104 protein-coding genes, 6 tRNA genes and 2 pseudogenes (1 of these 112 cut by a window edge) are annotated in these 111,532 nt (G+C 72.3%); 55 read left to right on the forward strand and 57 right to left on the reverse strand.

The annotated features are described in order from the left end of the window. On the forward strand, positions 1–95 hold a 95-nt coding region (locus tag ACGFI2_RS22615), incomplete at its 5' end, for a sigma factor-like helix-turn-helix DNA-binding protein (protein WP_393514163.1). 154 nt (positions 96–249) lie between these two features. Here ACGFI2_RS22615 and ACGFI2_RS22620 read toward each other — a convergent pair. The 6 genes and pseudogenes from ACGFI2_RS22620 to ACGFI2_RS22645 form a co-directional block, all read right to left on the reverse strand. Continuing rightward, positions 250–2,010, reverse strand: coding sequence for a PP2C family protein-serine/threonine phosphatase (locus ACGFI2_RS22620; protein ID WP_393520369.1), 1,761 nt, complete (start codon positions 2,008–2,010; stop codon positions 250–252). A 61-nt stretch (positions 2,011–2,071) separates the two neighbouring features. Further along, entirely contained in the window at positions 2,072–2,248 is a 177-nt protein-coding gene (locus ACGFI2_RS22625; protein ID WP_393520371.1) for an iron chelate uptake ABC transporter family permease subunit, read from the reverse strand. A gap of 62 nt (positions 2,249–2,310) precedes the next feature. Continuing rightward, complete coding sequence (locus ACGFI2_RS22630) at positions 2,311–2,916, reverse strand: DUF3618 domain-containing protein (RefSeq protein ID WP_393520373.1); 606 nt, start codon at positions 2,914–2,916, stop codon at positions 2,311–2,313. 21 nt (positions 2,917–2,937) lie between these two features. Then, positions 2,938–3,345, reverse strand: coding sequence for a phage holin family protein (locus ACGFI2_RS22635; protein WP_393520375.1), 408 nt, complete (start codon positions 3,343–3,345; stop codon positions 2,938–2,940). Continuing rightward, positions 3,342–3,956 (reverse strand): hypothetical protein, encoded by a 615-nt coding sequence (locus tag ACGFI2_RS22640; RefSeq protein ID WP_393520377.1) that lies wholly within the window; start codon positions 3,954–3,956, stop codon positions 3,342–3,344. Before ACGFI2_RS22640 ends, ACGFI2_RS22635 begins: the two co-directional genes overlap by 4 nt. A gap of 185 nt (positions 3,957–4,141) precedes the next feature. Then, positions 4,142–4,333, reverse strand: a pseudogene (locus tag ACGFI2_RS22645) (sigma-70 family RNA polymerase sigma factor); the annotation flags it as partial. Positions 4,334–4,608: 275 nt separating this feature from the next. Between ACGFI2_RS22645 and ACGFI2_RS22650 the strand changes: the two are divergent. From ACGFI2_RS22650 to ACGFI2_RS22665, 4 genes are all read left to right on the forward strand, one after another. Further along, a complete protein-coding gene (locus ACGFI2_RS22650; RefSeq protein ID WP_393520379.1) occupies positions 4,609–4,914 on the forward strand; it encodes a ferrous iron transport protein A in 306 nt (101 codons plus the stop codon). Beyond that, a complete protein-coding gene (locus tag ACGFI2_RS22655) occupies positions 4,911–6,863 on the forward strand; it encodes a ferrous iron transporter B (protein WP_393520381.1) in 1,953 nt (650 codons plus the stop codon). The genes ACGFI2_RS22650 and ACGFI2_RS22655 overlap by 4 nt, the downstream gene beginning before the upstream one ends. Positions 6,864–6,867: 4 nt before the next feature. Beyond that, the gene (locus ACGFI2_RS22660) at positions 6,868–7,440 is read left to right on the forward strand and encodes a NifU family protein (protein WP_393520383.1); all 573 of its coding nucleotides are present in this window, start codon (positions 6,868–6,870) and stop codon (positions 7,438–7,440) included. 313 nt (positions 7,441–7,753) lie between these two features. Beyond that, positions 7,754–8,311 carry a dihydrofolate reductase family protein gene (locus ACGFI2_RS22665; RefSeq protein WP_393520385.1) on the forward strand — a complete coding sequence of 186 codons (558 nt, stop codon included), beginning with the start codon at positions 7,754–7,756 and terminating at the stop codon, positions 8,309–8,311. 200 nt (positions 8,312–8,511) lie between these two features. Here the strand turns inward: ACGFI2_RS22665 and ACGFI2_RS22670 are convergent, their stop codons facing one another. Then, positions 8,512–9,615, reverse strand: coding sequence for an FUSC family protein (locus ACGFI2_RS22670; protein WP_393520387.1), 1,104 nt, complete (start codon positions 9,613–9,615; stop codon positions 8,512–8,514). A gap of 379 nt (positions 9,616–9,994) precedes the next feature. Here ACGFI2_RS22670 and ACGFI2_RS22675 point away from each other — a divergent pair, with 379 nt between their 5' ends. Next, entirely contained in the window at positions 9,995–10,477 is a 483-nt protein-coding gene (locus ACGFI2_RS22675; protein ID WP_393520389.1) for a hypothetical protein, read from the forward strand. Between the two features lie 69 nt (positions 10,478–10,546). Here ACGFI2_RS22675 and ACGFI2_RS22680 read toward each other — a convergent pair whose 3' ends face one another. After that, the gene (locus ACGFI2_RS22680; RefSeq protein ID WP_393520391.1) at positions 10,547–11,470 is read right to left on the reverse strand and encodes an AEC family transporter; all 924 of its coding nucleotides are present in this window, start codon (positions 11,468–11,470) and stop codon (positions 10,547–10,549) included. 318 nt (positions 11,471–11,788) lie between these two features. On the opposite strand from ACGFI2_RS22680, the gene ACGFI2_RS22685 reads away from it, so the two are divergent. From ACGFI2_RS22685 to ACGFI2_RS22705, 5 genes are all read left to right on the forward strand, one after another. Next, the gene (locus tag ACGFI2_RS22685; protein WP_393520393.1) at positions 11,789–13,321 is read left to right on the forward strand and encodes a cellulase family glycosylhydrolase; all 1,533 of its coding nucleotides are present in this window, start codon (positions 11,789–11,791) and stop codon (positions 13,319–13,321) included. Between the two features lie 195 nt (positions 13,322–13,516). Continuing rightward, the gene (locus ACGFI2_RS22690) at positions 13,517–14,689 is read left to right on the forward strand and encodes a glycosyltransferase (protein WP_393520668.1); all 1,173 of its coding nucleotides are present in this window, start codon (positions 13,517–13,519) and stop codon (positions 14,687–14,689) included. A gap of 40 nt (positions 14,690–14,729) precedes the next feature. Beyond that, complete coding sequence (locus tag ACGFI2_RS22695; protein WP_393520395.1) at positions 14,730–15,584, forward strand: DMT family transporter; 855 nt, start codon at positions 14,730–14,732, stop codon at positions 15,582–15,584. Positions 15,585–15,735: 151 nt separating this feature from the next. Next, complete coding sequence (locus ACGFI2_RS22700; protein WP_393520397.1) at positions 15,736–16,119, forward strand: PadR family transcriptional regulator; 384 nt, start codon at positions 15,736–15,738, stop codon at positions 16,117–16,119. Continuing rightward, positions 16,116–17,012, forward strand: coding sequence for a hypothetical protein (locus ACGFI2_RS22705; protein WP_393520399.1), 897 nt, complete (start codon positions 16,116–16,118; stop codon positions 17,010–17,012). Before ACGFI2_RS22700 ends, ACGFI2_RS22705 begins: the two co-directional genes overlap by 4 nt. A 159-nt stretch (positions 17,013–17,171) precedes the next feature. On the opposite strand, the gene ACGFI2_RS22710 is transcribed toward ACGFI2_RS22705, so the two are convergent. After that, positions 17,172–17,825 carry a hypothetical protein gene (locus tag ACGFI2_RS22710; protein WP_393520401.1) on the reverse strand — a complete coding sequence of 218 codons (654 nt, stop codon included), beginning with the start codon at positions 17,823–17,825 and terminating at the stop codon, positions 17,172–17,174. Between the two features lie 173 nt (positions 17,826–17,998). Here ACGFI2_RS22710 and ACGFI2_RS22715 point away from each other — a divergent pair, with 173 nt between their 5' ends. The 8 genes from ACGFI2_RS22715 (at position 17,999) to zwf (ending at position 20,910) form a co-directional block, all read left to right on the forward strand. After that, positions 17,999–18,130, forward strand: a complete 132-nt coding sequence (locus ACGFI2_RS22715) for a hypothetical protein (RefSeq protein ID WP_393520403.1) — start codon at positions 17,999–18,001, stop codon at positions 18,128–18,130. Between the two features lie 73 nt (positions 18,131–18,203). Continuing rightward, positions 18,204–18,276: transfer RNA gene (locus tag ACGFI2_RS22720), tRNA-Trp, on the forward strand. Positions 18,277–18,421: 145 nt separating this feature from the next. Continuing rightward, positions 18,422–18,494: transfer RNA gene (locus tag ACGFI2_RS22725), tRNA-Glu, on the forward strand. Positions 18,495–18,602: 108 nt separating this feature from the next. Then, positions 18,603–18,678: transfer RNA gene (locus ACGFI2_RS22730), tRNA-Leu, on the forward strand. Positions 18,679–18,755: 77 nt separating this feature from the next. Further along, positions 18,756–18,829 (forward strand) — tRNA-Met (locus ACGFI2_RS22735). Between the two features lie 10 nt (positions 18,830–18,839). Continuing rightward, positions 18,840–18,913, forward strand: a tRNA-Leu gene (locus ACGFI2_RS22740). 83 nt (positions 18,914–18,996) lie between these two features. Next, positions 18,997–19,069, forward strand: a tRNA-Arg gene (locus ACGFI2_RS22745). A 347-nt stretch (positions 19,070–19,416) separates the two neighbouring features. Then, positions 19,417–20,910, forward strand: coding sequence for a glucose-6-phosphate dehydrogenase (zwf, locus tag ACGFI2_RS22750; RefSeq protein WP_393520405.1), 1,494 nt, complete (start codon positions 19,417–19,419; stop codon positions 20,908–20,910). Positions 20,911–20,986: 76 nt separating this feature from the next. Here the strand turns inward: zwf and ACGFI2_RS22755 are convergent, their stop codons facing one another. The 3 genes from ACGFI2_RS22755 to ACGFI2_RS22765 all read right to left on the reverse strand — a co-directional run bounded on the left by ACGFI2_RS22755 (position 20,987) and on the right by ACGFI2_RS22765 (position 24,038). Then, positions 20,987–22,225 carry a cellulose binding domain-containing protein gene (locus tag ACGFI2_RS22755; RefSeq protein ID WP_393520407.1) on the reverse strand — a complete coding sequence of 413 codons (1,239 nt, stop codon included), beginning with the start codon at positions 22,223–22,225 and terminating at the stop codon, positions 20,987–20,989. Positions 22,226–22,426: 201 nt separating this feature from the next. Beyond that, positions 22,427–23,404: a hypothetical protein gene (locus ACGFI2_RS22760; RefSeq protein ID WP_393520409.1), complete on the reverse strand. Its 978-nt coding sequence runs from the start codon at positions 23,402–23,404 to the stop codon at positions 22,427–22,429. 4 nt (positions 23,405–23,408) lie between these two features. After that, a complete protein-coding gene (locus ACGFI2_RS22765) occupies positions 23,409–24,038 on the reverse strand; it encodes a TetR/AcrR family transcriptional regulator (protein WP_393520411.1) in 630 nt (209 codons plus the stop codon). Positions 24,039–24,088: 50 nt separating this feature from the next. Here ACGFI2_RS22765 and ACGFI2_RS22770 point away from each other — a divergent pair, with 50 nt between their 5' ends. The 3 genes from ACGFI2_RS22770 (at position 24,089) to ACGFI2_RS22780 (ending at position 26,466) form a co-directional block, all read left to right on the forward strand. Further along, on the forward strand, positions 24,089–25,237 hold the full coding sequence (locus ACGFI2_RS22770) for an MFS transporter (RefSeq protein ID WP_393520413.1): 1,149 nt from the start codon (positions 24,089–24,091) through the stop codon (positions 25,235–25,237). 63 nt (positions 25,238–25,300) lie between these two features. Then, positions 25,301–26,059, forward strand: a complete 759-nt coding sequence (locus tag ACGFI2_RS22775; protein ID WP_393520415.1) for an ArsR family transcriptional regulator — start codon at positions 25,301–25,303, stop codon at positions 26,057–26,059. Positions 26,060–26,073: 14 nt separating this feature from the next. Continuing rightward, entirely contained in the window at positions 26,074–26,466 is a 393-nt protein-coding gene (locus ACGFI2_RS22780) for a VOC family protein (RefSeq protein ID WP_393520417.1), read from the forward strand. Here the strand turns inward: ACGFI2_RS22780 and ACGFI2_RS22785 are convergent. The 4 genes from ACGFI2_RS22785 to ACGFI2_RS22800 are packed head-to-tail and all read right to left on the reverse strand — an operon-like array spanning position 26,426 to position 33,036. Next, entirely contained in the window at positions 26,426–26,905 is a 480-nt protein-coding gene (locus tag ACGFI2_RS22785) for a hypothetical protein (protein WP_393520419.1), read from the reverse strand. The genes ACGFI2_RS22780 and ACGFI2_RS22785 overlap by 41 nt on opposite strands. A 17-nt stretch (positions 26,906–26,922) precedes the next feature. Further along, the gene (locus ACGFI2_RS22790; protein ID WP_393520421.1) at positions 26,923–29,760 is read right to left on the reverse strand and encodes a hypothetical protein; all 2,838 of its coding nucleotides are present in this window, start codon (positions 29,758–29,760) and stop codon (positions 26,923–26,925) included. 31 nt (positions 29,761–29,791) lie between these two features. Beyond that, positions 29,792–31,369 carry a hypothetical protein gene (locus ACGFI2_RS22795; RefSeq protein ID WP_393520423.1) on the reverse strand — a complete coding sequence of 526 codons (1,578 nt, stop codon included), beginning with the start codon at positions 31,367–31,369 and terminating at the stop codon, positions 29,792–29,794. Further along, on the reverse strand, positions 31,366–33,036 hold the full coding sequence (locus ACGFI2_RS22800; protein WP_393520425.1) for a hypothetical protein: 1,671 nt from the start codon (positions 33,034–33,036) through the stop codon (positions 31,366–31,368). The genes ACGFI2_RS22795 and ACGFI2_RS22800 overlap by 4 nt, the downstream gene beginning before the upstream one ends. A 239-nt stretch (positions 33,037–33,275) precedes the next feature. Here ACGFI2_RS22800 and ACGFI2_RS22805 point away from each other — a divergent pair, with 239 nt between their 5' ends. From ACGFI2_RS22805 to ACGFI2_RS22820, 4 genes are all read left to right on the forward strand, one after another. After that, on the forward strand, positions 33,276–34,145 hold the full coding sequence (locus tag ACGFI2_RS22805) for a DUF6745 domain-containing protein (protein ID WP_393520427.1): 870 nt from the start codon (positions 33,276–33,278) through the stop codon (positions 34,143–34,145). Between the two features lie 230 nt (positions 34,146–34,375). After that, positions 34,376–35,752 (forward strand): CoA transferase, encoded by a 1,377-nt coding sequence (locus tag ACGFI2_RS22810; protein WP_393520429.1) that lies wholly within the window; start codon positions 34,376–34,378, stop codon positions 35,750–35,752. A 98-nt stretch (positions 35,753–35,850) separates the two neighbouring features. Continuing rightward, positions 35,851–36,300, forward strand: a complete 450-nt coding sequence (locus ACGFI2_RS22815; protein ID WP_393520431.1) for a phage holin family protein — start codon at positions 35,851–35,853, stop codon at positions 36,298–36,300. Beyond that, the gene (locus ACGFI2_RS22820; protein ID WP_393520433.1) at positions 36,293–36,658 is read left to right on the forward strand and encodes a DUF3618 domain-containing protein; all 366 of its coding nucleotides are present in this window, start codon (positions 36,293–36,295) and stop codon (positions 36,656–36,658) included. Before ACGFI2_RS22815 ends, ACGFI2_RS22820 begins: the two co-directional genes overlap by 8 nt. A 28-nt stretch (positions 36,659–36,686) precedes the next feature. Here ACGFI2_RS22820 and ACGFI2_RS22825 read toward each other — a convergent pair whose 3' ends face one another. Next, positions 36,687–39,149, reverse strand: a complete 2,463-nt coding sequence (locus tag ACGFI2_RS22825) for an ATP-binding protein (protein WP_393520435.1) — start codon at positions 39,147–39,149, stop codon at positions 36,687–36,689. Positions 39,150–39,400: 251 nt separating this feature from the next. On the opposite strand from ACGFI2_RS22825, the gene ACGFI2_RS22830 reads away from it, so the two are divergent. Continuing rightward, positions 39,401–40,684: a hypothetical protein gene (locus ACGFI2_RS22830; protein WP_393520437.1), complete on the forward strand. Its 1,284-nt coding sequence runs from the start codon at positions 39,401–39,403 to the stop codon at positions 40,682–40,684. A gap of 62 nt (positions 40,685–40,746) precedes the next feature. Here the strand turns inward: ACGFI2_RS22830 and ACGFI2_RS22835 are convergent, their stop codons facing one another. The 5 genes from ACGFI2_RS22835 to ACGFI2_RS22855 all read right to left on the reverse strand — a co-directional run bounded on the left by ACGFI2_RS22835 (position 40,747) and on the right by ACGFI2_RS22855 (position 47,979). Next, on the reverse strand, positions 40,747–42,705 hold the full coding sequence (locus tag ACGFI2_RS22835; protein WP_393520439.1) for a GTP-binding protein: 1,959 nt from the start codon (positions 42,703–42,705) through the stop codon (positions 40,747–40,749). 138 nt (positions 42,706–42,843) lie between these two features. Next, positions 42,844–43,800: a glycosyltransferase family 2 protein gene (locus tag ACGFI2_RS22840; protein WP_393520441.1), complete on the reverse strand. Its 957-nt coding sequence runs from the start codon at positions 43,798–43,800 to the stop codon at positions 42,844–42,846. Positions 43,801–43,815: 15 nt separating this feature from the next. Next, positions 43,816–45,594: a hypothetical protein gene (locus tag ACGFI2_RS22845; protein WP_393520443.1), complete on the reverse strand. Its 1,779-nt coding sequence runs from the start codon at positions 45,592–45,594 to the stop codon at positions 43,816–43,818. A gap of 540 nt (positions 45,595–46,134) precedes the next feature. Further along, entirely contained in the window at positions 46,135–46,554 is a 420-nt protein-coding gene (locus ACGFI2_RS22850) for a PPOX class F420-dependent oxidoreductase (protein ID WP_393520445.1), read from the reverse strand. A 120-nt stretch (positions 46,555–46,674) separates the two neighbouring features. Further along, positions 46,675–47,979, reverse strand: coding sequence for a cellulose binding domain-containing protein (locus tag ACGFI2_RS22855; RefSeq protein WP_393520447.1), 1,305 nt, complete (start codon positions 47,977–47,979; stop codon positions 46,675–46,677). A gap of 587 nt (positions 47,980–48,566) precedes the next feature. On the opposite strand from ACGFI2_RS22855, the gene ACGFI2_RS22860 reads away from it, so the two are divergent. Then, positions 48,567–49,064: a YcxB family protein gene (locus ACGFI2_RS22860; protein WP_393520449.1), complete on the forward strand. Its 498-nt coding sequence runs from the start codon at positions 48,567–48,569 to the stop codon at positions 49,062–49,064. Positions 49,065–49,283: 219 nt separating this feature from the next. Further along, positions 49,284–50,024 carry a FadR/GntR family transcriptional regulator gene (locus ACGFI2_RS22865; protein WP_393520451.1) on the forward strand — a complete coding sequence of 247 codons (741 nt, stop codon included), beginning with the start codon at positions 49,284–49,286 and terminating at the stop codon, positions 50,022–50,024. On the opposite strand, the gene ACGFI2_RS22870 is transcribed toward ACGFI2_RS22865, so the two are convergent. Beyond that, positions 50,021–51,154 (reverse strand): mandelate racemase/muconate lactonizing enzyme family protein, encoded by a 1,134-nt coding sequence (locus tag ACGFI2_RS22870; protein WP_393520453.1) that lies wholly within the window; start codon positions 51,152–51,154, stop codon positions 50,021–50,023. The genes ACGFI2_RS22865 and ACGFI2_RS22870 overlap by 4 nt on opposite strands. 28 nt (positions 51,155–51,182) lie before the next feature. After that, positions 51,183–53,579, reverse strand: coding sequence for an RICIN domain-containing protein (locus ACGFI2_RS22875; RefSeq protein WP_393520455.1), 2,397 nt, complete (start codon positions 53,577–53,579; stop codon positions 51,183–51,185). A 182-nt stretch (positions 53,580–53,761) separates the two neighbouring features. Here ACGFI2_RS22875 and ACGFI2_RS22880 point away from each other — a divergent pair, with 182 nt between their 5' ends. Further along, positions 53,762–54,787 (forward strand): LacI family DNA-binding transcriptional regulator, encoded by a 1,026-nt coding sequence (locus ACGFI2_RS22880; RefSeq protein ID WP_393520457.1) that lies wholly within the window; start codon positions 53,762–53,764, stop codon positions 54,785–54,787. Positions 54,788–54,808: 21 nt separating this feature from the next. Here ACGFI2_RS22880 and ACGFI2_RS22885 read toward each other — a convergent pair whose 3' ends face one another. The 4 genes from ACGFI2_RS22885 to ACGFI2_RS22900 all read right to left on the reverse strand — a co-directional run bounded on the left by ACGFI2_RS22885 (position 54,809) and on the right by ACGFI2_RS22900 (position 59,533). Beyond that, entirely contained in the window at positions 54,809–56,518 is a 1,710-nt protein-coding gene (locus ACGFI2_RS22885) for an amylo-alpha-1,6-glucosidase (RefSeq protein ID WP_393520460.1), read from the reverse strand. 30 nt (positions 56,519–56,548) lie between these two features. Continuing rightward, positions 56,549–57,310: a carbohydrate ABC transporter permease gene (locus tag ACGFI2_RS22890; RefSeq protein WP_393520670.1), complete on the reverse strand. Its 762-nt coding sequence runs from the start codon at positions 57,308–57,310 to the stop codon at positions 56,549–56,551. Between the two features lie 62 nt (positions 57,311–57,372). Beyond that, positions 57,373–58,260, reverse strand: coding sequence for a carbohydrate ABC transporter permease (locus ACGFI2_RS22895; protein WP_393520462.1), 888 nt, complete (start codon positions 58,258–58,260; stop codon positions 57,373–57,375). Between the two features lie 19 nt (positions 58,261–58,279). After that, positions 58,280–59,533, reverse strand: coding sequence for an extracellular solute-binding protein (locus tag ACGFI2_RS22900; protein ID WP_393520464.1), 1,254 nt, complete (start codon positions 59,531–59,533; stop codon positions 58,280–58,282). A gap of 198 nt (positions 59,534–59,731) precedes the next feature. Between ACGFI2_RS22900 and ACGFI2_RS22905 the strand changes: the two genes are divergently transcribed. Continuing rightward, positions 59,732–61,504 carry an RICIN domain-containing protein gene (locus ACGFI2_RS22905; RefSeq protein WP_393520466.1) on the forward strand — a complete coding sequence of 591 codons (1,773 nt, stop codon included), beginning with the start codon at positions 59,732–59,734 and terminating at the stop codon, positions 61,502–61,504. A gap of 63 nt (positions 61,505–61,567) precedes the next feature. Here the strand turns inward: ACGFI2_RS22905 and ACGFI2_RS22910 are convergent, their stop codons facing one another. The 5 genes from ACGFI2_RS22910 to ACGFI2_RS22930 form a co-directional block, all read right to left on the reverse strand. After that, the gene (locus ACGFI2_RS22910; RefSeq protein ID WP_393520468.1) at positions 61,568–62,932 is read right to left on the reverse strand and encodes a ricin-type beta-trefoil lectin domain protein; all 1,365 of its coding nucleotides are present in this window, start codon (positions 62,930–62,932) and stop codon (positions 61,568–61,570) included. Positions 62,933–63,012: 80 nt separating this feature from the next. Then, a complete protein-coding gene (locus ACGFI2_RS22915) occupies positions 63,013–64,134 on the reverse strand; it encodes an RICIN domain-containing protein (protein ID WP_393520470.1) in 1,122 nt (373 codons plus the stop codon). An 11-nt stretch (positions 64,135–64,145) separates the two neighbouring features. Further along, positions 64,146–65,951 carry a family 43 glycosylhydrolase gene (locus ACGFI2_RS22920; protein ID WP_393520471.1) on the reverse strand — a complete coding sequence of 602 codons (1,806 nt, stop codon included), beginning with the start codon at positions 65,949–65,951 and terminating at the stop codon, positions 64,146–64,148. Positions 65,952–65,982: 31 nt separating this feature from the next. Next, positions 65,983–67,503 carry an arabinofuranosidase catalytic domain-containing protein gene (locus ACGFI2_RS22925; protein WP_393520473.1) on the reverse strand — a complete coding sequence of 507 codons (1,521 nt, stop codon included), beginning with the start codon at positions 67,501–67,503 and terminating at the stop codon, positions 65,983–65,985. Positions 67,504–67,957: 454 nt separating this feature from the next. Then, on the reverse strand, positions 67,958–68,329 hold the full coding sequence (locus ACGFI2_RS22930) for an ArsR/SmtB family transcription factor (RefSeq protein WP_393520475.1): 372 nt from the start codon (positions 68,327–68,329) through the stop codon (positions 67,958–67,960). A gap of 76 nt (positions 68,330–68,405) precedes the next feature. Here ACGFI2_RS22930 and ACGFI2_RS22935 point away from each other — a divergent pair, with 76 nt between their 5' ends. Both ACGFI2_RS22935 and ACGFI2_RS22940 read left to right on the forward strand, forming a co-directional pair. Next, positions 68,406–69,077 carry an HAD family hydrolase gene (locus ACGFI2_RS22935; protein ID WP_393520477.1) on the forward strand — a complete coding sequence of 224 codons (672 nt, stop codon included), beginning with the start codon at positions 68,406–68,408 and terminating at the stop codon, positions 69,075–69,077. A gap of 11 nt (positions 69,078–69,088) precedes the next feature. Further along, a complete protein-coding gene (locus tag ACGFI2_RS22940) occupies positions 69,089–69,388 on the forward strand; it encodes a DoxX family protein (protein ID WP_393520672.1) in 300 nt (99 codons plus the stop codon). On the opposite strand, the gene ACGFI2_RS22945 is transcribed toward ACGFI2_RS22940, so the two are convergent. The 3 genes from ACGFI2_RS22945 to ACGFI2_RS22955 all read right to left on the reverse strand — a co-directional run bounded on the left by ACGFI2_RS22945 (position 69,389) and on the right by ACGFI2_RS22955 (position 72,068). Next, on the reverse strand, positions 69,389–70,132 hold the full coding sequence (locus tag ACGFI2_RS22945; RefSeq protein ID WP_393520479.1) for an SAM-dependent methyltransferase: 744 nt from the start codon (positions 70,130–70,132) through the stop codon (positions 69,389–69,391). A 118-nt stretch (positions 70,133–70,250) separates the two neighbouring features. Continuing rightward, entirely contained in the window at positions 70,251–70,787 is a 537-nt protein-coding gene (locus ACGFI2_RS22950; protein ID WP_393520481.1) for a phosphatase PAP2 family protein, read from the reverse strand. Between the two features lie 297 nt (positions 70,788–71,084). Continuing rightward, the gene (locus tag ACGFI2_RS22955) at positions 71,085–72,068 is read right to left on the reverse strand and encodes an NAD(P)-dependent alcohol dehydrogenase (protein WP_393520483.1); all 984 of its coding nucleotides are present in this window, start codon (positions 72,066–72,068) and stop codon (positions 71,085–71,087) included. 101 nt (positions 72,069–72,169) lie between these two features. Between ACGFI2_RS22955 and ACGFI2_RS22960 the strand changes: the two genes are divergently transcribed. From ACGFI2_RS22960 to ACGFI2_RS22980, 5 genes are all read left to right on the forward strand, one after another. After that, positions 72,170–72,877: a TetR/AcrR family transcriptional regulator gene (locus ACGFI2_RS22960; protein ID WP_393520485.1), complete on the forward strand. Its 708-nt coding sequence runs from the start codon at positions 72,170–72,172 to the stop codon at positions 72,875–72,877. Between the two features lie 196 nt (positions 72,878–73,073). Beyond that, positions 73,074–73,400, forward strand: a complete 327-nt coding sequence (locus ACGFI2_RS22965) for a hypothetical protein (RefSeq protein ID WP_393520487.1) — start codon at positions 73,074–73,076, stop codon at positions 73,398–73,400. A gap of 77 nt (positions 73,401–73,477) precedes the next feature. Next, positions 73,478–73,957, forward strand: coding sequence for a cupin domain-containing protein (locus tag ACGFI2_RS22970; RefSeq protein ID WP_393520489.1), 480 nt, complete (start codon positions 73,478–73,480; stop codon positions 73,955–73,957). A gap of 228 nt (positions 73,958–74,185) precedes the next feature. Then, positions 74,186–75,088, forward strand: coding sequence for a sulfotransferase domain-containing protein (locus ACGFI2_RS22975; protein ID WP_393520491.1), 903 nt, complete (start codon positions 74,186–74,188; stop codon positions 75,086–75,088). 17 nt (positions 75,089–75,105) lie between these two features. Then, entirely contained in the window at positions 75,106–75,816 is a 711-nt protein-coding gene (locus ACGFI2_RS22980; RefSeq protein ID WP_393520493.1) for a helix-turn-helix domain-containing protein, read from the forward strand. Here the strand turns inward: ACGFI2_RS22980 and ACGFI2_RS22985 are convergent. Next, entirely contained in the window at positions 75,798–76,376 is a 579-nt protein-coding gene (locus ACGFI2_RS22985; protein ID WP_393520495.1) for a dihydrofolate reductase family protein, read from the reverse strand. The two genes, ACGFI2_RS22980 and ACGFI2_RS22985, sit on opposite strands and share 19 nt — an antisense overlap. A 110-nt stretch (positions 76,377–76,486) precedes the next feature. Here ACGFI2_RS22985 and ACGFI2_RS22990 point away from each other — a divergent pair, with 110 nt between their 5' ends. After that, positions 76,487–76,885: a hypothetical protein gene (locus tag ACGFI2_RS22990; RefSeq protein WP_393520497.1), complete on the forward strand. Its 399-nt coding sequence runs from the start codon at positions 76,487–76,489 to the stop codon at positions 76,883–76,885. A gap of 12 nt (positions 76,886–76,897) precedes the next feature. Here ACGFI2_RS22990 and ACGFI2_RS22995 read toward each other — a convergent pair whose 3' ends face one another. From ACGFI2_RS22995 to ACGFI2_RS23005, 3 genes are read right to left on the reverse strand one after another with little or no spacing between them, the layout of a single operon-like run. Then, on the reverse strand, positions 76,898–77,254 hold the full coding sequence (locus tag ACGFI2_RS22995; RefSeq protein ID WP_393520498.1) for a nuclear transport factor 2 family protein: 357 nt from the start codon (positions 77,252–77,254) through the stop codon (positions 76,898–76,900). Beyond that, on the reverse strand, positions 77,232–77,702 hold the full coding sequence (locus tag ACGFI2_RS23000; RefSeq protein WP_393520500.1) for an SRPBCC domain-containing protein: 471 nt from the start codon (positions 77,700–77,702) through the stop codon (positions 77,232–77,234). The genes ACGFI2_RS22995 and ACGFI2_RS23000 overlap by 23 nt, the downstream gene beginning before the upstream one ends. Next, positions 77,699–78,022 carry an ArsR/SmtB family transcription factor gene (locus ACGFI2_RS23005; RefSeq protein ID WP_393520502.1) on the reverse strand — a complete coding sequence of 108 codons (324 nt, stop codon included), beginning with the start codon at positions 78,020–78,022 and terminating at the stop codon, positions 77,699–77,701. Before ACGFI2_RS23005 ends, ACGFI2_RS23000 begins: the two co-directional genes overlap by 4 nt. A 74-nt stretch (positions 78,023–78,096) precedes the next feature. Here ACGFI2_RS23005 and ACGFI2_RS23010 point away from each other — a divergent pair, with 74 nt between their 5' ends. After that, entirely contained in the window at positions 78,097–78,951 is an 855-nt protein-coding gene (locus tag ACGFI2_RS23010; protein WP_393520504.1) for a hypothetical protein, read from the forward strand. Here the strand turns inward: ACGFI2_RS23010 and ACGFI2_RS23015 are convergent. The 3 genes from ACGFI2_RS23015 to ACGFI2_RS23025 form a co-directional block, all read right to left on the reverse strand. Continuing rightward, positions 78,878–79,444, reverse strand: coding sequence for a hypothetical protein (locus ACGFI2_RS23015; protein ID WP_393520506.1), 567 nt, complete (start codon positions 79,442–79,444; stop codon positions 78,878–78,880). The two genes, ACGFI2_RS23010 and ACGFI2_RS23015, sit on opposite strands and share 74 nt — an antisense overlap. A 19-nt stretch (positions 79,445–79,463) precedes the next feature. After that, the gene (locus tag ACGFI2_RS23020; RefSeq protein WP_393520674.1) at positions 79,464–80,603 is read right to left on the reverse strand and encodes a zinc-dependent alcohol dehydrogenase; all 1,140 of its coding nucleotides are present in this window, start codon (positions 80,601–80,603) and stop codon (positions 79,464–79,466) included. A 112-nt stretch (positions 80,604–80,715) separates the two neighbouring features. Continuing rightward, positions 80,716–81,141 (reverse strand): iron chaperone, encoded by a 426-nt coding sequence (locus ACGFI2_RS23025; protein WP_393520508.1) that lies wholly within the window; start codon positions 81,139–81,141, stop codon positions 80,716–80,718. 196 nt (positions 81,142–81,337) lie between these two features. Between ACGFI2_RS23025 and ACGFI2_RS23030 the strand changes: the two genes are divergently transcribed. From ACGFI2_RS23030 to ACGFI2_RS23045, 4 genes are all read left to right on the forward strand, one after another. Further along, a complete protein-coding gene (locus ACGFI2_RS23030) occupies positions 81,338–81,952 on the forward strand; it encodes a dihydrofolate reductase family protein (protein ID WP_393520510.1) in 615 nt (204 codons plus the stop codon). Positions 81,953–81,997: 45 nt separating this feature from the next. Next, a complete protein-coding gene (locus ACGFI2_RS23035; RefSeq protein ID WP_393520512.1) occupies positions 81,998–82,858 on the forward strand; it encodes a hypothetical protein in 861 nt (286 codons plus the stop codon). 117 nt (positions 82,859–82,975) lie between these two features. After that, positions 82,976–83,590, forward strand: a complete 615-nt coding sequence (locus ACGFI2_RS23040) for an RNA polymerase sigma factor (RefSeq protein ID WP_393520514.1) — start codon at positions 82,976–82,978, stop codon at positions 83,588–83,590. Continuing rightward, a complete protein-coding gene (locus ACGFI2_RS23045) occupies positions 83,583–84,506 on the forward strand; it encodes a CU044_5270 family protein (protein WP_393520516.1) in 924 nt (307 codons plus the stop codon). Before ACGFI2_RS23040 ends, ACGFI2_RS23045 begins: the two co-directional genes overlap by 8 nt. 3 nt (positions 84,507–84,509) lie before the next feature. Here the strand turns inward: ACGFI2_RS23045 and ACGFI2_RS23050 are convergent, their stop codons facing one another. Then, positions 84,510–85,406: a LysR family transcriptional regulator gene (locus ACGFI2_RS23050; RefSeq protein WP_393520518.1), complete on the reverse strand. Its 897-nt coding sequence runs from the start codon at positions 85,404–85,406 to the stop codon at positions 84,510–84,512. A 113-nt stretch (positions 85,407–85,519) separates the two neighbouring features. Between ACGFI2_RS23050 and ACGFI2_RS23055 the strand changes: the two genes are divergently transcribed. Continuing rightward, positions 85,520–86,464, forward strand: a complete 945-nt coding sequence (locus ACGFI2_RS23055; RefSeq protein ID WP_393520520.1) for an FAD-dependent oxidoreductase — start codon at positions 85,520–85,522, stop codon at positions 86,462–86,464. Here the strand turns inward: ACGFI2_RS23055 and ACGFI2_RS23060 are convergent. Beyond that, entirely contained in the window at positions 86,461–86,793 is a 333-nt protein-coding gene (locus tag ACGFI2_RS23060; RefSeq protein ID WP_393520522.1) for a hypothetical protein, read from the reverse strand. The two genes, ACGFI2_RS23055 and ACGFI2_RS23060, sit on opposite strands and share 4 nt — an antisense overlap. Before the next feature lie 68 nt (positions 86,794–86,861). Between ACGFI2_RS23060 and ACGFI2_RS23065 the strand changes: the two genes are divergently transcribed. The 3 genes from ACGFI2_RS23065 to ACGFI2_RS23075 all read left to right on the forward strand — a co-directional run bounded on the left by ACGFI2_RS23065 (position 86,862) and on the right by ACGFI2_RS23075 (position 88,149). Next, positions 86,862–87,050, forward strand: a complete 189-nt coding sequence (locus ACGFI2_RS23065; protein WP_393520524.1) for a hypothetical protein — start codon at positions 86,862–86,864, stop codon at positions 87,048–87,050. Between the two features lie 75 nt (positions 87,051–87,125). Beyond that, positions 87,126–87,548, forward strand: a complete 423-nt coding sequence (coaD, locus tag ACGFI2_RS23070) for a pantetheine-phosphate adenylyltransferase (protein WP_393520526.1) — start codon at positions 87,126–87,128, stop codon at positions 87,546–87,548. Positions 87,549–87,606: 58 nt separating this feature from the next. Further along, positions 87,607–88,149 (forward strand): 2'-5' RNA ligase family protein, encoded by a 543-nt coding sequence (locus tag ACGFI2_RS23075; RefSeq protein WP_393520528.1) that lies wholly within the window; start codon positions 87,607–87,609, stop codon positions 88,147–88,149. Between the two features lie 25 nt (positions 88,150–88,174). Here the strand turns inward: ACGFI2_RS23075 and ACGFI2_RS23080 are convergent, their stop codons facing one another. Both ACGFI2_RS23080 and ACGFI2_RS23085 read right to left on the reverse strand, forming a co-directional pair. Next, positions 88,175–88,834: an HAD family hydrolase gene (locus tag ACGFI2_RS23080; RefSeq protein WP_393520530.1), complete on the reverse strand. Its 660-nt coding sequence runs from the start codon at positions 88,832–88,834 to the stop codon at positions 88,175–88,177. Between the two features lie 13 nt (positions 88,835–88,847). Then, entirely contained in the window at positions 88,848–89,390 is a 543-nt protein-coding gene (locus ACGFI2_RS23085; protein ID WP_393520532.1) for a hypothetical protein, read from the reverse strand. Positions 89,391–89,487: 97 nt separating this feature from the next. Here ACGFI2_RS23085 and ACGFI2_RS23090 point away from each other — a divergent pair, with 97 nt between their 5' ends. Next, entirely contained in the window at positions 89,488–89,781 is a 294-nt protein-coding gene (locus tag ACGFI2_RS23090; RefSeq protein WP_393520534.1) for a hypothetical protein, read from the forward strand. A gap of 296 nt (positions 89,782–90,077) precedes the next feature. Here the strand turns inward: ACGFI2_RS23090 and ACGFI2_RS23095 are convergent, their stop codons facing one another. Further along, complete coding sequence (locus ACGFI2_RS23095; protein WP_393520536.1) at positions 90,078–90,623, reverse strand: AAA family ATPase; 546 nt, start codon at positions 90,621–90,623, stop codon at positions 90,078–90,080. Between the two features lie 188 nt (positions 90,624–90,811). On the opposite strand from ACGFI2_RS23095, the gene ACGFI2_RS23100 reads away from it, so the two are divergent. The 3 genes from ACGFI2_RS23100 to ACGFI2_RS23110 all read left to right on the forward strand — a co-directional run bounded on the left by ACGFI2_RS23100 (position 90,812) and on the right by ACGFI2_RS23110 (position 92,620). Further along, positions 90,812–91,651, forward strand: a complete 840-nt coding sequence (locus ACGFI2_RS23100) for a helix-turn-helix domain-containing protein (protein ID WP_393520538.1) — start codon at positions 90,812–90,814, stop codon at positions 91,649–91,651. A gap of 65 nt (positions 91,652–91,716) precedes the next feature. Next, complete coding sequence (locus ACGFI2_RS23105) at positions 91,717–92,298, forward strand: dihydrofolate reductase family protein (protein ID WP_393520540.1); 582 nt, start codon at positions 91,717–91,719, stop codon at positions 92,296–92,298. 82 nt (positions 92,299–92,380) lie between these two features. Next, entirely contained in the window at positions 92,381–92,620 is a 240-nt protein-coding gene (locus ACGFI2_RS23110; protein ID WP_393520542.1) for a hypothetical protein, read from the forward strand. A gap of 104 nt (positions 92,621–92,724) precedes the next feature. Here ACGFI2_RS23110 and ACGFI2_RS23115 read toward each other — a convergent pair whose 3' ends face one another. After that, entirely contained in the window at positions 92,725–93,609 is an 885-nt protein-coding gene (locus tag ACGFI2_RS23115; protein WP_393520544.1) for an aminoglycoside phosphotransferase family protein, read from the reverse strand. 42 nt (positions 93,610–93,651) lie between these two features. Further along, entirely contained in the window at positions 93,652–94,470 is an 819-nt protein-coding gene (locus ACGFI2_RS23120) for an alpha/beta fold hydrolase (RefSeq protein ID WP_393520546.1), read from the reverse strand. 107 nt (positions 94,471–94,577) lie between these two features. On the opposite strand from ACGFI2_RS23120, the gene ACGFI2_RS23125 reads away from it, so the two are divergent. After that, positions 94,578–95,609 carry a sigma-70 family RNA polymerase sigma factor gene (locus ACGFI2_RS23125; protein WP_393520548.1) on the forward strand — a complete coding sequence of 344 codons (1,032 nt, stop codon included), beginning with the start codon at positions 94,578–94,580 and terminating at the stop codon, positions 95,607–95,609. Positions 95,610–95,639: 30 nt separating this feature from the next. Here the strand turns inward: ACGFI2_RS23125 and ACGFI2_RS23130 are convergent. Next, positions 95,640–95,951 (reverse strand): annotated as a pseudogene (locus ACGFI2_RS23130) (hypothetical protein); the annotation flags it as partial. 274 nt (positions 95,952–96,225) lie between these two features. Between ACGFI2_RS23130 and ACGFI2_RS23135 the strand changes: the two are divergent. Beyond that, on the forward strand, positions 96,226–96,831 hold the full coding sequence (locus tag ACGFI2_RS23135) for a winged helix-turn-helix domain-containing protein (protein WP_393520550.1): 606 nt from the start codon (positions 96,226–96,228) through the stop codon (positions 96,829–96,831). 177 nt (positions 96,832–97,008) lie between these two features. Here the strand turns inward: ACGFI2_RS23135 and ACGFI2_RS23140 are convergent, their stop codons facing one another. Next, positions 97,009–101,400 (reverse strand): S8 family serine peptidase, encoded by a 4,392-nt coding sequence (locus tag ACGFI2_RS23140; protein WP_393520552.1) that lies wholly within the window; start codon positions 101,398–101,400, stop codon positions 97,009–97,011. A gap of 259 nt (positions 101,401–101,659) precedes the next feature. Between ACGFI2_RS23140 and ACGFI2_RS23145 the strand changes: the two genes are divergently transcribed. Beyond that, positions 101,660–102,205 carry a winged helix-turn-helix domain-containing protein gene (locus tag ACGFI2_RS23145; RefSeq protein ID WP_393520554.1) on the forward strand — a complete coding sequence of 182 codons (546 nt, stop codon included), beginning with the start codon at positions 101,660–101,662 and terminating at the stop codon, positions 102,203–102,205. Positions 102,206–102,275: 70 nt separating this feature from the next. On the opposite strand, the gene ACGFI2_RS23150 is transcribed toward ACGFI2_RS23145, so the two are convergent. The 5 genes in view from ACGFI2_RS23150 to ACGFI2_RS23170 are tightly spaced (each overlapping or abutting the next) and all read right to left on the reverse strand, a layout consistent with a single transcriptional unit that may run on beyond the window. Further along, complete coding sequence (locus tag ACGFI2_RS23150; RefSeq protein ID WP_393520556.1) at positions 102,276–103,448, reverse strand: trans-sulfuration enzyme family protein; 1,173 nt, start codon at positions 103,446–103,448, stop codon at positions 102,276–102,278. After that, positions 103,445–108,778, reverse strand: coding sequence for an amino acid adenylation domain-containing protein (locus ACGFI2_RS23155; protein WP_393520558.1), 5,334 nt, complete (start codon positions 108,776–108,778; stop codon positions 103,445–103,447). The genes ACGFI2_RS23150 and ACGFI2_RS23155 overlap by 4 nt, the downstream gene beginning before the upstream one ends. Then, on the reverse strand, positions 108,775–109,794 hold the full coding sequence (locus tag ACGFI2_RS23160; RefSeq protein ID WP_393520560.1) for a TauD/TfdA family dioxygenase: 1,020 nt from the start codon (positions 109,792–109,794) through the stop codon (positions 108,775–108,777). Before ACGFI2_RS23160 ends, ACGFI2_RS23155 begins: the two co-directional genes overlap by 4 nt. Next, positions 109,791–110,834, reverse strand: a complete 1,044-nt coding sequence (locus ACGFI2_RS23165; RefSeq protein WP_393520562.1) for a TauD/TfdA family dioxygenase — start codon at positions 110,832–110,834, stop codon at positions 109,791–109,793. Before ACGFI2_RS23165 ends, ACGFI2_RS23160 begins: the two co-directional genes overlap by 4 nt. Continuing rightward, on the reverse strand, positions 110,831–111,532 hold the final stretch of the coding sequence (locus tag ACGFI2_RS23170) for an amino acid adenylation domain-containing protein (RefSeq protein ID WP_393520564.1). 2,490 nt of this gene lie beyond the right edge of the window; 702 of the gene's 3,192 nt are visible here — the last part of the coding sequence; its start codon lies off the right edge, out of view — the gene reads right to left on this strand; its stop codon occupies positions 110,831–110,833. Before ACGFI2_RS23170 ends, ACGFI2_RS23165 begins: the two co-directional genes overlap by 4 nt.

Here is a 111,532-nt window from a genome sequence, read left to right on the forward strand (position 1 = left end):
AGATCGCCACCCGGGTCGGCGTCTCCCAGATGCACGTGTCGCGGCTGCTCGCCCGCGCGCTGACCAAGCTGCGCGGCCAGCTCACCGAAGCCTGAGCAATCGAGAGCGCTTCCGCTGATGTGATTCAGAGGCCGCAGCGAGACGGGCCCGGCTGACGGTGCTCGGACCACGGCCCCAGCCCAAGCCGCCAGTCGCCGCCACATCCGTACCACCGCTTGTCGCCGAACCGCATGGGCTGCGCCCGCTTCCTCACGATCGTGATCGATCGGTTCGATCTCCTCCGGCAGGCCAGGTCAGGTAGAGCAGGGCTGTGTCGTCGCTGTGTCGGCCGTCGTCGCCGCGTCTGATCTCGTCGAGCAGGGCGGTGAGAAAGTCACCGGGGTCCGTGATGGTGCTCAGCGTGGCGGCAAGTTCGGTGAAGCGTTGCTCGCCGAGGCGGGTGCCGTCCTCGCTGAACCCTTCGTAGACGCCGTCGGTGTACAGCAGCAGACCTGCATCCGCCGGGAGTGTGACGACCGACTCCTGCCAGCGGCCTCGCCCGGGGAACATACCCAGCCCGAGATGATGGCGGATGGGTACGGGGGCGGCTGCGCCGGGCGTGATCACCAGTGGCGCAGGGTGGCCGGCGCTGACGATGACCACCTTCGACCGGTCTGGGCTGACCCGGATGGTGCAGGCGGTCGCGAACATCGATTCACGCGGTCGCTCGGCGACGAGTACCTGCTCCAGCAGCCGCATCCGAGAGGCCTTGTCCACCCCGGCCAGGGTGAGGGTTCGCCACCCGACCCGTAGGCCGACGCCGATGGCAGCCTCATCCGGACCGTTGCCGCAGACGTCACCTACGACGGCGTGGAGCGTGTGATCCTCGTCCTGAACCAAGTCGAAGAAGTCGCCGCCGAGCAGCGACTGCCCCCGCCCTGGCACATACCTGCTGACAACCGTCAGCGCGGGATCGGTGATCAGCGGAGTGGGGAGCAGACCGCGTTGCAGCCGCGTGTTCTCGCTAGCCTGCATCCGGCTGTCCCGCAGCTGCCGCTCCGTGACTACGGCACGTCGGCGTTGAATGGCGTACTGGATCGTGCGGCCCAGCAGAGCGCCGTCGATGTGGCCTTTGACCAGGTAGTCCTGCGCCCCTGCGGCGACCGCCGCTGTTCCGGTGGCCGCGTCGTCCAGGCCCGTGAGGACCACCACGGCCGCATCCGGCCATCGGTGTAGTACCCGGCCGAGTGCCTCCAGCCCATGGCAGTCGGGCAGGTGCAGGTCGAGCAGCACGCAGTCCGGCGCCGTCGGTGAGGTCGAGGCCGCTGTCAGGCTGCTTGCCTGGGTGAACCGGCTGCCGATTCCGCTGTCGGTCAGTAACTCCCGGGTGAGCAACGCATCACCGGGGTCATCCTCGATGAGAAGAACCGCCGGCTCCGTCGTTGTCGATGACGACGCCGCGTCCGCCAGCCCCGACGGCATGCCGATGGGCCGTACCGGCGGCAGGTTGGCGTCACTGATCACGACAGATCCTCTCCCAGCCGCGACCGTCACGCGGACGCTGACGCCGACACGATGCACATCCACCCGTCGTGTGGACCTGCCGATTATCACCTGCGTCCCCGAACCGGGTATCACAGCGTGGCCTCGTCCGCGAGTGGGGACCGGACGCCTCTCCAGACCGCGGGGGTCCGCCCACACCACTTCGCCCGGCTTGCCGTGAGAGGTGTTTCCCGTGCCCGAGTTGCGCGCCATGGCATCGACGATCAGCAGACCACGGCCGCCGAGCTGCCTGGCGGACCGGCGCGGCTCGTCGAGTAGCAGTAGTTCGGTCTGCTGGGCCAGCGCCATCCGATCCACACCCGTTGACGCAACTTCCCGCACGCGTTGGTGCCGACGACCGCGGTGATCCGGCCGAGCAGCCCGGTGGTCTCCGAAGCAGAGCCCGGTCGCCAGGGCCAGAACCGTACGGGGCAGCCGTAGCTCGCCCACGTCGAACGAGACGCCGGGCACGGCGTTGCCGAGATTCACCGCAGCACCTAACCGGCCGAGCAGGCGGTCTGCCCGACCACCGGCGAGACGGCGAGGGCGGTCAGGACGGCGCGTCGTCGTCGGGTCGGCTCACCACCCGACCAACGACGTCCGCGGCGGTCAGCAGCGCGGCCCCGGCCAGGGTCGCGAACAGCAGCAGCCAGCGGTGGTCGAGCCCGACGAGCAGGCGGCGTTTCTGCGGTAACCCTTTATTTGGCAGATCACTCCGCGAACCCATCTCGCCCGTGCTTTGTCGACGGTAGGGCTGCCTGCACCGGGACGAGGTCCGGCTGGACAGGTCTACAGTGCGTCCTTGCTGTGGCGGGCTTCGTCGCTGAGGTGGCGGGCAGCTTGGCTGCCCTGGTCGCGTACTTCGGCCACGCCGCTGGTGGCGATGTTCTTGATGGCGTCGGCGGCGTTGTGCGCGGGCCCGCGTAGGTTGTCCTGGGCCTGGTGGGCGATGTCCGCAGCGTGTTTCTTGACTGGCCCGGAGTGTTCTTGGGCTTGTTGTTTGAGGCGCCCGGCTACCTGCTGCTCGGTGTTGCTGGGTGGTACTAGGGACGAGGCGAGCAGTCCCGCTCCGAAGGCGATCAGGCCGGCCGCGAGAGGGTTGCCTTGGGTGTGTTGCCTCGACGCCTGGGGCAGGGCTCGGGCGTGTTGTCCAGCGGCGGTCAGGGCGTCGTTGCTGTGGTGAGCCCCGGAGGACAGCGTGTCGGCGGTGTGGGTGTGCCGTGCGGTTCCCATGATGGTGTCGATGGCGCGGCCGAGGCGTCCGCGTGCCTTGCTGATCGGCGCGGTCACCGCTCTTTTCGGGCTGGCCTTGTGGGTCAGGGCGTCGACGTTGGCGCTCAGATCACCTCTGGTGGCCTCGATCTCGGCGCGGATCTGGTCGGGATCGCTGGTCATGCCGCTCCACCTCCTGCTTTCTTAGCGGCCCCGCAGGGCGCCAGGTATCTCCTGGGCGGTCTGCTTCGTCTTTGCCAGGGTGCGAATCGCGCTGAGCTGTTTGCGCGCCCGGAGGCCCGAGAAGACGCCGACGGCGGCCCACAGCGCGGCGACGATCAGTGCCGCCCAGCCCTGGTCCATGACGTTGGACAGGCCCCACCACAGGGCGTGGGACAGGAACAGCAAGGTCAGTAACGCAGCGACCACGGCGGTGAGGACCATCCCCCCGGCAGTGCCCGCAGTTCGGACCTCCTGCCGTAGCTCAGCCTTGGCCAGCTGCACCTCCTGGCGTAGCAGGCTGGACAGGTCCCGGCTGGCGTCGGCGAGAAGTTGGCCGATGGAGTGCTGGGCTTTGTCGTCGCCGTCGCCCCGGGGCGGCGGCGTGGTCACGGTCCCACCTCATGGCCCGTCGGCCCGTGCTGCAGGTCGGGCCGCGCGCTGGCAGGAGGTGGAGTGTGCAGTGCGTCGTCGGAAAATTCCTGCGGTGGGCCGGGCGGCGGGCCGGAGGAACCGTTCTGCCCGCCGGAGAGCGCGCGGGTGAGGCGGCCGGCGAGCAGTCCGGCAACCGCGGCGCCGGCGAGGAAGGTGCCTGGATGGCTGCGGCCGAAGTTGCGAATCTCGTCGAGCAAGTCGCCGGGCTGGCGGTTGTCGAGCCATCCCGCCGCCTGCTGGGCGGCGTCGGCGCCGTGGCGAACGAGGTCGGCCGCGACGCCCTCCTGATGACCGTCGTCGGCCATCGACCGCAACTGCCCGCCGAGGGCACGCAGAGCGTCGGCGGCCCGCCGCTGCTGTTGTTCGGCCTGCTGCCGAGCCTGACCGGTGGCCTCCTCGACGAGGTTGCGCGCCTGCCGGCCGGTTTCGGCGGCCACCTCACGTCCCTGGTCTACCGCTTGGTGCGACAGATGGGCACCGGCTTGCTTCGCATCGCGGCCGACGTCGACGGCAGCATCGCGGGCCTGCCCGGCCTTGTCGCCCGGCGGATGTGACGATTCGCTGGCCATCCGGTCCCCCTAGTCGATCGGGCGCCATGAACTCGGCGAGGGCGTCTACCCGGGTCAGACGGCTCCACACCTGCGCTGGCTACCGGTTCGCGAGCTGATTGACCACCGTCGGGTAGCAAGGCGGCCTGGGACATGTGCTGGCGATCATTGCCGTCATCCCGATCCGCCGGAGCGTCAGATCCTGAGCCGGCGAAGTCGACGCCGCGAGTGGGGTCGAACTTGTCCAGCGCCTCGATCAGACCCAGCGCGGCAGTCTGCCTCAGGTCGTCGTTGGGCGCGCCGCGGCCGCTGTAGCGGCGGGCGAGGGGGTGGACCAGCGGCAGCCACGCCTCGATGGCCCGGTCCCGCAGCGCAGGACGCGACGGGTGCCCGGCGGGCCCGCATCACCCCACCCGGCCGACCGATCACGTGGCGGCGGTGACGACGAAGCGCAGCCCCCGTGCAGCGAGGCCCGCCGCCGGGGGCCGGTGCCCGGTCCCCGGTGCCCGTCCGGGCTGCCACGAAGGACCAGACCGGCCCCCGCCGCGGGGGACAGGCCGTCCTCCTGACCCGAGGCTCCGCGTGTTTCCGCAGTGGTCGGATGGCTGACCGCCCGGCCGGAGTTCGTCACGCGCCCTGGCAGGTGAGGTCAGCCTTACCTTATGGTGAGCTGGTGCTGAGACGTCCCGCTGTCGCCCACGCCGGCCTCCCGGTGCGTGCAATCGAGGCGTCCACCGGGTCAGCGGGTCGGCTCGCCGACCTGCCCCCGGGCAGTCGGGCCACGATCGTGGGACTGGCCGACGGTGCACCAGCGTCGACGGCGCGCCGGCTGGCGGACCTCGGGTTCACCGCCGGGTCGCTGGTGCAGGTCGTGCGTCGCGCGCCCTTGCGGGATCCGGTGGTGTACCGGGTCAAGGACTACGACCTGTGCCTGCGCCGCGCGCAGGCCGCTCACGTGCTGGTCCGGGACGCGCGGTGAGGGACTCGGGCTGCCACGCTGAGGCCGGGGGCGGCGCCGTTGACACGGCGCTGCCGCGCTTGGCCCTGGCGGGCAGCCCGAACGCCGGTAAGACGAGCATCTTCAACTCGCTGACCGGTCTGCACGCCAAGACGGGCAACTATCCCGGTGTGACGGTGTCCCGATTCGTCGGCACCCTGCAGGTGGGTGACCGGCGGTACCTGATCGAGGATTTGCCGGGCACCTACAGCCTCGACCCGATCAGCCCCGACGAGCAGATCATGGTCGACGTGCTCGACGGCCGCCTCGACGGCGAGGCGCCGCCGGACGCGCTGCTGGTCGTGGTGGATGCCACCACGCTGCGCCGTTCGCTGCGGTTCGTCGCGCAGGTGCTGCGCCGCGGCCTGCCCACCTGCCTGGTGGTGACGTTCACCGACGAGATGGCCGTACGGCAGGGCCAGCTGGACCTGTCGGCGTTGCAGCAGGCGCTGGGCGTGCCGGTGGTGCGGGTGCTCGGCAACCGCGGTCAAGGCATCGACCAGCTACGTGAGCAGATCGAGCGGTGGTCGACGTGGCCGACGCCGGTCCTGCCGCCGCCGGACGACCCGGCGGAGGCGGATGCCTGGGCGGAGTCGGTGCTGAGCTTCGCCGGCTACCGGGCCCCGGGACGGCACCGCGTCACTCAGCGCGTCGACGCGGTTTTGCTGCATCCGCTGTGGGGCACGTTGGTGTTCCTCGCCGTGATGGTGCTCTTCTTCCAGACCGTGTTCACCCTGGCCGCGCCCCTGCAGGGCTACGTGGAGTCCTTTTTCGGGTGGCTGTCCGGGCTGGTCACCACCCACGTCGGCAACCCGTGGCTGGCCGGACTGCTCGGCGACGCGATCATCGGCGGCATCGGCGCGGTGCTCGTCTTCGTACCGCAGATCATGCTGCTGTTCCTGCTGATCTCCCTGCTCGAGGGCGTCGGCTACATGTCGCGTGCCGCGTTCCTGATGGACCGGGTGATGGCCCGCGCCGGCCTGGAAGGCCGCGCGTTCGTGGCCCTGCTGTCCTCCTTCGCCTGCGCGATCCCGGGCATCATGGCCACCCGCACCCTGCCGTCGGCCAAGGACCGCCTGGCCACCATGATGGCCGCGCCGCTGATGACCTGCTCGGCCCGGCTGCCGGTGTACGTGCTGCTCATCGGCCTGCTCGTCGACCCGTCCACCCGGTGGGGGCCGTTCGGCGCGCAGGGCCTGGTCATGTTCGGCATGTACCTGCTCGGCGCGGTCTCCGCCATGACCGCCGCCTGGGTGTTCAAGAAACTCGGCGACCGCACCGGCCCGCTGCTGCCGTTCTACATGGAGATGCCCCCGTACCGGATCCCTTCAGTCCGCTCGGTGCTGATCGCGGTCGGCGACTCGGCCAAGTCGTTCCTGCGCAAGTGCACCACCATCATCGCGGTCACCACCGTCAGCCTCTGGCTGCTGCTGAACCTGCCCCTGCACTCGACCGCCGACGTACGCGCTCACGGCGTCGACCCGGGCAACGACACCGCGGTCTCGGCGTACGTCGCCGACCACAGCTACGCCGCCAGCCTGGGCCACCTCGTCGCACCGGTCTTCGACCCGCTCGGCTTCGACTGGCGAATCAACATCGGCGTACTGTCGGCGCAGTCGGCCCGGGAAACGTTCGTCGCCACCCTCGGCCAGGTCGCCGCCGCCGAGAACCCCGACCAACCGTCCAAGGCGCTCAAGGCGATGACCTACACCGACGGACCGCACGCCGGGCAGCCACTCTTCACCGCCCCGACCATCGCGGCGCTGCTGGTCTACTTCGCCTTCGCGCTGCAGTGCATGGCCACCGTCGGCATCATCCGCCGCGAAACCGGCGGCTGGAAGTGGCCCCTGATCGCGTTCGGTTACCTGACGGCGCTGGCCTGGCTCATGGCCTACGCGGCCAGGACCATCACCGTGCTTCTGGCGGGCTAAGGTCATGATCCCTATCCATCCCCAGCCTGCCGCCGGTCACCCCGAGCAGCTGCGTTGGATCACTCCGGCCGGGGTGCTGCCCTTCACCGGCGTCGCGGCCACCCTGCCCGCCCCGCTCGCCGCCCTGCGCGACGACGGCACCCTCGCCCAGGTCCGCGTCGAACCCGCCGCGATCGTCACCACGCTGCATCCCGGTCGGCAGTGGTCCCGCGACGGCGCCCGCGTCCGTACGGCTCTGCACGCCGCTCTCGCCGACCCGGCCGGTTGGGCCCCGGCGGACTCCTCAGGCGAGCCGGACGACGGGCCACTGCGTGACGCCGCCCAGGAACTGCTCGACGGGCCCGTCGGCGACCTCGCTCACTCCCACGGCGGGCACATCGAACTCGTCGACGTGCGCGACGGCACCGTCACCGTCAAGCTCGCCGGCGCCTGCCACGGCTGCCCCGCCGCCCGCACCACCCTGCGCCAAGGGCTGGAGGACCGGCTTCGTCGACGTCACCCGCAGCTGCGCACGGTCACCAGTGATTCGTTCCGCGTGGCAGCAGGTTCGAGTTTCTTCGGACGCCAAAGATCATGAGTGGGCGCGGCGACAAGGTGTCTGGACACGGGTCCGCCCTCCTCGTGGTCTGGCCGCCTCCGGGCGAGACGGCCGAGTGCTCGGTACAACGACCCTCGGTCGGGGAGCGACGGTCCGACTGACCGGTCCTGCGCTGCCGACCCGTGAAAGGAGACAGGGCGGTGGGCTCATCGCACGCTCGCGGGCAGTAAAGTCTGGCGTTCGATGGCCTGGCCCGGTGGGTGACGACTGCGCCGCCGGCGCCTCGCCCGGTTCGGTGTGCAGTTGTGGCACTGGGCCAAGGGCTTGATCTGCCGGATTAGACTCGCCAGCCATGGGACTGCTCATCTTCAGCCTGAACCTCACCCTCGACGGTTGCGTCGACCACCAGGAGGGGATCGCCGACGATGAGACGCGCGCCTTCTTCACCCGTCTCATGGACGAGGGCGGCGCAATGCTGTGGGGTCGCGTCACCTACGAGATGATGGAGAGCTACTGGCCGGCCGTCGCCCGCGGTGACGAGCAGGCGCCGCCGGCCATGCGCGAGTGGGCGGTCAAGCTGGAGGCCAAACCCAAGTACGTGGTGTCGTCGACGCGCAAGGACTTTTCGTGGACCAACAGCCACCACATCGCCGGCGATCTGCGTGAGAGCGTGCAGAAGCTCAAGGACACGACCCCGGCCGGGGTCCTCCTCGGAAGCGGCAAGCTCGCGACCGAGCTCGACCGGCTGGACCTGATCGACGAGTACAAGATGCTCGTCCATCCCAGGATCGCCGGTCACGGCCCGACGCTGCACCAGGGCGGGCTGCCCGCCACGCGCCGGCTCGAGCTGCTCTCGGCGGAGCCGTTCGGCAACGGCGTGGTGGCCATGCACTACCGCCGCGCGCGCTGAGTCACAGGAGTCCGACGTCGCCGGCTCACCCGCAGCGCCAGCGCCCCGGTGACCGGACTGGACTGACCGTTCCACCGGGTCCGGGCTGCCGCTGGACCAGCCGCCGATCGAGCGCGCTCCACAACTTCCCGCCAACGCCATTGGCGCAGAGAAGCGCCGTCAGATCCACACTCCCCACCGTCCGTAGGAGTGTCCGGACGTCACGCCCGGCTCAGACCGAGCGCCTCGTCCACCCGGTCCAGTACCGTCACATCGTCGTGGCCGACGCCGCGCAGCAGGTCGATCGCGGTCGCCCGGATCTGCCCGACGATCATGGTGACCGGCAGCGGCGGATCGGCCCGCAGCAGGCCCGCGGCGATCTGGACCGCTTCCAGGGCCGCCTCGTCGGCCCGCTGCGCGTGCCGGTCGGCGTCGGCGCCGCTGAGGCCGCGGGCCAGCGCCTCCCCGGCCGACCGTACGGCGGCGGTCAGCGCGCCGATCGCGGCGGCCAGTTCCGGCGCCGTGGCGGTGTGTCGGCGGGTCAGGGTCACGCCGGCCCGGGCCAGCACCCGGATGTTGCGGGCGGCGTAGTCGAGCTGCCGCAGCGTCGCCTCCACCTCGACGAGCTTGCGCAGGTGCCGGCGGCGCAGTCCCAGCCGCAGCGTCTCACCGGTGGCGAGCACGGCGGCCTGCATCTGGGCGACGCAGTCGTCCACCTGCCGAGCCTGGTCCAGCGCGGCGCGGGCGGCATCCTCGTCGCAGTCCCGCAGCGCCGCGTTCACCTGGTCGAGCAGGTCGGCCAGGTCGGTGTAGCTGCGCCGCGCCTGCGCCACCAGCGGCGCCAGCGGGTCGCGGGCGGCCATCAACTGGCTGGCGGCCAGCGCCACCGCGCCGCCGATGAGCGCGTCGACGAAGCGGAACGGCATCAGCGTCCCGTGCGGCGCGGCGACCACGACCAGGTACATGGCCGAGACGGTGGCCTGCACGACCAGGGCACGGCGGGCCCCGATCACCACGAGCGTCGTGGTGGTCAGCAACAGCACCAGCAGGATCGTGCCGGTGCCCGGGCCCAGCGCGTACACCAGCAGCTCCGCGACGAGCACGGCGGCGGCCACGGCGAGCAGCATCTCGACGGTCTGCCGCAGCCGTCGCCCGCGGGACTCCCCGAGCACGACGAGCGCGGCGGTCGGGGCGTAGAACGGGTCCGGGTGGCGGATCACCACCGCCGCCACGATCCAGGCGACCACCGCGGCGGTGGTCAGCTCGACCACGGTCATCCCGTCGCCCCGCAGCCGCGCGACGGCGTCGCGCCCCCAGGTCCGCACGGGTGGTACCCCTCTCGCCGGGCGGGCCGGGCCCCGGCCACCGATTGATCTTCTGCGAGGAGAGCCACTACCCCGCCCGTGACCTGCTCAATCGCTCGGGTGGCGCGCGGCATCTGTCGAGATCAGCCCATTCGGCCCAGGGGAGTCGTCCCCTGCCGCGTGCACCGATCTCGACATTGGTCCTCCGCGACGGTGACCTCTTCGGCGCGCTCGAAGGCGTCGGCGCCGGAAACTCCGCTTCGCGCGCCGGCGACGTCCGCTCTTGCCGAGATCAGTGCCCTTGAGGTCGGATACGGTGCTGGAGCCGCGCGTGCCGACGGTCCTTGTCGGCCGTGGCTGTACCGTGCGTCCGGCTGTGGGACTTCCTTAAGGTAGAGCCGTGGATCGAACGGCGCCGGTTCTTCTGCTCGACCTTGATGGCGTGCTCAATCCGTTCGCCGCCCCGGCCTGCCCTGACGGTCACCAGGAACGCGTGCTTTTCGAGGGTGAGGAGCCCGTGCGATTCTGCCCGACGCATGGCGACTGGATCCGTGAGTTGGCGGCCGGCGGCGAATTGTGGTGGGCAACCGGCTGGGGTGAGAGCGCCAACGAGTTCTACCTGCCCTTGCTCGGGGTCGAGCCGTTGCCTGTTGTTCAGTTTCCGCCGGTGCCGTTCGAGCCTGAGCTCAAGGTTCCGGCGATCGACGCCGTGGCCGGCGACCGTCCGGCGGCCTGGATTGACGACAATCACACGGCGGCGGGGCGGCGCTGGGCTGCTACGCGTCCCGTGCCGACGCTTCTGGTACCGATCGACCCGGCGATCGGGTGGACTCGCGCGGATGTCGACCATGTGCTCGATTGGGCTAATGACCCACGGCGATGAGCCGAGCGCTCCGCGCAGCCGCAGATGGCGGCGCAACGGGATGCGGCAAGGAGCGCGCCGCTTGTGGACCTACCCGAGCAGCGCCGCCGTCGCGGTCAGGGTGGCCAGCGACAGCGTCGTGGTCACCAGCACCGCCCGGTTGGCCACCGCCTCGCCGAGGCGGTACTCCTGGCCGTAGATGAACGTGTTCTGCGCTGTCGGCAGGCCCGCGCACACCACCACGGCGAGCAACTGCGGTGCGGACAGGTGCAAGGCCAGCCCGGTCGCGTACGCGATGACCGGCTGTGCGACGAGCTTCAACGCGGTGATCACGGCCAGCTCGGCCGGATCGGCCGGTTCGACCCGCGACGGCGCCGTGCGGTGCAGCGACGCGCCGAGCGCGACCAGGGCGGCCGGAACCGCGGCGCCCGACAGCAGGGTGAGCGACGCGCCGGCCGCCGCCGGCAGATGCAGGCCGGCAGCCGAGCACGCGATACCGAGCAGCGACGCCAGGATCACCGGGTTGCGCACCGGCAGGGAGGCGATACGGCGGACCCGTACCCGCCCGGCCGGGTCGCTGTGCCGGTCCAGGGCGACCAGGATCACGGGCGTCACCACCAGCACCTGCAGCAGCACCACCTCCGCCAGGAACGACACGTTGCCCAGAATTTGCGTGGCGATCGGGATGCCGAGGTTCGCCGAGTTCACGTACCCGGCGGCCATGCCCCAGATCGGCCGTTCGCCGGGCTCGCGACCGAACAGCCGGCTCGCGCCGACCCAGCCGAACCCGACGACCGCGGCCGTGCTCACTCCGAAGGCGAGCAGCGAGCGGCCGGCGAACCCGGAGAGCGGCATTCGGGACAGGGCCAGGAACAGGGCGGACGGCATCGCGAGATGGAATACGAACCGGCCGAGCACCGACGCCACCGCCTCGCCCAGCAGGCCCCGACGACAGGCCGCGTAACCGACCGCGGTAAGGATCCAGATCGGTACGAACGCCGACACCAAGCTCATACGGACGTCACCGGCGCGCGTGCTCCTCGGCTTCGGCGACCAGGAAGGCCGCGGCGTTGAAGAGGATGATCTCCACGCAGGGATCATCCGGCATCGCGGCGCGTGCTGCCGTCCACCTTGCTCATTACATGGATATGCATCTATTCTTTGGCGGCCCGATCGACTGCCAGCGCAGGCAATCGAATATCGTCGAATCGCTTCGACAACCCAGCGTGACGGTTGGCTCGAAGACGGGAGATGCTTGTGAAGTCCACACTCAGGAAGGTTCAGTTCGCCATACTTTCCGGCGTACTGGCGCTGGCCGGATCCGCAGCCGTGATGACGAGTTCCGCGTCGGCCGACAGCATTGCCCAGCTGAACGCCACCCAACTCGTCGCCAACATGGGGGCGGGCTGGAATCTGGGGAACACCCTGGAGGCCAACGTCAACGGGATCCCCAGCGAGACGGCATGGGGCAACCCGGTGGTGACGCAGGCATTCGTCGATCGGGTGAAGGCGGCGGGATTCAAGACGATCCGTATCCCGGTCTCCTACCTGGGAAACATCGGGTCCGCCCCGAACTACACGATCAACTCCGCCTGGCTGAACCGGATCCAGGAAATCGTCGACTACGCCTACGGTCGCGGCCTCTATGTGCTGATCAACATGCACGGCGACGGTTACAAGACCATCACCGGCTCGTGGTTGATCTGCGACTCGTCGAACCAGACGACGATCAGGGACAAGTACCAGAAGATCTGGCAGCAGGTCGCGACCAGGTTCCAGAGCTACAGCGAGCGCCTCATCTTCGAGTCCATGAACGAGGAGTTCGACGGACAGTGGGGTAATCCGACCCAGCCGTGCTACTCGAACATCAACGCCTACAACCAGATCTTCGTGGACACGGTCCGCCGGTCCGGCGGGAACAACAACTCGCGCTGGCTGCTCATCGCGGGCTGGAACACCAACATCGACTACACCGTGGGCAACTACGGCTTCGCGCTGCCGACGGACCAGTACCGGTCGCCTGCCGTTCCCGCCAACGAGCAGCGGCTCATGATCTCCGTGCACTACTACGACCCCTGGGACTTCGCCGGCGAGGAGAGCGGCACCATCACGCAGTGGGGACCGGCCGCCACCAATCCGGCGAGGAAGTCGACCTGGGGGCAGCAGGACTTCATGGACGCGCAGCTGAAGAAGATGCGCGACACCTTCGTCTCGCGTGGATACCCGGTGTTCGTCGGTGAATACGGTTCGGTCGACAAGACGTCGGCCGACTCGACGAACAACAGGTACCGCGCGGACTACGCGCGCACCCTGGTGTCCACCGCCAAGAAGTACGGGGCGGCCACCGCCTACTGGGACAACGGCTACAACGGGGCGTACGGGTTCGGGTTGTTCAACCGCAGCTCCGCCACCGTCACCCAGCAGGGCATCATCGACGCCATCATGAGCGCCGTCGGTGGCAGCACCCCGACGCCGCCGCCGACCACCACCCCGCCGACCACCCCTCCGCCGACCACCCCTCCGCCGACCACCCCTCCGCCGACGACTCCGCCCCCGTCGAACGGGCGGTCCTGTTCGGCGTCGTACACGGTGACCGGTCAGTGGCAGGGCGGCTTCCAGGCCGAGGTGCGGGTGACCGCCGGTAGCTCGGCGATCAGCGGTTGGACGGTGACCTGGACGTTCGCGAACGGGCAGCAGGTGACGCAGGCGTGGAGCGCGACGGTGACCGCCAGCGGCTCGGCGGTGACCGCCCGCAACGTCGACTACAACGGTGCGATCAGTGCCGGCGGTAGCGCGACCTTCGGCTTCCTGGGGTCGTCGAGCGGCACCAACGGCGTACCGTCGTTGTCCTGCGCGGCGAGCTGAGCAGGCCGTGAGCCGACGGGCCGGGCGTGCGTGACGCCCGGCCCGCGCGGTCACCGGCGCTGAGGTTCGGGCCGGCCGCTCGCGTACCTCTGTCGCCCACCGCCGACACGGCCGGGCGCGCAGCCCAGCCCTCGTGCGACAGATCGCGTGTGACGGCGGTGAGAGCGGGTACCCGCGCCCGTGAATATCGGGTGGCTGGGGCATCCCCACGAGCGGGTCCCGCCCGGGAGCGGGGCTGCGGCGAGCCGGGTCCGCGGCGAGGCGCCGTGGCCCGATCGTCGGCGTGACGGCGGACGGATCGTCGTGGTGTCGGCCGACATCGGCGCCGGGCACGACGCCGCCGCCGCTGAGCTGGCCTCCCGGCTCGCCCTCGACGGCGTCGAGGTGCACCACCTCGACTTCTTCGCGTCCCTGCCCGAACGCCTGCACGGAGTGATCCGCGAGGGCTATCGGGCACTGCTGCGCTGGTGTCCGCTCAGCTACGACGCCTTGTTCACGGTCACCGACCGTTCACCACCGCTGGTGGCTACGATCAGGGCCGCGTTGCGGCCCGCGCGCTGGCGGATGCTGACGCTGATGCCGCCGGACACCGGCCTGGTCGTGACGACGTTCCCGTTCGCCAACCAGATCCTCGGGCCGCTGCGACACACCGGGCAGCTGAGCACACCGGTCGTCACCTATGTCACCGATTTCGTCATCCACCCGACCTGGATGGCGACTGGCGTGGACACCTACTGCGTGATCCACGAGGCTACGCAGCAGCAGGCGGCGATTCGTGGCGCACCGGACGTCCGCCTCGTCGACCCGCTGGTGCCCGCCCGGTACCGACCACCGACGGATGTCGCCAGACGCGCCGCTCGCGCCCAGTTCGCCCTGCCGGAGCACGGGAGGCTGGCGCTGATCGTGGCCGGGTCGTGGGGTGCCGGCGACGTGGCCAGCACCGCCAGGGAAGTGCTGGCCGCCGGCTGCGTCACGCCGGTGGTGGTGTGCGGACGCAACGACAGCCTGCGTCGCCGGCTGGCCGGCTTTCCCGGGCACGTCATGGGCTGGGTCGACGACATGCCCGCCCTCATGCAGGCGGTGGACATGGTCGTGGAGAACGCCGGTGGCCTCACCTGCCAGCAGGCCCTGGTGGCAGGTCTGCCCACCATCACCTACCGCCCGATTCCCGGCCACGGCCGAGCCAACGCGCAGGTGCTCGCCGGCGCAGGCCTGACCACCTACGTCCGAGACCCCACGGACCTGTGCCAGGTGCTGGCCCGCGCGGCCGCGCCCACGGCGCCGGCGTTCACCTGCGCCGCCGACCTGGCCGCGATGGTGTCCGCGACCTTGCGTCGGGCGGGCGGACCGGACGGGAACCTGCGGTGACGTCCCGACGTGCACCCACGGACCACCCGCTCACTCACCCATGATCTTTTACGCGCTGGCCGCGGCCTTCAGCTTCGCGTTGTCCGCCGCGTTGCACCAGCGTGCCGCGACCCGTCAGCCGCGCTTCGCAGCGCTCGACCCGCGGCTGCTGCTGCGGCTGTTCCGCGACCGCCTGTGGCTCTCCGGCTGGATACCGGACACGGCCGGAGTCGTTTTCCAGGTGCTCGCGTTGCGTGTCGGCGCGCTCGCGGTCGTGCAACCTGTCATGGCCAGCGGGCTGTTCATGGCAGTGCTGATCGAGGCGGCCATCGCCGGCCGGCGCATCGCGCGCCGGGACCTGATCGCGGTCGCGGTGGGCGTGGTGGGCCTGACCGCGTTCCTACTTCTCGCCGACGTCCACGCCGGCGTGACCCGACCACTGCCGGCGGCGTGGGCGATCGCCATGGGCTGCGCAGTAGCGGCCATCGCGGCCTGCGTCCTGACCGCGCGTCGCCGCCATGGCGCCGCGCGGGGCGCGCTGCTGGGCGTGGCCGGCGGAGTCGCGTACAGCTTCGCGGCAGCGCTGATCAAGGACCTCACCGGCGGGCCCGCCGGGTCCCTGCTGGCCGCCGTGGTCAGCTGGCGATCCGCGGCGCTGGTGGTGGCCGTCGCCCTCGGGCTGATGTTGAATCAGGCCGCATTCCAGCAAGGCCGCCTCGCCGCGCCCCTGACGGCTCTCACACTCACCGACCCCGTCGTCAGCGTCCTCGTCGCCATTGCCGTCTTCCGGGAAACACTCTCCCACGACCCGATGCGCATCGTCGGCCTCGTCCTGGCGGCCGGTACGGTCGGCATCGGCGTGTGGCTCGCCGCCTCCGCCTGCCCGACCAGACCGGACGGACACCGCCGAAGGTGATCGCTGCGCGGGGCTGATCACTCGACACCGGGCCGGCGCGGTGCGCGCCCGGACGTCCGACGTGCGGCAATTGCTGAGAACGATCAGGTCCGTCGACCACTGTGCACGGTCACCTTGGCTAGATACTCAAGTTGCTTGTATATTCGAGACCATGCGATCGACTTCGCGTCCCGCGCTGCGGGAACCGTCGTACTTCGTCCTTGCCGCCCTGCTCGGTGGACCGCTCCACGGTTATGCCGTGATCAAGCGGGTGACCGAGCTGTCCGATGAGCGGGTGACCCTCGCTGCCGGCTCGCTGTACTCGGTGATCGACCGACTGCTCGGCGAGGGACTCGTCACCGCCGACGGTGAAGAGATCGTCAACGGGCGTGCCCGTCGCTACTACCGGCTCACCGAAGAGGGCTACCGCGTACTCGCCGAGGAAGCCGACCGGCTCGTCCGGGCCGCCCGGGTGGTCATGGACCGCCTGCCGCGCCGGAGCTTGTCGCAGGGAAGCGCCCACCAACCTTCTACCGCGAGGATCAGACCAGCATGAGTTCCGATGTACTGGAGAAGCGCTACCGCCTGCTGCTGCGGGCCTATCCGGCCGATTACCGCCGCGAACGCGCCGACGAACTGATCGACACGTTGATCGGCGACGAACCGACCACCCGTCGCTGGCCCAGCGTCCGGCAGGCGGCCTCGCTGATCCGGGGCGCCCTACGGGTGCACGGTGGCAGCACCGCTGCCCGGCCCACCGCCGTGCTGCTCTGGCAGGGCATCCACCTGGGCGCCATGGCGGTGCTGGCGCTGGGTGCGCTCATCGGCCTGGACGACCTCGTCGAGGCGTTCCAGTTCGGCGGACTCTCGGACCCCCTGCGCGTCCTGCGGGATCAGGGCGTCTACCAGGTCATGGTGAGCGCGGCGCTGGTGGCGCTCGTCGCGGGCCGCACCCGCACCGCTGCCGTCCTGGTGGTGGCAGCGGCGGTGGTGCCGACCGTGATCTCCCCGTACCTGTTCCTCAACGGCCTGCCGCAGTGGTGGGCGCCGGTTCTCGCCACGCCTCTGATCCTGGTGGGCCTGCGGCGTCCGGCGGACGTGCCGCCGGCGCCCCGGGCCAACGCGGTTCTGGTGACCATCGGCATACTCGCCCTGCATCTGATCCCTGCGGAAGGTATCCGCATGGTCGACGCGGGCTCGCGGATCGTTGCCGCCGCCATGGTGATCGCCGGGGCAGCCGTCTTCCTCTGGGTGGCGACGGCCGACCAGCGACTGCTGATCGCAGTCGTCCCCACCCTCCTGCTGGGCACGCTTCACCAACTGGGCAACGCCGTGTCGACGGGGGAACTGCTGCGCCGGCCCGACGCCCTGCCGTCCCTGGTCGTCGCGGTCCTCATGGCAGCCGGCGCGGTCGTCTCGACCCGGCTGCGGCAGCGCACCCGGGCCTGACCAACCGCCGGGCGGTCCGGTCACGGCCGGGCCGCCCGGGCAGGAACCGATACAACACCCCTACCGGGCGTCGCGCCGACGACGGGCCTTCCCCGATCGGGATCGTGAAGGTGCGAGGCTCATGGTTGGCGTCGCCAGGCTTCCCCCTGCGCCGCCTGTTCACGACCACCGTGCGCATTCGACGTCGAGGCGTGGGTCGGTGCGTACCCAGACTTCGCCCCTGGCGGCCCCGGCCGGGGCGTCGACCCGTTCGAGACCGAGGAATTCGATCAGCTGGAGCAGCTCGGCTCGTTCGGCTCGGTCATCGTCGACGTCGTGCGAGTCGAAGAAGACGTAGTACCGGTCGCTCGGGTCGACGATGCCCGAATCCGCCCAGATCCGGCCGACCTCTTCGGTCGCCGCCGCTTCCGTCGTGATCGTGGCGGCGCGGGCGGCGCCGCGGGTCTCCGGTGACGCGTCGAGGTCGGCGAGGTCGGAGAACCACTGGCCGAAATGGTCGAGGCCGGCATATCCGTTCTCGAAGAACAGCATCGCGCTCGGCAGGTAGCGGTTGGCCCGGTCGATCCGGAGGTGTTCCGACCGAGGTTGGTCCGCATCCCTGATCCAGGAGATCACCCCCAGGGCGGGCATGAGCACCAACCTCTGCCTCGCCGGTTCATCCCTGATGGTGTACGTGTCGGACTCGCGACCCCGGAAGAACGCAGAGAAGGCCAGGTAGGCCTCCTGAGGGTCGCCCACCGAAACGTGTTGATCGTTGCCGTCACCGACAGCGAAGACGAACTGCTTCGGTCCGGGATCGTAGGGGCGGGCCATGTGCGTCCTTCGTTCACCTGTGACAGCTCCACCGGCGCGGCGGATCGGAGCGGGCACGCCCGCGGCCCTGATCATAGGCGTGCGGTACGACTCCGGAATTTCCATTGCCCGTCGCGGACATCGGTCGTACCGTGAAATGGCAAGGTCAACCGGACCGAACCAAGGAGTTCCCCGTGTCGCAGTACGTCTCCACCGAAACCACGCGGTCCATGCCGCGCGGCGGTGTCGTGCTGTCCTCGATCGGGCGAGCCCACGATCTGTGCGCGAGCGAGCAGAACTGGAAGCCGGGGTGGCGGCGCGAGTAGCGCCAGCGAAAGCTGACAAGCCGCCCACCCCGACAGGGACAGGGCGGCTTCTTCATTAGCCGAAGAACCTCACGGGGGCGTAGCTCAACTGGGAGAGCGCCGGCCTCCAAAGCCGAAGGTTGCAGGTTCGATTCCTGTCGCCCCTGCTTTCGCCCCGGCCACGGCCGGAGGCGTCGTTGATTTTCAACTCCACAGTGGATGGCATGGAAACAAGACCCGGCCGGCGCCTGCGTGGGCGCCGGCCGGGGGCAACACCGTCCGGGACGGGGGAGACGGCAACCCGCCCGCCACGGGCCGTTGGAGCAATTGGCAGCTCATCCGATTCTCAGCCGGAAGGTTACGGGTTCGAGTCCCGTACGGCCTACGCAGAACATGCCAACCCCGGCCGAGGCGGGCATGCGGCTGCTCGGACAGCAGACGGTTCCCTCCTGGATGCGGAAAGCTGGGTGCGAATCCTGGCCGGGAGCGCAATGCCCTCGTAGCCCAACGGTAGAGGCCCGACGTTGAGGACGTCGCCAGTGCGCGTTCGACTCGCGCCGAGGGCACCACGCAGGCGAGCCCCGGTGGGCACACCGGATTCGTAACCCGGAGGTAGGGCGTTCGAGTCGCCTCGCCGGCTCTCCTCGCCGACGTAGCTCAGGTGGCCAGAGCGCTCCGCTCATAACGGAGAGGCCCCCGGTTCGAGGCCGGGCGTCGGCACGCGGAACATGCCCGGGTAGCCCAACGGCAGGAGGCACCCCGTTCAGGGCGGGGACAGTGCGCGTTCGAATCGCGCTCCGGGTACGGATGGGGTCGTAGCTCAGTCGGTAGCAGCGCTTCGCTCGCAACGAAGAGGTCGGCGGTTCGAGTCCGCCCGACGACACCATGCCCCCGTGGCTCAGCGGATAGAGCACTGGATTACGGATCCAGGGGTCGCGCGTTCGAATCGCGCCGGGGGCACGCATGGAGCCGTTGACCAAATGGGTCCCGGCGGTCACGGGGACGCCGTTCCAAACGGCGACTGCCATCCGCTGCGGAGCGCGACCAGGAGGCCCTGCCGGCACGGCCGCCGACCTGGATCCCGGGAATTGAGACTCGGATCCCACGGGCGAACGTCTGAGCAGGGATACGCCGACAGGCTGACACCGAGCTGCCTATCCGTCGGGCCGGCATGCGACGCTCAAGCTCCGCGACCAACGGGGCCACGTCCCGTGGCCGCGGGCACGACCGCGACAGTGCACCATTCCTGGCATGACAGCGCAGCACCGCCCGACCCGACACCCCTGATGGCCGGAGGAACGCAGACCATGGACCACGCATCTCAGCTCATCCAGGAGCGGAGTGCCCCGCCGGCCACGCTGGTGATCTTCGGCGCCTCCGGTGACCTGACCCGGCGTAAGCTGCTGCCCGCGGTCGAGAGCCTGGCCCGGCACGAGCGGCTCCCGGACCAGTTCGCGCTGGTCGGCGTCGCGCGTACGCCGATGACCGACGAGCAGTTCGCCGAGAGCGCCCTCGGCGGGCGCGCCCTCGCCAGCAAGCGCCAGCTCCGAGGCGGCGTACGGTACGTGACCGGCGGCTACGACGACCCGGAGACCTACAAGCGGCTGGTGGAGACGCTCGACGAGTTGGACGCGCAGCGGGGCACGTCCGGCAACCGACTCTTCTACCTGTCGACCCCGGCCGGGGCCTTCGAGCCGGTGATCAACGGGCTGGCCGGTGTCGGGCTCAATCAGCCGCGCGAGGGTGCCTTCGCCCGCCTGGTCATCGAGAAGCCGTACGGGCGGGACCTGGTCACGGCCCGCGAGCTGGACGGCGTCGTGCACAGCGCGTTCGACGAGCACCAGGTCTTTCGTATCGATCACTATCTGGGCAAGGACACCGTCCAGAACGTGCTGGCGCTGCGCTTCGCGAACTCGATTTTCCAGCCCATCTGGGATCGCTCCTGGGTCGACCACGTGCAGATCACCGTCGCGGAGACCCTGGGCGTCGGTAGCCGCGGCGGCTTCTACGAGGACGCCGGCGCGATGCGGGACATCGTGCAGAACCACGTGCTCCAGGTCCTCGCGCTGGCACTGATGGAGCCGCCGGCCTCGTTCGAGGCCGAGGGCCTGCGCAACGAGAAGGTGAAGTTGCTGCAGGCGATCCGGCTCCCCACCGACCGGGACATCGCCGAGGCCGCGGTCCGCGGGCAGTACACCCGGGGCGGCACCCGCGAGGAGTTGATGGCCGGCTACCGCGAGGAGGCCGGCGTCGACCCGCTGTCGCGGACCGAAACCTACGCCGCGATGCGGCTCAACGTGGACAACTGGCGGTGGGCCGGGGTGCCGTTCTACGTGCGCACCGGCAAGCGCCTGCCGGCCCGGCTCACCGAGGTGGCGCTGCAGTTCCAGCGGCCGCCGCACCTGCCGATCCCGACCGACCAGCTCACCGGCCTCGAGGCGGACGCGCTGATCCTGCGGATCCAGCCGAACGAGGGCATCTCGCTGCGCTTCGGCGCCAAGGTGCCGGGTCACTCCTTCCGGGTCCGCACCGCCACGATGGAGTTCTCGTACGACCAGACCTTCATGGAGGAGTCCCCGGAGGCGTACGAGCGTCTGCTCCTGGACGCGCTGATCGGTGACGCGTCGCTCTTCATCCGCAGCGACGAGGTGCAGCAGTGCTGGCGGATCGTCGACCCGATCATCGAGAACTGGGAGAAGGACCACTCGCCGATCCCCACCTACGAGGCCGCCTCCTGGGGTCCGACCGACGCCGACCGGCTCATCGGCCGGCACGGCCGTAAGTGGCGCAACTCCGCGTGACCTGCCCGTCGCGAGGACAGGCGGCGCGCCCGTACCGGTCCGGGACCTTCCGGACCGGCACGGGCGTCGTCGGGCGTCAGCTTCCGACGCAGGTGGCGGTGGCTCCGCCGCCGGTTCCGCTGCCCTGGAATCCGAAGCTGGTGGACTGGCCGGCGGCCAGTCGTCCGTTGTAGCTCTGGTTCGCGACGGTGACCGTCCCGCTGGTGCCGCCGGCGACGCCGTTCCACAGCGAGGTGATCGATGCTCCGCTCGGCAGGGTGAGCGTGACGCGCCAGCCGGTGAGGGCGGTTGCGCCGGCGGTGACGTTGACGGTGGCGACGAATCCGCCGTTCCACTGGTCCTGGACGGAGTAGACCGCGGTGCAGGTGGGCGTCCCACCGCCGGGCGGGGGAGTGGTGGGTGGCGGAGTGGTGGGTGGCGGGCTGGTGGGCGGCGGAGTGGTGGGTGGCGGAGTGGTGGGCGGCGGGCCGTCGTCGAGCGTCAGGTTCTTCTGTTGGACGGTCCACTGGGTGTGGCACAGACCGCAGTCGGCGCCGACGAAGGTACGCCCGGCGGTGGTGTCGCCCTTGAGGCGCCACTTGAGGTAGAGCACCGCCACCCGGCCGAACTCGCCGCCGTTGGGCTGGTCGTAGGTGCCGCCGTGCCCGACGTTGAGATTGCCCATGAACGCGGGCAGCCCGGCCGGCAGCTTGCCCCAGTCGTCCATGGCGTTCGGGTAGGCGATGTCGCTGGGCCCGCCGATGAAGTAGGCGATCGGCTTGGTCAACCTCCTGAGCTGGTAGTCATCGGCATCGTTCAACAGACCGCTGCTGAAGATGCCGGTCGTGGTGACGCGGGGGTCGGCGGAGACGGCGTACGCCTCCAGCCCGCCGCAGGAGAAGCCGGCGACCGCGATCCTGGACGGATCGAGCCGGTTGTAGTACTTGCTGGCCGGCCGGGAGTTCTCCGCCACGGCCCAGTCGATGGACTGGGTGAGCATCTGGGAGGTGGTGGAGCCGGACCCGTTCGGCGCGCCGCTGGCGATGGCGAGGAAGCCGTGGGAGGCGATCTCGCGGAGAAAGTTGCCCTGGGAGAGGCCGTTGGCCGAACAGCCGCCGTTGCCCCACACGACGATGGGCAGTCGTTCGGACGGGAGTGTCTGGGGTCGGAAGATGGTGTGGTTGGCCAGGGTGGTCGAGGTCTCGTAGTCGGCGGGGTAGGGGCCGGAACCGCCGACCGCGGCGTCGGCCGGTGTCCCGCCGAGCGCCATGACCACGGAGGTGACCGGAAGGACGACGGCCGCCAGCCCCGCCCAGATTTTCGCTGTCCGTCTCATGCGCCCTCCCGCGGATGTCGCCACGGCGCTGCCTGCGGTTGCCGGTGGCGGTTGGCCGCTCACGCCTCGACCGACGTGGGGCACCCACATGGCGCCGGCGGGAACGGGATGCGGTTACTATCACCGCGGTAACGAAATGTGTCAATGTATTGCCCGGCTGTCGGGACTCGTGTGCCGCCGCCCACCGGCCCGGGCGACCGGTCAGAAGCCGGTCAGCGGTATCGGCGGCGGGTTTGGCCCTCTGCGTCCATTGCGCTCGGCGATCGCCGTCAGTTCGATCAGGACATCCTCGTCGAAGCCGGCGGAGTGCTTGTCGAGCAGGGTGCCATCGGGGTCCAGGGCGTCATACCGCTCCCACTGCTCGGTGCGGAAGAGGAACAGGGGTACAAGGCTCGGAGACTCCGGCTCCTGACCGCTGTCCGTGACGGCGGCCAGCGCCTCGGTGTCGCCCTCGATGGCGAGCACGCACAGCACCTCGCGAGCCGGGCCGGGGCCCAGCGCGCGGAGCCGTTGGCGGCACGCCTCGACGGCCCGCGCCGGGAACGGCCCGCCGGCGACGCGCGCCAGCGTCGGCACCAGGCTCGCCGGGTCGTAGCTGTCGAGCAGGTCGAGTCGTCCTTTCAGGATCGGGACGACGGCGAGCCCGGCGTGAAACACACTGACCGGCGCCGGTTGGCACAGATGGGGGTTGTCCTGCGCGAGGGCGAGCACCGCCTGGGGCGGCATGGCCCCGTCGTCGTCGCTCAGGGCCTGGTCGAGGTCTCCGAGGAGGTCCGGATGGTCGGTGGCGCGCAGCACACCGGCCATCGCCTCGCGCAGGTCAGGGTCGGGGGAGTCCAGCGCGGCCCGCAGCACCCGGCCGTCGCTCGGTGGCGCGGTGACCAGCCTGACCCGCGGCTCGTGCGGACAGTCCGGCGCAGGTGCGAGTAGGAACCGCAACGCCGGCTTCGGCCGGTCGACCAGCGCGGCCCAGATGCGGTCGGGTGCCCTCGGGTCGCTGGTCCAGGACTCGGCGAGGGTCGCCTCGGCCATCGCCGAGACCTGCTCGTCCCGCGCGTCCGCCATCAGCCGGACCACCGTCCCGGTGTGGTGGTGCCGACGCCTCATCCGTCCACAGAGGATCCGTGCGGCGAGTCGTGCCGTCGGTCCGACGTCACTCAACGCCATCCGCTTCAGCATCCACTCATTGTCCGCCCCACGTGCGTTGTGCTCCAGGCCGAATCCGATGGATGAGAGTGGCTCGTTCGACGAGGCGTCCGGCCACCTTCCGTGCCTCGGTCAGCAGGTGGTCGTGCCCGTCGACGCCACGGTGGGCCACCCCGCCTTCGAGCAGCAGGAACAGGTGGTCCGCCGTCGCGTCGGGATCGTCGACCCCACCCCGGAGGAGTTCCGCGAGCCGTCGGCGTACGGCCTGCTTGTGCGCGCGGACGACCCGGTGGGCGGGATGCCCGGCAGGTAGCTCGCCCGCGGCGTTGAGGAACGCGCAGCCGCGGTCCGTGGCCAGCGGGTCGCCGAGGTACGCGTCGAAGACGGCCAGGGCCTTCGGGGCCGGGGCCTGGGCGATGCGCTCCTCGAGCCGGCCCCACCAGGCTTCGTGCCGGGCCTGGAGAACTGCGGTGACCAGGTTCTCCTTGGAGCCGAACCGGTCGTACAGCGTGCGTTTGGTGATGCCCGACTCGGTGGCGATGGTGTCCACCCCGACCGCGTGGATGCCCTGGCGGTAGAACAGCTCGGAGGCGACCTCGAGGATCCGCCGGGCGCCGGGGGTCAGCGCCGGCGCCCGCAGGTCGGGCGGGGTCTCCTCGGGTGTCATCGGTGCTCCTCGTCGCCGGGCAACTTCACAGGTCAGTGTACCTTGGTTGGATGCTGGTACACAGACCTGTGAGATCGGAGACGCTTCGGCTGGCCTGGGCGGGCCTGTCGTTGATCGCGGCCTGCTACGGCCTCGCGCGCTTCGCGTACGGTCTCTTCGTCCCGGTCTTCCGGGTCGAGTTCGGCCTCGACGCCGCCGCCACCGGCGCGATCGCCTCCAGCGCCTACGCCTCCTACTGCCTGGCGATCGTCGTCGCCACGGTCCTCACGCCGCGCCTGGGCGGTCGCACCCTGGCCGTGCTCGCCGGGTGCGCCGCCACGGCCGGAACGCTCCTGATCGCCGTCGCGCCGAACGCGGCCGTGCTCACGGTGGGAGTGATCGTCGCCGGATCCAGCACCGGGGTGGCGTCCCCGCCGTTGGCCCATGCGGTCGCGCACGCCGTCGCGGCGCCCGTCCGGAACCGGACGCAGGCGGTCGTCAACGCGGGAACCGGCGTCGGGGTCGCGGTCGCCGGGCCGATCGCGCTACTCACGTACGGGCAGTGGCGGGCCGCGTGGTTCGTCTTCGCGATCGCGTGCGCGGCCGTCACCGGGTGGGTGGCCCGGGCCGTGCCGTCCACGCGATCCGGTGACGGGCCGGCCGCGCTGCTGCCGAGGCCACTGCTGCCCGCCGGGAGCGGGCGGCTGGTGGTCGCCGCCGCGCTGACCGGAGTGGCGAGCGCCGCGACCTGGACCTTCGGCCGCGACCTGCTGGTCACCGCCGGCGGGATGAGCCAACGGCCCGCCACGCTCGCCTGGGTCCTGCTCGGCGCCCTGGGCGTGCTCGGCGCGGCCGCCGGTGACCTGGCCGGACGGGTCGGCGTCGGCAGGGCATGGCTGCTGACCATGACGACCCTGGCCGCCGCCACCGGTCTGCTGGCCGCCCTCCCCGGCGGCCCGGTCGTCGCCTGTGTCGCGGCGGGCGCGTTCGGGGCGGCGTACATCGCGTTGAGTGGCCTGCTGCTGATCTGGGGAACCCGGGTGTACCCGAACGCGCCCGCTGCCGGCGTCGGCGTCGCGTTCCTGGTCCTGGCGTTGGGGCAGGGCGCCGGCGCGTCCCTCGTCGGCATCGCGGCGGAGGCGGTCGGCCTGCGGCCGGCCTTCGCGGCCGCGGCGCTGGTGGCGGCCCTCGGAGCCGGGCTCCGCCCGCGCGGGTCCTGAACCCGGCCGTGGTCGGCTCACGCAGCGTATTCAATCAAGCTCATTTGATGTATGATGTCGATCATGGAGTCGAGTCGACTCGCCCCGGCCTTCCTGCGGTTGGCCGCCCATCCGCTGAGATGGCGACTGCTGTCCGAGCTCGTGGTCAGCGACTACCGGGTCCGGGAGCTGGTGGCGCGGACGGGCGAGCCGCAGAGCCTCGTCTCATACCACCTGCGGCTGCTGCGCGACGGCGGACTGGTCACCGCCACGCGCAGCAGTTTCGACGGCCGCGACAGCTACTACCACCTGGACCTCGATCGCTGCGCGGACGCGCTGGGCGACGCCGGCGCCGCACTGCACCCGGAACTGCGTCGGGAGCCGGCGCCCCCGGTCGACCTGCGGCGATCGCGCCGCGTCCGCGTGCTGTTCGTGTGCACCGGCAACAGCGCTCGCTCGCCGGTCGCCGAGGCGCTGCTACGTCATCGCGCCGGTGGCCGGGCCGAAGCGATCAGCGCCGGCAGCCGTCCCAAGGGCCACCTGCACCCCGACGCCGTCCGGGTCCTGCACGACGAGTTCGGCATCGACGTCGCCGGGCAGCGCCCCCGGCACCTCGACACCGTGACCGGTCGCCGCTTCGACTACGTGATCAGCCTGTGTGACAAGGCCCGCGAGGTGGTCCCGGACTTCCCGGAGCACCCCCGGCGCGCGCACTGGAGCATTCCCGACCCCGCCGCCGGCGACACCGACCGGGCCGGCTACCCCGCCTTCCAGCGGGTGGCAGCCGACATCGACACCCGCGTCCGGCGCCTGCTGCCGGTCCTCGACGCCATCCGTTCCTGAGAAGAGGTCCCGCCGTGACCGCGTCCGACCAGTACGCCAGCGTCCGTTACCTCGTCGACGACGTCCAGGCCGCCGTCGACTTCTACACCGCCCACCTCGGCTTCACGGTGAACACCAACGCCGCGCCCGCCTTCGCCGACGTGGTCCGCGGTCCGCTGCGACTGCTGCTGTCCGGGCCGGCCAGCTCCGGCGCCCGGGCCACCCCCGCCGACGCCACCGCCGCGGGCCGCAACCGGATCCACCTGACCGTCGACGACCTCGACGCCGAGATCGACCGACTGCGCGCCGCCGGTCTACCGTTCCGCAGCGCCCTGGTCAGCGGCCCCGGTGGACGCCAGATCCTGCTCACCGACCCGGCCGGCAACCTCATCGAACTGTTCCAACCCGCCCACCGGACGTCGGCGTAGCCGCTCGCCGCACCTCACGGCCGAGGGCGCGGCCGTCGCAGCCGACCTCCCGCGCGCCCGCGAGGACGCGACGGCGCAGGAGCTCGTACTCCTGCCGGCATCGCCCGGGCGGGCCCGGCGGACGTCGCTGCACCTGGCCGCCGACGACGGCCTCCTGTGGGTGGAACTGATCGGCGGTGAGGTCGACGTCGGAGCCGTCGGGCAGTCGATTCCAGTAGTGGTAACCGACCCTGACGTCCCCGACGAAGACCTCACCGAGGACGAGTTCTCCGCCGAGGAGGTCCTGCACGATCAACGCGGTGACTCCGCACTGACCGCGGGCCGGGTTGCCGGGGTGCCAGTCGGGCAGGTCGTGCGGGTCGCAGGTGTCCGCTCCCCAGCTCGCCCGCAGGATCGGCCGCAGACGCTCCAGGTCGATCGTCGGACGACCTCTTCGCATGTCACTTTCTTCTGATGTCACGCCTGAAGGGTGCGGGCTCCACCGGGTCGAGGGTCAAGGGAACGCTCGCCACTCGAACTCGGCGGGTTGAGGTCGGGGCCGGCCTGTAACTGGACGAGCGAGGTGGGTGTGACGACCTCCCACGGATCGCCGACGGCCACCTCCTCACCCGGGCGGTCGAGAGCGTCGGCGATCAGCTCCTCGATCGGCGGGTACGGATTGCCGCCGTCCCGCCACGGCCGTGGCGACAGGGTGGGCACCTGGGAGGAGGCGAGATATCCGCCGACGGCGTACTCGTAGCCGGGGCGTACCGGCACGATGACCCGGGCCGCGCCGGCCTGGAGGAACGCCTGGTGCAACGGGTCGCTGCTGGTGCGGCTGCGTACGGTGACCCAGCGGTCCCGGCCGGCCCACTGGTAGGGATAGCACAGGTAGGTCAGGTTCTCCCACTCGAAGACCTCCTCGAAGAACTGGATGTTGTCGGCCTCGGCGACGATCTGCATCCGGTCGATGCGGGGAGCCTCGTCGTCCGGAGTGTCCAGGGCGCCGTACAGGTCGAACTCCTGGCCGGTGAGCACGGTCTGGCAGGCCCGCTTGAGTTCCAGCATCTCCAGCTGCCGAAGGCTGGCCGCCGACCCGTCCGCCTGGTACGCGGTGCGCGCCTGCCGGCGTGCCTGGTCGTTGTCGTAGGCGGAGCGCTGGGCCAGGTAACCGGCTCGGATCGACTCCCAGGCCCGCAACCGCCACGCCTCGAACGCGCCGTCGGTCCGGGTGCACCGGACCCGCACCACGACGGTGAGCCCGCCCCGCTGGTCGGCGCTGATGCCGATCGGGACCGGCCCGGGGGCGGGTTGGTCGAAATCGACGACCGACACGCCTTCGGTGCTGTCGTTGAGGATCAACCGTTGCTCGCCGACGGCGATCTGGGCGGCCTGCGGCGGGCTGCCGGCGTCGGTGGCGTATTCCCCGTCGGTCAGGCCCCAGGTGGTCCAGACGTACGCTCTGCTCGCCTCGTACCCGGCCGGTACCGCGACCTCGCCGGTGTAGGAGGCGTACCCCCACTCGGGCTGGGACTTGTCGGTGGAGTTCTTGGGGTAGTCGAACGGCCGGGCGGCCGGGTCGACGAAGGTGGCGGTGGCGAAGACCTCCGGATCCGGGGGCGGTTCGACGCCGAAGATGTCCCAGCGGGCGGCCTTGGCGGCCCAGTTGTCGTCGTCCAGGTCGTCGACGTCGAGGAACCAGGCAGGCGGTTTGGGGACGGCGCCCAGGCTGGTGTCCTCGGAGGTCCGGGTGTCCAGCCAGACCAGCGTGGCGGCGGGCTCGGGGACGATGAACTCCAGCATGAGCCGCTCGCCGTAGTTGTACACCCGCGCCTGGTCGACCTTGTCCAGCCAGCGGTAGACGCCGCTGATGTCGGCCGTGCCGGCGGAGTTGTCGAAGGAGTGGGTGTTGGTCTCGGTGACCCGGACGGTGCTCGTGGTGGTACGACGTTGACCGGTCTCGGTACGCAGGAGCTGCGTGGCGCTCTCGGTGAGTGTCTTGGCGTACGACACCGCGGAGCTGCTGCTCGTCTCGGTCGAGGTGGACTGGTCGGCGTTGACCTCGATACCGGCCCGGACCGGCCCCAGCCCGCCGGACACGCTGACGCCCAGCGAGGTGGAGTTCTGCTGCGACGCCGCCGTCGCCAATGCCCGGTCCAGGCTGTTCTGCTCGGTGGACGCGAGTTCCTCGGTGGACGCGTCGATCCTCTTACTGGTCGTGGTCACGGTTTCGCTGGTGCTGGTATCGGCCACGTGGGACCGCCCGCGCGTCTCGCTGGCCAGCACGTTCTCGAGGTACGAGATCTCGCCGGGCTGGTAGCGCAGCAGCGCGGTACGGATGATCATGAGGTCGCCCCGGCCGGCGATGCGGGTGTACGCATCCAGCACCGGCACCTTCGGCTGCCCCGGATAGGGCAGCGGGTCGGCCGGGCCGGGGTGCGACGGGATCGGTTCGAAATCGCCCCCGGTCAGCTTCGCGGTCGCCCGGCGCCGGGCGTCCGCCTGTTCGGCGGAGAACACCCGGGCGAGGCGGCTCAGCGTCGTGGTGTCCGGAACACCGAGGTCGGCCGCCGCCTGCGCGGTGGCCGAGATGGCCGGACCGAGATCGGGAAACCCGCTGTTCCGCAGGTCCTGCACGGTGGCGTCGGTCAGCCCGACGGCGTCGGCCCGGGAGCGCAGTCGCCGCAGCGTCTGGCCGAGGTCGGCGAACCGGTCGGCCCGATCGGCGTCGGCGTTGGTCCGCGGGGGTGCCGGCGGGTCCGGCAGCAGCACGTCGCGTCCGCCGAGCAGGGCCCGGACCAGGCACGCCGCGTCGGCGTCGGACCGGGCGAGGCGCAGCAGCGTCATCCCGCGCAGCACGCGGACCAGCACGACGGCCACCGGTGACCGGGGGATCCGCAGGAACCGGCCCAGGACCAGCACGTCCACCACCCAACCGGTCAGCTCCGCCGCGGCCGAGGCGAGCTGTCCGGCGTCCAGGTCGTGCTCGGTGGCCCACCCGGCGATGCCGTCGCGCAGCTCACCGACGGTCAGCCGGGCATCGACGGCGACCCGGAGCAACAGCCACAGCGTCTGCCGGCCGAGCTCGTCCAGGCGGTCGTCCTTCGCCGCCAGCCGCTTGGCCAGCAGTCGCCGCGCCCGGTCGTCGTCCCCGTCGGTGACGACCTCCCGGACCGGATCCGACCAGGCGTCCCGGAAGTCGACGACCGCGTCGATCAACTTCGGGCCGGTCGTGCAGGCGCCCGGGGCGGCGTCGCCCTCCCGGCGCAACTGGACGAACCGCAGGCCCACCTGGGTGGTGACGGGGGTTGTCATGGTTCCCCTCCGGTCTCCCGACTCGCTGGTCTCAGATCTTCGGCAGGTGCAGGGCCGCGGGCATGCCGTACGCGACCAGGTGTGTGTTGAGCCGGTCCACGAGCTGGTTCCATTCGGTCCGCACGCCGGTCCGCTGGCTGGCCGCCGTCCGCAGGGCCTTCTGCCACTCGTCCTCGTGCAGGGCGCCGACCAGTTCCGCGAGGGTGAACTGGTCGAACGCCACGATCGGTTCGTCGGCGCGCGGCGTGTCGGAGAGCGGGAACCCCCGCAGCGTCCCGCCGCCGGACATCGGGAAGTCGGCCGCCCGGGCGGCGTCGTCGTACGCCTCGACCTCGCGCAGGGTGGGTACGGCCCGGTTGCCGTACCTGTCGACGCGCGTGACGCCGTCGAACATCCGCCCGGCGTGCAGGTCGACCCGGGCGTGCTCCCAGGGCGAGAGCAGTTGGAGGTTGGCCGGCTCGGCGGCGCCGGTGAGCATCGACAGCCGGCTGGTCCAGACGGTCTCGTCCAGGTGCCTGCGCAGCTCTCGCGCCCAGCCGACCATGCGCTTGGTGAACCGTTGGGGCAGGCCGTGCTCCCATTCGTAGGAGCGGCTCGCCACGTTCCAGGCACCTGGCAGGCGTAGCGCCATCTCGAACAGCTCGTCCCGGGACATCCGGTAGTACGGATCCCGGGCGTACCGTTCCGCCAGGTCCGTCGGGTCCCCGGTCTCGCGGGCGGTGTCGCTGCCGTAGTGGCTCCACAGCCGTTGCAGCTCGGCGTCGTCGGCTTCGAGGAAGGCGTCGTCCTCCAGCCGGGCCGCCAGCTCCCACCGCGCCTGGTCGGCGGTGCGGGCGGTGGGCGTCCCGCGGACGATCCGGAACTGGTACACCGGCGCGGCGCCGGTCGAGATCATGTGGGCGATCTGCGGTTCGGACAGCAGCAGATCCGGGTCGTAGTCCCAGGCGTGCAGGACGTCCCGGCTCCTCAACCCCAGCGCGCGGAACAGGCTGACGCCGCGCGCGTCCAGCGGGATGTCCCGTCCCCACGCCCGGGACGCCATCACCATTCCGATGGTGCGGTGGCCGCGGGCGGTGACGAGCGGCCCGTAGGGCGGATAGTGCAGGTCCGGGCCGGTCGGCGCGTTCATCGGAATGACGTTGAGTTCCTCCGGCAACGCGACGTGGCGCCCGATCTGGTAGCGGTGCCTGCTGTAGGCGATGCCGCCGTCGTACGGCGTCGGGCCGAACCGGAAGTCGTGGAACGCCTGGACGAGCGCCTGGCGGTACAGGTCGGGGTCGGTGGTGCGCAGCATGGTCGCGGCGGCGGGACCGAGCAGCGAGTCGACGATGCCGTGGAACAGCGAGTCGGCGGCGCCGCCGGCGAGGAACTCGCCGATCGTCAGCCGTGGATTGTCCCGCCGGGCCGCCTGGAGGGCGTCCTGCAGGTACGCGGATTCCAGCGCGACACCGGAGTGGCCGACGAGTTGCGCCGGATCACGCAGGAACGCGGTCGGGACCGGCACGTTCGTCGCGGCCTTCGTCGCCGCCTTCCTGGCGGCCTGGGCGGTCAGCTTCTGCTGGGCCATCAGCAGCGCCTGTTGCCGCAGCAGTTCCACCGGCCGGGTCATGGCGACACCCGCGGCAGTTCCTCGAGCAGGGTGGCGGCCAGGTCGGCGTCCACCGGGGCGGCTGCCGCCGCCGCCCGTGCCAGTCGGGGCAGCGGCACGTCACCACGGGTCAGCACCCGCCGGCCGGCCGCCAGCAGCGAACCACCGACCCGTTCCACCACCGGCGGCACCAGCACGCCGCCCAGGGTCAGCGCGGCGGCCAGGCCGCTCATCGGCTCCCCCTGGAGATCCTTTCCGGTCAACACGTACGCGGCGACGGAACCGAGATCACGCAGGTCGTACATGGCCTGGATGGTCGGTACCGGGACGAACTGGCCGACCGTCACCACCACGTGGGCGATCTCGTCAAGCGTGGCCGGCCGGTCCGGCAGATCCCGCACCGGCACCACCTCGTCGGTGATCTCCAGGGGTACGTCGTCGAAGTGCGTGGCCACCTGCTCCCGGTAGCGGACGATGCCCTTGAGGGTGCTCACCCCGGCGGCGCCGACCGACTCGTCGAGGAACACCCGCACCCCCGCGGTGCGGATCACGGTCAGCTGCCACACCAGCCCGTCCGGCACCGTGGTGGCCAGGCCGGCGGCCGGCTCGCCGTCGGCGTCCAGCAGGTCCAGCCGGTAGGCGAAGCGGTCCTCGGCGCTGGCCGGGTCGACCCGGATGTGGATCGGCAGCGGCGCGCCGTCGGGTATCCCGCCCAGCCAGTCGATGTAGGTGTCGTACACGTCCTTGGCCAGCGCGAACGCGACGTCGTCGAGGACCGAGGCGGCGGCGACGAACCAGTCGGGCTGCCACGACCAGGGCTGGCCGACGGGCGGGCGACGAAGGTCGGGGCGGACCAGCACCAGGTCGAGTCCGTCGGCCCGGGCCTGCTGGACGGCCGTCGGCAGCAGCGCGCCGCCGGTCCCCGCGACTGCCGCGTCCAACGCGACGGTCCCGGCCACCAGGTCGGGTTCGGTGAGCGGGACCGCCCGCACCGGACCGCCCAGCGGCGGCAGCGTGTCCGGGTGCCGGTGGCGCCGGATCTCGAAGGCCAGGGTCTGGTCGCAGCGGGTGGGTCCGTCCCCGGGCAGGTACGCGGCCCGCAGCGCCCGCAACCCGTCCGCGCCGAGCAGTGGCCGCGCCGAGTACGACACCCCCGGCGCCATCGCCAGCAGCAGCCGCATCGCGCTCCAGTGCACCAGCGGGGTGGCCGGCGCGTCCGCGTCCTCGATCTCGAAGGCGCGCGCGGGCGTGAACGTGTATCCCATCGGCAGCGGCGGGTACGAGATCGTCTCTCCGCCGACCGCCACGCTCCGCTCCGCACCGGCGATCCGGTGCTCGACCCTCAGGTCGAAGACCAGCGGCTGGGCGGTGTCGACGTCGGTCACCAGGACGGCGGACGGCGCCGGCCGCCGGTCCGCGTGTGCCGCGGTGGCGGCCTCGTAGCACCAGCCGGGCAGATAGCTGACGGTAAGCGAATCGGCCCCGTCGAAGCGGATGTGCAGCACGTTGCTCATCGCGTCGAGGCACACGAACACCGGATCGGCCGGTACGCCGCCGTACAGCTCCAGCCACCGGCCCGCGCCCTCGACCGCGGTGTCGAGGGTCAGCCAGACGTCCTCCAGCACGGCGCGCAGCGGTCCGGCCGCTTCGTCGGCGGCCTCCAGGAGGGTCGGTGGACCCGGTGCCATGGTTGGCAGCCTAGACACGGCCTGTCACGCCGCAGTCACCTATCGGTCGCCGTCGAATCGGAAGGCGGACACCGAGGAATCCGGCCCCCGGGACGACGCCGGGCCGGCGGGCTGTCCTCCCGGTAGCGGAGGTACGAGCGGTCCGGATCCGCCGACGGGAATCGCGTTGCGTCGGCGTCGCGGTGGCGTCATAGTCGTCTCATGATCTTCTTCAGGAAGGGCGGCGACGCCCCGGCGCGATGAGCGCCCCCGCGCGGCGCGACGACGCCGCCGCACCCCCACCGGCCGTCGGCGGCGGCAACCCCCACGACCTGTGGCAGCGGGCCGTCCGGATCCGCCAGGAATGGCTCGACCACGCCCTGTGCACCCAGCCGGCCGACCGGGAGACGGCCGAACGTTGCCTGACCGCCGTCTACGCCAGGGCGTCACGACCGCGACCCCGCTTCGAGTGGGTCGACTCGCCGGACCAGGCACGACCCCTGATCACCGGCTGGCCCACCCTCGACCAGCTTCACGAGCGCGTCCGTGACCCCCGGCCGGGCGGGACGCCGCCGCTGGCGAGTGATCTCGCCATGATCGTCTCCCGGTTGCGCGGCGCGCTGAGCGCGGGCGTCACCCACACCGATCCCGAGCTGTCACCCGCACGCGCGAGCAGGACCAGGCAACCATGGCCCGGACTGGCGCCGTCGCACGCCCTCGACAGCGGCGTTCCGCTCGCTGTCGTGCTGCACCAGGGCGTACGCACGGCGCTGCACCGGAGCCTGGCGCACGGCTTCTACCTGCCGGTGCGCGCCGCGCTCGCCGGCGACGCTCCGCTCCCGGTCTGCTGGTACGGGCAGCAGGACGCGTCCTGGATCGCCTACTACGACGTGCTGCGCCGGCTCGGTCTCGCCGGCTACCGGCCGGACCAGGCCGACCACCTCGACAGCTGGGCCGGCCTGGCCCGCTCCTGCGGCTGGTGGTGGCCCGGCGAGGACGTGTGTGTCGTGGTGGACCGGCCCCGGGAGATCCGGGTCGAGCCGGTCCCCGGGACAGCGCACGACCAGATCCGCCTCCGACCGCACGGCGTGCGCTACCGCGACGGCTGGCAACCACGCCTGATCGGGTGACCTGAGTCGGTGGGTATACGCGGCCTCCGGCCCCGCACCGGAACCTCCGGCGCAGCCGGCGGATCTCGGCGTACGTCGGAGACGTAGTTCGGGGTGTAGAGACCGTCGTCGTACTCGGCGGTCTCGACACCGATCTCCCACATCCCACGCCTGTCGTGCCACCCCGCCGAGTGGGTGAGAGCACCCGGGTGCGGCAGACGCGGGCCGGCCGAAGCCGGAAGGATGTCCGCATGGCGACTCTGGTGAACGGCGTGCTGGCCGACCTGGGGCTGATGGATCCCGTCGCGCCTGGGCTGGTCGGGGATCCACGGCCCGCGGCGCTGGCGTCACCGCTCGCCGTCGCCGACTGCGCGATCGCGTCCGTGGCCGCCTGCCTCACGGCTGCCGCCGACCTGGCTCATGCCCGCACCGGTCGGCGGCCCGACCTCACGCTCGACACCGGACACGTGGCGGCGGTGGTGCGCGGCGAGGTCTGGCTTCGCGACGCGGACGGGCGGGGGATCGACGGCTTCGCCCCGCTGTCCCGGTTGTGGCCGGCCGCGGACGGCTGGGTGCGTACCCATGCGAACTATCCGTGGCATCGGGCGGCGCTGCTGGCGTCCCTCGGGGTGGCCGACGGTCCGGACGCCGAGGTGCGGACGCAGGTGGCCGGCGTCATCGCCGACCGCCCGGCGTCGGAGGTCGAACGTGCCGTGTACGGCGCGGGAGGGTTGGCCGTGGCCGCTCGCACGCAGGCCCGGTGGCAGGCGGAGAGCCGGGACGGCACGGCGGGGACCTCGCCGCTCGTGACCATGGTGCCGCTCAGCCGTGCCGCACGGCCGCTGCCCGAACCGGGTCGGCTGCCGGCGTCCGGGGTGAAGGTGCTCGACCTGACCCGGGTCATCGCCGGCCCCGTCGGCACCAGGATGCTGGGCGCGCTCGGCGCCGACGTGCTGCGGGTCGACGATCCGCGCCGTCCGGAGCTGGCGCTGCACGCCGTCGACGGAGTGATCGGCAAGGCCAGCGCGACCCTGGACGCCAGCACGGAGCCGGGCCGTCGAACGCTGCACCGCCTGCTCGACCAGGCCGACGTCCTGGTCACCGGCTACCGGCCCGGAGCCCTGCGCCGTCTCGGTCTCGATCCGGACCAGGTCGCCGAACAGCACCCCGGCACCAGCGTCGTCACGCTCTCGGCCTGGGCCACCTTCGGGACCTGGGGCAACCGGCGCGGGTTCGACAGCCTGGTGCAGGTCGCCACCGGAATCGGCTGGGCCACCAGCACGGACGGCATCCGGCCCGGCGCGCTGCCCTGCCAACTGCTCGACCACGCCACCGGCTACCTCATCGCCGCCGGCGCGCTTGCCGCACTGGCCCGGCGTGCCCGCACCGGCGAGGCCTCCCACGTCTCGCTGTTCCTCACCAGGACGGCACGATGGCTGCTCGACCAGGGCAGCAGGCCGGCCGGGCAGGACACCGGCGAGGACCCGGGGCGCCACGCCGACGCCTACCGCACCGAACTCGGGAACGGGTGGAGCGGGATCAGCCCACCGGGTCAGCTGGACGGCCGTCCGCTGAGCTGGCCCCACCTGCCACCCGCCTACGGGCAGGCGCCGCCGTCCTGGAGCTGACCGCGAACCACGCTCCCTCGCTGCCCGGATCGGTGCGACGTTCGTTTGCGCGGCGGCCGGCCAGGGCATCAGGCGTGCACACGACGAGAGGGGATGCGATGACACCGGACCCGTCGGCCCGCGTCGACGAGGATCGCACCGCCCCGGCGGAGACCCTGTCGACGTCGGCCCTGATCAGCCGCGCCACCGAGCAACTGTCGACACTCGTACGCGATGAGCTGGCACTGGCCAGGGCGGAACTCGTCGCCAAGGGCCGGCACGCCGGCCTCGGCGGGGGCCTGTTCGGCGGCGCCGCCGTCCTCGGCCTGTACGGGCTCGCGTTGCTGGTGGTCCTGGCGGTGGTGTTGCTGGATCTGGTCTGGCCGCTGTGGCTGGCCGTCCTGACCGTCATGGTCGTCGTGCTCGCCGCCGCCGGGGTGATGGCTCTGCTCGGCCGTCGGCAGATGCGCGCGATGACGCCGCTGGCGCCGCAGGAGGCGGTCTCCGGCGTGACCGCGGACGTGGACGCGGTGAAGACCGCGTTCCGGGAGGGGAGAAGCCATGAGTGAGCACACGCCTTCGGACCCGCAGCAGTTGCGGGCCGAGATCGCACAGACCCGCGCCGCCCTCGGTGACACCGTCGAGGCGCTCGCCGCCAAGACGGATGTCAAGGCTCGCGCCAAGGTCGCCGCCGAGGAAGCCGGCGCGCAGGCCAGGGCCACGGTGAACGCCGCGGTGGGGCGCGCCGGGCAGGTCGCGGGTTCGGTCACCGGTCGGCTCGCGTCGACATCGGAGTCGATCGAGACGTCCCTGCGCGGGCACAACCTGCCGGAGAAGGTACGTCGGCCGCTACCGGTCGCCGCGATCGGCGCGGCCGCGGTGCTGGCCGTGGTGCTCGTCGTGCTGGCTCGACGACGGCGGGCGTGAACGGGCCGAGGTCCGGGGAACGGCGTCGTCACATCCCGGGCCCGCCTTCCGGCGACGCCCGGAACAGCCGTTCGCGTACGCCCTCGGCGTCCGGATGGCCCAGGCCGTCGAAGATGACCAGGGCCCGCCGCCAGGTGCGCAGCGCGCCCGCCCGGTCCCCGCAGGCGCGCCGGCTGTCGCCGAGCCGGGTCAGCGTGTCCGCCTCGTCGTACCGGTCGCCGATCCGCTGGTACAGCGTCAGCGCCCGGCCGTAGCACCGGATCGCCCGGCGGTGGTTCCCGAGCCCGTCGTGGATGAAGCCGAGGCTGTCCCAGGTGTTCGCCTCACCGTGCCGGTCGTCGGTCCGGCGTAGCAACGCCAGCGCCTGCTCGCAGTGCCCGCGCGCCGGACCGTAGCGGCCGAGCCGGGCGTGCGCCCAGCCCATCGCGTTACGGGCGCTGGCCTGCCCGGCCGGGTGGCCGGTGCGCTCGTAGAGCGCCAGCGCCCGCGCCGCCTGGTGCAGCGACTCCTCGTACCGGCCCAGCGCGTCCAGCATGGCGCCGAACGCGCGGTGGGTCCGCGCCTGCCCGCTGTGGTCGCCGAGTTCCGCGAAGAGCGCCAGCGCGTCGCGGTAGTGGCCGGCGGCCTCCTCCTCGCGGCCCAGCCGGACCAGTGCGCGGGCGAGGTCGCGGTGGGCGTTGGCCTGCCCGGTGCGCTCGCCCGCCCGCCGCGCGGCGGCCAGGGCGGCCCGCTGCGCGTCGGCCAGGTCCGACCAGCGTCCCTGCCGTTGCAGGAAGTCGACCAGGGTCCGGGCCAGCCGCCAGGCGTGACCGTCGCACCGGGCGCGCTCCGCGTGGGCCACCGCCGCCAGGAGTACGCGGTGCTCGGCGGTGAACCAGGCCAGCGCGTGTTCCTGGTCGGTGATCTCCTCGGGCACCACCCCGGGCAGGGCGTCGGGCAGGGGGGTCGGATCCCAGCCCGGCTGCAACAGCACCGCGGCGGCGTGCGCGGAGTGCAGGTGGTGGTCGAGGCCCCGGCGGACGGCCGCCTGCCGCTGGCCGTCCGGGTCGAGCCGCTCGGTCAGTTCGGCCGCGTACGCGCGCAGCAGGTCGTGCGCGCCGAACCGGCCGGGCGCGTGCTCGGTGAGCAGGTGCGCGTGGGCCAGCTCGGCCAGCAGCCGGGGCATCTGGTTCCGGGGCAGGCTGGCCAGGCTGGCCGCCGCCGGGATCCCGATCTCCGGACCGGGGTGGCAGCCGATCAGCCGGAACAGCCGCGCCGCCGCCGGCGTCAGGCTCCGGTACGACCAGGAGAAGACCGCCTGCACGCCGGTGCCGGCGTCCCCGGTGTCGAACGCGTCCAGCAGCCGGGCCGCGTCACGCAGTTCGGCGGCGAGGGTGGCCAGCGGGAACGCGGGGTGCGCCGCGCCCCGCGCGGCGAGCACCGCCAGCGCCAGCGGCAGCCGTGCGCATCGCTCGACCATCTCGTCCACGACCTGCGGTTCGACCGCCAACCGGTCCGCGCCGAGGCGGCGGGCCAGCAACTGCCAGGACTCGGCGGTGCTGAGCAGTCCGACGGTGACCGAGCGGGCGCCTTCGGCCGCGATCAGGCCGGCGAGCCGGTTGCGGCTGGTGACCAGGACCAGGCTGCCCGGGCTGCCCGGCAGCAGGGGCCGAATCTGCTCGACGTCGCGGGCGTTGTCCAGCAGCACCAGGATCCGGCGGTCGGCGAGCAGACTGCGGTAGAGGCCGACCTGCGCGGACAGGTGCACGGGCATCCGCTCCGGGGGGACCCCCAGCGCTTCGAGGAAACCGTGGACCGCCTCGGCCGGCGTCACCACCGCGCCGGTGGCGTCGAACCCCCGCAGGTCGACGTAGAGCTGGCCGTCCGGGAACCGGTCGGCGGCGCGGTGCGCCCAGTGCACCGCCAGCGTCGTCTTGCCCACCCCGGCGGTGCCCGACAGCACCACGATCGTCGGAGCGGGGTCACCGGCCGCCGGACCACCGCCGGCGTCCAGTCGCGCCAACTGTTCCGCCCGGCCGACGAAGCCGGGCAGCGCCGGGGGCAGTTGGCGCGGGACCGGCAGTCGTGCCGGCCGGGCGCGGGCCCGCCCGCCTCCGGGCCGTACGGCCTGGGTCTCGTCCGGGTCGGGCTGCCGTCGCGCCTCCTCCACCCGGTCCCGCGCGGTGGCCAGCGCCCCCTGCTCGGCGGCGGTGGCCCCGAGCAGCCGGATCAGGATGTCGAACCGTTCCGTCGGCGGCAGGATGTTCCCGGCGAAGTATTCCCCGATCACCCCACGTGACCAGCCGGTCTTCGCGGCCAACTGTCGGTAGGTCAACGGCGTCTCGCCCTGCTGCCGGGCCTCCCGGCGGCGCAACTGGCGCAGCAGGCCGGCCAGCTCCGGCACGGTCCGCGCGGCGTCGGCGACGCGGATCACCGGGTACGCGGAGCGGTCGACCGCGGCCGCGCCCGGCGGAAGCCTCGCGGTTGCGCGACGCTCCGGCTGGTCGGACATGCGGCCTCCCCCGCCGACCTCTCCCCGGCTGCCGAGGGGAGCTGACACCGGGAGGGTAGGGCCGCTGCCGCCGAGGCTCATAGACCGATGCTGATCTCCGACAGTTCCACTTCGGAGCGCCGCGGTCCGGTCGGTCGTGTCCGGCGGTGTCCAGCCGAGTCCAGGATGCGCCGCAGGGCCCCGGCGATCCGTGCCACCGTCCCGGGGCGGGCTCAGCCCGTGTCATGCCACCTGGGGAAAGGGAGCACCTCATGAGTCACCGACACCTGACCACCCGACGGGCCGGAGGGCTGCTGCGCCGCGCCGCCGTCGCGGCGGTCGGCCTGACGCTGCTCGCCGCGGGCGTGTCCACCGGGCCGGCCGCCGCGGCCGCGCCGGCCGGGAAGGCGACCACCACCGGGTCCTTCGTCGACAACGCGGGGGTGCCCGCCGGCTTCACGTCCTGGGCGGAGCTGTTCACGGTGCAGCAGCGGATGAACACGGCCGCCGAGCGCATCGTGCGGGCGGCGCGACGCGGGCCGGACTCCGGGTTCGCCGGCGTCGTCGCCGACCCCACCACGCGCCAGTTGCGGGTCTACTGGAAGGGTGCGGCCCCGGCCGGCCTGCTGGCCGCCGCCCGGAGCGTCGTACCGACCCGGGTGCTGCCCGCCGCGTACTCGCAGCGGGAGCTGGCGGTGGCCGCCGCCCGGCTGCGCGCCGCCGCGGGTGACCAGATCACCACGGTCGGACCGCGCGCCGACGGCGCCGGCCTGCTCGTCGGCACGCAGGACGGGCTGCTCGGCGCGACGAGCCTCGCCGGCGTCCCGGTGACCGTGCAGACCGACGTCGCCGCCGCGCCGGCCACCCGGTGGGACGACTCGCCGCCGTGGTGGGGCGGCGCCGCGTGGCGCAACGCGACCACCGGCGGCGGCTGCTCGACCGGCTTCGGGGTCTTCCAGGGTGGGGTGTCGCGGGTGCTCTCCGCCGCGCACTGCGGCAACCTGAACAACGTCGCCACCGACCCGACCGGGCAGACGATCGGCATCGTCGGCACCCGCAACGTCGGCACCGACACGCTGCTCCTCGCGGGCAGCGGAGGCGGCCGGGTCTTCAACAACACCACCGACGCGGCCGGCGCGGTGACGAGCGAGTTCAACAACCAGGTGATCGGCGCGCTCGCCAGCCAGGTCGGCAACTTCGTGTGCACCTCGGGCGCCTACTCCGGCACCCGGTGCTCGATCCAGGTCAAGGCCCGGGACCTGTGCATCAACATCCGCAACTTCGGCACCGTCTGCGGCCAGGTGCAGGCGGAGAGCACCACCCGCACCAACGCGGTCGGCCAGGGCGACAGCGGCGGCCCGGTGGAGATCGTGAACGGAGCGAACACCACCCAGGTGTACGCCACCGGCACCAACAGCGCCATCGACGACACCAACACCGCGACGGCCTGCACCGGGTACGTCCCGACCGGGCGGACCTGCGCCTGGCGGATGTACTACGAGGACATCTTCTCCGGCCTGGCCGGCGTCGGCGCCTCGGGGGTGGTGCTGGGCTGAACGCCCGCCTCCCGATCCGGTCACCGGGCCGGTACGCCATCGGCGTACCGGCCCGGTCCGGCTCAGGGCCGGCTCCCCGGCCGGGCGAGGAAGCGCAGATATTCCACCCGGTCGAACGGGTTGCCGTCGGTGCGCGGCCGGCGAGGCGGGTCGCCGGCCACCGGGCGGTCACCGCCGGGCGCCGACGACCACAACCCCTCCCCGCCGGACAGGTCCGGCAACCGCTGCTGCGCCTCCGGTTCGAGCCGCGCCGGCAGCACCCCGCCGATCCGCCAGCCGGCCGGGATCTCGTCGGTGCCGTCGATCCGGGCGCCGAGCCGACCCAGGTACGATGTGACCGGCCCGAGCCGGTCCGCCGGCACCTCCGCCTCGAACCGGCGGCACGGTTCGAAGACCCGGGTGCCGGCCTCGGCGAGCGCCTGCATGAGGACGTACGGGGCCAGGTCCCGGAAGTGCCCGGCGGTGGTGATCGGCGACCAGTAGCCGCTGTGGGTGAGCGTGATCCGGATGTCGGTGACCGGCCAGCCGTACCGGCCCTGGTCCAGGGCCGCCCGGGTGGCCTCCTCGATGGCCCGGTGGAACGCCGGCGGCAGCGAGCCGAGTTCGACCGCCAGCCGGTAGTCCACCCCGGAGCCGGGCTCGACCCGGAACCCGACCGTGCCGAGGAAGCCGTGCCCGATGACCTCCACCGCCGCGCCCGCGCCGGTCGGCCGTTCGACATGCATGAGCCGGGCCGGCCCGAACGTCGCCTCGATCCCGTATCCCTCGGCGAGCGTGGCGGCCAGCACCTCGCGCTGCACCTCGCCGTAGAGCAGCACGCTCGTGCCGCCGGCCGGGGCCACCCGGGTCCGGATGAACGGGTCGGCGTCCGCGAGGTCCAGCAGCGCGGCGTGCAGCGCGAGGGCCCGGGCCGGGTCGCGGGGGCGCACCACCGCCTCCAGGGTCGGCGCCGGGAAGAACGACCGCCCGTCGAGGCCGGCCGGCCCGCCCAGCTGGTCGCCGAGGCGTACCCCGGTCAGGCCGACGACCCGGGCGATGTGCCCGGCGGTCAGCGCCGGCGCGGCGTGGTCGGTGGTCGCGCCGACCACGTCGAGCCGGGTGATCCGCGCGCGGGTCGCGGTGATCCGCCCGTCCGGCTCCCGGCGGTACGCGACGACCCGCTGCCGCGCCCGGAGCTGCCCGCCGTACGACCGCAGGTAGGCCACCCGTTCGCCGGTGGGCTCGCGCTCGATGGCGAAGACCCGGGCCCGCGGCTCGGGCTCGGCCGGCGGTGACGCCGGGAGCAGGGTCGCGACGGCGTCCAGCAGCTCCGGTACGCCGGCCCCGGACAGCGCCGAGCCGAACAGCAGCGGGTGGACCCGTCCGGCCGCGACCTGCTCGCGGAGCGCCGCGTCGAGCCGGTCCGGGTCCGGCGGCAGGTCGTCCACCAGGGCGGCCAGCAGCTCGTCGTCGTGCTCGGCGAGGACCTCGGCGAGCCGGTGGGCGGCGCTGTCGTCGTACCGTGGACCGTCGGGCCGGAAGAGGGCGTCGGGGGTGCCGGGCGCGCGGACCGTGCCCAGCGGGGCGACGGCCGGGGTGAGCAGTCGGCGCACGTCCGCGACCAGCTCGTCGGCGCGGGCGCCCACGCGGTCGATCTTGTTCACGAAGATCAGCGTGGGTAGCCGCAGCGCGCGGAGGATGCGCATCAGCCGCCGGCTGTGCGGCTGCACCCCCTCGACTGCCGACAGCACCAGGACGGCCGCGTCGAGCACCCCGAGCGCGCGTTCGACCTCGGCCACGAAGTCGCTGTGCCCGGGGGTGTCGAGCAGGTTGACCTGGCGGTCGCGGACCGGCAACGCGGCGACGGCGCTGCGGATGGTGATGCCCCGGCGGCGTTCGATCTCGCCGGTGTCGGTGCGGGTGGTGCCCGCGTCGACGCTGCCGAGCCGGTCGATGACGCCGGTGGCGTGCAGCAGGCGCTCGGTCAGGCTGGTCTTACCGGCGTCGACATGGGCGACGATGCCGAGGTTGACGGTCTGCATGGGTCGACGGGTCCTCGAAAGCTCGCGTCCGGATGGGCGGGAAGGTTTCGAGTACGCGCATCGCCGTGCTCCCGTCGGTCGGTTCGGTCCGTCTCCGGGCAGACTGGCACCGCCGGGGCCGGCCGGTCCACCGAATTGTCAGCGCTCGTCGCCCGCCTCGGTGACCAGGCGCTCGGTCTCCCGCACCAGATAGTGCGGCCGGCGCTTGGTCTCGTAGTAGATCCGGCCGATGTATTCGCCGATCACACCCAGGAGCATCATCTGGATGCCGCCGAGTCCGATCACGCTGACGATGATCGTGGTGTACCCGGGGACGTCGATGCCCTTCTCGACCGCGTCCGCGACCACCCAGGCCATGTAGGCCACCGCGATGAGGGTGAGGAACAGGCCGCCGTAGATCGCCAGGCGCAGCGGCCGGTTGTTGAACGACAGCAGGCCGTCGAACGCGTAGTTGAACAGCTTGCCGATCGACCAGCGGCTCCGCCCTGCCTGGCGGAGCTCGTTGTGGTGGGCCACCACCACGGTCCGGAAGCCGATCCAGGAGAACAGGCCCTTGGAGAACCTGTTGTATTCCGGCATCGCCAGGATCGCGTCCACCGCGAGTCGCGACAGCAGGCGGAAGTCGCCCGCCCCGTCCAGCAGGCGCACGTCGATCCACCAGTTGATGGCCCGGTAGAACGACCGCGAGGCCATCGTCCGGACGAACCGGTCACCGCGCCGGTCGCGCCGGGCGATCACCTGGTCGAAGCCCTGCCGGTGGAGCGCCACCATCTCCGGCAACAGTCGCGGCGGGTGTTGCAGGTCGGCGTCCATGATGACGACCGCGTCGCCGGTCGCCCGGCGCAGGCCGGCGAGCATCGCCGCCTCCTTGCCGAAGTTGCGGCTCAGCGACAGGTAGCAGACGTCCGAGTCGGCGGCGGCGAGCCGGCGCAGCGCCGCGAGCGTGCCGTCCTCGCTGCCGTCGTCGACGTACACCACCTCGACGTCCACGTCGGGCAGCGCGGCGAGCGCGGCGCGCACGGTTTCGTGCAACCGCTCCACCGACGCCTCCTCGTTGAAGCAGGGCACCACGACGGACAGCCGCACGGCCGTCACCTCGCCCGGTCGAGGTCAGAGGAGGTAGACCAGCGCGCCATCGCGTTCCTCCCGGGTGATGCCCAGACCGTCGACGGGTCGCGCCTCGATGCCCTCCCACGGCGTCCCCGCGGCGCGGTCCGGGACGGCCACGACCGACCGCACGCCGATCCCGCGCAGGTACGCCACGCTGCCCGGGTCGGGGAAGGACGCGATGGCGGCCCGGGTCTGCGCCTGGCTGGCCGGCTCGAACCCGCCCAGCCCGTTTGTCACCCGGGGGAACCCGTCGGTCGTCCACAGCATGTACGTCAGGTCGCCCACCCCGCCGGCGGGCAGCACCAGGATCGGGTCCGGCACGGTCCGCAGCGCCGCCGGTGGCCGGGGCACGGTCGGGTGCGGGGTCCGGTTGACGCCCTCCACGGTGACCAGGGCCAGCGGCACCAGCAGGACGAGCGCCGTGACGATCCGGGCCCGGCGGCGGTTCGCGGGCCGACCCGACGACTCGGCCAGCGCCGTCACCAGCCCGGCGGCCAGCACCGCGAGCAGCAGGCTGGTCCAGTGCATCAACCGGCCCGGTGTGCGCAACGCGTCCCAGCCGGGCAGGTGCCTGGACAACGTCAGGTAGCCGGGATCGCCGTCCCCGCCGAGCGTGGCGCCCAGGCCCAGCAGCACCGTGCCGAGCACCCCGAGCCCCAGCGCGACCCGGCGTCGGGGCGGGAAGACCGAGACGAACAGCCCGGCCGCGGCCAGCCCGAGCAGCGTCATCCCCGGCAGCAGCGCCATCTCCGGCGGCCAGGTCAACTGCTCGCGCGCGGCGGCATGCCGCTCGCCCCACACCCACGAGTCCGCCGGCGCGGTGAGGAACCCCATCAGCGGTGGGGAGAACATCTCCGTCCAGTCCAGCGTCCGTTGCGCCTGCGGGTTGAGGTCCACCACGCGCAGGTAGACCAGGCCGAGCAGCAGCGTCACCGCGCCGAAGGCGGCCCCACCGGCCAGATCCGCGAGCAGCAGCCGGCGGCCGAACGGCGGGCGCTCCCGCCGGCGCCACCAGGCCCAGCCGTAGCAGCCGGCCGCCACCAGCACCGCGGCCAGCAGGAAGTAGACCAGTGGCAGCCCGATGCCGAAGCCGAGACTGACCTGCCAGGCGGCGGTCAGCCACCCGGCCAGCGCCCAGCCGGGCCGTCGCCGCTCCGGTCGGTAGCCGTGCCGCAGCGACCAGCCGTGGCCACGGGCCAGCATCGCCAGCGACAGCGCGATGCCGCCGCTCGACAGGATGTTCAGGTGGCCGGCGTGCGCCAGCCGCCACGGCGCGTACGCCCAGGCGACCCCGGCGACCGCCCCGCCCCACCGGTTCGCCCCGAGCTGCCGGGTCAGCGCGTACGCCCCGAGGAACGCGAGCGCGTGCAGCAGCACGTACAGCACGTTGTAGCGGATCACGGCCGCCTCGAAGCCGGAGCCGAGCATCCCGATCGGCGCGTACCCGAGGAGGGTGTCGCTGTAGGCGTAGGTGTATCTCTCGGGATAGAACGTGTTCGAGTGCCAGAGGCCGAGCGGGTCGCTGAGCAGGGCGTGCCCCGACCAGGCGACCTGCCAGGCCTGCAACGTCGGGTCGCCGAGGTCGCCGGGGATCGTGGTCGCCGGGTGCCGCAGCGTCGGCCAGGTCAGCGCCACCGCCAGCAGCAGGCTGGCCAGGATCGCGAGGATCCATTCGGGCCGGGGCCGCCGGCTTCGCCCGCCCGGGGGCCGGGCGTCGGAGATCTGTTCGGGGCTCGCGCTCTCGACAGGGGGTCGAGCGCCGGCGGACCGGGCATCCATGGGATAGATGTTGTCCGATCTCGATCGACTTGTCGATCAGTTGCCCGGGATGTGGTTCGAAATCGGCTATGTTCCCGGCCCACGCGGTGCTTCGGCGCCGGGCGCACCCGCTTCCGAGGGACGGCTCGATCCGAGCCGGGAGTCGCCCGACCCGTCGATCAGGTCGGGCCGTTCGACACAGCCTTCGGCACGAGCGGCACCGACATGAAGCTGCGCCGTTCCGGTCCCGCATGTCGGTAAGGACGGCAGGCCGACCGGCAGAACTGGCGTGGTCCTGATCGTTGCCCGCGGGGAGTCCGTTAGGGACTGTGGAGGCGCGAGCGCGCCTGCCGAAACGGAGGAACCGCATGCTCAGCACGTCTCGCTCCCGCCCCGTCCGGTCCGTGCGCCGACGGCGCGACGGCGGCCGTGCCGTACGGCGCGGTCTACGTCTTCTGGGTCGCGCCGCAGTAGCGGCCACGCCCTGGTGCCCGCCGGCTTTCCGACGGGCACCAGGCGGTGCTGGGCTCAGTCGCCGTCGCCGTCGTCGGCGCCAGGCGCTCAGCCGACCTGGCTGTTGTCCTTGAGCGCACCCCAGCCGTGCCAGCGGTCGATCTCGATCAGCGCGGTGACGCGACCGCGCTCCCGCCGCGGGTAGGGCCGCCCGGTGTAGTGCTGGGAGAGCCGGTCGATGTCGGTCAGGTCGGTGTCGTCGCGCAGCTCGACGACGCGCCCGACGATGCTCAGGTGCGTGTACCAGCCCTGCTCGTCCAGCACCGTGAGGGTGACCCGGGGGTCGTTGCGCAGGTGACTCAGCCGGCGCCGCCCCTCGTCCATGTTGACCAGGATCCGGCCGTCATCCCACAGGTACCAGGTGGCCGCGGAGACCGGCTGGCCGTCGGACCGCAGCGTGGCGATGACGGCGGGGTTCGGCTTGCGCAGCATGGCAACGGCCGGCTCGGGCAGCGGCGGCTTCGACATGGTTCTCCTCTTCGCGACGGCACTGTCTCCGCACTGTACGTACCGGCGGTGCCGCACGCAGGGGAACCACGGGCCCCGGCGGGCCCGGAGCCGTCCGGCTCCGGGCCCTGGGGTCGCACCTCAGGAGCTGGTGCAGGTGACGTTGCCGGGCGCGGTGGCGCCGTTGCCGGTGGCGGTGAACCCGAACGTGGTCGAGGCGTTCGGGGCCAATGTGCCGTTGTAGGGGGCGTTCTGCACCGAGACGGTGCCGGTGGTGCCGGTGTTGACGCCGCTCCAGAGGCTGCTGATGGCCTGCCCGGAGGCCAGCGTCAGGCGTACCGTCCAGCCGTTGACGGTGGCGGTGGTGTTGTTGGCCACGGTGACCTCACCCTGGAAGCCGCCCGGCCAGGTGTTGATGGTGCGGTAGGCGGCCGCGCAGCCGGTCGCCGGCGGAGTCGTCGGCGGCGTGCTGGTAGGCGGGGTGCTGGTGGGCGGGGTGCTGGTGGGCGGGGTGCTCGTCGGCGGGGCGGTGGTCGGCGGCGTGGTCGACTCGAACTGGCTGAAGAACCGCCAGATCTCGCCCGAGGTCCAGGTCCGGGAGTCGTTCGGGCTGCCCGAGCCGTCGACCGGGCTGGGGGTGTGGTCGCCGTCGAAGGCGGCCCACTGCACCGGGTAGCCGGCGCGGCAGCCGGAGTAGGTGGTGGTGATGTGGCTGTAGCTGTTCAGGGCCGGCTCGCGCGGGCTCTGCGCGGTGCAGCCGTTGTTCCGGACGAACGTGTCGCGCAGCGAGCGGCCCATGGAGATGTTCAGCACGCTGTCGTGGGTGCCGTGGATGCCGAAGTAGGGCACGGGCTGGGTGCCGCCGTTGCAGCCGCTGAGGTTGGCGCCGGACAGCACGGTGACCGCGCGGATGACGGTGGGCCGGGCGCAGGCCACCGCGTAGCTCATCGCCCCGCCGTAGCTCCAGCCGAGCGCGAAGCGCTGGGTGGTGTCGACGCAGAGGTCGTTCTCGACCTGCCGGGAGATGTCGTCGAACAGGGTCAGGTCCCGGCCGTTGGTGTTGGCCCAGCCGTTGTCGATGCCCTGCGGCGCGACGAAGATCGTGCTGTTGTTCGACAGCGGCAGCAGCCCGTAGTAGCCGGCCGAGGCGACGTTGTTCGCCGAGCCGTTCAACCAGTGGAAGCCGAAGATCAGGCGATACGGGCGGTTCCGGTCGTACCCGTCCGGGATCCGCAGGATGTAGCTGCGGTTCTGTCCGCCGCTGGAGATGGTGCGGGTCCCGTTGGTGAGCGTGGGGGCCTTGCCGCAGCCGGCGGTGGCCGCGAGCGTGCCGTTCGTCGCGGCCTCCGCCGCGCCGCCGAGGCCGCCGCTCAGCACGCCGCCGGCGGCCGTCGCGACGAGCACGGCCGCGGCGGCGAGGGTCGAGAGAAGCTGTGTACGTTTCACTGCTGTTTGCCTCCTTGCCAGTGGTGGTGGTCCGGTGGTGCGCGTGCGGATTCGCCTGCGGGAAGGAACGGAGAACAGGGCCTGCGCGGGAGCGGGATGCTCCGGCGACGGTCTGCGGTCAGCGGGCATCGGCACGGCGGCCCGGACTGGTCGCCGGGCGACGGAGGGGAGTGCCCTCGTCGGCGCGTTGCCGGTGACCGGGAGCGTGCCCTTCGCTCCCGTGCCGAAAGATAGCAGTTTATCGATAACAGGTTCAACCGCCCATGTTGCGGAACAAGCGATCCTGATCGGTCGCCCCGGCGGCGGCTCGGTGCGCCTCAGCCGGCTCTGAGCTGCTCATGAAGGTGGACCGGGTCACCGAAACTCTCGGTCCGCCATCCGGAAACTTCCGGCGTCGACCTCGTCGCCCGATGGTGAGCGTTAACAGTCGGTGCCTGCGAGCAGTTTCTCCGTGAGGTCCGGTCCACGGCGGTCAGCGGCTCCGGTGGGTGGCGCGGCTGGGCGCTCGACCACCACGTCGAGATCGTCGCGGCACGTCAGCGAGCCACCTGACTCGTCCCGGCGGTGCCCGGCGCTATCGTTCGGGCGTGCACATCCGTTTCGACGTCCCGGCCGATCCCACCTACCCGGCCCGGGTGGCCGCCGCGCTCAGCCGGGTCCGGTTGCGCCGGTTCGGATACGTCGGCGCGGCACTGGCCGCCGCCGGGGCGCTCGGGCTCGCCGTCTCGTCGACGCTCGGGTCGGACGGCCGGTTCTCGTCGCTGTGGACCGCGCTGCTCGTGGGCGGCGTGCTGTCCATGCTCTACGCGCCCTGGGTGCGGTGGCGCGCCCGGCGACGCTCCGGTGGCTACGCCGTCGAGGGCGGCTACGACATCACCGACGACAACATCATGATGCGCAGCGGCTCGGAGTCCGGCGGCATCGCCTGGGACGGGGTCGCCAGGGTGACGGACGACCCGGAGTTCTGGATCGTGTACGTCGGCCGGATGCCCGCGACCGTGATCCCACGTCGGTTGATGTCCGATGCGGACGCCGAGACGTTGCGCGCCTTCCTGGCCGGACGCGGGCTGCTCCGGCGCCGATGAGCCGGGCCGCACCGATCCTGGGATCGGTGGGGCCTGGTTGCGCCGGCCGGTGGCGGGCACCGTACGGGGTGCCGCCGGAAACTCCGGCGTGCGGAAGGGGACCATGACAGGCGCGGCCCTGGAGCAGCCCGCCGACGCGCTCGCCGAGCTGGACGCGATCGGCGCGTGACCCGGTCGCGGTCGCCGAGGGCCGGCGCGGCGCTGCACTAGGGTGTGGCCATGACGCCGCGCGGAGACGGGTTCGCCTTTCCGCCCCGCCGCCCGGCGGAGCGGTTGGGCGTGGCGGTGGTGCGCGACATGGTCGAGCTCATCGTCACCGGCCAGCTCGCCGAGGGGCAGCTGCTGCCCCCGGAGGGGCCGCTCAGCGAGCACTTCGGGGTGAGCCGCACGGTCGTCCGGGAGTCGGTGAAGCGGCTCGAGGAGAAGGGCCTGGTGGTGGTCTCGCAGGGGCGGGGGACCCAGGTGGCCCGGGTCGGCTCGTGGAACATGCTGGACCCGATCGTCCTGTCCGCGCTGATCGACAACGACGAGTCACTGGGCGTCCTGGACGAGCTGACGGTCGTCCGGGGCAGCCTGGAGGCGGCCATGGCGGCCGGCCTGGCGAGCCGGCGTACGCCGGAGGAGCTGACCCGGGTCGAGCACGCGCTCGCGTCGATGCGCGAGATCCGGCACGAGACCGACTCCTTCCGCCAGGCGGACGTGGTCTTCCACTTCACGATCATGGAGCTGTCCCGCAACCGCCTGGCGGAGAACATCTGCAAGCGCCTCTACCGGCGGGCGATGGAGAGCGACCGGTTCCACGGGCTGACGTACCAGAGCGCCTTCGAGTCGACGCTCGACGAGCACGCGCTGGTGGTCGACGCCATCGCCCGCCGGGACGTGGCGGGCGCCGAACGCGCCATGCGCGACCACATCGTCACCTCCTGGCAGCGGCGCCGGCTCGAGGGGCCGCCCGGCTAGGGGACGAACCGGCGGCCGGCCCGGTCGGGCCGGACGTGCGGCCCGGTCGACGCGGTCGGCGGGGCGGGCGCCCGGGCGGCCTCGACGCGTCGCTCGTCGACCCGGATGCCGAGTCCCGGCAGGTCGCCGAGGACGATGCCGCCGTCCGCGATCTCCTGGTCCACCGCGAGCCCGAGCGGCCAGGAGAAGTCCTGGATCTCGCAGGCCAGGTGGTTGGGCACCGCGGCGGCCGCGTGCGCGAGCGGGTTGGCGTGGTAGGCCACCGGGCTCACCGGCAGGTCCCGCCCGTGCGCCACGGCGGCCGTCCGCAGAAAGTGGGTGATGCCCCAGACGCTGCCCGTCTGGACCACGTCGACGGCGTCCGCGTCCAGCAGCGGGCGGTACTGTTCGAGGCCGGTGAGGTTCTCGCCGGTGGCGACCGCCGCCCGCACGCCGTGGCGCACCGAGGCGAGGCCGGCCGCGTCCCACCGGCGCACCGGCTCCTCGATCCAGACCAGGTCGACGGTGCGCTCCAGCGCGGTGACGAACCGGACGGCCTGCGCGCGGTTCCACGACTCGTTGGCGTCGAACATCAGCGCCGGGCGGGCGGAGTTGCGGCCGAGGATCTCCCGGACCGCCTCCAGCCGCCGCCGGTCCCGCTCGACGTCGTGGCCGCCCTTGAGCTTGGCGCCGCCGAAGCCACGCTCGGCGAACCGCTCGTACAACCGCGTGAGCGCGTCGTCGTCGAGGGCGATGTCCAACCCGGAGGCGTAGCCGGGGACGAACCGGTCCGCGGCGCCGAGGGTGCGCCAGAGCGGCTCGTCGGCCGCCTTCGCCTTGAGGTCCCACAGCGCCATGTCGAGCGCGCCTATCGTCCCGAACGTCGCGCCCGCGTGGCCGGTCTTGAACACCTGGTTCAGCATCCGGTCGTACAGCGCCGGGGCGGCCCGTGGATCCTGGCCGTCGATCGCGCGGAAGACGCGGTCGACGTCGGCGTGCGGGCCCAGGCCGACGCCCTCCAGGCCGGCGTCGGTCTCCAGGATCAGCACGGGCACGTCGGTACGCGGGCCCGGCATCACGCCGTTGGCGTCGCCGGTCAATCGTCCCCAGTCGTGTGCGGTGGTCAGGCTGCGGTAGCCGGTGACCTTCACCGTCCGCTCCCCGCCGCCGGTCGCCCGCTCACCCGCGCAGGGTCCATCGCTGGTTGGCGCCGCCGTTGCAGGCCCACAGGATGAGCTTGGTGCCGTTGGCGGTGCCGGCGGCGTTGGCGTCCAGGCAGAGCCCGGACTGCTGGCCGGTGATGGTGCCGTTGGAGTTGACGGTCCACTGCTGGTTGGCCTGGCCGTTGCAGTCCCAGATGATCACCGCGGTGCCGTTGGTGGTGCCCTGGCCGTTGGCGTCCAGGCACTTGGTCCCGTACACCTGGAGTTGCCGGCCGGCGGTGACGGTCCAGCGTTGGCCGGTGGCGCCGCCGCAGTCCCAGAGCTGGACCTGCGTGCCGTTGGTGGCCGACGAGTTGGGCACGTCCACGCACCGGCCGGACTGCGCGCCGACGATCTGCTGCCCGGTGCCGGTGGGTGGCGGGGTGGTCGGGCCGCCGGTGCCCTGCGGGCCGGCGGAGTTCATCACGGTCTGCGCGCCGGCGGGCCAGGCGCCGTTGGTCACGACCGTGTTGCCGTAGACGACGTTGCCCCGGTCGCCGTTGGTGACGTTGGTGCTGTTGTTCGTCGACCAGTTGTTGGTGAGCGTCCAGTTGCCCATGTTCTCGCCGCCCCAGTAGTTGGCGGTGGCCCAGGTGCCGGTGTTCGAGAACACGTTGTTGGTGACGGTGTAGTACTTGGAGCCCTCGTCGAAGTAGACGCCGAAGTAGCCGTTGGTCCGCAGGCAGTGGTTCTCGCTGATCAGCGCGTTCGGGTTCCAGCCCAGGGTGTAGATGCATCCGCCGTCGTTCATCTGCTGCATCACGTCGTGGATGTAGTTGCCGACCACCCGGGTGTTGGACGCGGTCGTGGGCGTGCTGTAGCGGGGCTGGTAGTTGTACAGGCCGCGGTTGGCGTACTCGGTGTTGCCGCCGGCGTCGTTGGCCCCCCAGCCGTAGCCGATCGTCATGCCGGAGTACGGCATGTTGTAGACCTCGTTGTGGCTGATCGTGGCGTTGGTGACGTAGGTGGGCAGCACCGAGCTGACGCCCCGGTAGTCCAGGCCGAGGTCGTGGATCCGGTTGTTGCTGACGGTGATGTCCCGGTTGGTCATCCGGGTGTCGCTCGGGTGGTGCGCGTCGGCCCGTACGCCGCCGATGACGAAGCCGCCGGCGGCGTTGCGGGCGATCTCGGAGCGGGTGACCGTGATGTTGCTGGCGCCCAGCCCCACGCCGGTGGTGTGCGCGTTGGCGTCGTTGCCGATGCCCACGGCGGTCTGGCCCAGGTTGACGAACTGGGAGTCGCTGAACGTGATGGTGTTGGCGGCGGAGACCTGCACCGCGGCGGGCATCTGGGACCAGCTCGGCCGGGCCGCCTCGAACTGCTGGCAGCCGGAGGTGCAGGAGCCGAAGGCGGGCCAGGACCAGTTGCCGGCGATGTAGGAGCCGGTCTGCTGGTCGACCCAGCCCTGGTTGCCGCTGGGGCCCAGCCAGCTGGTGCCGGTGAACGTGATGCCGGAGAACGCGATGTGGTGCGCCGGGTTCGCGTAGCTGCCGCCGACGTTGACCAGGGACTGCACCACCGGGAACTCGACGTCCACGTTGCTCATGTTCTGACCCGAGCGGGGGATGTAGTAGAGCGTGCCGGCGCCGGGGTCGACGTACCACTCGCCGGGGGAGTCGAGGAACTCGTACGCGTTCGCCAGGTAGAACGGGCCGGCCCGGAACGGGCTCATCAGGGTGTCGTAGCCGAAGTTGTTGTTGTTCCAGGCCGGCTGCCGCATGGTGAGCAGGCCGCCGCTGATGCTCTGCACCGGCGAGTAGCGGTCGGTGAAGGAGTTGACGCCCTCGACCTCCACCCGGCCGGCGTTGGCCAGGTTGTTCAGGTAGTTGAGGTTGCCGTTGGTGATCCGCAGGCCGGTGGCCGACGCGCTGAAGTCCGACCGGTTCACCTGGGTGCGCGCCCGGGTGGCGAGCTGGCCGTCGACGTAGAGCTGCCGGGTGTCCTGCCCGGCGCCGACGGTGGCCCGCCAGATGTTGCGGCCGGAGTCCGCGACCGACCAGCCGGTCACCTGCTTCGCCCCGCTGATCACCGGGCGCGCGCCGGAGGCGGCCTGCCAGCGCACCGTGTGGCCGTTCATGCCGGAGTCGGCCGCGCCGAACGTCAGCGGCGAGGTCACCCGGTAGACGCCGTCGGCGAGTTCCACCACGATGTCGTCCGGCATGCCCGGCGCGGTGGCGCGGACGGTGGACTGGGCGGTCGCCAGCGAGCAGGGCTGGGACGCGGAGCAGGCGGTGCCGGTGCCGCCGGGGGACGCGTAGAGGGTGGCGGCGGCGGCCGACGCGGACGAGGCGAAGACCGACACGGCGGCGCCGGCGATGACCATGGCCAGCGCGAGGCCGGTCGCGGCCGGCCGGCGCAGGGCGGATGTGTTCACGGAACCTCCAGCGACGCATTGGTCATCATAGGTGTGACGTTTGATGTTAAGGAGGCGTGTCGAATCGGTCAATATTTAGATCAGTCTATGGAATTGAAGGGTCCGCGTTGACAGCCGTGAGCGGCCCGACCTAGGGTCGCCCCACCAGGTGAACCGATTCGACGACCGTTGCCGGGAGCGGGATGAACATCGGTGAGATCGCCCGGCGTGCCGGGGTGTCCCGCAGCACCGTGTCCTACGTGTTGAGCGGCAAGCGGCCGGTCTCGGCGGCCACCCGGCAGCGGATCCAGGCCGTCATCGACGAGTTGGACTACCGCCCCAACGCCAGCGCGCGCGCCCTCAAGGAGGGCCGGACCCGCACCCTCGGCCTGGTCATCCCACCGGCGAGCCGGCGCCTGACCGACATGCAGCTCGGATTCGTCGCCAGCGTGGTCGAGGCCGCCGCGCGGGTCGACCTGGACGTGCTGCTGTCGCCGTCCGGCGGCGACCACGACCGGTCGTTCGAGCGGATCGTCACCGGCCGCCGCGTCGACGGCGTGGTCCTGATGGAGATCCGCCTGACCGACGAGCGGGTGACCCGGCTGGAGCAGACCGGCCTGCCGTTCGTGACCATCGGCCGCACCGCCCAGCCGCACGGGATGAGCTGGGTGGACGTCGACTACGGCGGCCTCATCGCCAGCTGCGTGCACCACCTGGCCGACCTGGGGCACCGGCACGTGGCCCTGGTCAACCGGTCGGCCGAACTCGTCGCCGCCGGCTACGGCCCCGGCAGCCGCGCGTCGGCCGGCTTCGCCGAGGCGACCGCGGAGCGCGGCCTGGTCGGCGTCGACGTCTGCTGCGGCGACGACGTCTCCGCCGGTGAGGCGTGCGTCGAGGAACTGCTGGCGACCCACCCCGAGGTCACCGCCGTGGCCACCGTCAACGAGGCGGCCCTGCCCGGCATGCAGCGGGCGCTGGAGAGCGCCGGGCTCGTCGTGCCGCGCGACTTCTCCCTCACCGGGGTCGCCGCGCGGCACTGGGCCGAGAACTTCCGGCCGTCGCTGACCGCGGCGGACGTGCCGATCGTCGACATGGGCGCGGAGGCGGTGTCGCTCCTGCTGGAACGGATCGCGGCGCCCGGGACCACGCCGCGGCACCGGCTCTACCGTCCGCCGATCTCGCTGCGTGCCAGCACCGGTCCCGTACCGGCGCCCCGAGCCGCCCGCTGACGGCGTACCGACGGGCGCCGCTCATTCCCGCGCGGCCCGCCGGCGGTCGTCGCCGGCGAGCAGGAGATATCCGCTCGCGGTCCAGGTGTACGCGCGGTCCCGCAGGCCCGCGCCGGTCTTGGCGTCGAAGTTCTCCGCGAAGCCCGACCGCTCGCAGAGGATCCGGAACCGCCGGCTGATCTCGTCGGCGAGCCCGGTGTGCCCGGCCCGGCGCAACCCGTCCTCGACCAGCACGGTGGCCGGGGCCCAGATCGGGCCCCGCCAGTAGCCGTCGGCCAGGTGGTGCGGGGAGTCCAGCGGCTCGGTGGCCAGGCCGTGCTCGGTCAGGTGGGTCTCCAGGCGCCGGGCGAGGACGGCCGCGACGCCCGCCGGGAGGTCCGCGCCGAGCACCACGGGCATGAGGTCGAGCAGGCTGGTGCTGGCTCTGGTCCGCCCGGTCCACGGGTCGCGCGCGGTGAACCGCTCACCGGTCCACAGCTCTTCCAGCAGCGCGTCGCGCACCTCGCCGGCGACGCCGGCCCACCGCGTCGCCTCCTGCGGGCGGCCCAGCTCGGTGGCCAGGTCCGCGAGGTGACCCAGCTGCGTCACCAGCAACGCGGCCAGGTCGGGGGCCTCCACCACCCGGCCGCCGTCGAAGGTGGTGGCGTTGTCCCAGCCGCTGTCGTTGCCGTGCTGGTAGTGCGGCAGGCGTCGGCCGGGCGCCCGCCGGTGCTCCAGCCAGAACGTGGTCCAGTCGGCCATCCGGCGGTAGACCTCGGCCAGCTCGTCGCGCGGCACCGCCCGGCCCGACCGCCGCCGCAACTGCCGCAACGCCCAGCCGTGGATGGGCGGCTTGACGAAGTTGTGCAGGATCTCCGAGTGCGTCACCGAGTCCGGCAGCGCGCCGGCCGGGTCCTGATGGTCGAACGGCAGGTGGAACTGGTGCCAGGCGAGATCGGCGTCCCCGGCCGCGAGGGCCAGCGCGTTGAAGCAGTGGTCCCAGCTCCACACCTTGTTCATCCAGTGCTTCGACATCAGGATCGCGGGTCGGGTGACGAAGCCGGCCGGCGCCACCGTGGCCGACCACAGCACGTACGCGGCCAGCTCGGCGGCCGGCGTCTCCGGGTCACGCCACGGTGCGACCGCGTCGACGAACGCCGCGAAGTCGGCCCGGCCGGCGGCCACCAGGCCGTCGAAGTCCACGCTCGACAGGTACGGCTCGGCGGCCGTCGCGTACTCCTCGATCGCGATCTCCCACGGCTGGTCCGCGGGCAGGACCAGGCCACGCTCGGCGGTGCCCAATGCTTGCGCACCGACCGTCCCGGCGGCGCCGGCGAGCACGGTGACCCGGTACCGGCGGCCGGTCTCGTAGGAGGTGAACACGGACGCGGAGGCCACCGGGTCGTCGTAGAGGTAGGTCCCGCTGAACGGGGTGAGGGTGGCGGCGGCGGCCGTGATCCGCAGCCCGGCGCCGCGGCCCCGCAGCCGCACCGTGTCCGGGCCGGCGAAGGTCAGCTCGACCCGGCCGGTCCGGTCGTGCCAGCTCAGCAGCGCCGGCCGGGCCGCCACCGTGGCATCACCCGACACGCTGAGCCGGAGCACCGGGTGCATGCCGTTGCGGTGCGAGACCAGGTGCAGGTCCTCGGCGTAGCTGTTCTCGGCGACCACGGGGGAGACGCTGAGCCAGGAACCGCGGTGGCTGAACGGGATCTCCCGGACGGAGAACGCCGGACCGGTGGGGGCGACGGTCATCGGGTGGCTGCCTTTCTGGGTGCGGATGGCTCAGTCCTTGACCGCGCCGGCGGTCACGCCCGCGGCGACGTACCGCTGGGCCACGATCAGCAGGACGGCGGCGGGGACGGAGGCGACCACGGCGGTTGCCATGATCGCGTTCCATTCCTGGTTGTTGTTGCCGATGTAGCGGTAGATGCCGAGGGTGATCGGCCGGCTGGCGCCGCCGGCGTCGAGGGTGGACGCGAAGAGGAAGTCCGACCATGCCCAGAGGAAGGCGAACAGGGACACGGTGATGATCGAACCCCGGCTCAGCGGCAGCACCACCGACCGGAACGTGCGCCACCGGCCGGCGCCGTCCACCAACGCGGCCTGCAACACCTCGTCGGGGATGCCGGACATGAACGCCGTGAAGATCAACACCCCGAAGGGTACGGCGATGGTGGAGTCGGCCAGGACCAGCCCGGCCGCCGAGTTGAGCACCCCGAGACGCAGATAGATGGCGTAGAACCCCATCGCCATGATGATGCCGGGGATCATCTGTGCGATCAGCAGCACGAAGCTGAGCGCGCCGCCGCCGGCCGGACGCAACTTGGCCAGGGCGTAGCCCGCGGGCGCGGCGAGGGCCACGGTCAGCGCCACGGTGCCGAGCCCGATGAGCAGGCTGGTGCCGAGGTAGGGCAGCTGCTCGCGCAGCACCACCCGGTAGCCCTCGACGGTGCCGTCGACGGGGAACAGGTGCGGCGGGTCGGCCCGCAGGTCGCCGTCGCGGGTGAACGAGACGTTGACCATCCAGTAGACCGGGAACAGCATCAGCGCGGTGAACACCACGCCCAGGCCGGTCCGCCACCAGGCGGTACGGGCCGGTCCTCTCGTCACCACCGCTGCCTCCGCTGGGCCCGGACGTAGCTCAACCCGCCGATCAGGCCGACGACGATCAGCAGGTTGCCGACCGCGGCGCCCGGCCCGAACTCGGGCAGCAGGCTGCCGAACCCGAGCCGGTAGGACCAGGTGGCGAACGTCGTCGACGAGTCCGTCGGCCCGCCCCGGGTCATGATCCAGATGATGTCGAAGACCTTCAGCGTGTAGATCAGCCCGAGCAGCAGCGTGATCGCCGACACCGGGCGCAGCAGCGGGAACGTGATCCGCCAGAACCGCTGCGTCCCGCTCGCCCCGTCCAGCGCCGCGGCCTCGTACACGTCGTCCGGGATCGCCTGCAGGCCGCTGTGCAGGACGACCAGGTTGAACGGGATGCCGATCCAGATGTTCGCGATGATGACCGAGACCAGCGACCAGCGCGGCGAGGTCAGCCAGTTGACCGGGTCGAGGCCCACGGCGCCGAGCGCGGCGTTGACCAGGCCGGCCTCGCTGTTGAGCAGCCACGACCAGGTGGAGGCCGAGACGATCAGCGGCAGCAGCCACGGTACGAGGAACAACGCCCGCAGCGTCCTCGACAGCGGGAAGTGCCGGTGGAAGAAGACCGCGAGCGCCAACCCGAGGGTGAACTGGCACAGCAGCGACACCGCCGTGAAGACCGCCGTGTGCAGCAGCGCCGGCCCGAAGGTCGGATGGGTCACCACGTCCCGGTAGTTGTCCAGCCCGGCGAACGGGGCGCCGCCGGAGACGAACGACCGGACGGTGTAGCGCCGCAGGCTCAGCTCGACGTTCCGGTAGAGCGGGTAGGCGTAGAAGGCCAGCAGGTAGAGGGTCACCGGGGCCAGGAACGCCCACGCCGTCCACCGACCGCTGCGGGTTCGGCTCATTCCGCCGCGTCCGGCCGGTCTACCTGGTGGCGGCGGCGGCCGCGTGCTGGGCGGCGGAGAGCGCCGCCTGCGGCGACTTCGAACCGCTGAGCGCGCCCTGCACGGCCGTCCACAGCTGCTCGGAGATCTTCGGGTACTTCGTGCCGAGGTTGTCGCCGGTGCGGCCCTTGGCGGCGTTCACCGCGTCCACCCACACCTTCAGCTCGGGATCCGCCGCGACCTGCTTCTGCTGCACCGCCGCCACCGGGGCGACGTAGGACAGCGTGGTGTCGGTCGTCAGCAGGTTGTCCGGGTTGGTCAGGCAGGTCACCAGCTTGGTCGAGACGTCGTACCGGCCGGTGTCGCGCTGCACCGGGATGGAGACGAACTCGCCACCGGTGGGGGCCGGCGCGGTACCACCGGCGCTGGCCGGCACCGGGATGATGCCGTACTCGAAGTCGAGCTTCTCCGCGTTGGCCCGCTGCCAGGTGCCGTTCTCGGTGAACGCGAAGTCGCCGGCGGCGAACTCCTGCCAGCTGGTCGTCTGGGTGTTGTTGATGACCGAGTTCGGCGCGTACCCCCGAGTCAGCCAGTCCTTCCAGAGCGTCAACGCGGAGACCGCCTGCGGCGAGTCCAGCGCGGTCAGTTGGGCGCCGGAGCCCCAGAACCAGGGCAGGAACTGGAAGCTGCCCTCCTCGGTGCCGATCGCCGAGAACGTGATGCCCTTCTTCCCGGCGCCCTTGACCTTCGCGAGCGCGGCGGTCAGCGACGGCCAGTCCCGGATCGACGCGACGTCCACCCCGGCCTTGCCCAGCAGGTCCTTGTTGTACCAGAGCGCGAGCGTGTTCGCCCCGATCGGAACGCCGTACGCCTTGCCGTCGAGCTGGCCGGCGCCGAGCAGGTTGGGCGCGGAGGCCGAGGTGTCCAGCTTGGTCTCGTCGGCGGAGGTCAGCGCGCCGGCCTGGGCGAGCGTCGAGATCACCGGGTTGTCGATGATCAGCACGTCGGGGGAGTTGCCCTGCTGCGCCGCCAGCAACGCCTTGTTGGTCAGGTCCGTGGTGTCGTATCCGGTGCGCCGCACGCTCACACCCGCGGAGCTGCCGCAGCTCTGGAGCAGCTTCTCCCAGTCGGACCCGCCGGCGAACTGCGGGTACGGGTCCCAGAGGGTGTACGTGCCGCCGCCGGCGCCGCTCTCCGGTCCGTCGTCGGCGGAGCAGCCGGTCACGGCGCCGGCGACCGTGAGCGCGGTCAGGGCGACGCCGGCCACGCCCCGCCGCCACGCGGATGTCGTCATGAAATGGCCCCTCTCGGGAAGCGATGCAGCGAATCGGTTCGACCGAAGATAAGCCCGTCGATGTGTCTGGTCAAGACGGTCGATCTCCGCTGCCTGTTCACGCCGTTGACATTCATCGACATCGACGCCTAGGCTGCCCGGCGAATCGATTCGCTAGGACGTCCTCCGCAGCCCCACCACACTGCCGAAGGAGTCGCAGTGAACCTCCCCCACGACCGGGCACCACGGATCCGCGGCCTGGCCGCCCGGATCGCCGCCGGTGCCGTCGCCGTCGCCTGCTCGCTCGCCACCGTCGCGTCCCCGGCGCGGGCCGCCGACGAGTCGCTCACCGTCAACTTCTCCGCCTCCCTGGGCACGCCGACCTACCGGGGATCGGGTTGGATCTACGGGATGACCGAGAACGGTCAGAACCCGCCGGACAGCTTCTTCCGGGACGTGAAGTTCCGGGCCATGCGCGCCGGCGGCGCGCAACTGCCGGGCCAGGGCTGGGTCGGCGGCGGCTACGACCGCCGGTGGAACGCCACCGTGGCGCAGGCCAGACGCACCGCCGCGCTGGGCGGCACGTTCGTGCTGCTCGACCACGACCTGTGGGGCGCCGACGGCGCCTCGATCAGCCGCTATCCCGGTGACAACGGCGACTGGAGCGACTACGACCGCTTCCTGGACCGGCTCTTCTCCGACGTGCGCTCGTCAGGGATCACCGTGCAGTGGGACATCTGGAACGAGCCGAACATCAGCCTGTTCTGGAACCGGCCCCAGTCGCAGTACTTCGAGATGTGGCGACGCACCTACCAGCGGATCCGCGCGACGTTCCCGGGCATGCTGATCGTGGGACCGAGCTGCGCGTGCGTGCCGTCGACAAGCGGCTGGTGGACGCAGTACCTGGACTACGTGAAGGCCAACAACGTGGTGCCGGACATCTTCAGCTGGCACTCCCTGCCGGGCGACCCGGTGGCCAACGTGGCCACCGCCAACCAGACGCTCGACTCCCGGGGCATCGCGCACCCGCGGCCGCACCAGATCAACGAGTACGGCGCGTCCAACGAGCAGAACCCGGCCGGCGGGGCGTGGTACCTGGCCCGGCTGGAACGGGCCGGCGCGGACGGGCTGCGGGCCAACTGGGCCGGCGGTCAGAACCTGCACAACGACCTGGCCAGCCTGCTCACCCGCAACTCCAGCGGGCAGTACCAGCCCAAGGGCGAGTGGTGGGCCTACCAGTACTACGGCTCGATGACCGGCCAGATTGCCTCGGTCACCCCGAGCGCCTCCTACGACGCGTTCGCCACCCGCGACGCCGGCTCCGCCAAGATCCTCATCGGTGGCAACCGGACCACCGGCAACGTCGCGGTGAACATCCAGCGCCTGGACGCCACCAGCGGGATCGTGGTGAACAACCAGGTCCGGGTGGTGGTGCAGAACATCCCGTACAACAACGGCGGCGCGGTGTCCGGCCCGGTCACGGTGCGGGACAGCGTGGTGACCCTGTCGAACAACGGCACCACGGTCAACGTGTCGCACTCCGCTGTCGCCGACACGTCCACCGTCACTCTGCTGCCGCCCGGCGGCGGCGGGCCGACGAACCAGAACGTCCAGATCGTCGGCGGCCAGTCCGGCCGGTGCGTGGACGTGCCCGGCTCCACCACCACCAACGGCAGTCAGGTCCAGCTCTGGGACTGCCACGGCAACGCCAACCAGCGCTTCAGCTACACCACCGGCAAGCAGCTGACGGTGTACGGCAACAAGTGCCTGGACGCCTCCGGTCAGGGCACCGCCAACGGCACCGCGGTGGTCATCTGGGACTGCAACGGCCAGGCCAACCAGCAGTGGAACCTGAACTCGGACGGCTCGATCACCAGCGTGCAGTCCGGGTTGTGCCTGGACGCCAGCGCGTTCGGCACGACCAACGGCACCAAGGTCCAGCTCTGGCAGTGCCTCAACGGCGCGAACCAGAAGTGGAGCCTCCGAAGCTGAGATGCAAGGCGGGGCCCCTTCTTAACGCATGCGGTATAGGAAGGGGCCCCGCTTGACACGTGCTCAGCTCCGGAAGCTCCACTGCTGGTTGGCGCCGCCGTTGCAGGACCAGAGGATGAGCCTGGTGCCGTTCGCGGTGCCGGCGGCGTTGGCGTCCAGGCACAGGCCGGACTGCTGGCCGGTGATGGTGCCGTTGGCGTTGACGTTCCACTGCTGGTTGGCCTGGCCGTTGCAGGTCCACACGATCACGGCGGTGCCGTTGCTGGTGCCGGCCCCGTTCGCGTCCAGGCACAGGTTGCCGGCCAGTTGCAGTTGACGGCCGGAGGTGGTGCTCCAGAGCTGGCCGGACTGCCCGGCGCAGTCCTGCAACTGCACCTGCGTACCGGAGGTCTGGCTCGTCGCGGTGACGCACCGGCCGGACTGCCCACCGACCAGCTGCCGGCCGGTCGTGGGGGGCGGGCTGGTCGGCGGGCTGGTCGGCGGGGTGGTCGGCGGGTTCGTCGGGGTGGTGCCGTCGAACTGGGTGAAGAACCGCCACACCACCGCCTGCGTCCAGGACCGCTCGCCGGGCGCGAACGGGTCGGCGGTGCCGTCCACCGCGTTCGGGGCGTGCGGCCCGTCGAACGCGCCCCACGCCACCGGGTAGCCGGCCCGGCAGCCCGAGTAGTAGGTGACGACGTGCGTCAGGCTGCCCTGGGCCGGCTCGGGCGGGTTCTGCGGCGTACAGCCGTTGTTGCGGACGAACTGGTCACGCAGCGAGCGGCCCGCCGAGATCGGCAGCGTGCCGTCGCGCAGGCCGTGGATCCCGAGGTACGCGATGGGTTGGGTGCCGCCGTTGCACCCGCTGAGGTTCGCGCCCGAATAGACCGCGACCGCGCGGAAGACGTTCGCCCGGGCGCACGCGATGGCGTAGCTCATGCCGCCGCCGTAGCTGAAGCCCATCGCGAACAGCTGCGTGGTGTCGACGCACAGGCCCGCGGAGAACGTCCGGACCATGTCGTCGACGAACGTCAGGTCCTGACCGTTCGGGTTGGCCCACCCGTTGCCGTTGCCCTGCGGCGCCACGAAGATCGCGCTGTTGTTCGACAGTGCCCGGACCCCGTAGTAGGACCAGGGATAGCCGCTCGTCCCGCCGGAGTCGACGTCACCCGCGGTGCCGCCGTTCCAGTGGAAGCCGAAGATCAGCCGGTAGGGACGGTTGTTGTCGTAGTTGTCGGGGATCCGCAGGATGTACGAGCGGTTCTGGCCGCCGCTGGAGATCGTGTGCGATCCGCTGGTCAACGCTGGCGCCCTGCCACAGCCGGCGGTCGCCGCCAGCGGGCCGACGCCGGCGGGATCCGACCCGGCGGCGAGCGCGACGCCGCCCATGGCGAGGACCAGCCCCGCCACTCCCGCGACGACGCCGACGATGAGCCGATGTCTCGGCATGGCGTGCTCCTTCCTTCGAAAGGGCTAGGCGGGGCCCCCTCCTATACCGGAGGCGTTAAGCGGGGGCCCCGCCCTGCACCTCAGCTTCGGGTGCTCCACTGCTGGTTGGAGCCGCCGTGGCAGTCCCAGAGGTTGATCTTCGTGCCGTTGGCGGTGCCGTAGCCGGCCGCGTCCAGGCAGCGCCCGGACTGCACGCCGCTGATCGTGCCGTTCGCGTTCAAATTCCACTGCTGGTTGGGCTGACCGTTGCAGTCCCAGATGATCACGCTGGTGCCGTTCGCGGTCCCTCGACCGTTCGCGTCGAGACACTTGTTGCCCAGCACCTGCAACTGCTTGCTCGAGGTGTAGGTCCAGCGCTGCCCGGTGCCCCCCCAGCAGTCGTACAACTGCACCTGGATGCCGTTCGTGGTGCTGCCGTTCGGCACGTCCAGGCACCGGCCCGAGCCGCCGCCCACCACCTGCACGTTCTGGTAGGTGCCCCCGCCGCTGCCCGGAGTGCCGATGCTGCCGTCCACCGACTGCAACGCGCGGTACCAGACGGCCGCCATCTTGTCGTAACCGGTGGCGGTCGGGTGGATGCCGTCGATCAGGTCGGCAGTGGTCAGCGCCGAGTGCTGGTCGACCAGGTGGACGCGCTTGCCGGCGTTCACCTTGGCCTGCACGATGCCCGGGATGGCGGCGTTGAAGGTACGCACCGCCGACTCCTGGCCGGCGTTGGACAGCGGGATGATCTGCGCCACGAACACGTCGGCGTTGGGCGCCGTCGCGGTGATGCGGTCGATAAGCGTGGAGAGCCGGTTCGGCGCCGTGGAGACGTTGTAGTTCTGCAGGATGTCGTTGGTGCCGATGTGCAGCAGCACGGTGCGCGGTTGGTAGGTGTTCAGCCAGCCGGTGATGTTGGCGTCGATCTGGTCGATCCGCCAGCCGGGGTGGCCCTCGTGGTCGTGGTCGCCGAGGTTGCCCGGCCCGTTGAACTGGGAGCCGACGAAGTCGACCCGGTAGCCGCCGGCGGCGAGCCGCTGCCACAGCCCGATCCGGGAGCCGCCCGGGACCTGGGTCCCCTCGGTGATCGAGTCACCGAGCGGCATCACCCGTACCCCGCCGTTGGACTCGGCGGCGGCCGGACCGGCCGGGGCCAGCAGGCCGGCGACGGTCATGGCCAGCGCCGCGACCGCGGCGAGCCATCCTCTCCTGGTACGCATGACTGCTCCTCTCACGGGCTGGTACAGGTCAGGGACGGGGTCGACGCCGAGCCGTTCGCGAGGAAGCCGAACGTGGTCGAGCCGGCAGCCGGCACCGAGCCGTTGTACGACACGTTGCGAACGGTCGCCGTGGAGCCGCTGGTGCTCAGCGTGCCGCCCCAGATCTGGCTGATGCTCTGGCCGTTGGCCAGGGTCCAGCCCACCGTCCAACCGTTGATCGCCGAGGCGCCGGCCGTGACGGTCACCTCGCCCTGGAAGCCGCCGGACCAGGTGCTGGTGGTGCGGTAGGTCGCGGCGCAGGCGCCGCCGGTCGGGGGCGGGGTGGTCGGCGGGGGAGTGGTCGGCGGGGGAGTGGTCGGCGGGGGAGTGGTGGGCGGCGGGGTGGTCGGCGGCGGGGTGGTCGGCGGCGGGTCGGTCGGGGGGGTGCTGGTCCCGGAGTTGAACCGCCAGTGGTCGATGTTGAACAGCGAGCCGCTGCCGCCGGTGAAGCGCAGGTAGAGGTCGTGGGTGCCGGTGGCGCCGCTGACCCCGCAGGTCGTGTCCGCCCAGGTCTGCCAGCCGCCGGTGCCGGACACCCGACAGGTGCCCACCAGCGGGCCGCTGGTGCCGTCCAGGCGCAGCTCGATGTTGCCGCCGCTACCGGCCGAGGCGACCCGGGCGGTGTACGAGGTCGCGCCGGTGCCGAACGCCACGCCCTTGACCTTGATGTAGTCCCCGTTGTCGATGAAGCCGACGTTCATCCCGCCGCCGCTGGCCGCCTCGGTCTCGATCCCCTGTCCCCAGGCGATCGTCTCGGCCTCCTGCCGGACGTACGGGTTCAACGTCCCGACCTGGGGGGCGCCGTTGTTGGTCATGTTGATCGTCGGAATCGATCCGTCGGACCCGTAGGTGAACTTCTCCACCGCCACCGACCTGGTGAAACCGCCGCCGCCTGGCAACGCCCCGTTGTGGTAGAAGAGGTAGGAGCCGCCCTTGTAGTCGACGATCCCGGGGTGGTTGGTGAAGCTGCTGCCCTGGGTGGGCATGACCGTCCCCCGGTAGGTCCACGGCCCGAGTGGGCCGGGCGCCGTCGAGTAGGCGAGGAACTCCGAGCAGCACTTGGCGGCGAACACGTTGTAGTAGAGGTTGTTGCGCTTGTAGACCCACGGCCCCTCCTCGTACAGGGTGGGCCGGTTCGCGTCCCCGGTCCGGGCCCCGAAGCCCGCCGTGGTCAGCGGGATCTGCGTCGGGCTGCCGGAGTAGGAGGTCATGTCCGCGTTCAGCTTCACGTACCACAGTCGCGGGTTGCCCCAGTAGAGGTACGCCTGGCCGTCGTCGTCGATGAACACGGTCGGGTCGATCTCACCGTTGCTCACCAGGGGCCGGCCGATCGCGTCCCGGAACGGCCCGGTCGGGCTGTCCGCGACCGCCACGCCGATGCCCATCTGGCCGGTCGCCCGCACGACCATGGGCACGTACCAGTAGAACTTGCCGTTGCGGTAGACGGCCTGGCCTGCCCACGCGTCCTGCTTGGCCCAGCTGAACGTGGCGAGGTTGAGCGGCGAGCCGTGGTCGGTCCAGTTGACCATGTCGTCGGACGAGTAGACCCGCCACTCCTTCATGGTGAACCAGGTCGAGTTGTCCTCGTCGTGGCCGGTGTAGAGGTAGACCCGGCCGTTGTAGACCAGCGGCGCCGGGTCGGCGGTGTAGATGTTCTGCACGATCGGGTTGTCCGCCCGGGCGACCGCCGGGAACATCCCCAGCAGGGCGATCAGGCTGACGAGCAGTGCGAGCCGGCGCCGGACCGGCCGGTCGGCTCGTTTTGGTAGCGCTAACATCAGTGTCCTTTCCAGAGGGGTCGAACGGGACTCAGCGGTAGCCGGCGGCCACGACGTCGGCCTGGACGGCGTTCTCGGTGGCGTCGGACGGGTAGCCCGCCACCATCGCGCCCTCGTAGAAGGTGCCGGCGCTCAGGTTGGCGCCGCCGCCGGGCTTGCAGCAGTCGCCGCCGCTGCCCAGGATGATCGCGCCCTGTTTCTTCATCGGGCTGTAGCCGGGGGGCAGCGATCCGTCGTAGAGCGTGTAGAGGTTGCCGGACTGGGCGTTGCTGCCCTTGATGGCGAAGCGGGAGGTGCCGTTGTTCTTCAGGGTGGCGGTGACGAACTTGCTGGTGAAGGCGCGTTGGTTCGGGTTCCAGGACTGGCTGCCGCCGGGGTAGAGGCCCCATTCGAGGTCGGCCTGCACCCAGGGGCCGCTGCCGGAGCAGCCGCCGAACCAGCAGCTGGTGCTGAAGTTGATCGCGTCCATCGCCCCGGCGGCGTCGGCGCTGCGGGTGGTCTCGCTGTTGCCGTAGTCGAAGCAGCAGCCGCTGTTGACGTGGGTGCCGCTGGTCACCATGTACATGCCCTCGGGGGCGCTGTCGGTGGGGATGCCGGTCAGGTGACCGTCCCGCCAGTAGCTGTTGCCGGGATTGATGTAGAGCGAGTAGGCCCGGGCGCCGCCGACGGTCAACGACTCGCTGGTCGCGGTCGCGGGCCGGCTGGAGGTGGAACCGGGGACCTGCGCGGACCCCTGGTACCACAGGTCGTTGCCGCGACCCGACTGGTCGTAGACCACCGTGATCACGCAGGTCGTGCCGCCGCAGAACGCGTCCTGGCCGGCGGCGTCGGCGTAGCCGCCGGCGCTCAGCACCCCGATGTTGCGGGTGGCGTTGTCCGAGGAACGGCGGACCTGGTAGAGGTTGCCGCGGTACGCTGAGAACAGCGCCCGGGTGGTGCTGTGCGCCGCCACGCAGGGTGTGCCGCCGGCGGCGTAGATGTCGCACGACCGGCCGCCGCTGGGCGGCGGCGAGGTCGGTGGCGGGGACGTCGGGCTCGTCGACGTGTTCCAGCGCTGGTTGGCCTGGCCGTTGCAGGTCCAGAGGATGAGCTTGGTGCCGTTGGCGGTGCCGGCGGCGTTGGCGTCGAGGCAGAGCCCGGACTGCTGGCCGGTGATGGTGCCGTTGGAGTTGACGGTCCACTGCTGGTTGGCCTGGCCGTTGCAGTCCCAGATGATCACGGCGGTGCCCGGGCTGGTGCCCTGGCCGTTGGCGTCCAGGCACTTGTTCCCGTACACCGTGAACTGCCTCGCCGACGTGTAGGTCCAGGTCTGCGCGGTGGCGCCGGTGCAGTCGTAGAGCTGGACCTGGGTGCCGTTCGTGGTGCTGCCGTTCGGCACGTCGACGCAGCGGCCGGACTGCACCCCCACGACGGAGCCCGGCCCGGGCGCGGCGACGGCCGACCGGGGCTGCGTGACCAGGGCGGCGCCGCCGACGGCCAGGACGAGGGACAGGGCCGCGAACGCCAGGCGTGCGGGTCTGGACCGGACGGATCGGGGACGGGGGATGGGCATGACGGCTCCTCGGATACGCAGGGCTCCGAGACCTTCCGTACCGGCGCGGAGCCTCACGGGTGATGATGGCCGTCGATGGAACGCTGGCGCGCGCAGGAGGAACCCACCGCCGGCGCCCTGTTCCGGGGCGAGGCCCGCACGCGTGACGATGCCGGAGCTGCCGAGGGTGGTGGCGACCGGTCACCGATGTTAGCGCGAACATCGACGCGAATAATTAGAACACACCGGTGGTGCCACGCGCCGGTCGAGGAACGGGCAGACTTTGCGGGATCGATGGCTCGGGTCGGGCCGAGCGGCGCTCAGGCGGTGCGGTGCGCGACCCGGTGAACGGGTCCTCGGCCCGGTCGCCGGCGCGCCGCTCGCCCGGCGGGCGCGCCGGATCGCCCCCGGGCGGAACGACAGCCGCGCCACCTTCGCGCGCACGCGGCGGCCCCGCCGGGCGGGGTGGGGGCGCTCAGCGAGCGCGCTTAGTCGCCCGCTTGCGGGGCGGGGTCAGCAGGTCGGCGATCGCGGCGATCGCGGACGGGACCACCCGGTAGTAGGCCCAGACTCCACGCTTCTCGCGTTCCAGCAGCCCGGCCTCGGTGAGGATCCGCAGGTGATGGCTCACCGTCGGCTGGGACAGCCCGAGCGGAGCGGTCAGGTCGCTCACCGACGCCTCGCCCTGCGGGGCGGACTGGATCAGGCTGATCAGCCGCAGTCGAGCCGGATCGGCGAACGCCTTCAGCACGCCGGCGAGGCGTTCGGCGTCGGCGCGCTTGATCGGCTCGCCGGTAAGCGGCGAGATGGACGGCATGGCAGTTTTCGCAGTTCCCACGTCCTCCATAGTCGCACCGACGTCATCGATGGGACGGTAAAACCGCCGACCATCACCGGCGGTGAATCTCGGTAGGATGCGGCGCGTGCCCCAGCCGGTGATCTTCGACCTCTTCCACACGCTGCTGCACGGCGCCGACGACGAGCGTGACCGGGTGGTCGGCGAGATGGCGCTCGTCGTCGGGGTGGACCCGGCCGCGCTGGTCGCCGCCTACCACGCCTCCTGGCGGGACCGGCTGGTCCGGTGGGACGCCGAGGAGACCGTCCGCGTCCTCGCCGGGCGCCTCGGTGGCACGCCGACCGGCGAGCAGGTGGCCCGGGCCGCCGACCATCGACGAACCCTGGCTCGCCGGGTGCTGGGCCGTGCCTCGACCACCACCCTGGACGTCCTCGACGCGCTGCGCGCGGACGGGCACCCGTTGGCCCTGATCAGCAACGCCACCTCGGAGACCGCCGAGGCGTGGCCGCACGGCCCGCTCGCCGGCCGCTTCGACGTCGCGGTCTTCTCCTGCGAGGTCGGGCTGGCCAAGCCGGACCCGGCGATCTACCGCGTCGCCGCCGAACGGCTGGGCGTCGCGCCGACCGGATGCGTCTACGTGGGTGACGGCGCGGACGGCGAACTGGCCGGTGCGGCGGCGGTCGGCATGACCGTGCTCCGGACCACCGAGCACAACGACACCGACCCGAGCTGGGGCGGACGGGTGATCACCGGCCTCGGCGAGCTGCCCGCCCTGGTCGGCGAGCCGGCCGGGCCGTAGCTGTCACCGGCATTGCCGCCGTCACCTACCTGACCGGTCACGACTATCCCAGGACCCAGGCGGACATGAAGCGCGTGCCGCGGGCGTGGGTGCCGGTGCTGGGGTTGCTGCTGGCGGCGGGCTCGGTGGGACTGCTGGCCGGGTTCGCCGTGCCGTGGCTGGGCGCCCTCGCCGCAGGCGGCCTGGTGCTGTACTTCGTCGGCGCGCTCGTCGCGCACCTGCGGGTCGGTTCCCGGCAGCTCGTGGGAGGGGCGGTGTTCCTCCTCCTCTCGGTGGCCGCGCTGGCCACGAACCTGAGCTACCACGGATGATCAGGTGCGGCGCAGCAACAGGGTCGCGAAGCCCAGCAGGTTGCGGTAGCCGCGTAGCCACCCGTTCCGGTGCTCCCGCGCGACCGCGAGCGCGTCGGCGGCGTCCGGATGGCCGGGATTGTCGAGCGCCCACTCGGTGAGCGAACCGACCCACGACCACTCGTAGTTGTCCCACTCGGCGGCGTCGCTGACGTGCGCGTAGACCGGGGTCCAGCCGCCCTGTTCGACGACGTCCACCAGGCCGGCGAGGTCGGTGTGGTCCGCCGGCTCGGCGTCGAGGGCGGTCAGCGCCTCCGGCGTCGGCGGGGCCTGCCAGAAACCCTCGCCGAGCACGAGGATGCCGTCCGGGTTCACGTGCCGTCCGGCCGCCTTCAGCGTGCCGGCGACACCGTCGAAGATGTGGGTCGACCCGACGCACAGCACCAGGTCGTAGTCGCCGTCCGGCACGTACCCGCGGGCGTCGCGTTCGTGCAGGGTGAGCCGGTCGGCGAGGCCGCGCACCTGGGCCGCCGCGGCGGCGTGTTCGAGGGCGTGTCCGCTGATGTCCACGCCGTCCGCGTGCCCGTCCGGGTAGTGGGCGAGGGCCTGCATCGCCCACGCCGCCTGCCCGCAGCCGAGGTCGAGGATGCGTGCCGCCGGCCGCCGGTCCGCCCGGCGCAGCAGCCGGTTGACGTTCACCCCGGAGACCGGCGCCGCGATCGGATGGTGCGAGTGCGCGATGCTGCTGAGCCGTTGACGATCCACGGGCGCCAGTGAACACCAGGGCCGGGACGTGACATCTACCAGGCGGGGCGCAGCCGTCGGTGAGCGAACCGGGTCAGGGCCGACGCGCCGCGATCGCAGGCCCGGCCCGGGACAGCCGTCATACGCGTTCCGGACGCGATCGGAACCGGTGCCTGTGGAGCCGGGCGGCGACCGCGACCGTGGCGACGGCGACGACGGCGGCCAGCGCGCCGGCCGCGATGTCGCCGGGGTAGTGCACGCCGGTCCAGACCCGCGCGAATCCGATGATCGCCGCCAGGACCGTGAGCGCCACCCCCCAGCGTCGGGACAGGAAGGCGCCGACGGCGAAGGCCAGGGTGAACGCCGCGGTGGCATGGTCGCTGGGCAGCGACGGCCCGGTCGCGTGCGGGATCAACTGGTGCACGTGGTGGGTCTGGAACGGGCGTACCTCCGTGCTGAGCGCGGCGGCGGCCCGCCCCAGCCCGAACGCGATCCCCAGCGAGGCGAGCACCCGCAGGGTGGGACCGGCGGCCGACCGGCCGCGGCGCAGCACCGGCACCACCGCCAGCGCCCCCAGCACGTAGATCAACCAGATCGCCGCCCACTCGAAGACGTCGTCGACGGCGTCGACCCTCCCCGCGCCAGCATTGATCATCTGGAACAGGTGATAGTTCACCGGTCCACGTTCGCACGCGAACCGGCGGCGGATCCCGGAAGTGGCGGATGTTCCAGGTCAGCCGAGGTTGACGGCCTCCGCGCGCAGATGCTCCAGGAACCGCGTGGCCGCCGGCGGGGGAGTCCGGCCGCGTACCGTCGCGGCGAAGACCTGCCGCACCGACTCGTCGCCCGGTGCAGGTTCAGCAGGGCGATGTCCGCCGGGGTCCCGCGGAACCGTGCTCGAGGTCGAGGTGACGGCCGTGGTCTCGGCGGACGCCGGACCGGGTCGCGGCACGCGGTAGGACCCCGGGCGCGCTCAGACGGTGATGACGACCTTCGCCCGCGCGTGCTCGCCCTCCAGGTATCGGATCGCCTCGGGCACCTCGCGGAGCGGATAGGTGCGGTCGATCACCGGGGTGAGGTGGCCGGCTTCGGCGTGGGCGCGGAGCGCGTCGAGGTGGTGTCGGCCGGGTGTCGTGGTGAGCACGACGACGCGCTGCCGGACGAGCGGCGCCAGCAGCCGCCCGCGCGCGATCAGCCAGACCGGCCCGACGAGGCTGCCGCCGCGGTAGACGCCGCCGCCGGAGAGCACAAGCGTCCCGGTGGGGGTCAGCGCCCGCCGCAGCGCGGTGAGCGAGCGGTTGCCGACCAGGTCGAACACGACGTCGTGGCGGCGCGGGTCGCGGGTGAAGTCGTCGCGGGTGTAGTCGACGACGTGGTCGGCGCCGAGCGAGCGGACCAGCTCGACGTTGCGCGTGCTGCACACGCCGGTCACGGTCGCGCCGAGCGCCTTCGCCAGTTGGACCGCCAGGGTGCCGACGCCGCCGGAGGCGCCGTTGACGAGGACGCGGTGACCGGGCTCGACCCGCCCGGCGTCGCGCAGCCCGATGAGCGCGGTCGCGCCGGCCAGCGGCAGCGCCGCCGCCTGTTGCGGCGTCAGGTTCGCCGGTTGCGGCGCGACCAGCGCCTCGGGAACGCACGCGTACTCGGCGAACGCGCCGTTGGCGTCGCCGAGGTCGGCGAAGACGGCGTCGCCCGGTCGTACCCGTCGGACGTCCGCGCCCACGGCCTCGACCCGGCCGGCGACGTCGCGTCCCCGGATGCGCGCCCGGGGCCGCCTCGGCCCCATCGCCAACCGCGCCATCCGCGGGTCGCCGCGCATGGCGTGCCAGTCGTACGCGTTGAGCGCGGCCGCCTCGACGCGCACCAGCACCTCGTCGGGGCGGGGCACCGGCACGGGGACCTCCGCCAGCGCGAGGGTCTCCGGCGGGCCGTAACGGTCCTGCACGATCGCCTTCATCTTTCCTCCCAGGTGTACGCCGTACACCCATAGTCGGTGTACGGCGTACACCTGTCAAGGCGGCTAGGGTTCAACCACCGCCACCGGAAGACGAGGACACGATGGCCGAGCAGGCAGACGTGCTGCGCCGGACGCCGCTGAGCAGGGACCGGGTCCTGCGTGCCGCCGTCGCGCTTGCCGACGGGGCCGGGATCGAATCGCTCAGCATGCGTAACCTCGCCCAGGACCTGGGCGTCGTGCCGATGGCCCTCTACAAGCACGTGGCCAACAAGGACGAACTGCTCGACGGCATGATCGACGTGGTGGTCGGCGAGATCGACCCGCCGGTGCCCGACGCCGACTGGAAGCAGACGGTCCGGCTGCGCATCCTCGCCGCGCGGCGGGTGCTGAGCCGTCACCCGTGGGCGGCGCTGGCGATCGAGTCGCGGAACACGGCGACGCCGGGTGTCCTCGCCTACCTCGACTCGATGGTCGGGGCGTTCCGGGCCGGCGGGTTCTCCACCGACCTGGCACACCACGTCATGCACGCGATGGGCAGCCGGGTCCTCGGCTTCAGCCAGGAGTTGTTCGACGCCTCCCGCCGCGCCGGCCGCTCCGGCGCGACCGAACCCGAGCCGGCGGCGGCGTTCCCGCCGGAGGCCGCCGCCCGCTTCCCCCACCTCGCCGAGATCGCCGGGGCGGCGTCCCACGACGACGGGTCGGTGGTGGGGCCGGGCTGCGACGACCAGTTCGAGTTCGAGTTCGCCCTGGACCTGCTGCTGGACGGCATCGAACGGCTGCACCGGCAGGGCTGGACGTCCGCACGCTGACGGCGGGCGGATGTCCAGGGCAGTTGGTCCGGCCGGTCCACGATGGCGATCCGAACAGCGCGGCGGCCGAATACAGCGACTCCCGGCCGTCGCGCACAACGAGTCGCGGTTGCCGTAGGGCGGCCCGACGTACCGAGCGCTCGGGTGGAACGGGGCCCCTACGCTCGGAGGCCCGACACCGGAAATCGGAAGGGCCATGACCGACGACGGTAGGTTGACCGACAGCCAACGCGCCCACCTACGTGGGCTGCCCGTGTACCCCTGGTTGGTGTGGAGCCAACGGGTCTTTCTCGGCGCACTGGCGTTCGTCGCCGTCGTCGGGCCGGCGAGCACGGCGGTGATCGTGCCCGGCTTCCTCCTGCTCTTCCTGGCGGGGATCATCAGCAGCGTCGCCACCACGCTCGTGACGGGCCAGATGCGGCGAGTCGGCGCACACGGTTCGCGAGCGCGAAGACGGCTCAGCTCTGCCGTCCTCGTGGTGGTCTACGGCGACGCGCTTGTCGGCCGGCGTGGGCGGAGCTGACCGTCGAGGCCGGCCGTGTCGCACGCCCTGGCTAGTCTCACCTCGTTCGGTGAGCGAACCGGGAGACGGAGTCGCAGATGACCTACCCACCGCCGCGCTACCACGGGTCCACCGGTGAGACCAGCGCGACCTACCGCCCGGCCGACGCCGCGCCGGACCTGCGCCACGCCACCGGCGGCGGGGCCCACTACCTGGCCACCGGCGCCACCACCAACGGCCAGTTCGGGCTCTACCGCTGGGACATGGGGCCGACGCCCAGCGGCCCGGCGCCGCACTTCCATCGCAGCATCTCCGAGTCGTTCTTCGTGCTCAGCGGCACCATCCGCATCTACGACGGGCGCGACTGGCTCGACACCGGACCGGGCGACTTCGTGCACGTGCCCGAGGGCGGGGTCCACGCGTTCCGCAACGAGTCCGGCCGCCCGGCGTCGATGCTGCTGCACTTCGCGCCGGGCGCCCCTCGGGAGGGCTACTTCGAGGGGCTGCGCGAGCTGGCTGAGTTGAGCGAGGAGGAGCGGACCCAGTTCTTCCTCCGCCACGACACCTTCTGGGTGTGACGACGGCGGTCAGCTGCGCCGCCCATTACTCGGAATTCCTATAGAAATAGCAGATTTTCAGCGAATTCTCAGGTCCCCGGGATTGACATCATTTGGGCGGTCGGGGATATTCCTAGCGCGCGTCGGGGCGCGGGCGGAGCAGGCGGAGTCTGCGGATTTCTCCTGCGTGACGTGCGCGAAACTGTCGGCGTTGCCCCTGCTCAGCAGGGCGCGGTTAGGGCTTCCACGATGATTGATCGCGCTGTCGAATTTGCCAAACACAACACGCCGAATTCCTTCCGCGTCGCGGCCAGGCGGGCGCAGATGGAAGCGCGTAACACCCGAATGCGGCTCACCGTCCCGGTGGTCACCCGCAACGAATTCGACAACGTCTTCCACTGCACCGTACGCAAGACGGGCAGCCAGTGGATCAAGGCGCTGTTCAGCGACCCGGCCGTCTACCGGCACTCCGGCCTGCTGCCCTACGACCCGCGCTTCTACTCGGGCGGGGTGACCGCGCCCGTCCCGGCCGGCCGCACCGGCCTGGCGATCTTCCTGTCCCACAAGCGCTTCGAGGCCGTCCCGAAGGCCGGCACGTACCGCGCGTTCTTCGTGATCCGCGACCCGCGCGACGTCGTGGTGTCGAGCTATTTCTCGTTGCGCAACTCGCACGCCCCGATGGGCGACATCCCGCAGGCGCGCAAGGTGCTCCAGGAGAAGCCCAAGAAGGAGGGGATGCTCCACGTCATCGAGCGCCTCCGCGACAAGAAGCAGTTCGGGCAGATGAGGTCGTGGGCGGTGGCCCCGCCGTCGGAGACGTTCCGGCTGTTCCGCTACGAGGACCTGACCGGCGAAGGGCAGGCCGAGGAGGTCGACCGGCTGCTGCGGCACTGCGGGATCACACTGCCGCCGTCCGAACTGGAGGCGCTGCTCGCCCGCTACAGCTTCACCAGGATGAAGAAGGGCGGCGACGCGCCCGGCCGGATCTCGCACTACCGCAAGGGCGCGGCCGGCGACTGGCGCAACCACTTCGACGACGACATCTACGCCGCCTACACGGCGGCGGCGGGCGACCTCGCCGAGGTTCTCGGCTACCCCACGCGCGACGGGTCCACCGACCTGCCCGGCGGGCGGGAATCCGCCACCCGGTAGCGACGTATCCTCTCGCCGTGGAGCTGCGGTTCACCACGCGCGCGTCCGACTCGGCATGGGTGGACACGGTGTGGACCTGCACCAGCGACCGGGTCACCGAGATGACCTCGGTGGCGACGGCGTGCTGGGGCCTGGTGTTCTGGCGTCGCGACGGACAGCCCTACGCGAGCGTTTCCGGGCCCGAGACCGGCGCGGCCGTCGCGCCGGTGCCGGAGGGCGCGGCCTTCGTCGGCATCGAGTTCGCGGTGGGCACGTCGCTGCGGATCCTGCCCACGCCGGCCTTGGTCGACCGCGGCGCCGAACTGCCCGACACCACCGCTCGGACGTTCCGACTGGGCGGCGACAGGTGGGAGACGCCCGGCCCGGACGACGCCGAGGCCCTGGTCGACCGCCTCGTCCGGGCCGGCGCCGTGGTCCGCGACCCGCTGGTCACCGACGTCCGCCGGGGTCACCGCCCGCACGCGGCGGCGCGCACCGTGGAGCGCCGGTTCCGCACCGCGACCGGGCTGACCCGGGGCGCCGTGCGACAGATCGAACGCGTACGCGAGGCCGCGGCGCTGCTGGCCACCGGCGCCCCGGTCGCCGACGTGGTCGGCCGGCTCGCGTACGTCGACGAGCCGCACCTGGCTCGCGCGCTGCGCCGGTACGTCGGACGCACGGCGGGACAACTGCGCGCGGGCGCTCACGGCGCGATCGCGCTCGACCTGGGTCAGCGGACCACGTCGTAGATCAGCTTCAGCACCCCGTTCGGGTAGGCCTCGGACTCCCGCAGCCGCAGCGCCTGCTTGTCCCGGTCGACGGTGCTGAACAGGCTCTTCCCGGCCCCGAGCAGCACCGGGAAGACGAGCAGGTGGTACCGGTCGATCAGGCCGGCGTCCGACAATCGGCGGGCCAGCTCGGCGCTGCCGTGGATGAAGATGGCGCCACCCTCGCCCCGCTTGAGCGCGGCCACGTCGTCGGTCGAGCGCAGCACCGTCGTCGGGCCCCAGCCGTCGACGAGGGCGTCCTCGGTCAGGCTGGTCGAGACCACGTACTTCGGCAGTTCCCGGTAGGCGGCGTGGTCCGCCGAGTCCCGCCAGACCGGGGCGAACGCCTGGTAGCTGCGCCGGCCGAACAGCAACGCCGTGGTCTGCGCGAGTTCGTCGCCCTTGAGCGAGAAGGCCTCCGGGACGAACTCGATGTCCTTGACCACCCAGCCGCCGCTGCGGTGCTCCTCGCCCGGCCCGCCGCCGGGGGAGTCGACCACGCCGTCGAGCGACAGGAAACCCGTGTACACAAGATCACGCATGGGGCAATGCTAGGAATCCGCGCGGGCCGTTGTCTTGTACGGAAACGACACTCGTGTGCCACGATCTTCGACGTGAAGCGTGACGATCTCGTGCGCGCCGAGTTCGGGCGGTGAGTGGAACACCGTGGGTGCCAACGGGCAGCAAAGAGACCCATGACGTTCCACCCACCGGGAGGCCGGCCCGGTTCGGCGGGTTCCGGGCGCTGGGTGGTGGTGCCGCCGTCATCGCGGTGGCGCTGCTGATCCTGCGCCCGATCGTCGACCCTCGGGACTGTCCCAACTACGGCGGGAACGGAAACGCCAGCTCCTTCGGCGACGAACGCCTGGACCTCGCGTTCGTGCTGCTGCTTCTCGGCTGGCTGGCGGCGGTCGCGGTGGAGCAGGCCCTGCCGGTGGCCTGGCGTCACCGGCACCCGGTGGAGATCACCCTGCGGGCGGCGGCCGCCGTGCTGCTGGCGCTCACGGCTTCCTGCTGCCTTGCCGTCCAGGTGCTCGTCACCTGTCACTGATCTCCGGTCGGCTCACGGCAGCGGGACCACGTAGGAGTCGACGCGGGCGATGAGGCCGCCGCGGAACGTGAACAGGTCGTTGAAGGCGAACCGAAACGGTCCGTGCTCGACGCTGACCCCACGGCCCTCGCCGGTGACCACGACCACCGGGCCGTCCTCGTGCACCCGCTGGACGTCGAGCTGAGGGCTGCCGGAGAAGGCCGGGTTCTCGATCTCGCCGTCGAACTCGGTGCGGCCCCGGGTGGTCCGGTGGCCGTGGATGACCCACTCGACGTCGTCGGCGAGGGTGGCCAGGACGCGCGGGTGGTCGCTGGTCCGGAAGCCGGCGAAGTATTCGCCGACCAGGTCACGCTGGGTCGCTCGCGGCATGGTTCTCTCCTTCGTGGGACAGGTGGGCGGCCAGGGCGTCGAGGATCGAGGCGAGCCCGTCGGCCGCCCGGGTGCTGCGCAGCTCCGGCGGGAGCCGGCGCTGGTGCACGGTGAGGTCCGTGCCGTCGCCGGCGGGCCGCAGCGTGACCGTGGTGCGCAGCCCGGTGACCGGTTCGTCGAACACGAGTTCGCGGGGTGGGTCGACACGTACGTAGACGAAGCGCAACCGGCGGGTCGCGCCGTCCGGCGCGCGGGTGTCGAGCGCGAACTCACCACCGGCGCGCAGGTCGACGGTCACCGACCCGGGCGGCACGGTGGCGTGCGAGCCGCCCCAGAACGCGGCGATGCTCGCCGGTGCGGTGAAGGCGGTCCAGACCCGTGCGGGCGTGGCGTTCAGGCGGCGTCGGGCGACCAGTTCGTCGCCGCGCAGCTCGGCGCGGGCGGTCACCGCGGGCCCTCGTCGTCGGTAAGGTGCGCATCGAGCGCGTCGAGCCGGTCGTTCCAGGCGCGGCGCTGCTCGTCGATCCAGGTGCCGACCAGCGCGAGCTGGTCGGCGCGGAGTCGGCAGGGGCGCCGGGTGCCCTCGCGTCGCTGCTCGACCAGCCCGCAGCGCCGCAGGACGCCGACGTGATGGGAGATCGCCTGCGGGGTGAGGTCGAACGGCTCGGCCAGCTCGCCCACGGTGGCGTCACCGTGGGCCAGGCGGGTCACCAGGGCCCGGCGGACCGGGTCGCCGAGCGCCGCGAAGGCGAGGTCGAGATCGGGCATGCCGTCATCTTAATGAAAGCGTACGTTTGCGCAAGCATTTGTTTGTAGATTCGGACGACCGGACGGAGAGCGACGTGAACGGACCGATTCGACGCCCCTGGCGGCTGCTGGGGCTGCCGTTGCTCGCCACCGCGTTGCTGGCCGGCGCGTGCACCGACGGCGACGGGACCGACCAGGGGCAGGGCGCGACCACGAGCCCGACGACGGCGCCGGCGAGCGCCGGCACACCGTCGGCGTCACCGTCGACCGGCGGGCCCGTGACCATCCCGAAGTCCGCCTTCGTCGACCTCCCCGCCGAACTGCGCAAGAGCGCACCGCAACCGATGCAGGTCGCCGACGCCCTGCCGAAGCTGTGCGCCGAGGAGTTCGCCACCGGCGGGCGGTCCACCGCGGCCGCCGCGATGATGAGCATCTACAAGACGCCGAAGGACCCGCCGGAGAACGTCCCCTACGGCACGCTCCACCAGACCGTCTTCGCGTTCGCCGGCACCGGCGCCGCGGACTACCTGCGCCGCGTCCGCGCGGCGCTGACGCCCTGCCGCTCCTTCTCCGAGGCGGGCAACACCGTCACCGTCCGGTCGCAGCCGTTGACCGGCGCGGGCGACGACGCCCTGCTGGTGACCCTGACCCGACCGGCGACCGGCCTCGACGGCACCCCCGTCGGGGGCGACGCCACCAGCCAGATCACCGTGGTCCAAGGTCGCCGGCGCGGTCACCGTCGTGCACGACCAGGGCTGGGAGGGCAGCAGCAACAACCCCGACTTCGCCGACGACTTCGCCCGGGCCGCCGCCCGCGGCCTCGACTCCTGGCAGCGGTGAGGCGGGCCGCGCCGCCGCGGCCCGCCGCACCTACGATCAGCGCCGGATCGCGCGGCGCAGGATCAGGTACGCGACACCGCCCGCCAGCACCCAGGGCGCGGCGACGATGACCGGGTCGAGCGGATGGTGCACCCGGTCGACCCGGTGGCCACGCCGGCGCGAGGAGAGCCCGTGGTGGGTGAACTCGCTGCGTACCCCGGTCTCGGTCACCGGGTTGTCCGGACGGCGGGTGAGCAACGACCCGAGCGTGCTCTCCACCGTGTCGACCCGGTCGGCGGCGAGCAGGAGCAGCCAGTGCGCGGCGCGCCCCTCGCTGAACCGCCGGTAGGAGTAGCGACGGATCACGCCGGAGAGGCCCTTCGGCGGGCACGAGGTGCCGAAGACCGGGGTGAGGAACTTGTGCTCGATCGACCGCTCCCGCGGCCACTTCTCCGGCTGCCGCTCGGGAAACTGCCAGTGCGCGCCGCTGAGATCCGGGTCGAACTGCTCCTTCGGCACCGAGGGTCGGTCGGCGGGGTCGAGGTCGGCTCCCCAGCCGGGGATGCGGGCGCGCAGCTCGTCGGTGGACTCGGCGAGTTTCGGCTTCTCCGGTGTGTAGGGCATGGTCGGACTCCCGGTCCTCTCAGGCGGCGTTCGGGACGATCAGCGGCTTGATGCAGCCGTCGAGCTTGGCGGAGAAGATGTGGTACGCCTCGGCGACGTGCTCCAGCGGGATCCGGTGGGTCACGAGGTCGCTCGGCTTGAGGTAGCCGTTGCGGATGTGCTCGAACAGGCGCGGCCACTGCCGCTTCACCGGGCACTGGTTCATCCGCAGCGTGAGCCCCTTGTTCATCGCGTCGCCGAACTTGACCGCGCTGAACATCGGCCCGTACGCGCCCATCACCGAGATCGTGCCGCCCTTGCGGACCGAGTCGATCGCCCAGTTGAGCGCGACCGGGGAGCCGCCCTGCAACTTCAACTTCGCGGCGGTGACGTGCTGGAGCAGGTTGCCGTCCGCCTCCGCGCCGACGGCGTCGATCGCCACGTCCGCGCCCAGATGGTCGGTGATCTTCTTCATGTGCACGACGATGTCGTCGTACTCGGCGAAGTTGTAGGTCTCGGCGTGCGCGAACGACGCCGCCTTCTCCAGCCGGTAGTCGAGGTGGTCGATGACGATGACCCGACCGGCGCCCATCAGCCAGGCCGACCTGGCGGCGTAGAGGCCCACCGGCCCGGCGCCGAAGACCACCACCACGTCGCCCTCGACGATGTCGCCGAGCTGCGCGCCGAAGTAGCCGGTGGCGAGCGCGTCGGTGAGCAGGACCGCGTCGTCGTCGTCCATCCACTCCGGGATCAGGCTCGGGCCGACGTCGGCGAACGGCACCCGGACGTACTCGGCCTGGCCGCCGTCGTAGCCGCCGCAGGTGTGCGAGTAGCCGTAGATGCCGCCGACCGCGGTGGCGTTCGGGTTGACGTTGTGACAGTTGCTGTAGAGGCCCCGGGCGCAGAAGAAGCACGACCCGCAGTACACGTTGAAGGGCACCATCACCCGGTCGCCGGGCTTGACGTTGCGCACCGACGGTCCCACCTCGTCGACCACGCCCACGAACTCGTGCCCGAACGTCATCCCGACCCGGGTGTCGGGCATCATCCCGTGGTAGAGGTGCAGGTCGGAGCCGCAGACCGCGGCCCGCGTCACCCGGACGATGGCGTCGTTGGGATGCTCGACCACCGGTCGGTCCTTCTCCTCGACGCGCACCCGGTAGGGGCCGCGGTAGACCATTGCTCGCACTCGTTGCCTCCCCGGACGAACGCATTGCCGGCCGACTCGTCCCAGTCGGACCGGGACGATCGAAGGGCTACCCGCGCCATCCGGGCGCAAACCGGCGTGCCGGTCAGGAGACCGCCGCCCGCACGAGCTCCGTCAGCTTCTTCTCCACCTCGGGGCTCCACCTCAGCAGGGCGTACGCCGCCGGCCACATGTCGCCGTCGTCGAGGTTGGCCGCGTCCTGGAAGCCCACCGTCGAGTAGCGGTAGTTGAACTTCCCCGAGTCCTGGAAGAAGACCACGATCTTGCCGGCCGCGTTCGCGTAGGCGGGCATGCCGTACCAGGTCTTCGGCGACAGCTCCGGCGCGTTGGTGGTGATCGTCACGTGCACGCGCTCGGCCAGTTCCCGGTCGTCCGGCGCCATCTGCGCGATCCGGTCGAGGACCGCCTGCAGGTCGTCGGCCTTCTTCGCGCCCTTCTTCCCCTCGTTGCGCAGCTCGGCGGCGCGTTCCTTCATCGCGGCGCGTTCCTCGGCGCTGAAGCCCTCGCTCATCTCGGTTCCCCCTCGTCACCGGCGGCCGGCGTGGTGCCGCCCGCTCAGGAGGAACGCTATGGCCCGACCAGGGCCACCCGCTTCTCGATTCCTGACCAGCTCGCAGTCGGGGCGGGTAACCCCCGCGCGGTCCGATGAGTTTGGCATGCTGCGGCGGTCTACCCGTCGACATCACCTGACGTGAAGGAGCACCGCGATGGCGAAGGTCATCTCCACGCTGTTCATCTCGGCCGACGGCGTCGCCGAGATCGACCCGGACTGGCACTTCCCCTACTTCGACGACAACATGGGCCGCGCGGTCACCGAGGACTACGCGACCGCCGACGTCCTGCTCATCGCCCGCCCGACCTACGAGAGCTTCGCCGGCGCGTGGCCCGACCGGGAGGCCGCCGGCGGCGAGGACGCGCCGTTCGCCAAGCAGCTCGGCGACATGCGCAAGGTGGTCGTGTCGCGGCAGCCGCTGGAGTTCTCCTGGCGCAACTCGGAACTGGTCCAGGGCGACCTCGTCGACGCGGTCGCGGCGCTCAAGGCCGACCCGGGCGTCAAGGGCATCATCATCCCCGGGTCGATCTCGGTGGTGCAGCAGTTGCTCGCCGCCGGGCTGGTCGACGAGCTGCGCCTGCTGGTGCACCCGGTGGCCGCCCGCAAGGGCCGCAAGCTGTTCGACGAGGGCGACGCCCCCTACCACCTGCGGGTCAGCGCGACGGAGGCGTTCCCCACCGGCGTGATCCGGGTGATCTACACGCCGGCCGAGGCGCCGGGCAAGGTCGGCTACGACGACGTCAAGGAGCAGGTGCCGGCCGGCACCTGAGCGCGGGGCAACAGCGGGCGTGCGCGCCGTGACAGGATCTCCGGCGTGCCTCGCCGCCCGCTGCTCCTGACCGCCGCGGCGGCGTGCGCCGCGCTGCACGCCGCCGGGGTCCTGGTGGCCCACCCGGTGTGGCGGGGCACCGAGGTGCTGAGCCTGGCCCTGCTTCTCGCGTACGCGCTGGCCGGCGGGCTGCCGTCGCCGCGCTGGCCGGTGCCGGCGGCGCTGGCGGTGTTGCTGGTCGACGCGATCCGCACCATGCCGGCGGCGCCGGGCGGCGGGGACTTCGGCTGGCGGGTCGTGGACGGGAACGACCCCGTCGACGTCACTGCCGGCTTCGAGGCGGGCCTCACCGCAGGCTGGGCGGCACTGGCCGCGACCGTGCTCCTGCTGGTCGGGTGGCGTGGTCGGCTCCGACCTCGACCGGCGGTGTTCGCCGGGGTGGTGGCGCTGCCGATCATTGGTTACGCCGCCGTCCGGGTCGTCGGCATCCGGCACGACCTGGCCGCCGAGGCCCACCCGTACCCGGGCGGTCTCGACCTGACGGACGTGGCGAGCGCGGTGGTGCTCGCGGTGCTGCCGGCGCTGGCCCTCGCGGTGAGCGCACTGGCGTTGGCCGCGCTGCTGGCCGGGCGGGGCCGCCGGCTCGCCTCAGCCGGCGCGGCGGTGCTGGCGCTGGTCGCGCTGCCACTGATGGACGCGAGCATCATGGCGGTGCCACTGCCGTACTCCGCCGGCGACGGGACGGCGCTGTTCGCCTGGCACGCCATCACGCCCACGTCGGCGATGCCGCAGCCGGTGGCGGCGCTCACCGTGGCGGTGGAGCTGACCGCGTACCTGCTGCTCTTCGCGGGGCGGACCGGGGCGGACCGGGACGAGCCGGCGGCGCCCGCGCCGGTCGCCGGGTAGCGACCCGGCGCCCACCCGGACGACCGTCGGTTCCCCGGCGGGGTGGGCGGTGCGTGAACTCGGCGGGCGCGCGCAGCGGAGAACAGGTGACACGTCCCCCTCCGCGAGAGGCCGCGCATGAGAAGACTGAGACAGGCGGAGACGCCCGACGTCGGCGCCATGACGGACGCGGCGGTCATCGCCCGCTCCGTGCGGGAGCCGGAGACCTTCGCCGTGATCTTCGACCGGCACGCGCCGCACATCCACCGCTACCTGGCCCGCCGCCTCGGCGCGTCGGCCGCCGACGACCTCGTGGCGGAGACGTTCCTCGCGGCGTTCCGTCGCCGGGAGCGGTTCGACACCGACCGTCCGAACGCGCGGCCGTGGCTGTACGGCATCGCCACCAACGTCGTCGCGCAGCAGCGGCGGACCGAGGAACGCGAGTACCGGCTGCGGCAGGCGTACGCCCCGGAGACGCCCGAGGCGTCCCCGGCCGACCGGGTCGCCACCGCGGTGACCGCCCGGTCGCTGCGCCGCCAACTCCTCGACGCGCTGGCCGTGCTCGCCGAGGGGGACCGCGACGTGCTGCTGCTCGTCGCCTGGGAGGACCTGAGCTACGACGAGGTCGCCACCGCGCTGGCCATCCCGGTCGGCACCGTGCGGTCCCGCCTGCACCGGGCCCGCCGGCTGCTGCGGGAGCGGCTCGACGGCGAGTCGTCCGACACCATCGAGGAGGTAGTGAGCAATGGATGAGATGCGAGTGCTCCAGCGGCTGGGCGAGGAGACCGGGCTGCCCACGGAGGATCGGCTAAGCGCCGCGCGTACCCGGCTGGAGGCGGCGATGACGACGACGGCGGCCGGCACGGGGGCGGTTCGCCGGGCGCGGAGGCCGGCCCGGCGGATGGTGTTCACCGGGGTGGCCACGGCGGGCGTGGCGGCGTCGCTGGCGGCGGTGCTGGTACTGGCCCCGGACCGGACCGGCGGCAGCACCTCGCCCGCACAGGCCGATCCGGCCCGGATCCTGCGCGGCGCGGCGGCCACCGCGCTGCGGCTGCCGGACGTCGAACCCCGGCCCGACCAGTTCGTCTACACCCGGTCGCGGGAGGGCCGGGACCTGCGGGAGAGTTGGCGCTCGGTGGACGGGACCCGGGACGGGCTGGTCGTCGAGTATCCGGCCGCCGGCCGCCAGCAGTTCGTGCTGCCCGGATGCCGCGACGGCCGGGCCGCGGCGGTGAAGGGCGGACAGGTGGTGCCCGGTGTGACCGAGCGGTGCGTCCCCGAGCCCGCCTACCACGCCGACCTGCCCACCGACGCCGCCGGCATGCGGGCCTACCTGAACAAGATCGGCAGTGGCGAGGCGGGCGACTCCAACGCCGCCGGCAAGGACGTGCTGTACCTGCTCGGTGAGTACCTGCGGCCGCCGTCCCGGGCCGCTCTCTTCGAGGCCGCCGCCACCACACCGGGTCTGACGGTCGTCGAGCGCGCCACCGACGGCGCGGGACGGTCGGGAGTAGGCATCAGCTGGCCGTCACCGGGCGGCGCCAACCCGGCCCCGCTGGTCCTGGTCTTCGACCCGAAGACGTACGCGTTCCTCGGCGTCGGCGGGGGCGCCGGCACGTCGGCGACGCTCGCCGTCGCCGTGGTCGACCGGGTCGGCCGGACGGGCTGAGGTTCAGTCGAGCAGGGCGAGCAGCGCGTGCAGCGCCGGGTTGGTGCTGTCGACCGGCCAGGCCAGCCCGACGTCCACGGTGGGCGTCGGCGCGGTGAACCGGCGCAGCCGTACGCCGGGCAGTCGCAACGCCCGGGCCCGGCCGGCCGGCACGGCCGCGACCACGTCGCCCTGCGCCACCGCGCGCAGCAACTGCTCGTCGTCCGGCTCCTGCCGCACCAGCCGGAATCCGCCGCGCGGCCACACCTGGGCGATGGTCCGGTCGAACATGCCCGGCCCGTTCTCCCGGGGCCACATCACCGCCGGCAGGTCGACCACCTCGGCCCGGCCGATCCGGCGGCGAGCGGCGGCGAGCGGGTGGCCCGCCGGCAGCGCCAGCAGCACCTCCTCGGTGTCGACCGTGCGGCACGCCAGCGCCGGTTCGTCCACCGGCGGGCGGACGAACGCCGCGTCCAGCCGGCCGGCGAGCAGGCCGGCCACGTTCGGCGCGGTCCAGGCCGTCTCGGAGACCACCTCCACGCCGGGGTGGGCGGCCCGGAACCGGGCGATCAGCGCGTCGACCCGGCCGCCGCGCGCCGACCGGGTGTACGCCAGCCGCAGCCGGCCGCCCCGGCCACGCACCAGGTCGCGGATGCGGGCGGTCGCGGCGTCCACCTCGGCGAGCAGCCGCGCCGCCTCGTCGGCGACCCGGGCCCCGACCTCGGTCAGCGTGCAGCCCCGGCTGGTGCGGTGCACGAGCGGCGCGCCGAGCTGGCGTTCCAGCGCCCGGATCTGCTGGCTCAGCGCGGGCTGGGCGATGTGCAGCCGGGCGGCCGCGCGGGTGAAGTGCAACTCCTCGGCGAGCACCGCGAAGGAGCGCAGCCGGCGCAGGTCCGACCAGGCGCCCGGTGTCTCCACCATGCCGCCATCATAAGCGCCGCTTATCGCCGACTGTCCGATCCGTCTTGGACGGCGTCGTCGCCGGGCGGTCACCATCGGCGGAACATCGACGGTACGAGTGGCGGGAGCGGACCATGACGGCAGCGGACGTGGCGGTGGTGGGTGCGGGCGTGATCGGGATGACGACGGCGGTCACGCTCCAGCGGCGCGGTGCGCGGGTCACCGTGCTGACCGCCGACGACCCGTCGGACATCGTGTCCACGGTGGCCGCCGCGGTCTGGTACCCGAGCCACACCGAGGAGGACCCCCGGGTGCTGCGCTGGGCCCGGGACACGCACGCCGAGCTGCGCCGCCAGGCCGCCGACGGCGTGCCCGGGGTGGTCGACCGGCCCACCCGGATGTGGTTGCGCCGCCCGTACACCGGGCCGCCGTGGTGGGCCGACGCGTGCGGCGGGCTGGTGGTCGAGGCGGCCGGCGCGCCCTACACGGCGCTGCTGCGGTTCACCGCCCCCACCGTGGAGATGACCCGCTACCTGACCTGGCTGCACCGGCAGGTGGAGGCCGGCGGCGGGCAGGTGGTCCGCCGCCCGCTGCGCAAGCTCTCCGAGGCGTACGAGATCGCGCCGACCGTGGTCAACGCCACCGGCCTGGCCGCCGGCCGGCTCGCCGCGGACCCGGCCGTGTACCCGGTGCGCGGGCACGTCCTGCTGGTGGCGAACCCCGGCGTGACCGTCTCGGTGCGCGACGAGGACGACCCGGCCGGCATCACGTACGTGCACCCGCGCCGCCACGACGTGGTGCTCGGCGGCACCTACCAGCCCGGCGTGCCGCACACCCGACCCGATCCGGAGACGGCGGCGGCGATCCGGCGCCGGTGTGTCGCGCTGGTGCCGCAGTTGGCCGGCGCGCCGGTGCTGGGGGAGCGGATCGGGTTGCGGCCGGCCCGGCACGGCGGTCCCCGGGTCGAGGTGGACCCCGGGGGTGGGCGGCTGGTGCACGCGTACGGGCACGGCGGGGCGGGGGTGACGCTGTCCTGGGGCTGCGCCGCCGAGGTCGCGGACCTGGCCCTGGCCGGCTAGGTCTTCGGCGGCGGCTGTCGGGGCGCGGCGCGGGGTCGCGAGTCGCGGGCCGTCCACGCGACGAACCGGTCGAACAGGTCCTTCGGGCTCGGCCCGGGGTTCGGATTGAGCGTCAGCAGATCCGCCGTGGCGTCGAACAGACATCCCGCCATGTAGATCGACAGGGCTGCGCGGTCAGTTCGGTACTCCACCAGCAGGAGGAGCCGGGCCGGCTGGCACGGCCAGGGGGCGGCGCAGATGCGGCACAGCCACAGCGGCCGGCTCGGGATGTGCGGTCGGACCGCCGGGCGCGGGCGGATCTGCGGAGATGTCCCGTTCGACGTCGGCATACCCCCATACGGTGACCGAGGCGTTGACCCGAGTCAAGGAGTCGGGTCATCTGTCTAGCGTCCGGCTTATGGAGCTGGTGGGCGCAGCAGAGATCCGCGTGATGCTCGGTGGCATCAGCAAGCAGCGCGTCTACGTCATCACCAGCCATCGCAACTTCCCCGAGCCGGTGGCCGACCTCGTGCAGGGCAAGGTCTGGCTCAAGTCGGACGTGCAGAAGTGGATCAAGGAGCACCGGCCGGAGCTGGCCTCCGGCTGACGGGTCTCTGCGGCGCCTACAAACGTGATGGCGTGAATGACTCAGCCCGCGACAACTGACGCCTAGGGTCGGGTCATGGGCACCGACGACCGCGTGCGCGCGGTCTATCCCGGCAGCTTCGACCCGTTCACGCCCGGACACCTGGACGTGGTGGACCGGGCACGTGGCCTCTTCGACGAGGTGGTCGTGCTCGTCGCGGTGAACGGCGACAAGCATCCGGACGCCGACGAGGAAGAGCGGGCGGCCGTCGTCCGGGCCGTCCTGCCGCCCGACTGGACCACCGTCACGGTCGCGGCCTGGAGTGGGCTCACCGCCGCCTACTGCCGTGACCACGACGTCGCGGTGATCGTCCGGGGCGTGCGGAACACCACCGATCTCCAGGCCGAGAACCGGCTCGCCGGGATGAACGAGTCGTTGGGCGTCGCCACGGTCTTCCTGCCCGCGCGGCCCGAGCTGGCCGCCGTGTCGTCGACCGTGGTGCGCGCGTCGGGGCGGTGACGCCCTCCGGTCACGAATTCCGGTGGACTCTCCGGAGCGATCATCAGAGGCTGTGGCGATGGAGCCGACAGAGACTGCGCTGATCGTCGCCGTGCCCGAGACCGAGCGGGCCGTGGGGCACTTCCGGTCCGCTCTGGACACCGCCGCCGGATGGGGGGTGCCCGCTCACGTGACCGTGCTCTACCCGTTCCTGCCCCCGGACCGGATCGACGACGACGTGCTCAGCACCCTGAGTCGGATCTTCGAAGCCACGCCGCGGTTCGACGTCTCGTTCGCCGAGGTCAGGTGGTTCGGAGACACCGTAATCTGGCTCTCGCCGCAGCCGGATGACGGGTTGCGCCTGCTCACCGCGGCCGTGTGGCGGCGATTCCCCGAGGCTCCGCCGTACGCCGGCGCCCACGCCGACGTCGTACCGCATCTGACCGTCGGCCATGACGCTCCGAAGCACGTCCTGGCCGAAGCCGCCGAGGCTGTCGCCGGCCACCTGCCGATCCGCGCCACCGTCGACACGGTCCGGCTCATTGCCGGGGCACCCGAACCTCACTCCTGGCACACACTGCGCGAGTTTCGGCTCGGCGCGGAAGGAACGCCTCAACGCTGAGCGGGATCCTGGAGCGCCGGGTGGTTCAGGAGCGTCCGGCCGCGTTGTGCGCCGCGACCAGGGTCGGGAGTTCGTCAAGCGAGTTGATGCGGAACAGGCACCGCTCGGCGACGGCCGGCAGGTCGAGGATGTGGCCCCACGGGCCGCGCCGGATCAGGCACGCCGGCATCCCGGCGGCCATGGCCGGGCGGGCGTCGTTGTCGGGCCGGTCGCCCACGTAGAGGATCGCGGACGGGTCGCCGCCGCCGTCGCGGACGACCCGGTCGAAGAAGGCCGGCGCCGGCTTCGCCACGCCCCACCCGTGCGACGTGCCGATCACGTCCACCGGAAGGTCGAGCGCGCGCAGGCTCGCCTCTGCGTGCGCCGGCTGGTTGCCGGCCAGGCCGACGACCAGGCCCTGCTCCTTCAGGGCGGCCAGGCAGGATCGGGCGTCGGAGTGGAGATCCTCCTCGCCGAACGCCTCCGGCCGGCCGGCAGCCGCCCGGCGCTCCAGTTCGGCAGCGAGATCGAAGTCGGGCCGGAAGGTGCGGAACGACTCCTGCCAGTCCTGCCCTCGGGCGATCACCGCGCCGAAGACCGCCGAGAAGGTGTGCCGGGGCACGCCCAGCCAGTCCGCCCAGTCCGCGAACTCGCGGGACTCGTCGAGGATCGTTCCGCCGATGTCGAAGAAGACCGCCCTGATCACGTGTTCCGCTCCGTCAGGCGAAGTCGCGGCGCTTCAGCTTGGCTCGCCGGCCGTCCGGGTGGTGCCAGACCACGCCCTCGTACGCGGGGTGGGCCAGTAGCCACTCGCGCAGGCCCTCGACGTCGCGGGGAACCTCCAGCCGCTCGGCGTCGGCGTGCGCGACCAGCTCGTGTCCGCGTACCCCCTCGGGGTTGCCGTTGACCTTGGGGCCGATCAGCTCGTAGGTGCCGTGCGGGAACTCGCCGGGATGCGCGGCCAGGGCCTCGGCGTGGAACGCCGCGAACGACGACTGGGCGATCGGCTCCCAGCCCACGGTCTTGCCGGTGGTCTCGTCGGTCATGATCGGCCGGTAGTCCGGCGGCTGCGCCTTGCCGGGCTTCACCTCGCGCCGGGCCCACCAGTCGCCGTTCTCGTCGAGCAGCACGCAGGTGCCGTCGTACTTGCGGGTGGCGACGCCCTCGCCGTCGAGCACCCACCGGCACTCGGGGTCGGCCTCGGACAGGACGCGCCGGCGGTCGTCGGGGTCGCGGCGGAACAGCGTGGGGATCTTACGCATGTCGACATGGTGGCATCCGGGGTCGGGGAGCGCGACGGGATTGCGCCGCGGGCGGGAAGCCGTCACACCGGTTCCCGTCCTACCGGTACCCCCGGTCGTGCCGGTGCTCGTGCTCAGGCCGGTGCTGTTCGGGCCGGTCGTGCCCGTGCTCGTGCTCGGGCCGGTTCCGTTCGTGCCGGAGCCGGTGTTCGCTAGCGGGGTGGTTGTGGCGGTCGGCGTGACCGTGGGGCGGGGGCGGCCCCGGGCGGCGAGCGCGTCGGCCACGGCGGTAGCGGCCTTGACCGTGCGGAGCTGGTCCGGCACCACGATCGAGGTCAGCGGCGGCACCGGGGCCGCTGTGTGGGGCGGCGCGGCGACGGCCGTCTCGGGCGGCACGTCCGCCGGGGTGTGAGTCAGCCCCAACGCGTCGTCGACCCCCAGGCCACACCCCCGCCGAGCAGCAGCACCAGCACGGCGGCGGCGACCAGCCGGCACGGGGTGCGCCGAACCCGAGCCACGCTCGCATCGTAGTGGCGGTAGCCCGACCGGTCGTTGCCGCACGGGAGATCTTGGAACGGAAGGGCCCCTATGAGGGCCGTTTCCTTCCAAGATCTCCACGGGTCCGATGATGTGGAATATCAATCCTGCAAGGTGCACGTCGGCTCGCCGTGGTGGCGACGGTCGCGAGTTCGGGGGACGGCGAATCCGTCAGGCAGGTGGTGGGCACCGCCGCCGGACGTACTCGACGCGAGCGGCGACGTCATCGCGCGGCAGGGTGCAGAGTTCGTAGCCGAGTCCGCTGTAGGCGGTGACCATCGCCTCGTGGGTCTGGACCGCCTCGGCGAAGTCCTGGTGTCGCTGGCTGTCGGTGGTGTAGATCTGCGGCCAGGGCGGAGCGATGAACACCCGCCGGTGGTAGCGGAACAATCGCGCCGCGGCCGTCACATGCTCCGGAACGGGGAGGCCGAGCAGGAGGTGGTAGCCGACCAGGTCCGGAATTCCCCGGTCGAAGAAGACGACCCCGCGGTGCTGGCGGGCCTGGCGGTAGGAGCGGATCTCCCAACTGAGCATGATCTCGGCGAACAGGCGCGAGTCCCGGGTGTGCGTCGCCTGACCGCCGATCGCCGTCTGGTCCTGGATGACCTGTCGGCCCGCCTCCTCCACGCAGGCGTGGCCGGTACGGCGCAGTGCGTCGACAAGCGTGGTCTTGCCTGCGCCGGGGCCACCGGTGACCACCACGAACCGGCTGCTCATGCCATCCCTCCTGGTTCGGCTCAGTTCGAATCAGTCTCCTGCCAGCACCGAACATGCACACACGCCATCTGCGCGACGTCCGCGACCCGGGCCGAGCGAACGGTCAGCGAGAAACCCGCCGCCGAATCGTATGCCGCGCCTCCGCGCGCCCCATCGGACTTGTCCGGCTCCTCGGCGATGCTGGGGGCGTGGAGTACGTGTCCAGAGTGCCGCGACCGCCGCTGGACGGGCTGATCGATGACCTCTACTACCTGGAGGGCGCTCCGCCGTACGCCCGGCTGACGCTGCCACCGGCGCCCACGGCGTTGCTCATCGTCAACCTCGGGGCGCCGTTCCGCATCCGCGCCGGCACCGACATCGAGGCGGCCGGGTACGCCGACGGCTGCGTGGTAACCATGCCCACCCGCGCCTACGAGTTCGGCTATCCACCGGAGACCCGGTCGGTCGGCGTGCACGTCAAGCCGTGGGGCCTCGCGCCGTTCCTGCCGATGCCCGCGGCCGAGCTGTGTGACCGGCCGGTGACGCTGGAGCAGGTCTGGGGCCGGCCCGCCGTTGCCGAGCTGCGGGACCGGCTGACCATGGCGGACGAACCGCACGAGATGCTGACGCTGCTCGAGGAGGCGCTGATGCGACGGCTGTGCGAGACCGCCGGCCTGGGGCTGGTCCGCCATACGAGCAGCGTCATCGCGGCGACCGGCGGGGCGGTGGTGATCGGTGACCTGAGCGTGGCAGCCGGCGTCAGCAGCACTCATCTGGCACAGCGGTTCAAGGAGCTCATCGGCGTCACGCCGAAGCGGCTGGCCCGCACCCACCGCTTCGCCGCCACCCTTTTCTCGATCGACCCCGCCGCACCGATCGACTGGGGCGACGTCGCCAGTCGCGCGGGCTACTTCGACCAGGCCCATTTCGGCCACGATTTCCGGGCGTTCACCGGGCTCACGCCGACCCGGTACGTCGAAGTCCGGCGGCGGTTCCTGCGCGAACATCCCGGCCACGTGCTGGACGGCTGGCCGCTGCCGGCCGATTGATTTCGTACAAGAACGGCAGCTCATGACGCGCTAACTTGAGGGCCCGCCAGAGCAGAGGAGAGCCCGTGGGCAAGGTGGTCATGTACGGCTCGGTGTCGGTGGACGGCTTCGTCGCGGACGAGCACGACCAGCCCGGACCGCTGTTCGACTGGTTGTCCAACGGTGACGTCCCGTTGGACTCCAGCGGCGCGGTGACGGTGTCGCAAGCCTCCTACGACCACACTCGTGCTTACTGGGACCAGATCGGGGTGACCATCTGTGGCCGCCACGTCTTCGACCTGACGGACGGCTGGGACGGGAAGCCACCGAGCGGGATCGACCACGTGGTCGTCGTGACGCACCGGCCGGCGCCTGAGGGCTGGGACCCGGAGGCGCCGTTCCACTTCGTCGACGGCGTCGAGGCGGCCGTGGCCAGGGCGCAGGAGCTTGCGGGTGACCGGGTGGTCGAGGTCGCCGCCGGCGACGTCGGGGGCCAGGTGCTCGCCGCGGGCCTGGTCGACGAGGTGCGCATGGACGTCGTACCCGTCGTGTTCGGGTCCGGCAAGCGCTACTTCGGGTCGGTCCACGCGCAGCACCTGTTGGAAGATCCTGACGTGGTGATTCAGGGTAATCGGGTGCTTCACCTGCGCCACCGGGTGCGTCGTTGACCCACTTATCCGGTGCGAACTTCCCGTGCTGCGTTCCGGTAGGGGTCGAGTATCGGCTCAATGAGCAGCGGAGAAGCCGCCAATGTCTCTTGGGAGGCGATGTCGTAGGCAGGCCGTCGAGCTGCCGCTGACGTCGCGGCTGCGGCGCGGCTACCGCATCGAGGACGTCGACGCCGTCCTGCACCGCTTCGCCTACGAGCTGGCCGAACGGTCCCGCCAGCTCCGCCTGGCGACCCCCGAGAACCGCCGGATCAAAACCGCGTTGCGCAGGTGGCAGTCCGAGAGCGTGCCTTCAGATCTTGGTACGGATCGGCCCCCATAGGGGCCCACTTCTACCAAGATCTACGTGCTTCAAGGCAGAAAAGTGGGCTCCTTTCCGGCGGCGAGTTCACCGCCCGGGCCGCCAACGGCCCTGGGCGCGGTCGGTCAGTCGTGGCGGTGACGCACGATGTGGTCGATGTGGCGGAGCGTGTCCTCGCGGTCGTCCTCGCTGATCGAGTCCCACAGGTCCGCCAGCCAGTAGAGCGAGCCCGACAGCATCCAGGCCCACCCGCGTACCCAGGTTGCCTCGTCGAATCCGAGCGCCTCCCGGTAGACGGCCCGCGCCCGGGCGTCGAACAGGCTCCAGCCCGGCCGCACCTCGACCGCCGGATCGCCCCGGCCGAGACCGCCGAAGTCGATCACCCCGGTGAGCCTGCCCCGGTCGACCAGCAGATTGCCTTCCAGGAGATCACCGTGAAGCCAGACCGGCGGCCCGGACCACTCGTCCGCCGCCATCCCCTCGTCCCATGCCGCGGTCACCGCCCGCCCGTCGATCCGGTCGCCCAGGGCCGCGATCGACCGGCGGGTCAGTTCGTCTCGCCGCACCAGAGGTACGCCGCGCTGAATCCCCTCCTTCACCGGACCGCCCATCGGGTCGATCCCGATCATCGCGAGCACGAAGTCGGCGAGATCGACGGCGAGGTCGGCGAGGTCCTGCCCGGCTTCCGGGTTACGCCCGTCCAGCCAGGGCACGACCGTCCACGGCCACGGATAGTCCCCGCCCGGCCCGCCGACAGCGATCGGCACCGGCACCGGGACCGGAAGGTACGGCGCCAGCCGCGGCAGCCAGGTCGCGTCGGTCGCGACCTGGTCGACCGCCCACGGTGCCCGCGGCAGCCGCGCCGTCAGGGAAGCGCCGAGCCGGAACAGCGCGTTGTCGGTGCCGGTCAACGGCTGCGCGACGATCGGCAGGTCCGACCATTCGGGGAACTGCTCGTCGATCAGGGCGCGCACCTGCTGGACCGTGACGACAACTTCTCCGGGGCGCATCGCGGGACCGTAGAACTCGCTCGGTGCCCGGTCAATCGAAATTCAGCGGCCCTGGTCGAGGAAGGCGAGCGTGACGGCGGCGAAGAGCGGGGAGTCGACGATGTCGTAGTGGGACAGGCCGGGCAGGATCGCCAGCGCGTGCCCGCCCGCCGGCCGTCCCTCGCCGGTCCAGCCGCCGTCGCGCAGCCCGCCGTCGAGCAGCTTGAACACGTCGACGTAGTGGCTCGGCGGGGCCATGTCGGCGTCGGCGGCGACCACAAGCGTCGGCACCCGCAGGCCACGGACCTGCTCGGTGAAGTCGAAGTCCTCCCGCATCGCCTCGCCGATCTTGTCGAGCAGCCGGGGGAAGTCCTCCGGGCGCGGAGCCACCCGCTGGTACAGCTCGTACATCGGGGTGTCCTTCATGAACTCGGCCGCCGCGCCGTTGACCTGGCCCTGCTGCGCGAGCATCTCCGGGTAGACGGCGTCGCGGCGGATGTTCGCCGACGCGGAGACCAGCCGGCCCACCTTCTCCGGGTGCCGGAACGCCACGTGCATGGCCACCCCGCCGCCGAGGGAGAAGCCCACCAGGTCCGGCCGGTCCAGGCCGAGGTGGTCGATGAGCGCGGCGATGTCGTCGGCCATCAGCGCGAAGTCGATCGGCCGGTCGACGTCGGCGGTGCGGCCGTGCCCCTGCAGGTCGACCAGGATCACCTGGTGCTCGGCGGCCAGGATGGGCAGGACCGCGGTGAACATCTCGCCGGACCCGAGCCCGCCGTGCAGCAGGATCATCGGCCGGCCGGCGCCGTGCGTCTCGACGTAGAGGCGGATGCCGTTCACGTCGGCGTACCGTCCGGGGGAGTCGGTCTCAACGGTGGTCATCGGGTGCTCCTTCGGTGTTCCGTGGTGACGAACCATGGACCGGACACGCCCGGCGAACTCATCGGTGCGCGCCACCCGCGTGTTCCGGGTGCTCGCGTTCGCGCAGCATGTGGTCTAGTTTCGAACAGGTGAGCGAGGTGGCGAGCGTCCCCGTGGAGACGCGACTTGAGGCGTACCGGCCGGAGCTGACCGGCTACTGCTACCGGATGCTGGGCTCGGCGTTCGAAGCCGAGGACGCGGTGCAGGACACGTTCGTCCGGGCCTGGCGCAACTTCGACCGCTTCGAGGGGCGGTCCGCGCTGCGGACGTGGCTCTACCGGATCGCGACGAACGTCTGCCTGAACATGGCCGCCAGCGCCCAGCGCCGGGTCCGGCCGATGGACCTCGGCCCGGCCGGCAGCGGCACCGCGACCCACCCGGGCGAGCCGCGCCCGGAGCAGATCTGGCTCGGCCCGGTGCCGGACGACCGGGTGCTGACCTCGGCCGGCGACCCGGCCGAGGTGGTCGCCGGGCGGGAGTCCGTCCGGCTGGCGTTCGTCGCCGCGTTGCAGCACCTTCCGCCGAAGCAGCGGGCCGTGCTCATCCTGCGCGAGGTGCTGACGTGGTCGGCCCAGGAGGTCGCGGAGCTGCTCGACACGTCGGTGGCGAGCGTGAACAGCGCGTTGCAACGGGCGCGGGCCACGATCGCGTCCGCCGACACCGGCGCCGAGGCGCGCCGCCCGCTCGACGAGGAGCAGCAGGCGCTGCTGGCCCGCTACGTGCGCGCGTTCGAGGCGTACGACCTCACCGCGCTCACCGAGCTGCTGCACGAGGACGCGACGCTGTCGATGCCGCCGGTGCCGCTGTGGCTGCGCGGTCCCGACCACATCACGGCCTGGATGACCGGCACGGGCAACGGCTGCCGCGGCTCCCGCCTGGTGCCCGTGGCGGCCAACGGCATGCCGGCCTTCGGGCAGTACCGGCGCGACCCCGACTCAGGGCACGTGCCCTGGTCGCTGATCGTGATCGGGCTCTCCGGGGGGCGGATCACGTCGCTCAACCACTTCCTCGACACCGACCGCCTGTTCCCGCTCTTCGGCCTGCCGGATCGGCTCGAGGAGGGCGTCGGCCAGCCCGAGCAGGCCGGCCAGGTCGCCTAGGTCCACGCTCGCGCCCCGGATCTCCAGCCGCCAGCCGAACCGTCGGGCGGTCAGCCGGAGCCGGGCCAGGGTCTCGACCGTGACCAGGTCGGGCCGGGTCACGGCGGACACGTCGCAGACCACCACCCCCCGGTCGCGGCCCCGCAGCGCCTCGGCCAGCTCGGCGCAGCGGACCGCGATGTCCGCGCGGGTCGGCGTCGAACCGGCCAGCCGCAGCACGAGGGTGGTCACGCCGATCAGACCGGCGTACGGCCCCGTACTCATCGCTAACGCGCTGCCGAGCGGTGAGGCGGGGCCCCCTGTTGACACGTGACCGTCGGCCCGGCCGGTCATCCACTCCATCTCGTGGCGCGGGCCGGCCACGGCCGGGCGACGCAATTTCCTCCGGTCATCTTGCCGGACGCAGTTACATCGATGTTAACTGCTATACCAATCATCGTTGGGCGGCTATATGATCCCCGGTAGCTCGCCCCGAAGCCTCACGAAACAGCAGCTCCGGCTCGTCTCAGGTCACCTGCCGCACCAGGTGCCGCAACCGTGGGTGGTCCGATCCGCCGTCGAAACCGGCGTGGTAATTGCCGGGTGCTGCGTCAGCCTGCCGGAAAGGTGGGAACGGATGACAACGATCCCGTCCTTGGTCATCGGCATCGCGACCACGGCGACCGAGCGCCGGCAGCTCGCCCAACTGCTCGGCGGCACCGAGACGTTCCTGATCGTCTCCAGTGCCCACCAGGCCCGCAGGTTCCTCGACCTGGTCCGCCGGCCGGCGGTCGCACGGGCACCCGACGCCGTCGCACCCGTCGAAGCCGACGCTTCACCTGCCGAAGTTGCCGCCCTGCGTGCGGCACCCGGGGGTGCGCACATGGAGATCGAGGGCCCGTCGGTCGAGGTCGCTGCCCCGTCGGTCGACGCCGGAGTGCCGGCCGGTCCGCCGAGTTCGGAGTTGGCCGTGGACTCCGACCGGCGGGTGTTGCGATGGCGTGAACGGGAGGTCGGGTTGACGCCGCTGGAGCACGACCTGCTGATCTGCCTTGCCCGCACCCCGGGCCAGGTGTGGACGTACGCCCGGCTGCACCGCACGGTCTGGGGCAACGACCACCTCGGCCGGGGCTCCGACATGCACTCGGTGGTTCGCCGCATCCGGCACAAGCTGGGCCGCCTGGACGCCGGCGCCACCATCCACGCCGTCCGAGGCGTCGGCTTCCGCCTGGCCCCTTCCTGACCCGCCCCACCCCGCCCTCCGTCCCCACGGGGTCCTGGGCTCGGCGTGACCAAGGGGTTCGGGTGCCGGGCGCCGCCGGCACGCGACGCAAACTCCTTGATCAACCCCAGGGGGTGGGCGTGGGGCGGCCCGCCCGGTGGGGAGCACCGGGCGGGCCGGACCTGTCGGGCCGCTGGGTCAGCAGCGGGTGGGGGAGAGGGTGAAGTCCTCCACGGTGGGCGTGCTGGAGTTGATCTTCGTCTGGCGCGTCTGGGGCTTCCAGCCGTCCTTGGCGACGATCAACGTGAGCGGGTTGTTACGCCGGTCCATCCAGTAGGCGTACTTTCCGTCGGCGTCCGTGGTGAACGTGTAGGAACTCGCCCAGGAGTCGACCTGGACGGTCGCGCCCGGCAGCGGAGCGGTGCCGCCCTGGCAGCTCCTGCCGGTGACCGTCCCGGACAACTTGCCCCAGGTGGTCGGCGGCTGCGCGATCATGGTGACCGTCACCGGCGCCACCGGGTACGGGGTGTCCTCCTTGATCGCGACGGACGCGGAGTAGGTGCCCGGCTGGTCGACGTTCGCGGTCATGCCGACCGTGACCGTGACCTTCTCGCCGGGCGCCAGCGTGACCTTCGACTTGTCGACCGTCAACCAACTGACGTCGGCCGAGCCCTCGGAGCACTCGCCGAAGCCGGGCAGGACCTCGCTGTCCTTGGTGGCCGTGAAGCCGCCCGACGAGCCGCCGACCTTGTAGAACCCGCAGGCCGCGCCGCCCCGGTAGCGGGGGGCGTTGGCGTTGGGCAGGTTGGCCCAGGAGTCGGTCGCCGGGTCGTACGCGAAGCCGGCGTTGGTGATGGCGCCACCCTGCGACCCGCCGACGACCAGGAGCTTGCCGTTCGCCACCGCGTACGAGGAGGCCCAGTTGTCGGCCGGCGCGTCCGGGATGGCGGTCCAGGCGTTGGCGCCCGGGTCGAAGGCGTAGCCGGCCTTCTGCGAGTTCGTGCCGTCGTTGCCGCCGGTGCAGTAGACGGTGCCGTCGATCCCGCCGCAGGACAGGAACGCCACCGACTTCGGGTAGGCCGGCAGGGTCTCCCAGGTGTTCGCGCCCGGGTCGTACCGGACCACCGTGTTGGACATCGGCAGGCAACTGGCCGTGGTGCAGCCGCCGATCGCGTAGAGCTTGCCGCCCGCGACGGCCTGCCCGGCCGCCGACCGTGGCGCCGGGTTGGCCGCCTTCGGCGTCCAGGTGTTCGCCGCCGGGTCGTACGACCAGGTGGCGCCGTCCGGGCCGGAGGCGCCCCAGCCGCCGCTGGCGACGATCTTGCCGTCGATCACGCCGACCGTCATCGCGGTACGGGCGCCGGGCAGGTCGGCGATGGCGGACCAGGTCTGCGCGACCGGGTCGTACCGGTAGTTCTTCGTGCTGGACGTGGTGCCGTCACCGCCGCCGATCGAGTAGACCTTGCCGTCGACGTTGACGACCCGGTTGTCCATCACGTTCGCCGGGTGGCCCGGGATGGCGGTCCACGGGTCCGCGGTCGGCGCGGTCGGCGCGACCGACGTGGCCGACTTGCCGGACGAACGGGCCGCGAACGACGTCGCCGCGGTCAGTCGCTGCGCCGGCGCGCCGGTCGAGCCGAGCAGCGCCTGCTCGGACAGCTGGGAGCCGTCCGCGCGTTGCAGCACGAACCCGCCGTCACGTTCGGAGAACTCGACGTTGACCGGGGCCCCGCCGGTGTTGGTCACCGTGAACGTCTTGCTGACCTTGCCGCTGGGCATCCGGGCCGTGCCGGTCAGCGACGTCGGCTGCACCGACAGCCGGCCGGCGGCCAGTTGGAAGTTGGCCGCGGTGGCCCAGTCGGTCTGGACGTCCACCTGCTTGGTCTGGCTCACGTAGTTGCCGGCGCTGGCCGTGAACGGATGCGTGCCGGTCAGCGAGGAGAACATCCAGTAGAAGCCGTCGGGCAGCTCGGTGTCGTCCGGGGTGGCGACCGTGGTGGCCTTCTCCGTCGGGCGGTCCTTGCTGGTCACCGTGGCGCCGTTGACGTAGCCGTTGTCGTTCTTGTCGCGCACGTGGCCGAGCACCAGGCCGCCGTCGACCGGCTTGCAGACGAGCTTGCTGCCGATCAGCACGTTGTCGAGCTCCCACCACCATTCCCAGCTGGCCTCGTAGTAGTGGAAGCGCACCCGCACCTGCGACTGGTTCGCCGCCTGCGGAATCGGCACCTCGGTCACCTTGTTGCGCACGTCGGCGGCCTGCCGGAGCACGTTGCTCCAGGTGGTGCCGCCGTCGAGGCTCAGGTCGACGTCCGCGCGGTCGCTGTTCAGCCAGTTGTAGTCCTGGTTGAACCGGATCACCGGAGCGCTCACCCCGGTCAGGTCGACCACCGGGCTGACCAGCGACGTGTCCTGCCGCCCGCCGCTGCCGTAGTTGTCGCTGTCGATGATGGCGAAGTGGCCGCTGCCGCCGGTCAGGTTCCCGCGCTCGCCCTTGTCGTCGAACTCCCAGACCTGGCCGGTGCCGGCGTTGTCCACCACGGACCAGCCCTCCGGCACGCCGGTGCCGTCGAACGTCTCGTACACGCCGTCGGAGCTGACGGTGTAGCCGGGCGCGGTGGTGCACGCCTCCGGGTTCGCCGGCACCGCGATGTTCGCGGTCAGGTTGCCGGCGCCGACCGTGACCTCCTTGGTGACCGGCAGGTAGCCGGCGTACTGCGGCTCGACCTTGAGCCGGTAGGTCGCCCCGGCCGGCAGCTTCAGGCTGTAACGGCCGGTGGCGGGCGTGGTGTAGTCGGAGATCGGCGTGCCCTCGACGCTTACCTTCGCGTACAGCGGCCAGCCGTGGCCGGAGCCGTCGGTGACCTGTCCGCTGACCGTGACGCTCGCGACGGCGCTGAGCGCGACGTCGAGCGTGGTGGTCGTGTTCTTGGTGACCGTCGCGCTCAGCGTCCGGCTCGCGTACCCGAACGCCGAGACGACCACCTGGTAGTCACCGGCGGGCAGCAGCGAGGAGTACGTCCCGTCGGCGCCGGTGGTGAGCGTCCGGTCCGCCGCGCCGGTCAGGGTGACCGTCGCGCCGGCGATCGGGGTGCCGCCGGCGTCGGTGACCTTGCCGGCCAGGGTGCCGTTGTCCCCGACCGGGGCGGCGGCGACCAGCGCGAGCGCGTCGAGGCGGCCCTCGCCGTAGACGTTGTTGTCGTCCGCGGTGCCACCGCACTGCGTGTCGGACTTGTCGACCGCCGTGTCGTTCAACAGCGCGCGGGTCGCCGTGACGTCGCCGACCAGGGTGGGCGCCGCGGACCACAGCAGCGCGATCGCGCCGGCCAGGTGCGGCGCCGCCATCGAGGTGCCGCTGATGCTGGCGTACGAGTTGTTCGGCACGCTGGAACGGACGTTGACGCCGGGCGCCGAGATGTTCGGCTTGATCTCGCCGTTCTGCCCGGTGCCCCGGGACGAGAAGCTGGCGATGTTGTTGTTGACGTCGTAGGCGCCGGCCGAGTAGTTGCTGGCCAGGCTGCCCGGTGAGCCACTGGTCTGGCAGGACGGTCCGTTGTTGCCGTTGGACCAGACGCCGAAGATGCCGGAGGCGGTCCAGGCGTCGGTGACGTCCTCCATGAACGGCTCGTTGGACGGCTGCGTGGTGCCCCACGAGTTGTTGATGATGTTCGGCCGCTTGCTGGCGTCCGGGTTCTGCCCGTTCAGGTCGGTGGGCTCCAGCATCCACTGCCCGGAGGAGACCAGCGCGGCGTCGGTCGGGCAGCACCCGTTCGCGGCGATCCACTTGACCTCGGGGGCGACGCCGATCTGGTTGGCGCCGTCCGAGCCGGCCATGGTGCCCATGGTGTGGGTGCCGTGCCCGTCGGAGTCACACGGCGCGGTGGCGCACTCGCCGGCCGCGTCGTACCAGTTGTAGTTGTGGTCGAAGGTGCCGTCGCCGTTGTTGCCCCGGTAGGAGTTCACCAGCGCCGGGTGGTTGAACTGCACGCCGCTGTCGATGCTGGCCACGGTGATGCCGGCGCCCTTGACGCCGTACTGGGACCAGACGTCGTCGGCGTTGATGTTGGCGATGCCCCACTCCAGGGCGTTCGTCGACTTCTCGTCGGTGCCGGGAGTGGTCTTCGGCAGCCTGTAGTCGACCGGGGCGTAGATGCCGTCCACCTCGGCGTGGGCGGCGAAGTTCTGCGCCATGGTCAGTGAGCCGCCGGTGACCTTGATGGCGTTGGTGGCCCAGAACGTCTGGTACGTCGTACCCGAGCGGTCCAGCTCGGCGCGGATCTTCGCCTGGCTGTCGGCGGCGGTCTTCTTCAGCGTCGCGGCGACCGCGGCGCCCCGCTGGTTCCAGTCCTTGACCGCGGTGGCCTTGCCCAGGTCGGCCCGATCCTTGAAGTGGATCCAGAAGTCGCCCTCGCTCTTGCCCTGGAGCTGACGGGTGAGTTCGGGGCGGATCTTGTCGCCGGCGGTCGCGCCGGTGCCGGTGCCGGCCTGCGCTGGAGTGCCGGTGGCGGCCAACGCGGTCGCGGCGAGGACCAGTGCGGCGCCCGCGCTCACCAGCCGCCGGGCCAGACCCCTTCTGCGTGGATGTCTCAGCATCGGTGCTGCCTCCTCCAGGATGACCCGCGGATGATCGAGCCATGACAGAAGGGCCAGGAGACTGCGCTCCCGACTGGTCACACCGGTTTGAAACGAACCCCCCAGGCCCCCTAGGCGCCGTGCGGGTCTACGCCGGTCACCTGTGTGGACACTATGATCGACAGCAGAGGGCGATCAATGACCGTACGTGAGCAACTTGTCACCAACAGGTCCTTGGATCGTTGGCCCAGTTGACAGTCATTGTCACGGTGGGGGCGCGGTGACACAGGACGACACGAACGCGACGCCCGCCGACACCGACCCGGCGGAGCACCCGTTCTCGCTGGTCATCGGCGTGACGCCGTCACCGGCCGAGCGGCTGCGGCTCACCGAGCTGCTGGACGGCGTGGCGCCGTTGCTGCTGGTCGCCGACCTGGACGAGCTACGCGAGCTGATCGCCCCCGGTGAGCACGTCAGGCGGGTGCCCCCGCCCGACGCGCCCGGGCCGGCGGCCGACGGCGCGTTGGTGATCGACGCGGCCCGGTCCACCGCCCGCTGGGGAGACCGGGAGGTCGCCCTCACCCGGCTGGAACGCGACCTGCTGACCTGCCTGACCACCGAGCCGGTGCGGGTGTGGAGCTATGCCGAGCTGCACCGCGCGGTCTGGCACGACACGCCGACCCAGCGCCGCGCCGACGTGCAGTCCCTGGCCAAGCGGCTGCGCCGCAAGCTCGACGAGCTGGGCACCGGGGTCACGGTCGTCGCGGTACGCGGCGTCGGGCTGCGGCTGACCGACCACCGCCGACCGAGGGTGCGCGGCGGCTGACGCCCGTCCCGCCCGCAGGCGACTCCATCCGGCCCAGGAGGAGGAGCGCGGCGACGAGGCGCCCCGATCGTCAGGCCGGCACCCCCTCCAGCGCGGTGAGGAAGTCGGCCACCAGGTCGACGGTGTCCTCGATGCCGGTGGAGACGCGCACCAGGCCCTCGCCGATCCCGGTCGCGGCGAGCTGCCCGGCGTCCACGATCCCGGCCCACATCGAGCGCGGGTGCACCACGAGCGTGCTGACGCTGCCGAGGCTGGCCGCCCGCTTGGCCAGGCGCAGCCCGCCCAGCAGCGCCGCCGCGCCGTCCCGGCCGGCGGCCAGCTCGACGCCGAGCACCCCACCGAACCCGGTCATCTGCCGCCGGGCCAGCGCGTGCTGGGGGTGCGAGGGCAGCCCGGGGTAGCGGACCCGGGCCACCGCCGGATGATCCTCCAGCGCCTCGGCCAGGGCGAGCGCGTTGGTGTTGTGCCGCTCCACCCGCAGCGGCAGCGTCCGCAGGCCGCGCAGCAGCAGCCAGGCGTCCACCGGGCCGAGCGTGGCGCCGATGACGATCGCGGTGCGCCACACCCGCTCGACCAGCTCCGCGCCGCCGGCCACCACCCCGGCGGACACGTCGGAGTGCCCGCCGAGGAACTTCGTGCCGCTGTGCCAGACCAGGTCCGCGCCGGCGGCGAGCGGACGCTGGTTGACCGGCGTGGCGAACGTGTTGTCCACCACGACGAGCGCGCCGGCCGCGTGCGCCGACGCCACCACGGCGGCCAGGTCGGTCAGCTCCAGCAGCGGGTTGCTCGGCGTCTCCACCAGCACCAGCCGGGTCTCCGGCCGCAGCGCCCGGGCGAACGCGTCCGCGTCGGTCTGGTCGACCTGGGTGCAGGCGACACCGAAGCGCGGCAGCAGCCCGGTGGCCAGCGAGGTGGTGCCGCCGTACGTGCTGCGCTGCACCACCACGTGGTCGCCGGCGGCGAGCAGGGCCAGCGCGACGGTGCTGATCGCGCCCATCCCGGACGCGGTGACCAGCCCGGTTTCCGCACCCTCCAGCTCGGCGACCACGGCGGCCACCTGCGCGTGGTTCGGGTTGCCGTACCTGGTGTAGAACGCGCTGCCGCGCGCCTCGGTGGCGATCTCGGTGAACCGCTCGTCGGACTCGGCGCTGAACGTGGCGCTCTGCACGATCGGCGGCGCGACCGCCCCGCCGGGGACCAGGCCGTCGTCGCCGTGCACCGCGGCGGTGCCGAACCCGGTCATCCGCGGGCCACCCGGTCCACAAGCGCCCGGTAGCTGCCCAGCGCGGTGAACTCCGGCAACGTCAGGTCGCTGCCGTGGCGCTGGCGCAGCACGGTGACCAGCCGCAGCGCGCGCAGCGAGTCACCGCCGGCGGCGAGGAAGCCGGTCGCCGGGTCGCGCGGCGCGGTGCCCAGCACCTCCTGCCAGGCCGCCGCCACCCGGTCCGCCCACTGTGCTCGTTCGTCCCCACCGAGCGCAGTGGACGGACCGGCCGCCGACTCCGGTCCGGTGATCGGCGGCAGTGGCGCGTCCGGGTCGGCGGCCAGCAACCGGCGGAAGCCGTCGGCCAGCGCGTCCACCCGGTCGGCCGGGACGTGCCGGTGGTCGTACTGGACCATCAGCCCGAGTCGCCCGGCGTCCAGCTCGGCGTCGACGGCGAGGCTGAACGCCACGTCCACGGTGACGCCCCGGCTGTCCACGACGCGGCTGCCCTCGCCGGCCGGACGCGGCGGGAAGTGCGTCCAGTTGAAGAAGTGGTCGAAGCGTGGACCCGCGCCGCCGGCCCGGACGATCTCGGCGAGCGGGAAGCGGTGACGCCCCATCAGCTCCCGCTCGGCCCGCCACGCCTCGACCGCCAGCTCGGCCACCGACCGGCTGCCCAGCGCGACCCGCACCGGCAGCGTGTTGAGGAACAACCCGAGCGTGGCGGCGCTGCCCTCGCCCTCCGGCCGTCCGCCGACCACCAGGCCGCTGACCACGTCGTCCCGGCCGGCCAGCTCGCCGATCAGCCGCAGGTGCACGGCGAACAACCAGGACTTGACCGGCACCCCGGCGGCGCGGGCGACAGCGGCCACCCGCTCGGTGGTACCGGCCCGCAGCGGCACCCGCTGGGTGGTGGTGGTCCTCGGCTGCGCGCCGCCGACCAGCAACGGTGGCGCGGCGCCGGCCCCGTCCAGCCAGAACCGGCGGGTCGCCGGGTCGGCCAGGGCCGCCCGCTCGGCCGCCACGTACTCCCGGAACGGCAGCCCGGCGTCGGCGTCCGCGGCCGTGCCGGCCCGCTCCCGGTCGTACCCGGCGAGCAGGTCGGCCAGGAACAGGTGCAGGCTCCAGCCGTCGAGCACGGCGTGGTGCTCGGCCACCAGCAGCGTGAAACCGTCGCCGCCGGTGCGGACCGCGTGCAGGCGCAGCAGCGGCGGCCGGGCCCAGTCGAACGGGCGGCGGCGCTCCTCGGCGACCAGCGCGTCGATCCGGGCCCGCCGGGCCGGCGCGTCGAGGCCGGTCAGGTCCGTCACCGGCAGGTCCACCGGCACCCGCGCGTGCACGAGCTGCAACGGCTCGGCGTACGTGCCGAGCGCGAAGCCGGTCCGCAGCACCGGATGCGCGTCCACCAGGACGGCCAGCGCACGGCGCAGCGCGGCCGCGTCCAGCGGCGCGGCCACCTCGTGCGCGGTGACGTTGTGGTAGACGGCCGGATCGCCGGTCAGCTCGCCGTGGTAGACCATGCCGAGCTGGAGCGCGGTCATCGGGTACGCGTCGGCCAGCCCGTCCGGCAACAGCTCCCGGTCGGCGGCCCCGATCAGCGAGAACCGGCCGTCCCGCGCGGCCGGTTCGGGCGCCACGCCGTCCAGCGTGATCCGGCCGTGTGCCACCAGGTCCCGGATGGTCTGGTGGGTGAAGATGTCGTTGAGCTGGAACGACAGCCCTCGCTTCTGCGCCGCGACCTGCATCTGGATGCTGCGGATGGAGTCGCCGCCGAGCGCGAAGAAGCTGTCCGTGACGCCGAACGTGGCCACGCCGAGCACCTCGCGCCACGCCTCGACCAGGATCTCCTCGGCCCGGTTGGCCGGCGTCACCGCCGGGTCGCCGGCCGGTCGCTCCGGCCGCGGCGCGGGCAACGCCGCCCGGTCGAGCTTGCCGTTGCGGGTCAGCGGCAGCTCGTCGAGGACCACCACCGCGGCCGGCACCAGGTGCGCCGGCAGCCGCTCGGCGAGCCACTCCCGAGGTGGCGCGACGGATCCGGCCGCGGGCGTCGCGTCCACGACCTCACCCGCGGCGGCGGCGTAGTCCGGGCGGACCGCGTGCAGGGTGTGCCGGTCGGTGCCGGCCAGCAGGTCGTCCTGGCGGGTGACCACGGTGAAGCCGCGTGCCTCCAGCAGCGCCACCAGCTCGGCCAGCCGACCGGCGGTGGCGGTGCCGGGCGCGTCGTGCACCTCCATGGCGACCTGCGCGACAAGCGGCCAGTGCCGGTCGGCCAGCCCGGCCAGCACGTCCGCCTCGGCGCGCTGCACGTCGATCTTCAGCAGGTCGATCCGGGTCGGCGCCAGCTCGTCCAGCACCGCCGACAGCGGCCGCACCGGCACGGTCAGCTCCCGGCCGGCGAAGCGCTCGGCGAGCAGTTCGTCGGCCCGGTCGAGCAGCACGTCCCGCTCGCCGGCGCCGGCGTCGCGCTCGTTGGCCAGGTACCGCTTGATCACGCCGATCTCGGCGTCCCGGTCGGCGTACGCGGCGTGGCCGGACATCATCGAATAGCCCGGGTAGTAGGTGAACGAGACCTCGCCGGGCTCCCGCGCCAGCCCGTGCGCGTGCACCGTGGCCGGCACGCCGAACTCGGCGACGTTGCGACGCAGCGCCTCGACCACGGCCGGCACCGGCTCGAACGCGTGGATCGTCGCGTCCGGACAGAGCTGGTGCACGAAGAGCGAGAACATGCCGATGTTCGCGCCCACGTCCAGCACTGTCGCGCCGGGGCGCAGCACGATCCCGTCGCGCAGGTAGACCCGCTGCCCGAAGATCTCGTCGTAGAGGTAGCGGGTCTCGTGCGGGTTGATCCCGGTCACCCGGCCCAGGTCGAGCGCGGTGCCGGCGCGGGGCCGGACGTAGGCGACCAGCCGGTCGCCGTACCCGTCGTCGTCGCGGGCGACCACGGCGGCGTCGGCCACCTCCGGGTGGCCGCGCAGCACGGCGGCGACCTCGCCCGGCTCCACCCGGAAGCCGTGGATCTTCACCTGGTCGTCGAGCCGGCCCACGTAGCGCAGCCGCCGCTCGGCGTCGAAGCGGACCCGGTCGCCGGTGCGGTAGACGCGCTCGACGCCGCCGTCGGGCAGCGGCAGCTCCACGAACCGGCGGGCGGTGGCCTCCTCGTCGCCCGGGTAGCCGTCGGCGAGCTGCGGACCGGCCACGCACAGCTCCCCGGCCACGCCCGGCGGGACCGGGCGCAGCCGCTCGTCGAGCACCCGGACCGCGACGCCTGGCAGCGGCCGGCCGATCGTCGGCGGGTCCCCGGCGCGGATCTCCGCGACGGTGCTGTCCACCGTGCACTCGGTCGGGCCGTACAGGTTCACCGCGCGCACGCCCGGCAGCGCCGCCAGCTCGGTCCACAGGTCGTCGCCGACCGCCTCGCCGCCGAGCAGCAGCAGCCCGGGCAGCCGGGCGTCACCCGCACCGGCGAGCAGGATCCGCGACTGCGACGGGGTCAGGTCGAGCACGTCCACCCGGTGCTCGGCGAGCGTGGCGGCGAGCGCGGTGCCGTCCCGGCGCACGTCCTCCGGCACCAGGAAGAGGCCGCGCCCGTGAGCGAGCTGCACGAGCTGCTTCACCGAGGCGTCGAACGTCAGCGGCGCGTTCACGGCCACCCGCAGGCCGGCCGGGCTGCCCGCGTACACGGTCGCCTCCAGCGCGCCGGTCAGGTGCGCGGCGGCGGCGTGCGACACCCGCACCGGCCGGGGCGTGCCGGTCGAGCCGGAGGTGAAGATGACATACGCCGCGTCGGTCGGCGCCGGCGCCGCCGGCGGCGGGCCACCGGCCGCGACCAGCTCGTCGACGGACACGGTGGCCGGCCCGCCGACGCCGACCACGCACCGCGCGTCGACCGCGCGCAGCTGCGCGGCCAGGCGCGGCGCCGGGGCGTCCGGGTCGAGCGGCACGAACACCGCGCCGGCCCGCAGCACGCCGAGGAACGCCACCACCGTGTCCCGGGAGCGGGCCGCGAGCACGCCCACCGGCGCGCCGGCCAGGCCGCGCGCGGCCAGCGCCGCGGCCACCCGCGCCGCCCGCCGGTCCAGCTCCTCGACGGGGTACGCGCCGTCGGCCGCCACCACCGCCGCCACGCCCCGGCCCATCCCGGCCAGGCCCGCGTCGAGCAGGTCGACGAGGGTACGCGTCGACGCCGCGCCCCGGACCCCGCCGGCCTCGGACAGCCAGCGGGCCTCCCCGGCGCCGAGCACGGCCAGCGGGGCGTCCCCGGCGAGCGCGTCCGGCAGGCTGCGCAGCACCGCCACCAGCGAGTCGAGCAGCCACTGCCCGCCGCTGACCCGGAGCGTGATCTCGCCCTCGCCGATGCCGGTGCCGTCGCTGTCGCTGGTGCCGGTGCCGGTGCCGGTGCCGGTGCCGGTGAGCACGGTGAGCCGGGGGCCGGTCGGCGGCGGCGGGACGGGCACGTCGGCGGTCGCCGCGCCCAGGGCGGCGAGGGTGTCCGGCGCGACCGCCGGCTGCACCGCGAACCCGGCGACCGCGCCGGCCGTCTCGTCGACCGGGTCGACCAGGTGGAACGTCTCGTCGGCGGTGGCCTCCGCGGCGCGTACCGCGGCCAGCAGCTCGGCCGGTGCGGACGGCAGCGGCAGGGCCAGCCGGAACGGGCCGTAGCCGCCCAGCGGGCCGACCACGGCGGCGGTGCCCTCGGCCCGCCGGCCGTCGTGCCAGCGGGCCAGCACCAGATCCGCGTCCTCGGCCCCGTCGGGCGCCTCGGCCCGGCGGGCGACCGCGAGCGCCCAGGCGGCCAGCAGCACCGTTCCGGTGGCGCAGCCGGCGGCCTCGGCGATCCCGGCCAGGTCGGCGGCGGGCAGCGTGGCGGTGACCACCGCCCCCGGGTCGTCCCCGTGCGGCTCGACCAGCCGGGCGGCCGGCGCGACCGGCGCGGGCGCCGGGGCCTGGTCCCGCTCCTCCACCTGCCACTCGGTGACGTCGAGGAACTGCAACGCCTCCTCGTCGGCCGGCGGCAGGTCGCCCGCGTACGCCCGGGCCAGGTCGGCCAGGACGAGGCGCAGGCTGGCCGGGTCGGCGATCAACGGGGTGGCGGCCAGCTCCAGCGCGTCGTCGGTGAGCGTCACCGACAGCTCGCCCTGCGCGCCGACGGTGACCGTCCGGTCGTCGTCCACGTCCTGCAACGGCACCCGCAGGCCGGGGTGGTGCACCAGGGTCAGCCGCAGCGCCTCGTGCCGGGCCACCACCGCGTCGACGGCGGCCTGCAACCGGGCCCGGTCGAGCGGCCGGTCCAGCCGCACCCGGGCCCGGGCCAGGTCCTGCTTACCGGCCCAGGCCAGCCGCTGGACCGGGGACAGACGGTATCCGTTCACCACACACTCCGGTTGACGTAGAGGTCGGACATGGCGACCAGGATCTGCCGGTCGCCGGTGAAGGGTTCCCGGCCGTGGGTGGCCAGGAAATTGTCCACCACCAGCACGTCGCCGCGCCGCCAGGACACGGAGATCGCGTGCTGCCGGTACAGCTCACGGATGCCGCCGACCACCTCGTCGGGGATCGGCTCACCGTCGCCGTGGTAGGCGTTGCGGGGCAGCCCCTCCGGGCCGTACTCGCGTCTCAGCGCGCCGGCCACCTCGGGCGGCATGTTGGACACGTGGAACAGGTGAGCGTGGTTGAACCACACCGTCTCCCCGGTACGCGGGTGGGTGGCCGTCGCCTGCCGCCGCGCCACGGTCCGCAGGCCGTCCGCGCCCAGCCAGGTGAACTCGGTCGCCGAGGCGGCGCAGTACGCCTCCACCTCCGCCCGGTCGGTGGTCTGGAACGCCTCCTGCCAGGGCAGGTCCAGGTGCGGGCCGTAGTTGCGCACGTAACGGACGCCGTCGCGGTCGAACCGGTCCCGCACCTCCGCCGGGATCAGCGGGGTGATCACCCGCTCGGCGGCGAGCGGGGTCGCGCCACCGCTGCCGGTGGCCGGCTGCGCGCAGTGGAAGTAGAGGTGCGTCGGCCAGTTGTGCGAGTACGACATCTCGTGGTGCAGCGGAATCCACTGGGCGGCGTTGAACTCGGTGGAGGTGAAGACCCGGTCGGCCACCTCGTGCCGGGGCGCGGCCCGCTCCAGGTAGCCGAGCAGCTCCGGGCCGACCGCCCGGGCCGCCCGGCCGAAGTCGTCCGCGCTGCGCACGTCGAAGCCGCGGAAGAACACCGCGGCGTGCCGGTCCAGGTCGGCCAGCAGCTCGGCCCGCCGCCCGGCGAGCCAGCCGGCCAGGTCGAGGTCGGGCACGGCGGCCTCGACCAGCAGCACGAACCCGTCCGGGCCGAGCGTACGGCGGGTCACCGGCTCGGTGGCGGTGCCGCCGGTGGCACGGCGGCGCGGTCCGGGGGCGCTCACGCCGCACCACCTTCCGTGCCCAGCTCGGGGGCGGCGACCGGGTCGGCCATCGCGGTGAGGATCCGTCGGGGCGGGGTGAACGGCTCCCGGGCGTGCGCCGCGAGCATGTTCTCCACCAGCAGCACGTCCCCCTGACGCCAGTCGAACGAGCGGGTCTCCGCGGCGTACGCGGCGCGCAGCTCGGCCAGCACCTCGTCCGGGATGGGCGTGCCGTCGCCGTACCCGGTCTGGTAGGGCAGGTCCTCCTCGGCCAGCGCGGCCCGCAGCCCGGCGCTGACGTCCGCCGGCAGCGAGGTGACGTGGAAGAACAACGCGTGGTTGAACCAGGTGCGTTCCCCGGTGACCGGGTGTCGCCGCACCGCCGGGCGGACCTGCCGGGTGCGCAACTGCGTCTCGCCCACCCACTCCACGTCGATCATCGCGCGCCCGCAGTACGCCTCGACCTCGGCGCGGGAGTCGGTCTGGAACGCGGTCTGCCAGGACAGGCTGATGCCGGGCAGGTAGTTGCGCCGGTAGAGCACGCCCCGCCGCTCGAACCCGTCGACCGTCTCCGGGCGCAACCGGGCCAGCACCCGGCGGCTGTCCGCAAGCGGCGTACGCCCACCGGCGGCCGGCGCCACCTCGCAGTGGAACACGATGCGCAGCGGCCAGGTGACCGTGTACGACTGCTCGTTGTGCAGCACGATCGGCTGGTCGGCCGGGTGCTCGGTGGAGGTGTAGACGCCCTCGGTGACCCGGCTGCGCGGCGAGGACCGCTCGCCGTAGGACAGCACGTCGCCGGAGAGCGCCGCCATCACGGTGCGGAAGTCGTCGGCGCCGGCCACCGCGAAGCCGCGGAACAGCACCGCGCCGGCGCGGCGGGCCAGCTCGTCCACCTCGTCGCGGTGACCGGCCAGCCAGCCGGCCAGGTCCACGTCGGGCACGGTGGCGCGCACCAGCGCCGGCAGCGGGCCGCCGGGCCAGTCCGGTCGTACGTCCACCAGGTTCCGTTCCCGGCCGCGGCGGGGGACGGGCCGCGCGACCCGGATCTGATCGGTCATCTCTCACTCCCAGCGGTGTCGACGCAGTCGGCCAGACTGCGCCGGGGGTCGGCGGCGGCGGTGCGCAGCAGCGCGGTGAGGCGGCGGTGCCACGCCACCACCGTGTCGTGGTCGAACAGGTCGGTGCGGTAGGTCCAGAGCGCGTCCAGCGCGTCCCGCCGGTCGTCCAGCCAGAGCGTCAGGTCGAGGCGGGCCGCGTCCGGGCTCAGCTCGACGCCGGCGAACTCGCCACCGGCGGCGCTGCGATGCCGGGCCGGCGGGGCGTTCTGCACCCCGAACGCGACCTGGACCAGCGGGTTGCGGTCCGGCTGGCGGGCCGGGCGCAGCCGCTCCACCAGCAGGTCGAACGGGACGTCCTGGCGGGCGGCGGCGAACAGCGTGACCCGCCGCGCCTCGGCGAGCAGGTCGGCGAACGTCCGGTCCGGGGCCGGGCGCAGTCGCAGCGGCAGGGTGTTGACGTGGCAGCCGACGCCGCGTTCGGCGGCCACGCTGGTGCGCCCGGCGAAGGCGACGCCGACCAGCAGGTCGTCCCGGCCGGCGGCGGCGCCGAGCAGCGCGGCGAACGCGGCCAGTCCGACCATGTGCAGGCTGGCGCGGCGGGCACGGGCCAGCTCCCGTACCGCCGTCGCGGTCGCCGGGTCCACCGTGGTCCGCAGCGCGGCCCCGCGCCGGGTGTTAGGAGGGGGCCCCTCCTCTAC

This window comes from Micromonospora sp. NPDC049282, from assembly GCF_043197045.1.
Taxonomy (GTDB): Bacteria; Actinomycetota; Actinomycetes; order Mycobacteriales; family Micromonosporaceae; genus Micromonospora.

Bases quoted from the DNA above. Each gene is read 5' to 3' on its own strand.
- ACGFI2_RS22820 (WP_393520433.1), top strand. From the start codon at position 36,293: ATGAGTGAGCACACGCCTTCGGACCCGCAGCAGTTGCGGGCCGAGATC.
- ACGFI2_RS22710 (WP_393520401.1), bottom strand. From the start codon at position 17,825: ATGGCCCGCCCCTACGATCCCGGACCGAAGCAGTTCGTCTTCGCTGTC.
- ACGFI2_RS22845 (WP_393520443.1), bottom strand. From the start codon at position 45,594: ATGGATGCCCGGTCCGCCGGCGCTCGACCCCCTGTCGAGAGCGCGAGC.
- ACGFI2_RS22850 (WP_393520445.1), bottom strand. From the start codon at position 46,554: ATGTCGAAGCCGCCGCTGCCCGAGCCGGCCGTTGCCATGCTGCGCAAG.
- ACGFI2_RS22815 (WP_393520431.1), top strand. From the start codon at position 35,851: ATGACACCGGACCCGTCGGCCCGCGTCGACGAGGATCGCACCGCCCCG.
- ACGFI2_RS23150 (WP_393520556.1), bottom strand. From the start codon at position 103,448: ATGACCGGGTTCGGCACCGCCGCGGTGCACGGCGACGACGGCCTGGTC.
- ACGFI2_RS22665 (WP_393520385.1), top strand. From the start codon at position 7,754: ATGGGACTGCTCATCTTCAGCCTGAACCTCACCCTCGACGGTTGCGTC.
- ACGFI2_RS22995 (WP_393520498.1), bottom strand. From the start codon at position 77,254: ATGCCGCGAGCGACCCAGCGTGACCTGGTCGGCGAATACTTCGCCGGC.
- ACGFI2_RS22625 (WP_393520371.1), bottom strand. From the start codon at position 2,248: ATGGGTTCGCGGAGTGATCTGCCAAATAAAGGGTTACCGCAGAAACGC.
- ACGFI2_RS23115 (WP_393520544.1), bottom strand. From the start codon at position 93,609: ATGCGCCCCGGAGAAGTTGTCGTCACGGTCCAGCAGGTGCGCGCCCTG.
- ACGFI2_RS23015 (WP_393520506.1), bottom strand. From the start codon at position 79,444: ATGCCCTACACACCGGAGAAGCCGAAACTCGCCGAGTCCACCGACGAG.
- ACGFI2_RS22880 (WP_393520457.1), top strand. From the start codon at position 53,762: ATGAACATCGGTGAGATCGCCCGGCGTGCCGGGGTGTCCCGCAGCACC.
- ACGFI2_RS22885 (WP_393520460.1), bottom strand. From the start codon at position 56,518: ATGACCGTCGCCCCCACCGGTCCGGCGTTCTCCGTCCGGGAGATCCCG.
- ACGFI2_RS22685 (WP_393520393.1), top strand. From the start codon at position 11,789: ATGACGAGTTCCGCGTCGGCCGACAGCATTGCCCAGCTGAACGCCACC.
- ACGFI2_RS22920 (WP_393520471.1), bottom strand. From the start codon at position 65,951: ATGTTAGCGCTACCAAAACGAGCCGACCGGCCGGTCCGGCGCCGGCTC.
- zwf (WP_393520405.1), top strand. From the start codon at position 19,417: ATGGACCACGCATCTCAGCTCATCCAGGAGCGGAGTGCCCCGCCGGCC.
- ACGFI2_RS22755 (WP_393520407.1), bottom strand. From the start codon at position 22,225: ATGAGACGGACAGCGAAAATCTGGGCGGGGCTGGCGGCCGTCGTCCTT.
- ACGFI2_RS23085 (WP_393520532.1), bottom strand. From the start codon at position 89,390: ATGCGTAAGATCCCCACGCTGTTCCGCCGCGACCCCGACGACCGCCGG.
- ACGFI2_RS22660 (WP_393520383.1), top strand. From the start codon at position 6,868: ATGATCCCTATCCATCCCCAGCCTGCCGCCGGTCACCCCGAGCAGCTG.
- ACGFI2_RS22975 (WP_393520491.1), top strand. From the start codon at position 74,186: ATGATTGATCGCGCTGTCGAATTTGCCAAACACAACACGCCGAATTCC.
- ACGFI2_RS22795 (WP_393520423.1), bottom strand. From the start codon at position 31,369: ATGACCCGGCCGGTGGAACTGCTGCGGCAACAGGCGCTGCTGATGGCC.
- ACGFI2_RS23020 (WP_393520674.1), bottom strand. From the start codon at position 80,603: ATGGTCTACCGCGGCCCCTACCGGGTGCGCGTCGAGGAGAAGGACCGA.
- ACGFI2_RS22960 (WP_393520485.1), top strand. From the start codon at position 72,170: ATGGCCGAGCAGGCAGACGTGCTGCGCCGGACGCCGCTGAGCAGGGAC.
- ACGFI2_RS22835 (WP_393520439.1), bottom strand. From the start codon at position 42,705: ATGCAGACCGTCAACCTCGGCATCGTCGCCCATGTCGACGCCGGTAAG.
- ACGFI2_RS22915 (WP_393520470.1), bottom strand. From the start codon at position 64,134: ATGCGTACCAGGAGAGGATGGCTCGCCGCGGTCGCGGCGCTGGCCATG.
- ACGFI2_RS22705 (WP_393520399.1), top strand. From the start codon at position 16,116: ATGAGTTCCGATGTACTGGAGAAGCGCTACCGCCTGCTGCTGCGGGCC.
- ACGFI2_RS22890 (WP_393520670.1), bottom strand. From the start codon at position 57,310: ATGCTGTTCCCGGTCTACTGGATGGTCAACGTCTCGTTCACCCGCGAC.
- ACGFI2_RS22955 (WP_393520483.1), bottom strand. From the start codon at position 72,068: ATGAAGGCGATCGTGCAGGACCGTTACGGCCCGCCGGAGACCCTCGCG.
- ACGFI2_RS22910 (WP_393520468.1), bottom strand. From the start codon at position 62,932: ATGCCGAGACATCGGCTCATCGTCGGCGTCGTCGCGGGAGTGGCGGGG.
- ACGFI2_RS23075 (WP_393520528.1), top strand. From the start codon at position 87,607: ATGGAGCCGACAGAGACTGCGCTGATCGTCGCCGTGCCCGAGACCGAG.
- ACGFI2_RS22965 (WP_393520487.1), top strand. From the start codon at position 73,074: ATGACCGACGACGGTAGGTTGACCGACAGCCAACGCGCCCACCTACGT.
- ACGFI2_RS22760 (WP_393520409.1), bottom strand. From the start codon at position 23,404: ATGCTGAAGCGGATGGCGTTGAGTGACGTCGGACCGACGGCACGACTC.
- ACGFI2_RS23125 (WP_393520548.1), top strand. From the start codon at position 94,578: ATGTGGTCTAGTTTCGAACAGGTGAGCGAGGTGGCGAGCGTCCCCGTG.
- ACGFI2_RS23135 (WP_393520550.1), top strand. From the start codon at position 96,226: ATGACAACGATCCCGTCCTTGGTCATCGGCATCGCGACCACGGCGACC.
- ACGFI2_RS23005 (WP_393520502.1), bottom strand. From the start codon at position 78,022: ATGCCCGATCTCGACCTCGCCTTCGCGGCGCTCGGCGACCCGGTCCGC.
- ACGFI2_RS22830 (WP_393520437.1), top strand. From the start codon at position 39,401: ATGAGTCACCGACACCTGACCACCCGACGGGCCGGAGGGCTGCTGCGC.
- ACGFI2_RS22930 (WP_393520475.1), bottom strand. From the start codon at position 68,329: ATGGAGGACGTGGGAACTGCGAAAACTGCCATGCCGTCCATCTCGCCG.
- ACGFI2_RS23030 (WP_393520510.1), top strand. From the start codon at position 81,338: ATGGCGAAGGTCATCTCCACGCTGTTCATCTCGGCCGACGGCGTCGCC.
- ACGFI2_RS22810 (WP_393520429.1), top strand. From the start codon at position 34,376: ATGGCGACTCTGGTGAACGGCGTGCTGGCCGACCTGGGGCTGATGGAT.
- ACGFI2_RS22695 (WP_393520395.1), top strand. From the start codon at position 14,730: ATGATCTTTTACGCGCTGGCCGCGGCCTTCAGCTTCGCGTTGTCCGCC.
- ACGFI2_RS22790 (WP_393520421.1), bottom strand. From the start codon at position 29,760: ATGACAACCCCCGTCACCACCCAGGTGGGCCTGCGGTTCGTCCAGTTG.
- ACGFI2_RS22825 (WP_393520435.1), bottom strand. From the start codon at position 39,149: ATGTCCGACCAGCCGGAGCGTCGCGCAACCGCGAGGCTTCCGCCGGGC.
- ACGFI2_RS23110 (WP_393520542.1), top strand. From the start codon at position 92,381: ATGTCTCTTGGGAGGCGATGTCGTAGGCAGGCCGTCGAGCTGCCGCTG.
- ACGFI2_RS22900 (WP_393520464.1), bottom strand. From the start codon at position 59,533: ATGACGACATCCGCGTGGCGGCGGGGCGTGGCCGGCGTCGCCCTGACC.
- ACGFI2_RS23065 (WP_393520524.1), top strand. From the start codon at position 86,862: ATGGAGCTGGTGGGCGCAGCAGAGATCCGCGTGATGCTCGGTGGCATC.
- ACGFI2_RS22640 (WP_393520377.1), bottom strand. From the start codon at position 3,956: ATGGCCAGCGAATCGTCACATCCGCCGGGCGACAAGGCCGGGCAGGCC.
- ACGFI2_RS22775 (WP_393520415.1), top strand. From the start codon at position 25,301: ATGGAGTCGAGTCGACTCGCCCCGGCCTTCCTGCGGTTGGCCGCCCAT.
- ACGFI2_RS23050 (WP_393520518.1), bottom strand. From the start codon at position 85,406: ATGGTGGAGACACCGGGCGCCTGGTCGGACCTGCGCCGGCTGCGCTCC.
- ACGFI2_RS22700 (WP_393520397.1), top strand. From the start codon at position 15,736: ATGCGATCGACTTCGCGTCCCGCGCTGCGGGAACCGTCGTACTTCGTC.
- ACGFI2_RS22970 (WP_393520489.1), top strand. From the start codon at position 73,478: ATGACCTACCCACCGCCGCGCTACCACGGGTCCACCGGTGAGACCAGC.
- ACGFI2_RS23060 (WP_393520522.1), bottom strand. From the start codon at position 86,793: ATGCCGACGTCGAACGGGACATCTCCGCAGATCCGCCCGCGCCCGGCG.
- ACGFI2_RS22895 (WP_393520462.1), bottom strand. From the start codon at position 58,260: ATGAGCCGAACCCGCAGCGGTCGGTGGACGGCGTGGGCGTTCCTGGCC.
- ACGFI2_RS22865 (WP_393520451.1), top strand. From the start codon at position 49,284: ATGACGCCGCGCGGAGACGGGTTCGCCTTTCCGCCCCGCCGCCCGGCG.
- ACGFI2_RS22765 (WP_393520411.1), bottom strand. From the start codon at position 24,038: ATGACACCCGAGGAGACCCCGCCCGACCTGCGGGCGCCGGCGCTGACC.
- ACGFI2_RS22985 (WP_393520495.1), bottom strand. From the start codon at position 76,376: ATGCGTGATCTTGTGTACACGGGTTTCCTGTCGCTCGACGGCGTGGTC.
- ACGFI2_RS23120 (WP_393520546.1), bottom strand. From the start codon at position 94,470: ATGACCACCGTTGAGACCGACTCCCCCGGACGGTACGCCGACGTGAAC.
- ACGFI2_RS23095 (WP_393520536.1), bottom strand. From the start codon at position 90,623: ATGAGCAGCCGGTTCGTGGTGGTCACCGGTGGCCCCGGCGCAGGCAAG.
- ACGFI2_RS23055 (WP_393520520.1), top strand. From the start codon at position 85,520: ATGACGGCAGCGGACGTGGCGGTGGTGGGTGCGGGCGTGATCGGGATG.
- ACGFI2_RS23025 (WP_393520508.1), bottom strand. From the start codon at position 81,141: ATGAGCGAGGGCTTCAGCGCCGAGGAACGCGCCGCGATGAAGGAACGC.
- coaD (WP_393520526.1), top strand. From the start codon at position 87,126: ATGGGCACCGACGACCGCGTGCGCGCGGTCTATCCCGGCAGCTTCGAC.
- ACGFI2_RS22770 (WP_393520413.1), top strand. From the start codon at position 24,089: ATGCTGGTACACAGACCTGTGAGATCGGAGACGCTTCGGCTGGCCTGG.
- ACGFI2_RS22630 (WP_393520373.1), bottom strand. From the start codon at position 2,916: ATGACCAGCGATCCCGACCAGATCCGCGCCGAGATCGAGGCCACCAGA.
- ACGFI2_RS22785 (WP_393520419.1), bottom strand. From the start codon at position 26,905: ATGCGAAGAGGTCGTCCGACGATCGACCTGGAGCGTCTGCGGCCGATC.
- ACGFI2_RS22805 (WP_393520427.1), top strand. From the start codon at position 33,276: ATGAGCGCCCCCGCGCGGCGCGACGACGCCGCCGCACCCCCACCGGCC.
- ACGFI2_RS22925 (WP_393520473.1), bottom strand. From the start codon at position 67,503: ATGCCCATCCCCCGTCCCCGATCCGTCCGGTCCAGACCCGCACGCCTG.
- ACGFI2_RS23165 (WP_393520562.1), bottom strand. From the start codon at position 110,834: ATGACCGATCAGATCCGGGTCGCGCGGCCCGTCCCCCGCCGCGGCCGG.
- ACGFI2_RS22680 (WP_393520391.1), bottom strand. From the start codon at position 11,470: ATGAGCTTGGTGTCGGCGTTCGTACCGATCTGGATCCTTACCGCGGTC.
- ACGFI2_RS23040 (WP_393520514.1), top strand. From the start codon at position 82,976: ATGAGAAGACTGAGACAGGCGGAGACGCCCGACGTCGGCGCCATGACG.
- ACGFI2_RS23140 (WP_393520552.1), bottom strand. From the start codon at position 101,400: ATGCTGAGACATCCACGCAGAAGGGGTCTGGCCCGGCGGCTGGTGAGC.
- ACGFI2_RS23045 (WP_393520516.1), top strand. From the start codon at position 83,583: ATGGATGAGATGCGAGTGCTCCAGCGGCTGGGCGAGGAGACCGGGCTG.
- ACGFI2_RS22800 (WP_393520425.1), bottom strand. From the start codon at position 33,036: ATGGCACCGGGTCCACCGACCCTCCTGGAGGCCGCCGACGAAGCGGCC.